111 protein-coding genes and 1 pseudogene (2 of these 112 cut by a window edge) are annotated in these 113,156 nt (G+C 68.3%); 48 read left to right on the plus strand and 64 right to left on the minus strand.

All coding sequences use genetic code 11. From position 1 onward, the window contains the following. Both DYE23_RS15820 and DYE23_RS15825 read left to right on the plus strand, forming a co-directional pair. Positions 1-227, plus strand: a protein-coding gene (locus tag DYE23_RS15820) for an IS3 family transposase (RefSeq protein WP_115326498.1); it begins 1,044 nt to the left of the window's first position. Within the gene, positions 1-227 belong to an annotated coding region that runs on past the window's edge; the region does not span the whole gene. A 17-nt stretch (positions 228-244) separates the two neighbouring features. Then, positions 245-1,003, plus strand: a pseudogene (locus DYE23_RS15825) (IS3 family transposase); the annotation flags it as partial. A gap of 40 nt (positions 1,004-1,043) precedes the next feature. Here DYE23_RS15825 and DYE23_RS15830 read toward each other — a convergent pair. Continuing rightward, positions 1,044-2,272, minus strand: a protein-coding gene (locus DYE23_RS15830; RefSeq protein WP_109536170.1) for an IS3 family transposase whose coding sequence is annotated in 2 segments (ribosomal slippage) — positions 1,044-1,960 and positions 1,960-2,272 — 1,230 coding nt in all. Because the reading frame shifts where the segments join, the coding sequence is not laid out codon by codon here. Between the two features lie 325 nt (positions 2,273-2,597). Beyond that, positions 2,598-4,325 (minus strand): macro domain-containing protein, encoded by a 1,728-nt coding sequence (locus tag DYE23_RS31835; protein WP_115327603.1) that lies wholly within the window; start codon positions 4,323-4,325, stop codon positions 2,598-2,600. Positions 4,326-4,808: 483 nt separating this feature from the next. Between DYE23_RS31835 and DYE23_RS15840 the strand changes: the two genes are divergently transcribed. The 4 genes from DYE23_RS15840 to DYE23_RS15855 all read left to right on the plus strand — a co-directional run bounded on the left by DYE23_RS15840 (position 4,809) and on the right by DYE23_RS15855 (position 8,844). Continuing rightward, a complete protein-coding gene (locus tag DYE23_RS15840; protein WP_172527789.1) occupies positions 4,809-5,333 on the plus strand; it encodes a hypothetical protein in 525 nt (174 codons plus the stop codon). Then, positions 5,330-5,884: a hypothetical protein gene (locus DYE23_RS15845; RefSeq protein WP_115327604.1), complete on the plus strand. Its 555-nt coding sequence runs from the start codon at positions 5,330-5,332 to the stop codon at positions 5,882-5,884. The genes DYE23_RS15840 and DYE23_RS15845 overlap by 4 nt, the downstream gene beginning before the upstream one ends. A 1,016-nt stretch (positions 5,885-6,900) precedes the next feature. Next, a complete protein-coding gene (locus DYE23_RS15850) occupies positions 6,901-7,860 on the plus strand; it encodes an alpha/beta fold hydrolase (RefSeq protein WP_013471560.1) in 960 nt (319 codons plus the stop codon). A gap of 285 nt (positions 7,861-8,145) precedes the next feature. Continuing rightward, entirely contained in the window at positions 8,146-8,844 is a 699-nt protein-coding gene (locus tag DYE23_RS15855; protein ID WP_115328996.1) for a cutinase family protein, read from the plus strand. A 47-nt stretch (positions 8,845-8,891) separates the two neighbouring features. On the opposite strand, the gene DYE23_RS15860 is transcribed toward DYE23_RS15855, so the two are convergent. The 3 genes from DYE23_RS15860 to DYE23_RS15870 form a co-directional block, all read right to left on the minus strand. After that, positions 8,892-9,431 carry a hypothetical protein gene (locus DYE23_RS15860; protein WP_115327605.1) on the minus strand — a complete coding sequence of 180 codons (540 nt, stop codon included), beginning with the start codon at positions 9,429-9,431 and terminating at the stop codon, positions 8,892-8,894. Positions 9,432-9,495: 64 nt separating this feature from the next. Then, on the minus strand, positions 9,496-10,797 hold the full coding sequence (locus tag DYE23_RS15865; RefSeq protein ID WP_115327606.1) for a TrpB-like pyridoxal phosphate-dependent enzyme: 1,302 nt from the start codon (positions 10,795-10,797) through the stop codon (positions 9,496-9,498). Between the two features lie 25 nt (positions 10,798-10,822). Further along, a complete protein-coding gene (locus DYE23_RS15870) occupies positions 10,823-11,584 on the minus strand; it encodes an IclR family transcriptional regulator (RefSeq protein ID WP_115327607.1) in 762 nt (253 codons plus the stop codon). Positions 11,585-11,750: 166 nt separating this feature from the next. Between DYE23_RS15870 and DYE23_RS15875 the strand changes: the two genes are divergently transcribed. Both DYE23_RS15875 and DYE23_RS15880 read left to right on the plus strand, forming a co-directional pair. Continuing rightward, positions 11,751-13,028, plus strand: coding sequence for a DUF6986 family protein (locus DYE23_RS15875; protein ID WP_115327608.1), 1,278 nt, complete (start codon positions 11,751-11,753; stop codon positions 13,026-13,028). After that, the gene (locus DYE23_RS15880) at positions 13,025-13,840 is read left to right on the plus strand and encodes a bifunctional allantoicase/(S)-ureidoglycine aminohydrolase (RefSeq protein ID WP_115327609.1); all 816 of its coding nucleotides are present in this window, start codon (positions 13,025-13,027) and stop codon (positions 13,838-13,840) included. Before DYE23_RS15875 ends, DYE23_RS15880 begins: the two co-directional genes overlap by 4 nt. Before the next feature lie 16 nt (positions 13,841-13,856). Here the strand turns inward: DYE23_RS15880 and DYE23_RS15885 are convergent, their stop codons facing one another. Beyond that, positions 13,857-14,579, minus strand: coding sequence for an aspartate/glutamate racemase family protein (locus DYE23_RS15885; RefSeq protein WP_011894048.1), 723 nt, complete (start codon positions 14,577-14,579; stop codon positions 13,857-13,859). 7 nt (positions 14,580-14,586) lie between these two features. After that, the gene (locus DYE23_RS15890) at positions 14,587-16,092 is read right to left on the minus strand and encodes an NCS1 family nucleobase:cation symporter-1 (RefSeq protein WP_172527790.1); all 1,506 of its coding nucleotides are present in this window, start codon (positions 16,090-16,092) and stop codon (positions 14,587-14,589) included. Between the two features lie 233 nt (positions 16,093-16,325). Between DYE23_RS15890 and allB the strand changes: the two genes are divergently transcribed. From allB to DYE23_RS15910, 4 genes are all read left to right on the plus strand, one after another. Next, on the plus strand, positions 16,326-17,693 hold the full coding sequence (gene allB / locus DYE23_RS15895; RefSeq protein ID WP_115327611.1) for an allantoinase AllB: 1,368 nt from the start codon (positions 16,326-16,328) through the stop codon (positions 17,691-17,693). Positions 17,694-17,815: 122 nt separating this feature from the next. Then, entirely contained in the window at positions 17,816-18,757 is a 942-nt protein-coding gene (locus tag DYE23_RS15900; protein WP_011894045.1) for a metal ABC transporter substrate-binding protein, read from the plus strand. Further along, the gene (locus DYE23_RS15905; protein ID WP_011894044.1) at positions 18,754-19,503 is read left to right on the plus strand and encodes a metal ABC transporter ATP-binding protein; all 750 of its coding nucleotides are present in this window, start codon (positions 18,754-18,756) and stop codon (positions 19,501-19,503) included. The genes DYE23_RS15900 and DYE23_RS15905 overlap by 4 nt, the downstream gene beginning before the upstream one ends. Next, a complete protein-coding gene (locus DYE23_RS15910) occupies positions 19,500-20,444 on the plus strand; it encodes a metal ABC transporter permease (RefSeq protein WP_115327612.1) in 945 nt (314 codons plus the stop codon). Before DYE23_RS15905 ends, DYE23_RS15910 begins: the two co-directional genes overlap by 4 nt. On the opposite strand, the gene DYE23_RS15915 is transcribed toward DYE23_RS15910, so the two are convergent. After that, the gene (locus DYE23_RS15915) at positions 20,344-21,117 is read right to left on the minus strand and encodes an amino acid ABC transporter ATP-binding protein (RefSeq protein ID WP_011894042.1); all 774 of its coding nucleotides are present in this window, start codon (positions 21,115-21,117) and stop codon (positions 20,344-20,346) included. The two genes, DYE23_RS15910 and DYE23_RS15915, sit on opposite strands and share 101 nt — an antisense overlap. Continuing rightward, a complete protein-coding gene (locus tag DYE23_RS15920) occupies positions 21,114-22,595 on the minus strand; it encodes an amino acid ABC transporter substrate-binding protein/permease (protein ID WP_011894041.1) in 1,482 nt (493 codons plus the stop codon). Before DYE23_RS15920 ends, DYE23_RS15915 begins: the two co-directional genes overlap by 4 nt. A 134-nt stretch (positions 22,596-22,729) precedes the next feature. Between DYE23_RS15920 and DYE23_RS15925 the strand changes: the two genes are divergently transcribed. From DYE23_RS15925 to DYE23_RS15960, 8 genes are all read left to right on the plus strand, one after another. Further along, entirely contained in the window at positions 22,730-23,506 is a 777-nt protein-coding gene (locus tag DYE23_RS15925; protein ID WP_041788547.1) for an SDR family oxidoreductase, read from the plus strand. 193 nt (positions 23,507-23,699) lie between these two features. Next, positions 23,700-23,993 carry an ArsR/SmtB family transcription factor gene (locus DYE23_RS15930; RefSeq protein WP_011894039.1) on the plus strand — a complete coding sequence of 98 codons (294 nt, stop codon included), beginning with the start codon at positions 23,700-23,702 and terminating at the stop codon, positions 23,991-23,993. Next, positions 23,990-24,379 (plus strand): VOC family protein, encoded by a 390-nt coding sequence (locus tag DYE23_RS15935; RefSeq protein WP_011894038.1) that lies wholly within the window; start codon positions 23,990-23,992, stop codon positions 24,377-24,379. The genes DYE23_RS15930 and DYE23_RS15935 overlap by 4 nt, the downstream gene beginning before the upstream one ends. Before the next feature lie 116 nt (positions 24,380-24,495). Beyond that, positions 24,496-25,455 carry an ABC transporter substrate-binding protein gene (locus DYE23_RS15940; protein ID WP_115327613.1) on the plus strand — a complete coding sequence of 320 codons (960 nt, stop codon included), beginning with the start codon at positions 24,496-24,498 and terminating at the stop codon, positions 25,453-25,455. Continuing rightward, positions 25,452-26,333, plus strand: a complete 882-nt coding sequence (locus DYE23_RS15945; RefSeq protein WP_172527791.1) for an ABC transporter permease — start codon at positions 25,452-25,454, stop codon at positions 26,331-26,333. Before DYE23_RS15940 ends, DYE23_RS15945 begins: the two co-directional genes overlap by 4 nt. After that, the gene (locus DYE23_RS15950; RefSeq protein ID WP_099961659.1) at positions 26,330-27,067 is read left to right on the plus strand and encodes an ABC transporter ATP-binding protein; all 738 of its coding nucleotides are present in this window, start codon (positions 26,330-26,332) and stop codon (positions 27,065-27,067) included. Before DYE23_RS15945 ends, DYE23_RS15950 begins: the two co-directional genes overlap by 4 nt. Beyond that, positions 27,051-28,649: an FAD-dependent oxidoreductase gene (locus DYE23_RS15955; protein WP_011894034.1), complete on the plus strand. Its 1,599-nt coding sequence runs from the start codon at positions 27,051-27,053 to the stop codon at positions 28,647-28,649. Before DYE23_RS15950 ends, DYE23_RS15955 begins: the two co-directional genes overlap by 17 nt. Further along, a complete protein-coding gene (locus DYE23_RS15960; RefSeq protein ID WP_011894033.1) occupies positions 28,646-29,053 on the plus strand; it encodes a 4Fe-4S dicluster domain-containing protein in 408 nt (135 codons plus the stop codon). The genes DYE23_RS15955 and DYE23_RS15960 overlap by 4 nt, the downstream gene beginning before the upstream one ends. Here DYE23_RS15960 and DYE23_RS15965 read toward each other — a convergent pair. Beyond that, positions 29,038-31,041: a DUF7064 domain-containing protein gene (locus tag DYE23_RS15965; RefSeq protein WP_115327615.1), complete on the minus strand. Its 2,004-nt coding sequence runs from the start codon at positions 31,039-31,041 to the stop codon at positions 29,038-29,040. The two genes, DYE23_RS15960 and DYE23_RS15965, sit on opposite strands and share 16 nt — an antisense overlap. A gap of 141 nt (positions 31,042-31,182) precedes the next feature. On the opposite strand from DYE23_RS15965, the gene DYE23_RS15970 reads away from it, so the two are divergent. Beyond that, the gene (locus DYE23_RS15970) at positions 31,183-32,172 is read left to right on the plus strand and encodes an SDR family NAD(P)-dependent oxidoreductase (protein ID WP_099961657.1); all 990 of its coding nucleotides are present in this window, start codon (positions 31,183-31,185) and stop codon (positions 32,170-32,172) included. On the opposite strand, the gene DYE23_RS15975 is transcribed toward DYE23_RS15970, so the two are convergent. Together DYE23_RS15975 and DYE23_RS15980 are read right to left on the minus strand one after the other, a co-directional pair. Beyond that, positions 32,169-32,798: a TetR/AcrR family transcriptional regulator gene (locus DYE23_RS15975; protein ID WP_115327616.1), complete on the minus strand. Its 630-nt coding sequence runs from the start codon at positions 32,796-32,798 to the stop codon at positions 32,169-32,171. The two genes, DYE23_RS15970 and DYE23_RS15975, sit on opposite strands and share 4 nt — an antisense overlap. 93 nt (positions 32,799-32,891) lie before the next feature. Beyond that, positions 32,892-33,758, minus strand: coding sequence for a peptidoglycan recognition protein family protein (locus DYE23_RS15980; RefSeq protein WP_115327617.1), 867 nt, complete (start codon positions 33,756-33,758; stop codon positions 32,892-32,894). Positions 33,759-33,880: 122 nt separating this feature from the next. On the opposite strand from DYE23_RS15980, the gene DYE23_RS15985 reads away from it, so the two are divergent. Continuing rightward, entirely contained in the window at positions 33,881-34,366 is a 486-nt protein-coding gene (locus DYE23_RS15985; protein WP_115327618.1) for an SRPBCC family protein, read from the plus strand. Between the two features lie 43 nt (positions 34,367-34,409). On the opposite strand, the gene DYE23_RS15990 is transcribed toward DYE23_RS15985, so the two are convergent. The 3 genes from DYE23_RS15990 to DYE23_RS16000 form a co-directional block, all read right to left on the minus strand. Beyond that, positions 34,410-34,646 (minus strand): DUF8129 domain-containing protein, encoded by a 237-nt coding sequence (locus DYE23_RS15990; protein ID WP_115327619.1) that lies wholly within the window; start codon positions 34,644-34,646, stop codon positions 34,410-34,412. A 73-nt stretch (positions 34,647-34,719) separates the two neighbouring features. Further along, entirely contained in the window at positions 34,720-35,301 is a 582-nt protein-coding gene (locus tag DYE23_RS15995) for a hypothetical protein (protein WP_115327620.1), read from the minus strand. A 13-nt stretch (positions 35,302-35,314) separates the two neighbouring features. Further along, complete coding sequence (locus tag DYE23_RS16000) at positions 35,315-36,463, minus strand: zinc-dependent alcohol dehydrogenase (RefSeq protein ID WP_011894025.1); 1,149 nt, start codon at positions 36,461-36,463, stop codon at positions 35,315-35,317. 302 nt (positions 36,464-36,765) lie between these two features. On the opposite strand from DYE23_RS16000, the gene DYE23_RS16005 reads away from it, so the two are divergent. Then, complete coding sequence (locus DYE23_RS16005; protein WP_011894024.1) at positions 36,766-37,164, plus strand: nuclear transport factor 2 family protein; 399 nt, start codon at positions 36,766-36,768, stop codon at positions 37,162-37,164. A gap of 13 nt (positions 37,165-37,177) precedes the next feature. Here DYE23_RS16005 and DYE23_RS16010 read toward each other — a convergent pair whose 3' ends face one another. Then, a complete protein-coding gene (locus tag DYE23_RS16010) occupies positions 37,178-38,002 on the minus strand; it encodes an alpha/beta fold hydrolase (RefSeq protein WP_011894023.1) in 825 nt (274 codons plus the stop codon). Between the two features lie 116 nt (positions 38,003-38,118). Between DYE23_RS16010 and DYE23_RS16015 the strand changes: the two genes are divergently transcribed. Both DYE23_RS16015 and DYE23_RS16020 read left to right on the plus strand, forming a co-directional pair. Then, positions 38,119-38,427 (plus strand): hypothetical protein, encoded by a 309-nt coding sequence (locus tag DYE23_RS16015; RefSeq protein WP_011894022.1) that lies wholly within the window; start codon positions 38,119-38,121, stop codon positions 38,425-38,427. A gap of 14 nt (positions 38,428-38,441) precedes the next feature. Further along, positions 38,442-39,254, plus strand: coding sequence for a siderophore-interacting protein (locus tag DYE23_RS16020; RefSeq protein ID WP_011894021.1), 813 nt, complete (start codon positions 38,442-38,444; stop codon positions 39,252-39,254). A 2-nt stretch (positions 39,255-39,256) separates the two neighbouring features. Here the strand turns inward: DYE23_RS16020 and DYE23_RS16025 are convergent, their stop codons facing one another. Beyond that, positions 39,257-40,090 (minus strand): acyl-CoA thioesterase domain-containing protein, encoded by an 834-nt coding sequence (locus tag DYE23_RS16025; protein WP_013471541.1) that lies wholly within the window; start codon positions 40,088-40,090, stop codon positions 39,257-39,259. 47 nt (positions 40,091-40,137) lie between these two features. Next, entirely contained in the window at positions 40,138-40,620 is a 483-nt protein-coding gene (locus tag DYE23_RS16030) for a TspO/MBR family protein (protein ID WP_013471540.1), read from the minus strand. A gap of 64 nt (positions 40,621-40,684) precedes the next feature. On the opposite strand from DYE23_RS16030, the gene DYE23_RS16035 reads away from it, so the two are divergent. Both DYE23_RS16035 and DYE23_RS16040 read left to right on the plus strand, forming a co-directional pair. After that, entirely contained in the window at positions 40,685-41,371 is a 687-nt protein-coding gene (locus DYE23_RS16035; RefSeq protein ID WP_099961655.1) for a P1 family peptidase, read from the plus strand. A 40-nt stretch (positions 41,372-41,411) separates the two neighbouring features. Further along, entirely contained in the window at positions 41,412-42,851 is a 1,440-nt protein-coding gene (locus DYE23_RS16040; RefSeq protein WP_115327621.1) for an MFS transporter, read from the plus strand. Here the strand turns inward: DYE23_RS16040 and DYE23_RS16045 are convergent. Next, the gene (locus DYE23_RS16045; RefSeq protein ID WP_011894016.1) at positions 42,848-43,276 is read right to left on the minus strand and encodes a type II toxin-antitoxin system Rv0910 family toxin; all 429 of its coding nucleotides are present in this window, start codon (positions 43,274-43,276) and stop codon (positions 42,848-42,850) included. The genes DYE23_RS16040 and DYE23_RS16045 overlap by 4 nt on opposite strands. 310 nt (positions 43,277-43,586) lie before the next feature. On the opposite strand from DYE23_RS16045, the gene DYE23_RS16050 reads away from it, so the two are divergent. The 4 genes from DYE23_RS16050 (at position 43,587) to DYE23_RS16065 (ending at position 47,731) form a co-directional block, all read left to right on the plus strand. Beyond that, a complete protein-coding gene (locus tag DYE23_RS16050) occupies positions 43,587-44,744 on the plus strand; it encodes an ABC transporter ATP-binding protein (protein WP_049777431.1) in 1,158 nt (385 codons plus the stop codon). Between the two features lie 69 nt (positions 44,745-44,813). After that, a complete protein-coding gene (locus DYE23_RS16055) occupies positions 44,814-45,995 on the plus strand; it encodes a polyamine ABC transporter substrate-binding protein (RefSeq protein WP_011894014.1) in 1,182 nt (393 codons plus the stop codon). A 6-nt stretch (positions 45,996-46,001) separates the two neighbouring features. Continuing rightward, entirely contained in the window at positions 46,002-46,877 is an 876-nt protein-coding gene (locus DYE23_RS16060; protein ID WP_115327622.1) for an ABC transporter permease, read from the plus strand. Further along, positions 46,874-47,731, plus strand: a complete 858-nt coding sequence (locus DYE23_RS16065) for an ABC transporter permease (RefSeq protein WP_011894012.1) — start codon at positions 46,874-46,876, stop codon at positions 47,729-47,731. Before DYE23_RS16060 ends, DYE23_RS16065 begins: the two co-directional genes overlap by 4 nt. A gap of 75 nt (positions 47,732-47,806) precedes the next feature. On the opposite strand, the gene DYE23_RS16070 is transcribed toward DYE23_RS16065, so the two are convergent. From DYE23_RS16070 to DYE23_RS16085, 4 genes are read right to left on the minus strand one after another with little or no spacing between them, the layout of a single operon-like run. Continuing rightward, a complete protein-coding gene (locus DYE23_RS16070; protein ID WP_115328997.1) occupies positions 47,807-48,154 on the minus strand; it encodes a nitroreductase/quinone reductase family protein in 348 nt (115 codons plus the stop codon). A gap of 20 nt (positions 48,155-48,174) precedes the next feature. After that, positions 48,175-49,041: an EamA family transporter gene (locus tag DYE23_RS16075; protein WP_011894010.1), complete on the minus strand. Its 867-nt coding sequence runs from the start codon at positions 49,039-49,041 to the stop codon at positions 48,175-48,177. A gap of 57 nt (positions 49,042-49,098) precedes the next feature. Beyond that, positions 49,099-49,938: an enoyl-CoA hydratase-related protein gene (locus DYE23_RS16080; protein WP_115327623.1), complete on the minus strand. Its 840-nt coding sequence runs from the start codon at positions 49,936-49,938 to the stop codon at positions 49,099-49,101. A gap of 31 nt (positions 49,939-49,969) precedes the next feature. Next, the gene (locus tag DYE23_RS16085) at positions 49,970-50,623 is read right to left on the minus strand and encodes an MBL fold metallo-hydrolase (protein ID WP_235660589.1); all 654 of its coding nucleotides are present in this window, start codon (positions 50,621-50,623) and stop codon (positions 49,970-49,972) included. Between the two features lie 111 nt (positions 50,624-50,734). Here DYE23_RS16085 and DYE23_RS16090 point away from each other — a divergent pair, with 111 nt between their 5' ends. Next, positions 50,735-51,682: a DoxX family protein gene (locus tag DYE23_RS16090; protein WP_011894007.1), complete on the plus strand. Its 948-nt coding sequence runs from the start codon at positions 50,735-50,737 to the stop codon at positions 51,680-51,682. An 87-nt stretch (positions 51,683-51,769) separates the two neighbouring features. On the opposite strand, the gene DYE23_RS16095 is transcribed toward DYE23_RS16090, so the two are convergent. Continuing rightward, positions 51,770-52,501: a DUF4333 domain-containing protein gene (locus DYE23_RS16095; RefSeq protein WP_115327625.1), complete on the minus strand. Its 732-nt coding sequence runs from the start codon at positions 52,499-52,501 to the stop codon at positions 51,770-51,772. Between the two features lie 85 nt (positions 52,502-52,586). On the opposite strand from DYE23_RS16095, the gene DYE23_RS16100 reads away from it, so the two are divergent. Beyond that, the gene (locus tag DYE23_RS16100) at positions 52,587-53,474 is read left to right on the plus strand and encodes an SCO6745 family protein (protein ID WP_115327626.1); all 888 of its coding nucleotides are present in this window, start codon (positions 52,587-52,589) and stop codon (positions 53,472-53,474) included. Positions 53,475-53,481: 7 nt separating this feature from the next. Here the strand turns inward: DYE23_RS16100 and DYE23_RS16105 are convergent, their stop codons facing one another. The 3 genes from DYE23_RS16105 to DYE23_RS16115 are packed head-to-tail and all read right to left on the minus strand — an operon-like array spanning position 53,482 to position 57,411. Further along, positions 53,482-53,808: a YnfA family protein gene (locus DYE23_RS16105; RefSeq protein ID WP_011894004.1), complete on the minus strand. Its 327-nt coding sequence runs from the start codon at positions 53,806-53,808 to the stop codon at positions 53,482-53,484. Between the two features lie 16 nt (positions 53,809-53,824). Then, positions 53,825-55,837: a primary-amine oxidase gene (locus DYE23_RS16110; protein ID WP_115327627.1), complete on the minus strand. Its 2,013-nt coding sequence runs from the start codon at positions 55,835-55,837 to the stop codon at positions 53,825-53,827. 53 nt (positions 55,838-55,890) lie between these two features. Further along, on the minus strand, positions 55,891-57,411 hold the full coding sequence (locus tag DYE23_RS16115; RefSeq protein WP_041800721.1) for a carboxylesterase/lipase family protein: 1,521 nt from the start codon (positions 57,409-57,411) through the stop codon (positions 55,891-55,893). 73 nt (positions 57,412-57,484) lie between these two features. On the opposite strand from DYE23_RS16115, the gene DYE23_RS16120 reads away from it, so the two are divergent. Beyond that, positions 57,485-58,171: a hypothetical protein gene (locus tag DYE23_RS16120; RefSeq protein WP_011894001.1), complete on the plus strand. Its 687-nt coding sequence runs from the start codon at positions 57,485-57,487 to the stop codon at positions 58,169-58,171. A 6-nt stretch (positions 58,172-58,177) separates the two neighbouring features. Here the strand turns inward: DYE23_RS16120 and DYE23_RS16125 are convergent, their stop codons facing one another. The 4 genes from DYE23_RS16125 to DYE23_RS16140 form a co-directional block, all read right to left on the minus strand. Next, a complete protein-coding gene (locus tag DYE23_RS16125; RefSeq protein WP_115327628.1) occupies positions 58,178-58,792 on the minus strand; it encodes a DUF3159 domain-containing protein in 615 nt (204 codons plus the stop codon). 11 nt (positions 58,793-58,803) lie between these two features. Then, a complete protein-coding gene (locus tag DYE23_RS16130; RefSeq protein ID WP_011893999.1) occupies positions 58,804-59,514 on the minus strand; it encodes a hypothetical protein in 711 nt (236 codons plus the stop codon). Positions 59,515-59,585: 71 nt separating this feature from the next. Next, positions 59,586-60,815: an alpha/beta hydrolase gene (locus DYE23_RS16135; protein ID WP_011893998.1), complete on the minus strand. Its 1,230-nt coding sequence runs from the start codon at positions 60,813-60,815 to the stop codon at positions 59,586-59,588. Positions 60,816-60,856: 41 nt separating this feature from the next. After that, positions 60,857-61,207, minus strand: a complete 351-nt coding sequence (locus DYE23_RS16140) for a hypothetical protein (RefSeq protein WP_013471525.1) — start codon at positions 61,205-61,207, stop codon at positions 60,857-60,859. 170 nt (positions 61,208-61,377) lie between these two features. Between DYE23_RS16140 and DYE23_RS16145 the strand changes: the two genes are divergently transcribed. After that, positions 61,378-61,713 (plus strand): RNA polymerase-binding protein RbpA, encoded by a 336-nt coding sequence (locus DYE23_RS16145; RefSeq protein ID WP_011893996.1) that lies wholly within the window; start codon positions 61,378-61,380, stop codon positions 61,711-61,713. A 77-nt stretch (positions 61,714-61,790) separates the two neighbouring features. On the opposite strand, the gene DYE23_RS16150 is transcribed toward DYE23_RS16145, so the two are convergent. The 11 genes from DYE23_RS16150 to DYE23_RS16200 form a co-directional block, all read right to left on the minus strand. After that, a complete protein-coding gene (locus DYE23_RS16150) occupies positions 61,791-62,579 on the minus strand; it encodes a polyprenol monophosphomannose synthase (RefSeq protein ID WP_115327629.1) in 789 nt (262 codons plus the stop codon). Then, positions 62,576-64,258, minus strand: coding sequence for an apolipoprotein N-acyltransferase (lnt, locus tag DYE23_RS16155; RefSeq protein WP_115328998.1), 1,683 nt, complete (start codon positions 64,256-64,258; stop codon positions 62,576-62,578). The genes DYE23_RS16150 and lnt overlap by 4 nt, the downstream gene beginning before the upstream one ends. Then, complete coding sequence (locus DYE23_RS16160) at positions 64,251-65,786, minus strand: amidohydrolase (protein ID WP_172527792.1); 1,536 nt, start codon at positions 65,784-65,786, stop codon at positions 64,251-64,253. Before DYE23_RS16160 ends, lnt begins: the two co-directional genes overlap by 8 nt. A 41-nt stretch (positions 65,787-65,827) precedes the next feature. After that, positions 65,828-66,337: an FxsA family protein gene (locus DYE23_RS16165; RefSeq protein ID WP_115327631.1), complete on the minus strand. Its 510-nt coding sequence runs from the start codon at positions 66,335-66,337 to the stop codon at positions 65,828-65,830. 34 nt (positions 66,338-66,371) lie between these two features. Continuing rightward, the gene (locus DYE23_RS16170) at positions 66,372-66,794 is read right to left on the minus strand and encodes a PPOX class F420-dependent oxidoreductase (RefSeq protein ID WP_011893991.1); all 423 of its coding nucleotides are present in this window, start codon (positions 66,792-66,794) and stop codon (positions 66,372-66,374) included. A 6-nt stretch (positions 66,795-66,800) separates the two neighbouring features. Further along, entirely contained in the window at positions 66,801-67,184 is a 384-nt protein-coding gene (locus DYE23_RS16175; protein WP_011893990.1) for a PPOX class F420-dependent oxidoreductase, read from the minus strand. Positions 67,185-67,206: 22 nt separating this feature from the next. Continuing rightward, positions 67,207-70,821: a cobaltochelatase subunit CobN gene (gene cobN / locus DYE23_RS16180; protein ID WP_115328999.1), complete on the minus strand. Its 3,615-nt coding sequence runs from the start codon at positions 70,819-70,821 to the stop codon at positions 67,207-67,209. A gap of 294 nt (positions 70,822-71,115) precedes the next feature. Further along, positions 71,116-72,090 carry a glycine betaine ABC transporter substrate-binding protein gene (locus DYE23_RS16185; RefSeq protein WP_013471517.1) on the minus strand — a complete coding sequence of 325 codons (975 nt, stop codon included), beginning with the start codon at positions 72,088-72,090 and terminating at the stop codon, positions 71,116-71,118. Next, a complete protein-coding gene (locus tag DYE23_RS16190) occupies positions 72,090-72,800 on the minus strand; it encodes an ABC transporter permease (protein WP_172527926.1) in 711 nt (236 codons plus the stop codon). Before DYE23_RS16190 ends, DYE23_RS16185 begins: the two co-directional genes overlap by 1 nt. A gap of 95 nt (positions 72,801-72,895) precedes the next feature. Then, on the minus strand, positions 72,896-74,065 hold the full coding sequence (locus DYE23_RS16195; protein WP_013471516.1) for an ABC transporter ATP-binding protein: 1,170 nt from the start codon (positions 74,063-74,065) through the stop codon (positions 72,896-72,898). Continuing rightward, positions 74,062-74,709 (minus strand): ABC transporter permease, encoded by a 648-nt coding sequence (locus DYE23_RS16200; protein ID WP_115327632.1) that lies wholly within the window; start codon positions 74,707-74,709, stop codon positions 74,062-74,064. The genes DYE23_RS16195 and DYE23_RS16200 overlap by 4 nt, the downstream gene beginning before the upstream one ends. 179 nt (positions 74,710-74,888) lie before the next feature. Here DYE23_RS16200 and DYE23_RS16205 point away from each other — a divergent pair, with 179 nt between their 5' ends. The 6 genes from DYE23_RS16205 to DYE23_RS16230 all read left to right on the plus strand — a co-directional run bounded on the left by DYE23_RS16205 (position 74,889) and on the right by DYE23_RS16230 (position 80,870). After that, positions 74,889-75,818 carry a TauD/TfdA dioxygenase family protein gene (locus tag DYE23_RS16205; RefSeq protein ID WP_115327633.1) on the plus strand — a complete coding sequence of 310 codons (930 nt, stop codon included), beginning with the start codon at positions 74,889-74,891 and terminating at the stop codon, positions 75,816-75,818. Between the two features lie 32 nt (positions 75,819-75,850). Then, positions 75,851-76,969: a precorrin-3B synthase gene (gene cobG / locus DYE23_RS16210; protein ID WP_115327634.1), complete on the plus strand. Its 1,119-nt coding sequence runs from the start codon at positions 75,851-75,853 to the stop codon at positions 76,967-76,969. Positions 76,970-76,978: 9 nt separating this feature from the next. Further along, positions 76,979-77,605, plus strand: coding sequence for a precorrin-8X methylmutase (locus DYE23_RS16215; RefSeq protein ID WP_011893982.1), 627 nt, complete (start codon positions 76,979-76,981; stop codon positions 77,603-77,605). Then, positions 77,602-79,080 carry a precorrin-2 C(20)-methyltransferase gene (locus DYE23_RS16220; protein ID WP_011893981.1) on the plus strand — a complete coding sequence of 493 codons (1,479 nt, stop codon included), beginning with the start codon at positions 77,602-77,604 and terminating at the stop codon, positions 79,078-79,080. Before DYE23_RS16215 ends, DYE23_RS16220 begins: the two co-directional genes overlap by 4 nt. 70 nt (positions 79,081-79,150) lie before the next feature. Beyond that, on the plus strand, positions 79,151-79,774 hold the full coding sequence (locus DYE23_RS16225; protein ID WP_115329000.1) for a TetR/AcrR family transcriptional regulator: 624 nt from the start codon (positions 79,151-79,153) through the stop codon (positions 79,772-79,774). A gap of 10 nt (positions 79,775-79,784) precedes the next feature. Next, positions 79,785-80,870: a phosphotransferase family protein gene (locus tag DYE23_RS16230; RefSeq protein WP_115327635.1), complete on the plus strand. Its 1,086-nt coding sequence runs from the start codon at positions 79,785-79,787 to the stop codon at positions 80,868-80,870. Here DYE23_RS16230 and cbiE read toward each other — a convergent pair. Together cbiE and dprE2 are read right to left on the minus strand one after the other, a co-directional pair. Continuing rightward, a complete protein-coding gene (gene cbiE / locus DYE23_RS16235; RefSeq protein WP_115329001.1) occupies positions 80,833-82,020 on the minus strand; it encodes a precorrin-6y C5,15-methyltransferase (decarboxylating) subunit CbiE in 1,188 nt (395 codons plus the stop codon). The genes DYE23_RS16230 and cbiE overlap by 38 nt on opposite strands. Next, positions 82,017-82,760 carry a decaprenylphospho-beta-D-erythro-pentofuranosid-2-ulose 2-reductase gene (dprE2, locus tag DYE23_RS16240; protein WP_115327636.1) on the minus strand — a complete coding sequence of 248 codons (744 nt, stop codon included), beginning with the start codon at positions 82,758-82,760 and terminating at the stop codon, positions 82,017-82,019. Before dprE2 ends, cbiE begins: the two co-directional genes overlap by 4 nt. Positions 82,761-82,795: 35 nt before the next feature. Between dprE2 and DYE23_RS16245 the strand changes: the two genes are divergently transcribed. Further along, positions 82,796-83,209: a PPOX class F420-dependent oxidoreductase gene (locus tag DYE23_RS16245; protein WP_013471511.1), complete on the plus strand. Its 414-nt coding sequence runs from the start codon at positions 82,796-82,798 to the stop codon at positions 83,207-83,209. Positions 83,210-83,215: 6 nt separating this feature from the next. Here the strand turns inward: DYE23_RS16245 and DYE23_RS16250 are convergent, their stop codons facing one another. Further along, positions 83,216-84,346: a M24 family metallopeptidase gene (locus DYE23_RS16250; protein WP_115327637.1), complete on the minus strand. Its 1,131-nt coding sequence runs from the start codon at positions 84,344-84,346 to the stop codon at positions 83,216-83,218. 115 nt (positions 84,347-84,461) lie between these two features. Here DYE23_RS16250 and DYE23_RS16255 point away from each other — a divergent pair, with 115 nt between their 5' ends. Next, positions 84,462-85,436 (plus strand): 5'-3' exonuclease, encoded by a 975-nt coding sequence (locus DYE23_RS16255; protein WP_115327638.1) that lies wholly within the window; start codon positions 84,462-84,464, stop codon positions 85,434-85,436. Between the two features lie 26 nt (positions 85,437-85,462). Here the strand turns inward: DYE23_RS16255 and DYE23_RS16260 are convergent, their stop codons facing one another. From DYE23_RS16260 to DYE23_RS16285, 6 genes are all read right to left on the minus strand, one after another. Further along, positions 85,463-86,230: a DUF4333 domain-containing protein gene (locus DYE23_RS16260; RefSeq protein WP_115327639.1), complete on the minus strand. Its 768-nt coding sequence runs from the start codon at positions 86,228-86,230 to the stop codon at positions 85,463-85,465. A gap of 55 nt (positions 86,231-86,285) precedes the next feature. After that, positions 86,286-89,051: a DEAD/DEAH box helicase gene (locus tag DYE23_RS16265; RefSeq protein WP_115327640.1), complete on the minus strand. Its 2,766-nt coding sequence runs from the start codon at positions 89,049-89,051 to the stop codon at positions 86,286-86,288. After that, entirely contained in the window at positions 89,035-89,979 is a 945-nt protein-coding gene (tatC, locus tag DYE23_RS16270; RefSeq protein WP_011893971.1) for a twin-arginine translocase subunit TatC, read from the minus strand. The genes DYE23_RS16265 and tatC overlap by 17 nt, the downstream gene beginning before the upstream one ends. 94 nt (positions 89,980-90,073) lie before the next feature. Continuing rightward, a complete protein-coding gene (tatA, locus tag DYE23_RS16275; protein ID WP_011893970.1) occupies positions 90,074-90,328 on the minus strand; it encodes a Sec-independent protein translocase subunit TatA in 255 nt (84 codons plus the stop codon). 30 nt (positions 90,329-90,358) lie between these two features. Next, on the minus strand, positions 90,359-91,345 hold the full coding sequence (locus DYE23_RS16280) for a helix-turn-helix transcriptional regulator (RefSeq protein WP_011893969.1): 987 nt from the start codon (positions 91,343-91,345) through the stop codon (positions 90,359-90,361). After that, the gene (locus DYE23_RS16285; protein WP_081437665.1) at positions 91,342-92,358 is read right to left on the minus strand and encodes a helix-turn-helix transcriptional regulator; all 1,017 of its coding nucleotides are present in this window, start codon (positions 92,356-92,358) and stop codon (positions 91,342-91,344) included. The genes DYE23_RS16280 and DYE23_RS16285 overlap by 4 nt, the downstream gene beginning before the upstream one ends. A 71-nt stretch (positions 92,359-92,429) precedes the next feature. Between DYE23_RS16285 and DYE23_RS16290 the strand changes: the two genes are divergently transcribed. Continuing rightward, positions 92,430-93,026, plus strand: a complete 597-nt coding sequence (locus DYE23_RS16290) for a class I SAM-dependent methyltransferase (RefSeq protein ID WP_115327641.1) — start codon at positions 92,430-92,432, stop codon at positions 93,024-93,026. Here the strand turns inward: DYE23_RS16290 and pafA are convergent. Next, on the minus strand, positions 93,010-94,368 hold the full coding sequence (gene pafA / locus DYE23_RS16295) for a Pup--protein ligase (protein WP_011893966.1): 1,359 nt from the start codon (positions 94,366-94,368) through the stop codon (positions 93,010-93,012). The two genes, DYE23_RS16290 and pafA, sit on opposite strands and share 17 nt — an antisense overlap. A gap of 113 nt (positions 94,369-94,481) precedes the next feature. Between pafA and DYE23_RS16300 the strand changes: the two genes are divergently transcribed. Continuing rightward, positions 94,482-94,760 (plus strand): DUF7162 family protein, encoded by a 279-nt coding sequence (locus DYE23_RS16300; RefSeq protein ID WP_115327642.1) that lies wholly within the window; start codon positions 94,482-94,484, stop codon positions 94,758-94,760. After that, on the plus strand, positions 94,757-96,373 hold the full coding sequence (locus tag DYE23_RS16305) for an alpha/beta hydrolase (protein ID WP_115327643.1): 1,617 nt from the start codon (positions 94,757-94,759) through the stop codon (positions 96,371-96,373). Before DYE23_RS16300 ends, DYE23_RS16305 begins: the two co-directional genes overlap by 4 nt. Here DYE23_RS16305 and DYE23_RS16310 read toward each other — a convergent pair. From DYE23_RS16310 to DYE23_RS16345, 8 genes are read right to left on the minus strand one after another with little or no spacing between them, the layout of a single operon-like run. Beyond that, a complete protein-coding gene (locus DYE23_RS16310) occupies positions 96,339-97,142 on the minus strand; it encodes an IclR family transcriptional regulator (RefSeq protein WP_011893964.1) in 804 nt (267 codons plus the stop codon). The two genes, DYE23_RS16305 and DYE23_RS16310, sit on opposite strands and share 35 nt — an antisense overlap. A 12-nt stretch (positions 97,143-97,154) precedes the next feature. Next, positions 97,155-99,002, minus strand: a complete 1,848-nt coding sequence (locus tag DYE23_RS16315; RefSeq protein ID WP_115327644.1) for a putative nucleotidyltransferase substrate binding domain-containing protein — start codon at positions 99,000-99,002, stop codon at positions 97,155-97,157. Then, complete coding sequence (locus tag DYE23_RS16320) at positions 98,977-100,512, minus strand: GMC family oxidoreductase (protein WP_115327645.1); 1,536 nt, start codon at positions 100,510-100,512, stop codon at positions 98,977-98,979. The genes DYE23_RS16315 and DYE23_RS16320 overlap by 26 nt, the downstream gene beginning before the upstream one ends. Further along, positions 100,505-102,025, minus strand: coding sequence for an APC family permease (locus DYE23_RS16325; RefSeq protein ID WP_115327646.1), 1,521 nt, complete (start codon positions 102,023-102,025; stop codon positions 100,505-100,507). The genes DYE23_RS16320 and DYE23_RS16325 overlap by 8 nt, the downstream gene beginning before the upstream one ends. Positions 102,026-102,051: 26 nt before the next feature. Then, entirely contained in the window at positions 102,052-103,551 is a 1,500-nt protein-coding gene (locus DYE23_RS16330) for an aldehyde dehydrogenase family protein (RefSeq protein ID WP_115327647.1), read from the minus strand. A gap of 26 nt (positions 103,552-103,577) precedes the next feature. Next, positions 103,578-104,699, minus strand: coding sequence for an aromatic ring-hydroxylating oxygenase subunit alpha (locus tag DYE23_RS16335; RefSeq protein WP_115327648.1), 1,122 nt, complete (start codon positions 104,697-104,699; stop codon positions 103,578-103,580). Continuing rightward, entirely contained in the window at positions 104,696-105,832 is a 1,137-nt protein-coding gene (gene solA, locus DYE23_RS16340; RefSeq protein WP_011893958.1) for an N-methyl-L-tryptophan oxidase, read from the minus strand. The genes DYE23_RS16335 and solA overlap by 4 nt, the downstream gene beginning before the upstream one ends. A gap of 4 nt (positions 105,833-105,836) precedes the next feature. Continuing rightward, a complete protein-coding gene (locus tag DYE23_RS16345; RefSeq protein ID WP_115327649.1) occupies positions 105,837-108,287 on the minus strand; it encodes a GcvT family protein in 2,451 nt (816 codons plus the stop codon). A gap of 543 nt (positions 108,288-108,830) precedes the next feature. Here DYE23_RS16345 and DYE23_RS16350 point away from each other — a divergent pair. Further along, positions 108,831-109,082, plus strand: a complete 252-nt coding sequence (locus DYE23_RS16350) for a hypothetical protein (protein ID WP_011893956.1) — start codon at positions 108,831-108,833, stop codon at positions 109,080-109,082. Here DYE23_RS16350 and prcA read toward each other — a convergent pair. The 4 genes from prcA to dop form a co-directional block, all read right to left on the minus strand. Continuing rightward, positions 109,079-109,834: a proteasome subunit alpha gene (prcA, locus tag DYE23_RS16355; protein ID WP_011893955.1), complete on the minus strand. Its 756-nt coding sequence runs from the start codon at positions 109,832-109,834 to the stop codon at positions 109,079-109,081. The two genes, DYE23_RS16350 and prcA, sit on opposite strands and share 4 nt — an antisense overlap. Continuing rightward, a complete protein-coding gene (prcB, locus tag DYE23_RS16360; RefSeq protein ID WP_011893954.1) occupies positions 109,831-110,742 on the minus strand; it encodes a proteasome subunit beta in 912 nt (303 codons plus the stop codon). Before prcB ends, prcA begins: the two co-directional genes overlap by 4 nt. Next, positions 110,739-110,933: a ubiquitin-like protein Pup gene (locus DYE23_RS16365; RefSeq protein WP_011893953.1), complete on the minus strand. Its 195-nt coding sequence runs from the start codon at positions 110,931-110,933 to the stop codon at positions 110,739-110,741. The genes prcB and DYE23_RS16365 overlap by 4 nt, the downstream gene beginning before the upstream one ends. A 107-nt stretch (positions 110,934-111,040) precedes the next feature. Next, positions 111,041-112,549 (minus strand): depupylase/deamidase Dop, encoded by a 1,509-nt coding sequence (gene dop, locus DYE23_RS16370; RefSeq protein ID WP_013471498.1) that lies wholly within the window; start codon positions 112,547-112,549, stop codon positions 111,041-111,043. A gap of 108 nt (positions 112,550-112,657) precedes the next feature. Here dop and DYE23_RS16375 point away from each other — a divergent pair, with 108 nt between their 5' ends. Continuing rightward, positions 112,658-113,156, plus strand: partial view of a hypothetical protein gene (locus DYE23_RS16375; RefSeq protein WP_013471497.1) — the beginning only. Its footprint extends 668 nt past the window's final position; the window shows 499 of its 1,167 coding nt (coding positions 1-499); it begins with the start codon at positions 112,658-112,660; the stop codon falls past the right edge of the window.

The following is a 113,156-nucleotide window of genomic DNA, read 5'->3' on the forward strand; positions in this document are numbered from 1 at the left end:
CCGAAACGACCATAGGGCTGTACAAGACCGAAGCAGTCCGCGACGACTCACCATTCCGGCGGGGTCCCTTGCACCGTCTGACCGATGTCGAACTGCTCACCGCCGAGTGGGTGCACTGGTACAACACCGACCGGCTCATGCACCGCCTGGGCCGCATCCCACCCATCGAGTACGAGACCGTCTACTACGCTACAAACACAGCCCCATCAGAGGCTGCGCACCAGTAACCGGTGTGCATCAAACCCGGGGCGGTTCACTGTACGGGGCTACCAAGATGTGGGCTCACCTGCACCGACAAGGCATTGTGGTGGCCCGCTGCACCGTGGAGCGCCTCATGCGGGCCAACGGCTGGCGCGGGGTTACCCGCCGCAAGAAGGTCCGCACCACGATCGCCGATCCCGCCGCGGCGCGGGCGGCCGATCTGGTCAAACGCCGGTTCCGGGTGCCCGCGCCCAACGTGCTGCTGGTCGCGGACTTCACCTACGTACGGCTGACCAACGGAACGTTCGTCTACACCGCATTCGCCATCGACGCCTACGCGGGCCGGATAGTGGGATGGACCTGCTCGGCCAGCAAGGAGGACCGGTTCGTGCGTCAGGCGATCCGCCACGCCGCCCAACTTCGTATCGACGAGGGTAATCCATTGTTGGGCAACACTATTCACCATAGCGATGCGGGCTCTCAATATACGTCTGTGCGGTTCGGCGAGACCCTGGCGCTGTCTGGACTGGTGGCCTCAATCGGGACAGTCGGCGATGCCTTCGATAACGCTCTGGCGGAGACGACCATAGGGCTCTACAAGACTGAAGCCGTCCGCGATGACTCGCCGTTTCGGCGCGGCCCTCTGAGCCGTCTGACCGACGTGGAGCTGCTCACCGCCGAGTGGGTGCACTGGTACAACGCCGACCGGCTCATGCACCGCCTCGGTCGCATCCCACCCCTGGAGTACGAAGCCGTCCACTACGCTACAAACGCGGCCAACTCAGAGGCTGCACACCAGTAACCGGGGCCTTGCCCCCATGTAGTGGACACGGGATTTGTGGTTATGCGGCTTCGGGCAGCGTAGCCGGTGTCAGGTTCCTTTCGTAGGTCGCGGGGCTGGAATGACGGCAGTAGGAGTGCCGTCGTGTGGTGTTGTAGCGGGCCAGCCACCGAAAGACCTCACGGCGGCAGATCGCCGCGTCCGGCCAGCAGTTACGGTCTTGCAGAATCTCGCGCTTGAGGGCGGCGTTGAACGATTCGGCCAACGCGTTATCGGCACTTGACCCCACCGCACCCATCGACTGGACGACCCCCAGATCGCGGCAGAGATTCGCGAAATCCCGTGAGGTGTACTGACTTCCATGATCTGCATGGAATATTGCACCAGCCAGTGAACCCCGCAGTGCAGCAGCGGCTTTGAGCGCATCGATGACCAGTTCGGTGCGCATGTGATCGGCGATCGCCCACCCGGCGACCCGCCGTGAACAGCAGTCGATCACGGTGGCCAGGTACAGGTTGGCGCCGGTCGCCAATGGCAAGTAGGTGATGTCGCCGACGTAACGGGTGTTGACCTGCGCGGCGGTGAAATCCCGTTTGAGCAGGTCGGGGACCTTCTGGTTCGCCGGGTCCGCCACGGTCGTCTTGACCCGACGTCGGCGTCGATAACCGGCGATCCCGGCGCCGCGCATCACCCGAGCCACCCGCTTGTGGTTGACCCGCTGCCCCTCGGGCGCACCGTCGTTGAGCTCGGCGGTGATCCGCGGCGCCCCGTAGGTGTTGTCCTCGTCGTGGACGGCGCGGATACGCTCGGCCAGCGCCTCGTCAGCAGCCCGACGGGCCGCTCGTCCGTCAGCACCGGCCAACCACGCGTAGAACGACGAACGCGCAACCTCGACGACTGCGCAGAGCCACTTCACCTCGAAGGCGTGCAGGTGGTCGGCGACAAACTGAAAGCGGCTCACCAGTTCGTCTCCCCGGCGAAATATTTGGCCGCCGACCGCAAGATGTCACGCTCGGTGGACAACCGCGCCTCGGTGGCGCGTAACGCCTTGACCTCACTGCGGAGGCGGGCCAGCTCCTGCTCAGGGCTCTCGGCCCCTGGCACAGGCTCGGCCACTACGACACCGCGGCGGTGCCGAATCGGCACCCCGGCCGACTTGCACCACGCCGAGAGCGTGGCCTCGCTGACACCGAGCTCGGCAGCGATCTGGGCGATCGTCGCGCCCTCGGTGTCCCGGTAGAGCGCGACCGCGTCACGCTTGAACTCATCGGGGTAATTTTTCCTTGCCATCGGGTTGGATCATCTCGCTTCCCCCAGCACATTCCTGGGATTGAGCGTGTCCAACACACGGGGTCAAGTCCCCCGGTGTGCATCAAACCCGGGGCGATTCACCAGGCACTGACACCTGGGGATTGCGCGGCAGACCTGGAACCCGTGATACCTCCGCGATGCGCACCTTTCGTCATTCGCCAGGTATTGGACGGTGCGAGGCCCGGGCATCGCACCTTTTGGGCTTGGGTCGTAATTCACACTCGTGGTGAGAATTTCGCGGAACGTAACTCGGCTGCGCTGGGTGGGAAGCGAGTTCTGCAACACCCTTTGTTAGGGGTATGGCTCAACTCATGGAGCCTAGCTGCGCCTGGCCGAGGGCGATCAGTATCTGATTAGTCGCGTTCCGTACTTGCACAGCAAACTCGTTCTGACCTTCGATCGCAAAAGCTTCTTCATACGACCAGGTTCTGAGGATCTGGACGCCCGGGCGTACGTGGAACTGAACGCCGGCGTTCTTGCTGTCCAGCCAATGGTGAAGGCTTTCCTCTTCGGCGGCGCTGGCGTACTGGCGCTCCGCCAGCCACTGGAAGAAGCCCGGGTCGGCAATCTCATCGCGGGTTCTACCGCCAGCGCGCCCGTCATGGAAATCGTCGACCCATTGGTGCAAGTAGTCGCCTGCGGACAGCAGTCTGGTCGGGAACCAGCGTTGAAGCGGTTGGGCAAACCGATGCGCCAGTTGAAAGTTGGGCTCGACAGTGAACCCGTCGTGAGTGTTCAGTTCGAGGAGGGCGTCGACTCTTGCCGAATCCGAGTACATATGAGTGTATTGCGGCTGGAGTTCCGCCGGCCAGACACCCAAATGAACGTACTTATCGTCGAAGAAAAGAGCTGCGCGGTCGGCACCGCGGACATGATCGGCGGCGAATTTGATTGTGACGCCGGGCAACAGCGGGTCTCCCCGCGGGATAAGCGTTCCTTCCACCGCGCTGGCTTTCGGGGAAAGCCCCGTCGCCTTCTGAAGAATCGTCTCGAGTCTATACAGAGCGTTCGCCGTGTCGTCCGGTATTGAGGTCGATGGCAGTGATGGCATTGGAGCGGATCTCCTTAGGGCAATGGTCGCTGGCTCGGGTGGGCGGGCATGCCTGACGCCGCCGCCCCCGCCGATCTCCCACCCCGCGCTGGCGTCGAAGTAATCGGCGTACGCGATGGGCGGCAACTGGAATTGCTCGACAAGACGCATGAGTTCGGCGAACCAGGAAACGTAGGCGGGATCGTCATCGGTCGGAGCGGTCCCAGGAAGTGCGTTCAGGATCACCTCGGCGACCGATTCGGGTCTGGTTGTCACCGTCACCTCACTCCCGGCGAATTCGGTAAGTCCGCCGGTCGAATACTGCAGTGCTGTGACGAGGTCGATGACGTGTGGGAAGCTCACATGGTCCATCAGATTGTCAGCGGCGGTGATAGCGACGCGCCAGTACATCCCCGAGGGACCCACTCCCGGCAAAATGCGCAGTCGGTGGTAGCCCCGCTGATGCAGGACTCGAACCCCTTGCAAGATGCGGATCGGGGTCTTCGAAGCCAACTGCATCAGTACTTGCTCGTGCACCTCGGAGTCGAATGCCACCAGTCGCACATCCTCGACACGAGTGATGACGGTGGCAATGGTCTCAACCGCCGCCGCGATTGCGTCCCGCCGCGGCCAGCCGAAGGCTCCTGTACTGATGAACGGAAAGGCGATAGTTCGAACACCGAGTTCGTCTGCGACTTGCACGGCCCGGTGGTAGCAGGACTCCAGCAGCGAACGGTCTGTTTGCCCAATGCTGTAGTTCGGGCCAACCGAGTGAATAACCCACCGGGCAGGCAGGTCGCCGGCTGTCGTCCAGCCGGCGTCACCTGTAGCCAGTCCGTTCGGGAACCGCTCGACGCAGTGGCGCAGGATGTCGGAGCCTCCCGCGCGATGAATCGCGCCTTCCGCCCCGCCACCGCCGCGCATAGCAGAGTTCGCGGGATTGACCACGGCGTCGACCTCCTGCGCGGTGATGTCGCCACAAACCGCGGTGATTGTCGGCATGCAGAACAGTATGCATCTGGGCACCGACGTCAACGTGGTGGACGGCTACGGCGGCGACTGACTGGCCCCGAACCCATCCGTGACTATCCCGGCACCCCTTCGCGATCTTCGATCACCCCTGGGCGCGCTTAGCTGCAAGTTTCGCGCTGCGCGATTTGCGCTTCATCTCTGCTGTGCACTTCAGCAGATGCCGTCGGCGAGGGGTCAACTGCGAAATGACACGATCCACTACCTCTTGAGAGTGTTCCGCGAATACCTGAGAGTGATCCGGATTCGGCGGATTTTCCATGACCGTCTGAGAGTGCTGCGTCCTCCGGGATGCCGGCGTGGTGCCCTTGGGTTATAGACGACCTCTGTCGGCGGCGTCTTGTCGGAGGCGTGTGCGACTCTGTTGCCGTTCGGCCCAACGACCGGTAGTCGGATCGTCAGAGACACTGGGGCCGATGACATGGCAACATGGTTCGCGGTGAGGGGGTGCGTTCGATGGACAACGCTCGAAGCGGACGGCTGGGACCGCAGAGGTCACATGACTATTTCTACAGCCTTCCCGACCACACCGACACGCTTCCCGACTACACCGCGCGGGCCCGCGAGACCGGAGAGCGCATCGCTGTCACCCGGCCACTGGCGCACAACGGCCGGGTGTTCTGGAAGCTCACCGACGCCGACAGTGAAGAACTCGCCTGGCTCGCATTCACCCGTCCAGATGCGCGTTCGGCGCTGGCCCGGCGCAAGGTGTGGACACTGATCCCGCACCTGCAGGAATTCTTGGCTAACTGGTTCGTGAGCGTCGACCACGAGCGCACCGATCAGCGCCAGTGGATACACACAAACATCGACGTTGATGAGGCACGCGACCTCGCACTCCTGGTGCCGCAACCGCAAGCCGAGGACATCAAGCGGATCACCCGACCCGAAGCGGTCCTGACCATCGACGACATCGATCGGCTCAAAGTGACGACGGTACTTGGCAGGGGAACGGCTCAGGCATTGAAGACTCGGCGATGACTCACATCAAAAAAGAGGAATTCCAAGCCTGGGCGTACGACGACCTGCTCACCAACACCACCCGCGGCGTGCTGGCCGAGTACATCGTGGCGACAGCACTCGGCATTGCTGAGGTGAAGCGCGTCGAATGGCACAGTCACGACCTCGACGTCGACGTCGACGGTGTCAAGGTCGGGGTGGAAGTGAAATCGGCTGCCTACGTGCAATCGTGGGAGCAGACCCGACCCTCGGTGATCGAGTTCGGCATCGGTCCGGCAAAGGGGTGGGACGCCCACACCAACACCTATGCGCCCAGTGCGAGGCGAAGCGCGGAAGTGTACGTCTTCTGCCTGCTGAACGGCTCGATTGGCGAAGCGGTCGATCCGCTCGACGTCAGGCAATGGACGTTCTATGTGATGCCCACGACCGAACTTAACCGAAAAGTTCCGGAGCAGAAGAAGATTCGGCTCACACGGCTGCTAGCCCTCGGTCCGCGGCAGTGTTCCTTCGACGAACTCAAGACCGCCATTCATGCGGCCGCAGAGTTGAACGGGATCTCGGGCGGAGCGTAGCTGGCGAGCAACAGCTTATGGGCGCTAGGCGCCCAGTCCATGAACGCGTGCGCGGGTGCAGCACGTTTCGCCGACGAAGGCGACGAGCATCGAGCGCTTCCTCAGTCCCGAATCGGGCCAACCAGGAGGCGGCCCAGGGTCATGCACGAGTGGCGACGGCTTAGGAAACGGATCTCGCCCGACGCGCCAATCGCCGCGGTGGTCCTCGTACCACATGCCCGTCGAACTCTCGCCGGCTTCAATCCGCACGCCGTGGCACCCGCGGTCATGCAGGACACCAATCGCGTGGAGCACCAAGCGTTCACGCGAGATGTCGTAGCCGTCCATGAAAAGGAAGCATGACACCGGACACCGACGAGTGCGGCGGCCCGCCACAGTTCGCTCCGGTGCTCTCAGGTCTTCGTGGAACTTGTCCGGCACTGTCAAGTATTCGTGGACAAACGGTGCCGGACCCGTCCCGAAACTACTTGAGAGTGCGCTGGTCAGCGCTCCCCCTTGCTCTCAAGAAGTTCCGGATCGGACACTCGTCACGTCTCGCCGTCTGCCGTTCTGCAATGATCTCTGACCTGTTGTCACTCATCCGCGCAAAGCTTTCGCCGACTTCTCGCCCTCCGCTCCAGAACTATCTGCCAGTACCACCCGCCAAGGCCTCCATTCATGTAGGCCGGAGTCCGCGATACCTCTGACAGCGCCTGGCACCGGCGGACACCGGGCGCTCTCCAAGCCCTGCGGCATCTCGCTCAATTTCGTCACTGTGACGTTATCGTCGAAGTGACACCTGTGCGTCGGCAAGCAAGCATCGCACTTCTGGCCGAACACGCCGTCGTTTCATCGCGGCCTATCTCGACGCCTCCGTCATCGAATTCGCGGGCGGGGCAACTTTCGCGCGAGGATGTCCCCGAGGCGCTCCTGGCCGCCATGCCGATGTTCCTGCATACGAACTCACCAACGACCGGTTCTGCGATGTGCGTGCCTCGGACCTTGGCGCCGCCTCGCCAGTGTGATTGAGTCTGGCCATGACCTCGGAGATTTCCGAGCGGATGATCGCCACCAACGGAGTGCGGTTGCGCGTCCTGGAGGCAGGCCGCCACGGCGACCCGCTGGTGATTCTCGCGCACGGTTTTCCTGAACTCGCGTTCTCGTGGCGCCACCAGATACCGGTGCTCGCCGCGGCCGGCTTTCACGTGCTGGCACCTGATCAGCGCGGCTACGGCGGGTCGTCACGGCCCGCAGCGATCAGCTCCTACTCGATCGACCATCTCACCGCTGACCTCGTCGGTCTGGTCGATGAAATCGGGGCCGAGCAAGCAGCTTTCGTCGGACATGATTGGGGCTCGATCGTTACGTGGGCAGTTCCCCTGCTGCATCCGCGTCGCGTCGCCGCGGTGGCCGGACTGAGCGGGCCCCCAGTCCCTCGCCCACGCAGACCACCCACCCAAGCCTGGCGCGAACTCGCGGGTGACAACTTCTTTTACCTCCTACATTTCCAGGAGCCCGGCATCGCCGACGCTGAACTGAACCGTGACCCCGCCACCACACTGCGGCGCATCTTCGGTGCACCTCGGGTGAATGCCGAACAGTTGGCCGACATGCAACGGCCCGGACCTCAGGGCTATCTCGAACGACTCCCCGAGCCTGACGAGCTACCTCCGTGGTTGAACCGGCGGGAGATGAGCTATTACATCAGCGAATTCGCGCGCACCGGATTCACCGGCGCGCTGAACTGGTACCGCAACTTCGACCGGAACTGGGAACTGACCGCCCACACACCGGCGTCAACCATCACGGTTCCTACGCTGTTTCTCGCCGGCCGCGACGATCCCGTGCTGCACTTCACCCGTACCGACCGCCACGGTGAGCTCGTCACCGGTCCCTACCGCGAAATCCTCCTCAGCGGTGCCGGCCACTACATTCAGCAAGAACGGCCCGAGGAGGTCAACACCGCACTACTGGACCTCCTGGGCACCGCATTCTGAGCCCGCAAGCTGTCGGCCGGCCTACGCTCGACTGGCGCTTGCAGGCCGAGCTGACGAAAGAAATGTCACCGTGACGGAAAGGCCCCATGGGGCCGCGACCCTACCAAAGTACCTGCAGCGCAGAACTTTTCAAGATCATGAATCAATCAGGCTTGATAGCGGTCGTTCCATATTCCTTCGGGCCGCGGCGAGTCAGATTGAGGTATACCATCGGCGGCTGCCATAGTTCGAAGGGATTGATCGGGGGGAACAGTGACTGTTGGGCGATCAGCCGGACGAGTGGTCGTGGCTACCGCGTTGGCCGCTGCCGCGCTCCCGGTGATCGTCCCGACTGCCGTTTCGCAGCAATCATGCCCCGACATCGACGTCGTCTTCGCGCGGGGCACCGCCGAGCCACCCGGGGTCGGCGGCGTCGGTCAGCGGTTCGTCGACTCTCTACGTGCGCAGACGTTTCCGCGAACAGTGGGCGTGCACGCCGTCTACTATCCGGCAAGCAGCAACTTCTCCGGCGGCACGGTGTTCAAGATGAACGTCGTCGACGGTGTGCGCGACGAATCCAACCACGTACGGAGCGTGGTGTCGTCGTGCCCGAACACCAAACTGGTGTTGGGCGGTTACTCGCAAGGCGCGGTGGTGACGGCGCTGGCCACGTCCGGCGTGGTGCCGGCCGGCGTCGCCCGCGGCGCTGCGCCCCTTCCGCTCCCTGCCGCCGTCGCCGACAACGTCGCAGCCGTGGTTTTATTCGGGACTCCGGCCGGCTGGTCGGCGGAAAAGTATGGTGCGGCGGGCATTGACGTCGGCGCGGTCTACGCGAGCAAAGCTCTTGAACTCTGCGCGCCCGGCGATGCCGTCTGCTCCGGCACGGTCCCGACCGAGGCAAACGGTCCGCACAATCAGTACGGCGTCAACGGCATGGCCGACCGGGCTGCCGCGTTCGCCGTGAGCAGGTTGGCGGCCCTGACACCGGGATCGCCCGCGAGCTGAACAACCGGGATCGACTGAGACACAACGGTGGACTCCGGGTCCGGCCCCTACTGGCGATCGGGAAAGTGCGGCCCTGCGCAGGGCGGCGGCCAGATGATCGTGGCGCCGCTCTCGCGGACACCCCATGTGCGCCTCGAGCGCTCGCGCATGTCCGGGTGCGAATCCTTCACCGGGGTGATCGCCACCGCGACCCACACCGCTGTGAGTGTGGCCGCGGCCACCGCGGCGACGCCGGTGGAGGTCGTCAGAATCGAGCCCGCTGAGCCGGTATGCGACCACCAGAACGCGCCGACGCCGGCGGCGGTCGACACCCCGGACAGGCACGCCGCCGCGACGCACCACCGGAACCGACGACGCCGAAGTGTGACGAAAGAACAGACCGCGGCGCCGGCGCCCAACACGGATGCGATCACCGGTACACCCCCGCCGACGCCCCATGCCACGAGCACCGTCATGACCAGCACTGTGGTCGCTGCCCACGCCACGCGACGTGCCCACAGGGGCAGCTCGACGTCGTCGAGCACCCGGTGTTCGATCTGCTTGAGGGTTGCCTCGATCGACAGGTCGCGCGACCGCACACCGAACACAGGACTCACCTCTTCAACTTCATGCCTGGTGCCCCGAGGATAGTCGCGCCGACAAATCGCCTGGTCAGAACTTTCCGTCGAGGAAATCCGCGTACGCCGGCAGATCGAGCTGGCCGTGTCCGGACAGCCCGATGACGATCACCTGCTCTCGCGGATCGTCCGCGACGTGCCGGGCCGCCGCCGCGATGGCGTGCGTCGACTCCGGTGCCGGCACGATGCCCTGCGTGCGCGCGAACTGCACACCGGCAGCGAACCCATCGTGCTGCGAGATCGCCACGCCTTCCACCAGACCGAGCTCCACGGTGTGGCTGAGCGCAGGCGCCATGCCGTGATAGCGCAGTCCCCCGGAGTGGATCGGGTCGGGCACGAAATCCATACCGAGGGTGTGCATTTTGAGCAGCGGAGTCAGTCCGGCGACGTCACCGTGATCGTAGCGGTACTCCCCCTGGGTGATCGACGGGCACGCGGTCGGCTCGGCGGCGACGATCCGCGGGTTCGACCGGCCGTGGATCTTCTCTCGCAGAAAGGGGAACGACAGCCCGGCGAGGTTCGAACCGCCACCGGCACAACCGAATACGACGTCGGCACCATCAGGCTCGGTCAGCGCCAGCTGCGCGACGGCCTCCTGCCCGATGACGGTCTGATGCAACACCACATGGTTGAGCACGCTGCCCAGCGCGTAGCGGGCCTCCGGGTCGGCCGCGGCGACCTCGACCGCCTCGCTGACCGCCATGCCGAGGCTGCCGGTGGTGTCCGGATCCTTGGCCAGGATGGCGCGGCCCGACTCGGTGAGCGTCGACGGGCTGGAATGCACCGTGCCGCCGTAGGTCCGAATCAGATGCCCGCGATACGGCTTGGACTCATACGAAGCGCGGACCTGCCACACCTCGATCTCCAGGCCGAACTGCGCTCCGGCGAACGAGAGCGCGCTGCCCCACTGGCCGGCGCCGGTCTCGGTGGTCAGCTTCCGCACACCGTCGATGGAGTTGTAGTAGGCCTGCGCCACCGCCGAGTTTGTCTTGTGGCTGCCTACCGGGCTCACACCCTCGTACTTGACGTAGATACGGGCTCCGGTGTTCAGGGCCTTCTCGAAGCGCCGGGCCCGGATCAGCGGCGACGGACGCCACATCGTGTAGATCTCCCGCACCGGCTCCGGGATCTCGATGTAGGTGTCGGTGGCCACCTCCTGCGCGATCAACCCGCTAGCGAACAGCGGCGCGAGGTCATCCGGGCCGACCGGTTCCTTGGTGGCGGGATGCAGGTGCGGCGGGATCGGCTCATCCAGCTCGGCCGCCAGGTTGTACCAGTGGGTCGGCACCTCCGCGGCGACGAGGTCCGGATGGGTGGCGCCACGCTGTTCCGTCATGCCGGAAACCCTAGCGGTCGACGACTCAGGCCTCCTTCGCACCGATCAGCGCTTCAGAGATCACGCCGGTCGCCTTGTTCAGGGCCGGCACGGCACGGGCGATCAGATCCTTGCCCATACGCGCTGTGGGGCCGGAGATGCCGATCGCCATCGGCGTCGGCGCACCCGGCACCGCCATCGCGACCGAGCGCACACCGATCTCGAACTCCTCGTCGTCGACGGCGTAGCCCTCGGCACGCACCCGCTCGACGTTCGCGAACACCGCCGACAACGTCGATGCGCTGTTCTCGGTCGGCGCCGGAAGCCCGGACTGCGTCACCAGTTTGAGGATGCGGGCATCCTCCAACTCGGCCAGGACGGCCTTGCCCACCCCGGATGTGTGCAGCCCGACGCGCTTACCGACCTCGTTGTTCGTCCGCATCATGTGTGCAGACAGAACCTGCCCGGTGTAGATCACCATGTCGCCGTCGAGCACAGCGAGACTCGCGGTCTCCGACAGGTCGTCGGCCAGCGACTGCAGTACCGGACCGGCAACGGCTCCCAGCTGGCGGTTCGCCACCTCACCGAGCCGAATCAACCTCGGCCCCAACGCATAGCGGCGATTGGGCAATTGCCGCACGTAACCCAGACCGACCAGCGTGCGCAGCAGACGGTGGATGGTCGGCGGCGGCAACGGAGACTCCGCCGACAACTCCGTCAGGGAGCACTCCCCTCCCGCGCGTCCGATCAGTTCCATCAACTCGAAGGCGCGCTCCACCGACTGAACGCCGCCTGATCTCTCCGCCATACGTCCACTTCCGACCACCGATGAGGATTCCATTCAACATAACCACGATTCATTCCACAATATGGAACTTGTCGACGATGGCCAGACCGCCGTGTACTTTTGGCAGCGCGCCCTCTAAACTCCACAATGTGGAATTTCAGTCCGGCATTCGTGAAGGAGACCGCCCGTGACGCGGCGCCTCGACGACGTGGTGCTGGCCGATGTCGACCGTCGCCTCGCGGCCGCCGACGCCCACCTCGCGGCTCGCTACCCCGGCGATGACGGCCGCCGGCAACCGGTGCACACCGTCTACATCCCGGGTAACCGGTATTCGGCGACCATGCCCGCGGAGTGGGGATCCACCGCTCTGACAGCCGCGAACGACGCGGGCGGACTCGACGCCGTGGCCGCCCTGGTCGGCCCGAACAACGAAACCGACTGTGAGCCGGAGACTCTCGCAACCCTTGTCGAGAACAAACTGACCACCGAGCCCATCGAGGACCTCCGCATCGACTTCGAGGACGGGTACGGCACCGTCGACGATGCAACCGAGGACGCCGACGTCACGCAGGCGATCGCCGCTCTGCGTAGCGCACTCGACGCGGGCACCTCGACGCCGTTCGTCGGGACGCGCTTCAAGTGCTTGGAAGCAGCCACCCGTGCCCGCGGGCTGCGCACCCTCGACATGTTCGTCAGCGGGCTCGTCGCCTCGGGCGGTCTCCCCGAGGGCCTCACACTCACCCTCCCGAAGGTGACGTCCGTCGATCAGGTCGAGGCCATGGTCGCCGTCGCGAGCGCCCTCGAAGATGCGAACGGACTGTCTGCGGGCCGGATCCGGTTCGAGGTACAGGTCGAGACGCCGCAGGCGATTCTCGGCGCCGACGGCCGCGCACCCGTCGCCCAGTTCATCCATGCCGGGCAGGGCCGCGTCAGCTCGCTGCACTACGGGACCTACGACTACTCGGCGTCTCTCGGCATCGCGGCGGCGTACCAGTCGATGGAGCATCCGGCGGCCGATCACGCCAAGAACGTCATGCAACTCGCCGTCGCGGGCACCGGCGTGCACATGTCCGACGGCTCGACCAACATCGTCCCGGCCGGTGATCCCGACGACGTCGCGGCGGCGTGGACACTGCACGCCCGACTGGTCCGACGCCACCTGGAGCGCGGCATCTACCAGGGCTGGGACATGCACCCCGCCCAACTCATCACCCGGTACCTGGCGACGTACGCGTTCTACCGTGGCGCCTTCTCCCCCGCCGCCGCACGCCTGCGCACCTACGTCCATCGGCTCGACTCGACCGTCATGGACGAGCCGGCCACCGCCCGCGCCCTCGCCGGCGTGATCCACCGGGGCAGCGTGTGCGGGGCCCTCACCGTCGACGAGATCGAGACGGCCCTCGATCTCCCTCTTTCCACCGTGCGCGACATCGCGCTCGGCCGCCCGACAAGGAGCACCCAGTGACCGCAGCGTCGTACTACACACCCCGCGGCGGTCTGCCCCCGCAGACCGATCTGCTGATCGACCGCGCCATCGTCACCGAGGCCTACACGGTGATCCCCCGCGGCGTCCTGTGCGACATCGTCACCTCGGTCTTCCCGGAATGGACCGATACGCGGGCGTGGATTCTCAACCGCCCTGTCGCCGGCGGGGCGACGACGTACTTCCAGGCCATTGTCGAGGTCAAGCCCGGGGGCGGCGCGCAGCGACCCGAGCCGCAACCCGAGGTGCAGAGCTTCCTGTTCGTCACCTCCGGTGCGCTCACCGTGGACACCGAGGGCCGGTCGCAGACCCTCACCGAGGGCGGCTTCGCCTACCTGCCGGCGGGCACCGCCTGGTCGGCACACAACAACGGCGACGCCGACGCGACGTTCGTGTGGATCCGCAAGCGCTACGAGATCGCCGAGGGCCACACCCCGTCGGTCCAATTCGGCAATGAGCGCGACATCGAACCGTCGGCCATGCCCGGCACCGACGGCAAATGGCGCACGACACGCATGCTCGACCCTCAGAATCTCGCGTACGACATGCACGTCAACATCGTCACGTTCGAGCCCGGCGCGACCATTCCGTTCGCCGAGACCCACGTGATGGAACACGGCCTGCTGATGCTCGAAGGCAAGGCCGTCTATCACCTCAACGGAGACTGGGTGGAGGTTCAGGAAGGCGACTTCCTCGCGCTGCGCGCGTTCTGCCCGCAGGCGTGCTACGCCGGCGGGCCGTCGAACTTCCGCTACCTGCTGTACAAGGACGTCAACCGCCAGATCATGCTCTGAGGCGAGTCCGGTTGGCCTACAACCGGAATGGCCAACCAGTGACCTTCTTCTCGCGTGGGGTCGCGTAGGTGCGCACCTTGGATGTCGACAGGCCCATCCGGACCAGGCCTTCGGCGATGGTGACCGCCGAGCGGACTCCGTCGACGATCGGGACGCCCGTCGCGGCCCTCACCTTCTCCTCGAGTTCGGCCATGCCGCCACAGCCCAGGCAGATCACCTCGGCGTGATCGTTCTCCACCGCTTCACGCGCCTGGCGCACGATCGCCTCGACTGCCCGAGCGGGATCCGATTCCAGTTCGAGCACAGCGAGTCCGGACGCCCGCACCGACGCGCACCGTGCGTCGAGTCCTGCGAGTTTGAGCCGGTCCTCGATCAGCGGCACCGTGCGGTCGAGCGTCGTGACGACCGAGTATTTGTGCCCGAGATACATCGCCGTCGACGCGGCCGCCTCGGTGATGTCGACCACCGGGACGTCGAGCAACTCCTGCAGCCCTTCACGACCGTGCTCCCCGTAACCGGCCTGGATCACGGCATCGAACGGTTCGGGGTACGCGGTGACGGCGTCCATGACCGCGATGGCCGCGAGGTAGCTCTCGAAGTTCCCTTCGCACGAGTCGGCACCGAATCGCGGTGTGATGCCGACGATCTCGGTGCCTTCCGCCGCGACACCGCGCGCCGACTCGGCGATCGCCTCGGTCATCGAGGCGGTCGTGTTGACGTTGGCGACGAGGATCCTCATGGCACTCCTAGTGCGTGCTGTCCACGGCGATGGGCTCACCGGAGACGTCGTTGAACGGGCCGCGGCGGTCTGCGACCACCAGGTACACGATCGCACCGAGGCCCGCCCCGATGAACCAGGAGAACTCCGCAACCACCGCGAACGCCGGAACGAACGCCAGCAGCAGCGCCGCCACCGCGGTGATGACGAGGGCGATCACCGCCCGGACGTTGACGCCCTTCGCGTAGTGGTACTCACCGTCGGCATCGGTCGTGAACAGGGCCAGAACGTTGATCTTGGAACGACGCACCAGCCAGTAGTCGGCCATGATGATCCCGAACAGCGGACCGAGGATGGCGCCGAGTCCACCGAGGAAGTAGTTGATCACCGCAGGGGTGTTGTAGAGGTTCCACGGCAGGATCACCAGACCGATGACGGCCGAGATAAGCGCTGCGCGACGGAAATTCAGGTGCTTGGGGAAGAGATTGTTCAGCGCATAGATCGGTGCGACGAAGTTCGCCATCAGGTTCACCGCGATGGTGAGGATCAGCAGCGCGAGGGCGGCGAGCACCAGCAGGAAAGTGTTCGGCACCTCCTGGACGATGTCGGCCGGTGCCTCGATGATGCGTCCGTCGATGCGGAACTGCGCGCCGGCCAGGGTGATCACGATGCCGCCGAACACCAGCATGTTGAGCGGGATGCCCCAGAAGTTGCCGTGCACGATCGCCCGCTTCGAAGTCGCGTTACGGGTGAAGTCGCAGAAGTTGAGGACGAACGTGCCGTAGATCGCCACCCACAGGCTCGCGCCGCCGATGATCTTCAACCACATGTCGACACCGGTCAGCGAGTCGGGCGTGCTCCACGCGATGCTCCAGTCGGCGTTGTTGAGCATCCAGACCGCCAGAGCGATCATCGTGACCAGAATGACCGGTCCCGCGAATGCCTCGTACCTGCGGATCATCTCCATGCCGTAGCTGACGATGATCACCTGGATCACCCACAGCACGACGAACGAGATCCAGCCGAGCGTCGACAATCCCAGGACGCTGTTCGAGTCCAGGGACTCGGCCGACGGTGCGAGCGCGATGATCATGATGCGCAGCACCACAGACGCGAGGTAGGTCTGGATGCCGAACCAGGCGATCGCCACCGCGCCGCGGATGAGGGCCGGGATCTGCGCGCCGCGGATGCCGAACGCGATGCGGCTCATCACCGGGAACGGGACGCCGGTCTTCTCCCCCATGAACCCAGACAGGTTGAGCAGCAGGAAGAGGAAGACTCCGCCGAGACCGAGGGCGAGCAGGATCTGCCACCCGCCGAGCCCGAGGGCGAACAGCCCGATCGCGAACGAATAGTTGCCGAGGCTGTGCACGTCGTTCGCCCACAGAGTGAAGATGTTGTACGACCCCCACCGTCGCCCTGCGCGCTTGGTCGGCGCGAGATCGGGGTTGTACAGATGCGGACTCACGCCGGCGAGCGCGGTGTGATCGTTACGGCTGGAGTCGCCGATCAGTCCGGTGGACTCTGTGCTCATGGACACGCCTGTCACGGTCGGAGCGCCGACGCGCGCGTCGCCGCTAAATTCCACTTTGCGGAAGTAATATTCCACAAGTTTGCTAAGTAACGCGCATACCGACACCCCATGTCAACCCTTCGGTGCGATTGACTGTGTTCTCGCCCAGATCTAGAGTCAGCCGAAGAGTGGAGTTGAGTTCCCCGCCCTAGTTCCACCATGAGGAATTAATCTCGCAGCTACGGAGACGCCCCATGACCGCCGATACCCGCGAGCAGTCGAATCACGCCGATCTCGACCTGGTCGTCCGCGGTGAACGCATGCTGACGACAGCGGGAATCGTCGCCCGCGAGATCGGCATCCGCGACGGTCGCATCGTCGCGATCGAGCCGCTGGGCAGCGGTCTTCCCGGCGCGGAGATCGTCGAGCTCACCGACGAGCAGGTCATGATCCCCGGCCTCGTCGACACGCACGTGCACGTCAACGAACCGGGCCGCACCGAGTGGGAGGGGTTCGACTCCGCCACCCGCGCCGCCGCGGCGGGCGGCGTGACCACGCTGATCGACATGCCGCTCAACTCGATTCCGCCGACGGTCAACGTCGACGCACTCAACGCCAAACGCGAAGCGGCATCGGGCAAGTTGCACATCGACGTCGGCTTCTGGGGCGGTGCCATCCCGGGCAATACCGGCGACCTGCGCGGCCTGCACGACGACGGTGTGTTCGGCTTCAAGTGCTTCCTGTTGCACTCCGGCGTCGACGAGTTCCCCCACCTCGACGCCGACGAGATGGAAGAGGACATGCGCGTCCTGGTGGGCTTCGATTCCATGATGATCGTGCACGCCGAGGACTCCCGCGCGATCGATCACGCCCCCACCGCCGAGGGCGACCGATACAGTCGCTTCCTCGCATCGCGGCCGCGCGGCGCCGAGAACGTGGCGATCGCCGAGGTCATCGAGCGCGCTCGATGGACCGGCGCCCGCGCGCACATTCTGCATCTGTCGTCCTCGGATGCTCTGCCGATGATCGCCACGGCCAAACGCGACGGCGTCAGGATCACGGTCGAGACGTGCCCGCACTACCTGACACTGCTCGCCGAGGAGATCCCCAACGGCGCCACCGCGTTCAAGTGCTGCCCGCCGATCCGTGAGGCATCCAATCGGGAACTGCTGTGGCAGGGCCTGATCGACGGCACCATCGACTGCATCGTCTCCGACCATTCACCGTCGACGATCGACCTCAAGGACGTCGAGAACGGCGACTTCGGCGTGGCCTGGGGTGGCGTCGCCTCGCTGCAGCTCGGTCTGTCGCTGATCTGGACCGAGGCGAAGCGTCGCGATGTGGCGCTCACCCGGGTGATCGACTGGATGGCCGCCAAGCCGGCCGAACTCGCCGGCTTGAACAACAAGGGCAAGATCGCGCTCGGCTACGACGCCGATTTCGCGATTTTCGAGCCGGAGTCCGCGCAGGTGGTCGACGTGCACAAACTGCACCACAGGAATCCGATCACGCCGTACGACGGGCGCGCGGTGGCCGGCGTCGTGGCGAGCACCTGGCTGCGCGGCACGAAGATCGACTTCACCACCCCACGGGGGCGGATGCTGCGACGCGGCGGCGTGTAGCGCACCCACTCTGTTCGCAGCGGCGGACACTCTTCGATCGACGGGCAGCTCCGCGGCCTGCTTGCTGATTCGTATCGCCAAGAATATAGTTTCGGCGACCCGAAATCACGGAGGAGGCTGCGGTGGGAGCACGGCACGCAAGCCGACGTGCGCGAGGCCGGCCGGCCACGTGGGTGGCGATCGCCTGCTGCGCGTCGATGGTGGCGTGTTCCTCACCGATCGACACCGGCGATGCCGCACGGCCCACGGTGCTGACGACGTTCACCGTGCTGGCCGACATCGCCGCCAACGTGGCCGGTGACCATCTGACCGTGGAGTCGATCACCAAGCCGGGCGCGGAGATTCACGGCTACGAGCCCACTCCCGGTGATATCAGGAAAGCGGCGAGGGCCGATCTGATCCTCGACAACGGGCTGAACCTGGAAGCCTGGTTCGCCCGGTTCGTCGACGGCATCGACGTCCCGCACGTCGTTGTCAGCGACGGTGTCGCCCCGCTCGAGATCGCCGAAGACGCGTACACCGGGATGGCGAATCCGCACGCCTGGATGTCCCCGCTCAACGTCCAGATATACGCCGACAACATGGCCGACGCATTCGCCGACCTCGACCCCGACCACGCCCAGGCCTATCGCGACAACGCCGCCGCCTACCGCACCCAGCTCCAGGAAGTCCATGACGAGCTCGTCGAGCGACTCGACGCGCTGCCGCCCACCCAACGCGCGCTGGTGACCTGCGAGGGAGCCTTCTCCTATCTGGCCCGCGATGCCGGTCTGACCGAGAAGTACATCTGGGCGGTCAACGCCGAGCAGCAGGCGACCCCTCAACAGATCGCCTCGACCATCGAGTTCGTCGACGCCAACGACGTCCCCGCGGTGTTCTGTGAGTCCACCGTCTCCGACGCACCGATGCAGCGCGTCGTGGAAGCCACCGGAACACGTTTCGGCGGAGTGCTTTTCGTCGACTCCCTCTCGGAGGCCGACGGGCCGGTTCCCACCTATCTCGACCTGATCCGCCACGACGCCACCACCATCGCGGCGGCCTTGACCGCCGACCGCGCGTCGTGACGACAGCCGCACCGGCGCTTCAGGTCGAGTCCCTCACCGTGCGGTACGGGCCCGTGCTCGCACTTGACGACGCGTCGTTCACGCTGCACCCGGGGCGGGTGTGCGGGCTGGTCGGAATGAACGGCTCCGGGAAATCCACGCTGTTCAAAGCCATCATGGGGTTGGTGCGCTCGGACACCGGCGATGTCCGCATCCACGACTCCTCCCCCGCACGTGCCCGCAGAGCGGGCGTCGTCGGGTACATGCCCCAGAGCGAGGCCATCGACTGGACCTTTCCGCTGTCGGTCCGCGACGTCGTGATGACGGGCCGCTACGGGCACATGGGCCCTGCCCGGCGGGCGCGCCACGTCGACCGGCGCGCTGTCGACGACGCGTTGGCCCGCGTCGAGCTCTCCGACTTCCGCCACCGCCAGATCGGCCGACTCTCCGGTGGTCAACGCAAGCGGGCCTTCCTGGCACGCTGTCTCGCCCAGGGCGCGGAACTCCTGCTGCTCGACGAACCCTTCGCCGGCGTCGACAAACGCAGCGAAGCCACCATCTGCCGGCTGCTGCGTGACCTCGCCGACAGCGGCGCAACGGTTCTCATCGCCACCCATGATCTGAACGCGCTGCCCGAGCTCGCCGACGAGGCGATCCTGTTGATGCGGACCGTTCTCCTGCACGACCACCCCGACACCGTCCTGGATCCCCGCAATCTCGCGCGGGCCTTCGGTCTCGACCTTCCCCGCAGCCGAGGGGGACAATGACCGTCGTCGAGTTCCTCGTCGAACCGCTGCAGCTGGAGTTCATGGTCCGCGCCACCGTCACGACGCTCATCGCGTCGACTGTGTGCGCCACGCTGTCGTGCTGGCTCGTTCTCATCGGCTGGTCGTTGATGGGAGACGCGGTATCACACGCCGTCCTTCCCGGCGTCGTGCTGGCCCACATCGTCGGTGCACCGTTTGCGTTGGGCGCCATCATTTTCGGCTTCGTCGCGGTCGGACTCATCGGCGTCGTCCGAGACACCAGCCGCACCAAGGAAGACGCCGCCATCGGGGTCGTCTTCACGACCCTGTTCGCGCTCGGACTGGTGCTGATCTCGGTGACGCCCAGTCAGGTCGATCTCAACCACATCATCTTCGGCAACGTGCTCGGTGTCTCCCGGGCCGACCTCATCCAGGTGGCCGTCCTCGGCACCGTCGTGATGGCGGTCCTGGTCTACAAACGTCGCGACTTCACCCTCTACGCCTTCGATCCCCACCACGCCCACGCGATCGGACTCAATCCCCGCCTGCTGGGCGCCACCCTGCTCGGATTGCTCGCGCTGACCGCGGTCGTGGCGCTGCAGGCCGTGGGAGTCGTTCTCGTGGTCGCCCTGCTCATCACTCCCGGTGCGACCGCCTACCTGATCACAGAGCGGTTCAGCCGCATGCTGCTCATCGCACCGACGATCGCCGGGGTCTGCGCACTGACCGGCCTGTACGCGAGCTACTACCTCGACACCGCGTCCGGGCCGATGGTCGTGCTGGCCAACGGCACAGCATTCGCGCTCGCCTACCTCGCTCGTCTCGGCCGGGAACAGCGCACCCGGCACCGCCGCCCGGGCGTCAGAGCACCTTGGACAGAAACTCCTGCAGCCGAGGATGCTTCGGATTGTCGAAGATCTCCGCGGGCGGGCCTTCCTCGACGATGTGGCCGTCGGCCATGAAGATCACGCGCGATGCGACCTCCCGGGCGAAGCCCATCTCGTGGGTCACGACCACCATGGTCATCCCGCCCCGCGCCAGCGTGCGCAGCACCTCCAGCACATCGCCGACCATCTCGGGATCGAGTGCGCTGGTGGCCTCGTCGAACAGCATGATCGACGGGTTCATCGCGAGGGCCCGCGCGATCGCCACCCGCTGCTTCTGCCCACCTGACAGCGTCGCCGGCTTCACCCCCGCCTTCTCCGCCAGCCCCACCTGATCGAGCAGTTGCAGCGCCTTCTTCTCCGCCGCGGCCTTGTCCATCTTCTTGGTCAGAAGCGGCGCCAGCGTGACGTTCTCCAGCACCGTCATGTGGGGAAACAGGTTGAAGTGCTGAAACACCATGCCGATGTGCTGGCGCACCTTGTCGAGGTCGATCTTCGGGTCGGTGAGATCGAACTCGTCGACGACGACCCTGCCGCCGGTGATGTCCTCCAGCTTGTTCAGGCATCGCAGGAACGTCGACTTGCCCGATCCCGAGGGTCCGATGACGCACACGACCTCGCCGTGACTGACGGTGGTGTCTATGCCGTCCAGCACGACCAGATCGCCGAACGACTTCTTCAGCCCCTCGATGCGGATCTTCACCGTGCCGGCCGGCTCGGAGGCCGCGGCTTCGGTTATCAGTTCACTCATTTGACGAGCCGCCTCTCCAGCCGGTCGGACAGTTTGGTCAGCGCCATGATCACGATGAAGTAGATGACGCCGACGATCAGCCACATCTCGAACGCCTTGTAGTTGCCCGCGATGATGATGCGCCCGCTCTGGGTCAGCTCGGCGATGCCGAGCACCGACAGGATGGACGTGTCCTTGAGGGTGATGACGAACTGGTTGATGTAGGACGGAATCATGGTGCGTATCGCCTGCGGCAGTATGACTTTCCGCATGGTGGGCAGGTATCCGATTCCCAGGCTGCGCGCCGCCTCCATCTGACCCTTGTCCACCGAGAGGATGCCGCCTCTGACGATTTCGGTCATGTAGGCACCCGCGTTGAGTGACAGCGTGATGATGCCTGCCGTCACCGCTGACATCTGGAACCCCATGGTGGCCGGGATGCCGAAGTAGATGAAGAACGCCTGCACCAGAAGTGGTGTGCCCCGGAAGATGTCGACGAATGTGGTGCCGATGGCCCGCAGCCAGATGGACCGGGACACTCTGGCCAGTCCGAAGATGACACCCAGGATCAACGCGAAGAAGATCGAGACGACGGTCAGGATGATCGTCATCTTCAGGCCCGCCAGCAGCATCGGGCTGGTGCTCTTGATCAGCCCGAACAGCGAGTCGTCGCTTTCCGCGGCTTCCTCACCGAGGTAGGTCTGCAGTATCTCGTCGTAGCGGCCCTGCGCTTTGAGGTTCTCCAGGCCGTCGTTGAACTTCTGCAGCAATTCGGCGTTCTGTCCCTTGTTGACCGCGAATCCGTATCCGGTCGGATCTTCCTTCGGTGTGACGGTTTTGAACCCGTTGCCCTGCGCGATGCCGTACAGCAGGACCGGATAGTCCTCGAAGACGGCCACCGAGTTGCCGGTCTTCACCTCGTCGAACATCGTCGACGAGTCGGCGAACGAGACCACCTCGAAGCCGTACTGATCCTTGATCGAGTTCGCGAAATCCGATCCCTGCGTACCGTTCTTGACCGAGACCCGCTGGCCCCGCAGGTCTTCGTAGGACGTGATGTCCTCGTTGTCCTCGAGCACCGCCATCTGGATGCCGGACTCGAAGTAGGGCTCGGAGAAGTCGAAGACCTTCTTGCGTTCCTCGGTGATCGACATGCCCGCGATGACGCCGTCGACCTGGTTGGCCTGCACGGCCTGCAGTGCGGCGTCGAAGCCGAGCGGTTTGATGTCGACGGTGAATCCCTGATCCTCGGCGATGGCCCGGATCAGATCCATGTCGATCCCGACGAACTCGCCACTGGCATCTTGGAATTCGAACGGCGCGAAGGTCGTATCGGTGGCGACCGTGTAGGTTTCGCCTTCGGCCCCGGCTGTTCCCGGGAGAGCCAGAACAGCTCCGAACAGGCCGATCAGAAGACCTGCGATCAGGATCTGCAGCCTGCGCCTCCTGTTGCCCGGCGGTCCAGGCCTGCAGCCCGACGACCCTTCAGCAGCTCCCATGGTGGCCTCCCACTTCGTCGCGTGTGCCACGTTAGACGCTAACGCCGCCGATCTCCGTTCGGGTGTCGTCTCGACAAACCCACCGCACGATGGTGCGCCGGGTCCCCCGAAACGGCCTGTTCTACACTTCGGCTGTGGACGTCAACGGAACTAGCGCAATTGTCACCGGCGGTGCTTCTGGCATCGGAGCTGCGACCGCCCGGCTGCTGGCATCTCAGGGTGCTCGCGTCGTCATCGCCGATCTGCAGGCAGAGCGCGGGCAGGAGCTCGCCCACGAGATCGGCGGCGCCTACGTCAGTGTCGATGTCACCGACACCGCCCAGATCGAAGACGCGGTCAACACCGCCATCGATCTCGGACCTTTTCGCGCGCTGGTCAATTCAGCGGGAATCGGCTGGGCGCAGCGCACGATCGGCAAGGACGGCGAGTTCGCCTCGGCCCACAACCTCGACGCCTACAAGAAGGTGCTCGCGATCAACCTCGTCGGCACCTTCGACTGCATCCGCCTCGCAGCGACGGCGATGAGCAGGCTGGACCTCACCGAATCTGGTGAGCGCGGCGCGATCGTGAACATGACCAGCGTCGCCGCGTTCGACGGCCAGATCGGCCAGGCCGCCTACTCCTCGTCCAAGGGCGGTGTCGTCGGCCTGACCCTGCCGGTCGCGCGCGACCTCGCGGCTGTCGGGATCCGGGTGAACACCGTCGCCCCGGGCCTGATCGACACCCCGATCTACGGCGAAGGACCGGACTCGGAGGCGTTCAAGGCCAAGCTCGGCGAGTCCGTGCTCTACCCGCGCCGCCTCGGTAAGCCGGAAGAGCTCGCGTCGATGGTGGTCGAGCTGCTCACCAACTCCTACATGAACGCCGAAGTCGTCCGCGTCGACGGCGGAATCCGGATGCCACCGAAGTAGCGCTGCCGGTGCTGCCCGCCTATCCCGGCGGGCAGTCCACCGACACCGTGGCGATCGACGCGACGGACGTGTCGCCGCGCGCCGACGATCACTGTGCCGCACAGTCGATGTGCTTCATGATCACTGCAGGTTGGCTGTGGTCTTGCCGGCTCGGCCGTTGACAGGCAAGTGAACGCTTGCCTATTGTCGGGTTGTGGGTGACGTCTTCAAAGCCCTGGCCGATCCCACGCGGCGCACCATCCTCGACGAGCTTCTCGACAGGAACGGTCAGACGCTGTTCGAGATCTGCGCACGCCTGACCACCAAGCACGGCATCAGCTCATCGCGTCAGGCGACGTCACAGCATCTCGGCATCCTCGAGGACGCCGGGCTCGTCGAGACGCGCCGCGAAGGTCGATACAAATTCCACTACGTCAACACCGCGCCGCTGCGCGCGATCGTCGATCGGTGGTTGACGCCCCGATCCCAGGAGGAGGAACCGTCATGAGAATCACCTACACCAGCCTGCTCGTCGACGATCAGGAGAAGGCCCTGCGGTTCTACACCGAGGTCCTCGGCTTCGTCGTCAAGCACGATGTACCGATGGGCGACGCACGATGGATCACCGTCGTCTCGCCCGAGGACGCCGAGGGCACCGAACTCGTCCTCGAGCCCGATACCCACCCCGCTGTGACACCGTTCAAGGACGCGCTCGTCGCCGACGGCATACCGTTCACGGCGTTCGGGGTCGACGATGTGCACGCCGAGTACGAACGGCTGGTGGGCCTCGGCGTCGTCTTCACCCTGCAGCCCACGAACATGGGTCCCGTCACCACCGCCGTCTTCGACGACACGTGCGGCAACCTCATCCAGATCCAGAGCACGACCGGCTGAGCACCGTCTGCACCGCCTTCTCGTCAGGCTGATCGCAACGGTGGTCTTCGGGGGTGTGTCGGCATGTACTGGGGTCGATCCGATCTCATCGGCAAGACACTCCCGGAGGCCCACTCATGTTCCGCCACGTCGCACGCACCGTCCTGACGCTTGCCGTCCTCAGCACGGCCGTCGCCTGTGGCAGCGGCGACGACGGGTCCGGCGGCATCACACTGCGTATCGGCGCCACCTCCCCCACCGGTACGCCGGCCGGCTCGCTGGGCTGGGGTGACAAGGAGGGCATCCTCGCCGAGCAGTTGAAGGACGCCGGCGTCGACAAGATCGAATACTCGTTCTTCCAGTCCGGCAGCGATGTCGCGTCGGCTCTGTTCGCCGGTGCCGTCGACGTCGCCGCGGTCGGTGACAACCCGGCGCTGCGCGCCCGCAGTAAAGACCCCAAAGTGGTTCTGCTGGCTCTCGACTCGATCAACAGCGACGTGTGGCTCGTCGGGGCCAAGGGCGGCCCGACCGACATTGAGGGATTGGTCGGCAAGGCCGTGACCGCACCGCACGGCACCGTCCGGGACCGGTCGGCCAGACAGCTGATCGACGCCGCCGGGCTCAACGGCCGGATCGAGGTGCGCGACGTACCCACCCCGGAATCCATCGCGGGCCTGAGCTCAGGAGAGATCGCCGCCACCGCCGTCAGCGGTGCCAGCGCAATCGAGTTGCAGCACAAAGGCTTTCCCCTCATAGACAGCCTGTCCCGGCACGGCCTGGGCTACACCGGCACCAATATCGCGCTGACGACCTTCACCGATCGGCACCCGGGATTCGCCGACGCCTGGCGCAGGGCGGTCACCGCGGTGAACCGCGACATTCAGGACAACTTCGACGCGTATGCGACCTGGGTCGCCCAGACCGACGGCACGGAGGTCGAGTTCGTCACGGAGTCCACCCGGCCCGACGAGTTCAACACCGAACCGTTCCCAGCCCGGGGAGTGGATCAGCTCCAGGCCGCGTACGAGTTCCTGCAGGCCGACGGCTCGCTGCAGAGCCCGTTCGACGTGCGCGAGTGGGCCGGAGCGACGCAGTGACCGCCGTCGCCGCTCCGCTGACCGCATCACAACGTCTCGAGGCTCACGCCCCGCAGCTCGTCGACGTCATCGCGGGCCATCGCGGCCGTCGCAGCATCTGGGGGCGCATTCCCCGCCCGGTGCGCCGGATGGCCGGTCCGGTGGCCATCCTGGCCGTATGGACCATCGGGTCGACCTCCGGTCTTCTCAACACGGATCTGTTCCCGCCCCCGTCGGACGTCGCCGTCACCGCATGGCATCTGCTGACCAACGGCGGGCTGGCCCTCCACGTCGGCACGTCGGCCACCCGGGTGCTGATCGGCACCGCACTGGGCATCACCGTCGGCGTGGTCCTCGCCGTGCTCGCAGGGCTCACCCGCACCGGTGAGGACCTGCTCGACTGGAGCATGCAAATCCTCAAAGCCGTACCGAATTTCGCGCTCACCCCACTGCTCATCATCTGGATGGGCATCGGCGAAGGCCCGAAGATCGTGCTCATCACCATGGGCGTCGCGATCGCGGTCTACATCAACACCTACTCCGGCATCCGCGGGGTCGACCAGCAACTCGTCGAGATGGCCCAGACCCTCGAAGCCAGACGCGGGACGCTCATCACCCAGGTGATCCTGCCCGGCGCGATGCCGAACTTCCTTGTGGGCCTTCGCCTCGGCCTGTCGAGCGCCTGGCTGAGCCTGATCTTCGCCGAGATGATCAACACCACCGAGGGCATCGGCTTCCTGATGTCGCGCGCCCAGACCAACCTGCAGTTCGACGTCTCCCTGCTGGTTATCGTGATCTACGCGGTGCTCGGGCTCGCCTCTTACGCACTGGTCCGGTTGCTCGAACGCCTGCTGCTGTCCTGGCGCAACGGTTTCGCCGGATTCGAGGCCACCGCATGAGTTCTCCGGTGGTCACCGTGCGCGGGCTGCACCGCGCGTTCGGCGCCCAGCAGGTGTTGGATGATCTCGACCTGGACATCGCCGGCGGAGAGTTCGTCGCGATGCTCGGCCGCTCCGGATCGGGCAAGAGCACGCTGCTGCGCATCCTCGCCGGCCTCGATAACCGGGCCGACGGTTCGGTGCTCGTGCCACGCTCGCGGGCGGTCGTGTTCCAGAACCCGCGGCTGCTGCCCTGGCGCCGTGCGCTGGCCAATGTGACGTTCGCCCTGCCCGAGGCAGGCCCGGACGCCCCCAGCAGGACCGCCCGCGGACAGGCCGCTCTCGACGAGGTCGGCCTGTCGGGCAAGGCCCGCGCCTGGCCGTTGTCACTGTCCGGCGGTGAGGCGCAACGTGTCTCGCTGGCCCGGGCGCTGGTGCGGGAACCGGACCTGCTGTTGCTCGACGAACCTTTCGGCGCGCTGGACGCGCTGACCCGCCTCAAGATGTATCGGCTGCTCCACGATCTGTGGGCGCGCAGGCGCATGGCGGTTCTGCACGTCACCCACGACGTCGACGAGGCGATCCTGCTCGCCGACCGGGTGGTCGTCCTGTCCGACGGCGCGGTGTCCCTGGATCGCCGGGTGGACCTGCCGTTCCCGCGCAGCCGCGGCGACGACGGCTTCGACGAGCTGCGCCGTGAGCTGCTCGCTGAACTGGGAGTCAAGGAGGAGGTCGGGCATGACCGCAGCCGGTGACGCCGCCACGCACGTGACCGACGTCCTGGTGATCGGCGGTGGCCCCGCGGCTACCTGGGCGGCGATCGCAGCCGCCGAGAGCGGCAGCCGGGTCACGTTGGTGGACAAGGGTTACTGCGGAACCAGCGGAGCGACCGCCGCCGGGGGCAACAACCTCTGGCTGATCCCGCCCGGTCCCCGTCGCGACGAGTCCATTCGGGAGCGCGAAGCTGCCGCCGGAGGGCTCACCGACGCAGAGTGGATGGCGCGTGTGCTGTCTGCGTCCTGGGATCGGATCGAGCAGCTCGCCGACTGGGGCTACCCGTTCCCCACCGGCGACGACGGCCGGCAGCTGCGTGTCAGCCTGCAGGGACCCGAGTACATGCGCCGGATGCGGCGCAAGGCACACCGCAGCGGGGTCCGCATTCTCGACCATCACCCGGCGACCGCGCTGACGACCGACTCGGATGGAATCGTCAACGGCGCGACCGGAATCGCGCGCCAGGACGCGGGACGGCCCTGGCGGATCGGCGCGGGCGCGGTGGTGCTGGCCACCGGCGGGACCGCCTTCCTGTCCGGATCATTGGGCACCAACGTCGACACCGGCGACGGATATCTGATGGCCGCGGAGGCGGGCGCCGCCCTGTCGGGCATGGAGTTCAGCACCGCCTACGCGTTGGCGCCGGAGTGGGGCACCCACACCAAGGGCCGCATGCTGGCGTGGGCCAGCTTCTATGACGAGGACGGCCACCCCATCGCCACCGAATGCGGCCTGGCCGGACGCAGGGATGCCCAGCGGGCCCTGGCACGCGGGCAGCGGGTGTTCGCCAGGCTCGACCGGGCTCCCGAGCACATCCGCCGGGTCATGCGCGATGCGCAGCCGAACTACTTCCTGCCGCTGGACAAAGCCGGCATCGACCCGTTCGTCACCGCCTACCCGCTGCGGATGGTCTACGAGGGCTCGGTGCGCGGTACCGGCGGATTGCGACTCGTCGGACCCGACTGCGCCACCAGCGTTCCCGGGCTCTACGCCGCCGGCGACGCAGCGACCCGCGAGTTGATCACCGGCGCGATCAGCGGCGGCGGAAGCCATAACGGATCGTGGGCGATCGCGTCCGGTTCGTTCGCCGGCCGCGGCGCCGCGGAGTACAGCCGCCGCCGCACATTCGCGGGCTTCGTCGAGGTCGACGGGGTCGGCCTGCGACCCGGACCGCAGCATGCCCCCACCGTCGACGACGTGGTGCGCGTCGCGCAGGACCACATCCTGCCCCCGATGCGCAGTCACCTGAAGTCGCAGGTACGACTGACCGAGTCCGCCGGGGTGTTGGAGCAGCTGTGGACGGACATCGCCGCCGGACTCGCCCCGGTCCCCGCCAGGGACGCCTACAAGCCGCGTCAGGCGGTGGCCCTGGTCGCCGCGGCCCGGTGGATCACCGCGGCGTCGCTGGCCCGCGCCGAGACCCGTGGCATCCACCGTCGCGAGGACCTGCCCGGAACCGACCATCGGCTGTCCCACCGGATTCTCGTCGGCGGGCTGGACACGGTGTGGACGATCCCCGATCCGGTTCTGCCCGAACTGATCTCGTCGGAGGCGGTCGCGTGATCGAGATCGTCAGCACCTCGGCCTGCATCGCATGCGACGTCTGCATCACGGTGTGCCCCACCGACGTGTTCGACCGCGGTGACGACGGTATCCCGGTGATCGCCCGGCAGTCGGACTGCCAGACCTGCTTCATGTGCGAGGCCTACTGCCCCGTCGACGCGTTGTACGTCTCCCCCGTGTCGGCACCGGCGGGACCGGACAGTCCGCACTCCGACGAGGCAACCGTCATCCGGCACGGACTGCCCGGTGGGTACCGCGAGATGGTGGGCTGGGGCCGCGGACGCACATCCGGCGCACTGCGGGATCGCAACCCGTTGCTCAAAGCGGTTCCGCCGCTGCCCGAATCACGGCTTCCGGCACCGGCGCCGCTGGCCGACTCACCCTGGAATCATCCGTCGGGCTGAGCCAGGTTGCGGTTCCACTCGATCCACCCGGCGCCCGTCCGTCCGTCGTCGGTGGTGACCGTCGCCCACGCTCGCGGGAACTGGCTGAGCCTGCCGTCCGCCGAGGTCAGCAGTACCGGAGCGTGCCCGCGGACCGTGACGTCGACCCGAAGGTCACCGTAATCGAGCACAGCCGACTGCGGTAAGTCGTTGTCCGCGAACGTCGTCTGCGCGCTGACCGAGGACAGTTCGACGAGGGGCTCACCGGCCCGCTGAAGGTATCCGATGGACATCGGCGGGGCGCCCGGGATCAGGATCTCGACACCGTGGATGTGGGTACCGTCCTCGAGATGGAAGGCGCTCCACACCCAGTCCATCGCCCACCAGTCCCGCGCCGCCCACGAATGGTCACGCTGACCGGCGACCGCGTCGAACTCGTAGGTGTGTCCGTCCGCGCTGACGGTGCCGGTCACCGTGCACGGGATCTCGTAGCGCGGTGAGACGCGGTACTGGTAGGGCTGCCCGACGCTCGTCCAGGTCAGGTCCATGGTCACCTCGACATCACGTCCGGGTTCGCCGCGGAGCAGTGCGGCGGGGTCGTCGTGAGCCTGTCCCCTGCCGCGCACCGTGACCTGATAGGTCTGGAGAGGCTCGATCACGGTCTGCTCGAGTTCGATGTCCTGCCCGTGCACACGCGTGTGCTCCTCGGGCAACGGCGCCTCGAAGTCCAGTGCGGCGATCGTCGGCATGCCCGGGCCGCACAGCAGTCCGTTGACCCACGCGTGCCCCTCGTTGGGCATCAGGCCGAGCCTGATCCATCCGCCGATGTCCTGACTCGGTGCCGCGAAGTCGAAGTACCAGCTCTCGCTCCACAACGGCTCTTCGGTCGGCGCGTGCCTGCCTTCGTCATCGGCGTTGGGCTGCAACGGTTCCGGCGTCGACGGGGCGGGCAGGATCGCCAGCGCATCGGTGTCCAGGACGTGTTGGCAGTGGCGCGCGATCAGCGCCATGAACATCTCGTCGCCGCGTTCGGTCCGACCGACCAGCATGGACGACACGATGGCCATCAGCACCCCGAAGAAGCTCTGGTGGCGCACACCTTCGCGGACGTCGTCCAACGAGACTCCCGTCGCTTCGCCCAGCGCGCGGTGATAGGCGGCGAGGAGCTCGTCGTAATGCGCGCGTCGCTCCTCGATCGGCAACGACCCCCCGAGGAAGTAGGAGACGTCGGTGAAGGCCGGGCCCCAGGTCACGGTCTGCCAGTCCACGACGGTCAGCGGCCGGTCGGACCCGTCCTGCCCGAAGAGCATGTTGTCCAGACGGAAGTCGCCGTGAACCAGACCGCGCGGACCGCCCGCGGCGTCCTCGGCGGCCATGTACGCGTCGAACGATCCGACGAGCCGCTCGCAGACGACTCGATGTTCCGGTGCGATCTGATCGCTGTACCGGTCGATGTATCCGGCGTAGAGCGCGGCCACCAGCCCCTGGTTGACCGGCGACTCGCGGTTGAGCCAGTCGGCGCCTTCGAGCGCTTCACTGCCCAGCAACGGACCGTGGACCAGTCCGAGTTGGGTCATCGCCAGAGACGCCTGCTCCGCTGTCGCACCACGGATCTCGTCACCCACCGACGCGGGCGCGGCGTCGGCGAGCACCAGGTCGAACGCGCCGGTATCGGGATCGTAGGCAGTGTGGTGGCACGGTGCGACGGGACCGCCGAGGCTGGGTGCGATGTCGGTGTAGAACCGCACCTCGCGCTCGTAGAGGCCCATCGCCAGACCCGTCTGCCTGCTACTCGGCTCGGCGGCGGCCACTTTCAGCACCACCGAGGCCGGCCCGACGCCGCCTCCGGCATAGCGGATCCCGACGCGGTAGCACTCGCTCATCTGTCCGGTGCCGATCCGGTCGACGGTGAAGCTCTCGACCTGGCCGTGGCCGAGGATGTCGGTCAGCCATTCGGCGGTCAGATCGGCGGGTCGTTCGATCAACTGCGGACGCGTCAATGAGCACACACGGCCAAGGTATAGCAGCGGCCGGTCCGCCACCGGCAGATCGGCCGAAAAACTTGACGGCCGTCAAGTGGGGCGGCGTGATCGTGTGTGTACCCGCCGTCAACTGCGGGTAGCCTCCGACTCGGCATCGACGGAGGGCAGATGAAGGTACTGATCACTGGAGGCACGGGGTTCGTCGGCGCTTGGACGGCCAAAGCCGCCCAGGACGCGGGACATCAGGTGCGGTTCCTCGTCCGCAACCCGGACCGGCTGACCACCAGCGCCGCCGAGATCGGCGCCGACATCAGCGACCACGTGATCGGTGACATCGCCGACGGCGAGGCCACTGCCGCGGCACTGGACGGCTGTGATGCCGTGATCCACTGCGCGGCAATGGTCTCCACCGACCCGAGTCGCGCCGATGAAATGCTGCACACCAACCTTGAGGGCGCGCGCAACATCCTCGGTGGGGCCGCGCACGCAGGCATCGACCCCATCGTGCACGTGTCGAGCTTCACCGCACTGTTCCGCCCCGACCTCGACCGGCTCCACGCGGACCTGCCCGTCGTCGGCGGCAGCGACGGCTACGGCAGGTCCAAGGCCGCCGTCGAGGCGTACGCGCGCGGCCTGCAGGACGGCGGCGCGCCGGTCAACATCACCTACCCGGGAATGGTGCTCGGGCCGCCCGCAGGCGATCAGTTCGGCGAGGCCGCCGATGGCGTCGAGGCGTCGGTGAAGATGCGCGGCGTACCCGGACGGGGTGCCGGCTGGATCGTGATCGACGTGCGCGACCTCGCCGACCTGCATGTCGCGCTGCTCGAACCGGGGCGTGGACCCCGCCGTTACATGGCAGGAGGACAACGGGTTTCGGTGTCGGAGCTGGCCTCGATGATCGGCGACGCCGCCGACCAGTCGATCCTGGTGTACCCGGTACCCGATGTGGCACTGCGCAGCGCGGGCCGCCTTCTCGACGTGGTCGGTCCTTACCTGCCGTTCGAGACTCCGATCAACTCCGCGGCCATGCAGTACTACACCCAGATGCCGGAATCCGACGACACCCCCGGTGCCCGCGATTTCGGTCTGACCCAGCGGGACCCCGCCGTCACGATCGCCGACACCTTCGCCGGGCTGCGCGCGGTCGGACGACTCTAGGAGGTCGCAGGGCGAGGCCCGGCGAGCACGCCGCGCAGCACGAGGTCGGCCAGCTGCGTGGCCGCGGCATCGAGATCGGTGACCTTGCGGACGACGACCGCGTACCAGGCGGCGCCCGCCACCACGTCCATCACCGTGTCCGCGTTCACCGATGGGCGGACGGTGCCGTCCGCGACGGCGTCGCCCAGTTGACCGGCGAGCTGCCGGCGCGCCGCGGCTTCCAACCGTTCATCGATCAGCTTGCGCATCGCCGGTTGCAGGCGCAGATCGTCGAGAAGACCCGGGACCGCTTCCCGGACAACAGGATCCGCATGCATCTCCAACGCGCCGCGACACATCCGGGTGACCTCGGCGACGATGTCGTCGCAGGAGGCCGGTGCGGGATCGGGAAACGCCGCCTCGTGGATGAGGTGCGCCTTGGATCGCCAGCGCCGGTAGATCGCGGGCCTGCCCACCTTCGCTGTCGCGGCGATCAGATCGATCGAGGTCGCGGAATAGCCGCGCGTGACCAGCAGCGTGCGAGTGGCCGCCAGCACCGCATCCTTGATCGCCGGATCGCGGCGGGCACCCCGCGGTTGCCGGGAGGACACCCGCGCGGGCGCCACACCGATTGCCTGGTTGACCATGGACGCTTCCCTTCCGGGTTGGGTCGCCCCAGTCTGACATACCTTAATTGTCGCCGCAGTCAGTAAGGCGGAAACAGGTCGGACCGCACGCCGTCAGCCGGCATCGGACTCGGGGTCGACCAGGCGGAGCCGCAGGGCGGCGGCGGTGGCAGGTCCGACGACCCCGTCGACCTTCAATCCCGCTGTGCGACGCTGGAATTCGCGGACTGCGGCCTCCGTGTCCGGGCCGTAGACGCCGTCGATCCGCAGATCGCCGGCATACGCGGCGTAGGCGTGCTTGAGCCGGCGCTGGAGTTCGGCGACCTGCGGTCCGCGTGACCCCCGGTAGAGCAGCACCTCGGCGTACTTACCCACCGGGACGGTGGGACGGGGCCTCGGTCCACCGCCGACGGATCCGATCCGCGCCGCGACATCGCGCCGCAACCGGTCCATGTCGATCCCGCCAGGGTCCCATTTGCCCTGGGCGCGGCCGGCGTACTCCTTGTGCCCGATCGTCCGCGTTGCGGGCACTCCCAGCCGCCGGCAGATCGCCGCGCAGCAGCCGATCAGCGCGACGTACTGGGCGTCGGGCCAGTTACGCCGATGGGGCGCAGTGGGACTCGTGCCGGAGTTCGCGCATTCGATGCCGATGGTGTGCCAGTTGCCCATGTTCGCCGGCAGCCACGGGTACATCCCCACGCCGGCGTGCCACGCGACCCCGGCGGCGACGACGGTGACCGTGCCGTCGCGCGCGATGTGCAGTTGCGACAGCGGGCCCGCGAGGTCGGGCCGCCCACGGGCGATGGACTCCGCCGACGCGGTGTCCGACCCGGTGTGGTGGACCATCACCCCGCGGATGTCCTTGAAGTCGCCGTGGCCGCGGTTGCGCCAGCCGGGGAATTCGACGACGTCGAGTCCTTCGGCGCGCAGGACCTCGGCCAGCCAGACCGGGTCGCCGCGCCACCCACCGGGCTGTGGCATGCGGTGACACCTCCTGAAGACGCCGTGGCGACCATGAAAGCACGACCACGCTACCGAGCACGCGGGGCCAGTCCCGATCCTGTGAGTGGTTTGTCCGGTCTGCGGAGGGGTAGCCGCACATCGTGTCGACAGAACCAGACGAAATCACCAGTTCACCGATCGTGCGCCGCGAGACGTCGGCGTCGAGGCAACGCGTGTGGTCCGTCCTGGCCGACGGCTGGACGTATTCCCAGTGGGTGGTGGGCAACAGCCGCATGCGGGCCGTCGATCCGGACTGGCCGCAGCCCGGCAGCACGATTCATCACTCGATCGGGGTGTGGCCCGCAGTGATCAACGACAGCACCGTGGTCGAGTCGTGCACGCCCGAGCGCGAACTCGTCTTGGTCGCGAACGGGCGACCCCTCGGCAAAGCCCGGATCACGCTGCGCCTCCATGATCTGGACGGCGGCGGATGTCTGATCGAGATGGCCGAGGTGCCGGTGTCCGTCCCGATGAAGTGGCTTCCCGACTCCCTGGCCCTCGCGGGGGTTTTTCCGCGCAACCGCGAGACCACGTGGAGGCTGGCCGCCATCGCGGAGCGACGTACCGACGACGACGTCGTCAACTAGGCGAAGTCGTCAACTAGGCGAGGTCGTCAACTAGGCGAGGTCGTCAACCAGGCGTTCTGTCGGCGCCCGGCGCGTTGCTCGGATCTCCCGAGGACGGCTCCGCCCCCGACTGGAGCTCACTCAGCCGGGCCTCGAGGATCTGGAGAACCGGCACCCGCGCCGCGTGTCCGGCCTCGTAGGTCAGCACGGCGGTCAACTGCTCCTCGTCCAGCCCCCGCAACCGGTGTTGCAGGTCCCCGAGGGTCAGTTGGTCGTAGTCGGCCAGGGGCAGTTCTGTCATCGGTGTGTCCCGTCTCCTCGTCGACGACCGCATCGATCGCCGTCGTCAGACATCATTGCCTGCTCGCCGGTCACTAAACCCTTCGCCGCGAACGCACGACGCGGGTGACGGCCGCAGCCAGAACCAGCCACGGCGCGCTGACGACGAACGTGTCGATCCAGGTGTGCTTGACGTCGGTGCGACCCCGACCGATCCGCGAACTCAGCCCGTTCCGCGTCACCTCCGCGCGCAGACCCATTTCGCTCACCGGGTTGTCCGGACGTCCGCGCAGCAACGCGATCACCCGGTGTTCGGCGACGTCGACACGATCAGCGAAGAGCAGGATGAGCCAGTGCGCGGCGCGCCCCTCGCTGTAGCGGTAAGCGAATCTCCTGAGTGTCCCGGACGCGCCGCGAAGCGGTTGCGCCGTACCGAATGCCGGCGTGAGGACCCGGTGTTCTATCGATCGCTCGCGGGGCACCGTCTCCGCCTGTCGATCAGGGAACTCCCAGTGCGCGCCGGCGTTCAGATCGCGACGCAACTTCGGCACCGAGGGCCGATCGCTCGGGTCGAGGTCGGCTCCCCACCCCGGGATCGTGGCCCGCAGGTGCTCGACGTCGGGGCGCGGCGGATGCGCCGCGGTGTAGACGGGCAGGTTCTGTTCTGGACTGGCCATGGCGTCTCCCGGGTCAGTTGGTGTTCATGACGACGACGGGCTTGATGCAGTCGTCGAGTTTGGACGAGAACATGTGGTAGCCCTCCGCGATCTCGTCCAACGGAATGTGATGGGTGACAATGTCACTGGGCGTAAGGTAGCCCTGCTGGATATGTGACAGGAGCCGCGGCCACTGCCGTTTGACGGGGCACTGGTTGGCGTTGATCGTCAGGCCCTTGTTCATCGCGTCGCCGAACTTCACAGCGCTGAACATCGGACCGTAGGCGCCGACGACCGACACCGTTCCCCCTTTGCGCACCGAGTCGATGGCCCAGTTCAACGCGACGGGTGAGCCGCCCTGCAGCTTCAGCTTCGCCGAGGTGACATGCATCAGCGCGTTGCCGTCGGCCTCGGCGCCCACGGCGTCGATGACCACATCGGCGCCGAGATACCCTGTGGCCTTCTTCATTTCGACGACGATGTCGTCGTACTCCACGAAGTTGTACGTCTCGGCATGGGCGAACGACTCGGCCTTCTTCAGTCGGTAGTCGAGATGGTCGACGACCAGCACACGGCCCGCGCCCATCAACCACGCGGACTTCGCCGCGTACAGTCCGACCGGACCGGCTCCGAAGACGATCACCGTGTCGCCTTCGACGATGTCGCCCAGCTGCGCCCCGAAGTATCCGGTGGGCAGTGCGTCGGTGAGCATCAGCGCGTCGTCGTCGCCGAGCCAGTCCGGGATCAGAACGGGGCCCACGTCGGCGAACGGAACCCGGACGAACTCGGCCTGCCCGCCGTCGTAGCCGCCGCAGGTGTGGGAGTACCCGTAGATGCCGCCGACCGCTGTGGCATTGGGATTCACGTTGTGGCAGTTGGAGTACAGTCCGCGCGCGCAGAAGTAACAGGACCCGCAGAAGATGTTGAACGGCACCATCACCCGGTCCCCGGGCTGCAGATTCTGCACCGACGACCCCACCTCGTGCACGGTGCCGATGAACTCGTGGCCGAAGGTGTGTCCGACGCGCGTGTCGGGCATGAGCCCGTGATAGAGGTGCAGGTCCGAACCGCAGATCGCCGCCCTCTGCACGCGCACGATCGCGTCGTTGGGATGTTCGAGGGACGGGACGTCCTTCTCCTCGACGCGCACCTTGTACGGGCCGCGGTACGTCATCGCCTTCATATCGGCCTTCCTCTGTCTTTCCTCTTCGGCAAGCTGGGGGCGGGGCGCCCACCACCCACCAGTTGGCGCCCCGCCCATCGGCAGTTGGTCTGTGGGTCTTGTCCGAGTCGACGGCGTCGGCGCGCTCGACCCTCACTGCCGCCGCGGCATGTTCTCAGCGGCGGCTTGCTGCCGGATACCCGACCACCGCCCCTCAAACCCCGACAGGGGCGGTGAATATGGCACGGACGTCATGACGTGGGTGCGATACCGTTTCCCTGCCTGGTGCGACGACGTGATCCAGGTAGAGACGAGGTCGCGTGATGCAGTCATTCCGGCAGGCCGTGGAGGCACGCGACGAGGTCGCGATCGAAGCACTTCTCGCCGACGACGTCGTCTTCACCAGCCCGGTGGCGTTCAAGCCCTACGAGGGCAAGCCGATCACCGCGGCCATACTCCGGGGTGTCATGCGGGTGTTCGACGATTTCCGCTACACCCGCGAGATCATCGACGGCAACGGGCGGGACCATGCGCTGGTGTTCGAGGCCACGGTGGACGGGAAGAAGATCACCGGCTGCGACTTCCTGCACCTCGACGACGAGGGCCTGATCGACGACTTCATGGTGATGGTTCGCCCGCTGTCGGCGGCGACCGCGCTCGCCGAGGCGATGGGAGCGCAGTTCGACCGCATCCAGCGGGAAGCTGTCGAACGCAGCAGCTGACCGCGCCGGACGCTCAGGAGCGGATGAACTCCAGCAGATCTGCGTTGATCACGTCGGCGTGCGTCGTCGGCATCCCGTGCGGAAAACCGTTGTAGGTCTTGAGGATGCCGTTCGGTAGCAATGCCGCCGACAGCGGCCCGGCGTCGTCGTACGGAACGATCTGGTCGTCGTCGCCGTGCATCACCAGCACGGGAATCCGGATCTTTTGGAGGTCTTCGGTGAAGTCCGTCTGCGAAAACGCGACGATCCCGTCATAGTGCGCCTTCGCGCCGCCCTGCATGCCCTGCCGCCACCAGTTCGCGATGATCCCCTCGACCGGTTCGACGCCCTCGCGGTTGAATCCGTAGAACGGCCCCTCGGGCACCGCTCGGTAGAAGCCCGCCCGGTTGGTGGCGACCTGGTGCTGAAAGTCGTCGAACACCGACTTCGGAAGCCCGCCGGGGTTGGTGTCGGTCTGCACCATCAGTGGCGGCACGGCGGAGATGAGCGCCGCCTTCACGGCCCGGTCCTCCCCATGGCGCGCCAGGTACCGGACGACCTCACCCCCTCCGGTCGAGTGGCCCACGTGCACGGCGTCATGGAGGTCGAGGTGCTCGACGACCGCCGCGAGATCGTCGGCATAGTGGTCCATGTCGTGCCCGTCGTCGACTTGGCCGGAGCGCCCGTGCCCTCGGCGGTCGTGGGCGACGACACGGTAGCCGTGCCCGAGAAAGAACATGAGCTGGGCATCCCAGTCATCGGCCGACAACGGCCAGCCGTGACTGAAGACGATCGGTTGTCCCGAGCCCCAGTCTTTGTAGAAGATCTCGACGCCGTCCTGGGTCGTGATGGTGGGCATGGCCGGAGAGTACTCCGGAAGTCGGCCGCAGGCCGGCCGTAGAACCTGACGGAACGCGCCGGCAGACGTCTCCGTATCGCGGCCGCGGACACCGCGACGGCGGTACGATCCCACGCGTGTGGACCGCGCGCGTGTTGGCAACCGTCGGGTTGTCGTTGATGACTCTCGGCCTCTCTCTCTTTCCGCAGACCCCGGAAGCCTCGGCCGATGTCTGCGGTTCGATCGGCGGTCGCCATGTCTCGGTGAACGCCTGCGGCAACGTGGCGGACGCGATCGCCCCGTGGGTCCCGCCTCCCGCCGCATACGCGCCGCTGCCCGAGGACTACAACGCCGCGCCGCCGCCTCCACCACCGCCTCCCCCGCCCCCGAACGTCAGCGTGTGCGCGAACGTCGGAAGGCGGATCTCCGTGAGCGGCTGCATTTAGCTAACCTCGTCCGGGTGTCGTTCTCGCCTGCCTCCGTCGTCGAGACCGCCCTGCTGAACAGTCGCTTGAGGCGCATCGTGCTTGAGGTCGACAATCCAGCAGTCCTCGACGTCAAGCCGGCCGGCGATTCCGCGGTCGGCGTGTACTTCGACGTCGACGACCATCCCGGCGGCGCCGGCCGCAACTATTCGGTGCGCCACCAGGACGGCCGGCTGCTCACCCTCGATGTCGTGCTGCACTCCCGCGGTCCCGGTACCGAATGGGCGTCCGAGGCCGCCGCCGGTGATCGTGTCGTGCTCGATCACGCACGTTCGTGGTACCGGCCGCCGCCCCGCACCGATTGGCAGCTTCTCGTCAGCGACCTCTCCGGACTGCCCGCCACCGCGCGCATCGTCGAGCAGTTGCCGCGGGACGCCGTCGCGCTCGTGGTCGTCGAGGTCGCTGCGTCCGAGGACCTCGAGTACCTGCCGGGGCATCCCAATGTCACTGTGTTACCGAGCATCGGGACCGGAAACGGTGCTGCGGCAAGCACACTCATGAGCACTGTCGGAGACCTCGAGCTGCCCGCCGGCCACGGCTACTGCTGGTTCGCCGGTGAAGCCGCCGAATCCCGCGCGGTACGGAAGTATCTGCGCAGCGAAGGTTGGACGATCGAGCAGTACGACATCACCGGATACTGGCGACTCGACTCCGAGGCGTGGGACGCCCGATTCGCCGAGGTCGTCGATGACGTCCTCCCCGTCTACGAGCAGGCGCTCACAGCCGGCAAAGGCGACAAAGCGGCCTTCGAGGAATTCGACGAGGCCTGCGAGCGGATCGGTCTCTGAACCTACTCGTAGCTGATGTTGCCCAGGCCGAAATCTCTTGTGGAGAAGTCGATCTGGGCAGCGGGGTTCGCGATCGCGGTCGTCATCCCCGCCCCGAACGGGCCTCGGCTGTCGAAGAGCGTCGCAGTTCCGACGGCGAGACCGTCGGCGGCGTGGTGGGAGTCGGCCTGGATACCCACCCAGTCGTCGACGGGCAGGCGCGACAGTGCGACCGTCAGGTCGCCGTTGATGTAGCCGATGCCGGCGGTGCCCAGATTGGTGACCAGGCTGGTCGCCTCGGCGACCATCGCGGCGCGGACGAACGGCGAATTGGTCTCCCCGGCAACCACTCTGATGCCGTCGTTGTAGAAGCGCTTCCGTGACGCGTTCTGGTGCGCGGCGGGCGAGCGCGTCCAGCCCACGTCGTCCGAGCCGACGAACGGTGGCACCGAGCCGTCCGGATCCGGCGGCTGCGCCAGGACGGGTCCGGGCTCCCACAGCTCCCCGGGAGGCGGCGAGGACGGCCGGTACTGCACGAGGCTAGCCTTGGCGACCGGCCGACCGTCCTGAACCACCTCGCATTCGGCGACACGCACCCGGTGGCCGTCGCGCACCACGGCGATGTTCAGCGTCGTCGGCGCGTTGCGCGCGGCGCGGAACAGGTCCACCGTGAGTCGCACCGGACGCAGGTCGGCAGACCCGCAGTCCATCTCCAGCCCGCGCGCGGCGAGCCCCACGACCGCCGGGCCGTTGAGATGATCCGAACCCCAATGACTCTGGGCGTACTTCGTCGGGATGAAGCCGCGCCCGTCCACGGTGAAGTGTGCGGGCTCGGGATCGTCAGTGGATTGCTGCACGCCAGTAGTAGACCGTGCCGCCGCCACCGACGCAGCGCCGGGGTCACTCAGCGGTTGAGCAACCAGATCCGGGTCGACAGCGCCGTCGCGAACGCGCACCACAGCGGGTACGCCGCCAGCGCGATCCCGGCCGGAGGGTTCACCGCACCCGCGCGCCGGGTCAGGTCGGCGCTGCTGACGGCCAGTGCGCCGGCCAGGGCGGCAGCCGGCCCCAACTGACGTCGATTGAAGAACACCCAGCTCCAGCCGGCATTGAGGGCCAGATTCACGGCCAGAGCCCGGGTGTAGGCACGCGCCTGATCGGTGTCGCCGCGGTCGTGCAGCGTGTCGAGTGTGGACGCCGACACCGCGGCGATATCGGAGTACAGGATGTTCCACGCGATGGGAAAGGCCTTCGGAGGCGGCTGAAAGCCGGGCTTGCGCAGACGCTTGTACCAGGTCGACTGGACGGCGGGCCCGGTCGCCAACCCGCCGAGGGCGGCGGCGGCGAACGATCCGCCCGCTGTCTTGGCAAGGGCCGAAAGACGCATCGCTGGTCCTTTCCACTGAAGCCGACTCTGTACTGAACCGGCAGTTCCCGGTACCCCGTTCCCGGTGTCGATAACCCCGGACGTCGCTGTTGGGGTCGACCGGAGGGTGCCCCGCGGGCGTCACGGGGTCGGGCAGCCGTGTGCGGCCGGCTGGTACTCACTCAACGGCAACGGCACCGCGTCCCGGATCGTCCCGTACGGATCCCGTACCTACACGGTCGCGGCATTCGTTCAGGCGAATTTCGGCGCCCGCGCCGAACTGACCATCGCCGGTCGCCACGTCGGTACGGAGATGCTCGACGACAATCCCCTCGACGGGGACTGGTTCGCCCGCGATCTCGACGGGGCGCCCCCCGGCGCGGGGTCCGTCATCGCCGTCATCGCCACCGACGCGCCCCTGCTGCCCGGTCAGTGCAGAGCGCTGGCCCGGCGCGTGCCGCTGGGACTGGCCCGCACCGGGACCACCGGCAGTCACTTCTCGGGTGACATCTTCCTGGCGTTCTCCACCGCCGAGGCCTCCGGTCTGGCCAGTGCATTTCCGCTCGGGCCGCCCGGCGAGGACGAACTCGGCACGATCTCGTTTCTGCCGTGGGGCCGGATGGACACGGTGTACGCCGCCGTCGTGCAATCGGTCGAGGAGGCGGTGCTCAACGCGCTCGTCGTCAACACCGACATGGTCGGCCGCGACGGCCACCGGTCGCCCCGCCTCCCGCTCGACCGGTTAACCGAATTGCTGGGTGGCAGGCCATAATCGACGCGAACACCAAGACAAGCTAACGATCGGAGCTCAGGTGCAGCAGACGGTCCGAAGGCCGCGCCTGCTGGTCATCGGGCTCAGCATCGTCGTGCTCACCGTCGCCGTGTTGCAGACCGCGGTGGTGCCGGTGCTCGGCGTGATCGCCGAGCAGCTCGACGAGTCGACCTCGGCAGTCAGCTGGGCCGTGACGGCGAATCTTCTCGCCGCCGCCGCCGCGACGCCGTTGATCGGTCGCCTCGCCGACCTCTACCGCAAGAAGCGGGTGCTTCTTGTCGTGCTCGCAGTGGTGCTGGTCGGCTCCGTGCTGGCCGCCACCACGTCCTCACTCCCGTGGCTCATCGTCGCGCGGGTGTTGCAGGCCGCGTCGTTCGCGCTCTACCCGATCTGCATCGCAATCCTCAGAGAAGAGATCGATCCGGACCGCATGGTGTCGGCGATGGCCGTGCTGTCGGGAACGCTGGGCTTCGGCGGCGGCACCGGACTGGTGGTGGTGGGGCTGTTGATGCACGGCGACGCCGGCTATCACCGGGTCTTCTATCTGACCACCGCGTTCACGGTGGTGGTCATCATCATCGTGGCGACGCTGGTGCCCAATCGCGCACGCACCACCTCCGGGTCGATCGACTGGTTCGGCGCCGTCGGACTCGCCGTGGGACTGTCGGCCCTTCTGCTGGCGATCACCCAGGGCAACACCTGGGGCTGGGGGTCGCCGCGCACACTCGCCTGCCTGGCCGGAGGCATCTCGGTGCTGATCGCGTGGTGGATGTGGGAGAAACGGGCCACCCGCCCCCTGGTGTCCACCCGGATGCTGGCGCGACGCTCGATGCTGTTCACCAATCTGGCGACCATCTTCGTCGGGATGGGGCTGTACTTCGCGTTCCTCGGCCTGACGGTGTTCGTCCAGGTGGACCGGTCGGTGGCGGGCTACGGGTTCGGTGCGACAGTGCTGGAGGCCAGCGTGGTCTACCTGCTGCCGGGTGCGCTGACGGGCTTCGTGGTCGCGCTGATCAGCGGTCGGTTCATCGACAGGTACGGCGCACGGCCGGTGCTGATGGTCGCCGCGGTCGCGGGCATCGCCGGTTTCGTGCTGATCGCGTTCGCCCATTCGGCGCCGTGGCAGGTGATCACGGCCAACATCCTGGCCAACGCCTACATCAGCCTGGGCTATGGCGCGTTGCCCGCGCTCATCGTCGGCGACAGCGACGCGGGCGAGACCGGGGTGGCCACCGGCATGAACGCGATCGCGCGCACCGTGGGCAGTTCGATGGCGGCCGCGCTGGTCGCGGTCCTGCTCAGCCGCACCACCGCGGTCGGCACACCGATGGAGAGCAGTTTCACGATCATCTTCCTGGGTGGCGCCGCGACGGCCGTGCTCGTGATGCTGCTGATCGCGGCCTCGCGTCCGCGGGCGCAGAGCGTGCCGTCAGAGGAGGCGCGCTACGAATCGCGCGCGATGAACCACGAGTGGGGCTAGCTGAGCGCGGCGAGATTGCGCACCGAGCGGTCGACGTCACCCTTGATCACCCGGGCGACGACATTGCCGACCGGTGTGGACAGCAGGCCACCGCTCAGATCGGCGATGACGCCGAAGGACGACCCGTCGCCCTGGGGTTCGACCTGCATGGTCAGCGCGATACAGACCCCGCCCCGGCCGTTTCCGACGAGCTCGATCTCCTTCGGTTCGTCGTAGCGGGTCACGCGCCAGTGAATAACGTTGCGGAATCCCTTGACCTTGATCAAAGACGACACCTGCGTGTCGACCTCGATCTCGGCGGGCACCTCGCTCTTCCAGCCGGCGAAGATCGTCAGCCACTCACCGAAGCGCTTCAGATCGGAGGCGAGCTCCCACGCCGCCTCGGGGCTCAGATCGGACGTCACGGATACATCGACAGTCGCCATGCTTTCTCACTACCCCACCCGATCAGCGACGTAAACGACACCGAACCGGGACTCACGCCTGGAAAACTGCACGGTGCGGGGTCACCTCAGCCGGCCGGACGCCCCGGCCCGGTGGTTGCAGCGCGCGCTCGGTGGCGCGGATTCTCTCGTTTGAGACCCCGGCGGACATGGATTCCATTGTGGATATGTAAATTCGTTGCGGAATCGCTTGCGAAGGACCGCCGAATCGGCGATTGTTTACCCACAGCCGGGGGGCAGTATTGAGGAGGATGGGGCTCTGACCCGCGCACACACGGCCACTGGCCACGGGATCGGACAGGGCGCCGCGTCCACCAAGGGCGGCCCGGTCATCGAGATCGATCACGTCACGAAACGCTTCGGGGACTATCTCGCCGTCTCCGACGCCGACTTCTCCATCGCCTCGGGCGAGTTCTTCTCGATGCTCGGCCCCTCCGGATGCGGCAAGACCACCACTCTGCGCATGATCGCCGGCTTCGAGACCCCGTCGGAAGGGGCGATCCGGCTCGAAGGCGCCGACGTCTCCAAGACTCCCCCGAACAAGCGCAACGTCAACACGGTGTTCCAGCACTACGCCCTGTTCCCGCACATGACGGTGTGGGACAACGTGGCCTACGGACCGCGCAGCAAGAAACTCGACAAGGGCGAGATCCGCAAACGTGTCGACGAACTCCTGGAGATCGTGCGGCTCTCCGACTTCGCCGAGCGCAAGCCCGCCCAACTCTCCGGCGGGCAGCAGCAGCGGGTGGCGCTGGCACGCGCGTTGGTGAACTACCCGAGCGCCCTGCTGCTCGATGAACCGCTCGGCGCCCTCGACCTCAAACTGCGGCACGTGATGCAGTTCGAACTCAAGCGGATCCAGCGCGAGATCGGCATCACGTTCATCTACGTGACGCACGACCAGGAGGAAGCGCTGACGATGAGTGACCGCATCGCGGTCATGAACGCCGGCAACGTCGAACAGATCGGTACCCCCACCGAGATCTACGACCGGCCCGCGACGGTTTTCGTCGCCAGCTTCATCGGCCAGGCCAATCTGTGGGCCGGCCGCCAGACCGGCCGCACCAACCGGGACTTCGTCGAGATCGACGTCCTGGGGTCGACGCTGAAGGCCAGGCCGGGCGAGACCACGATCGAGCCGGGCGGCCACGCGACGCTGATGGTGCGCCCCGAGCGGGTGCGCGTGTCGATGGACGCCCCCACCGGCGACGTCGCCGGCGTCCGGGCCACGGTGTCGGATCTGACCTTCCAGGGTCCGGTGGTGCGACTCTCACTGGCCGCACCGGACGACTCGACGGTGATCGCCCACGTCGGCCCGGAGCAGGACCTGCCTCTGCTGCGCCCCGGCGACGAGGTCTACGTCAGCTGGGCGCCCGATGCCTCGCTGGTGCTGCCCGGCGCCGACATCCCCACCACCGAGGATCTCGAAGAGATGCTGGACGATTCCTGAGCTCTACCCGGGCGTCTGCGCCCACCGACCCCCTTCCCCCTCCCGGAGCCGACGAAAGGCACGCCACCAATGTCCCGTGACATCGACCCTCAGTTGCTCGCCCAGTTGACGGCACGACGGACCTCGCGCCGTCGCTTCATCGGTGGCAGCGCCGCCGCGGCGGCGGGTCTGACGCTCGGCGCGTCGTTCCTGGCGGCCTGCGGATCGTCGGACACCGGAACCTCGGGCACCACCGACGACGGCGGACCCGCCAGCGGCACCCTGCGGATCTCGAACTGGCCGCTGTACATGGCGGACGGGTTCGTCGCCGCATTCCAGACCGCGTCGGGCATCACGGTCGACTACAAAGAGGACTACAACGACAACGAACAGTGGTTCGCCAAGGTCAAGGAGCCGCTGTCCCGCAAGCAGGACATCGGCGCCGACCTCGTGGTTCCCACGGAGTTCATGGCCATCCGGCTGCACCAGCTCGGCTGGCTCAACGACATCAGCGACGAGGGCGTCCCGAACAAGAAGAACCTGCGCCCCGACCTCATGGAGGCCAGCGCCGACCCGGGCCGCAAGTTCAGCGCCCCGTACATGTCCGGCCTCGTCGGGCTTGCCTACAACAGGGCCGCGACCGGACGCGACATCAGCTCGATCGACGACCTGTGGGATCCCGCGTTCAAGGGCCGGGTGAGCCTGCTGTCCGACACCCAGGACGGGCTCGGGATGATCATGCTGTCCCAGGGCAATTCGCCCGAGAACCCGTCGACCGAATCGGTACAGCGCGCCGTCGACCTCGTGCGTGAGCAGAACGACCGGGGCCAGATCCGCCGCTTCACCGGCAACGACTACGCCGACGACCTCGCCGCGGGGAACATCGCTGTGGCACAGGCCTATTCGGGTGACGTGGTGCAGCTGCAGGCCGACAACCCGGACCTGCAGTTCATCGTCCCGCAGTCCGGTGGCACCACGTTCCTCGACACCATGGTGATCCCGTACACCACGCAGAACCAGAAGGCCGCCGAGGCGTGGATCGACTACGTCTACGACCGCGCCAACTACGCCAAGCTGGTGGCCTTCACCCAGTTCGTTCCGGTGCTGTCCGAGATGACCGAGGAACTGGAGAAGGTCGATCCCGCCGCGGCCAGCAACCCGTTGATCAACCCGCCGGCCGACGTCCTGGAGCGGTGCAAGAGCTGGGCCGCGCTGACCGACGAGCAGACGCAGGAGTTCAACACCGCGTACGCCGCAGTCACCGGTGGCTGACGCACGATGGCAGGCGTAGCCACCAGCAGCCGTCAGCGGAGCAAGATCGCCCCGTATCTGATGGTCCTGCCGGCGCTCGCATACCTGGCGATCTTCTTTGTGGTGCCGTTCTATTCGCTGGCGCGCACCTCACTGTCGGAGACCGCCGGCTCGGTGTTCATGCCGACGCTGACCTTCGCCTGGGACTTCGGCAACTACGTCGACGCGTTCACCCTCTACCGGGAGCAGATCTTCCGGTCGTTCGGCTACGCGTTTGTCGCCACGCTGCTGTGCCTGCTGCTCGCGTTCCCGCTGGCGTACGTAATCGCGTTCAAGGCCGGTCGTTTCAAGAACCTGATCCTCGGCCTGGTCATCCTGCCGTTCTTCGTCACGTTCCTGATCCGCACGATCGCGTGGAAGACGATCCTCGCCGATGAGGGCTGGCTGGTCAGCGCGCTGGGCGGTATCGGGTTGCTGCCCGAGGAGGGCCGGTTGCTGTCCACCAGCTGGGCGGTGATCGGAGGCCTGACCTACAACTGGATCATCTTCATGATCCTGCCGCTCTATGTGAGCCTGGAGAAGATCGACCCGCGTCTGATCGAGGCGTCGAAGGATCTGTATTCGTCGACGCCCCGGGCGTTCGGCAAGGTGATCCTCCCGCTGGCGATGCCCGGCGTGCTGGCGGGCAGCATGCTGGTGTTCATCCCGGCGGTCGGCGATTTCATCAACGCCGACTATCTGGGCAGTACGCAGACCACGATGATCGGCAACGTGATCCAGAAACAGTTCCTGGTGGTCAAGGACTACCCGGCAGCGGCGGCGCTGAGCCTGGGATTGATGTTCCTGATCCTCGTCGGCGTGCTGCTCTACACCCGCGCCCTCGGTACGGAGGACCTGGTATGACGACGCAGGCCGGTGCCGCCCTGGCGACCGCGGCGCAGCAGGATCCGGCCCCGAAAAAGGTTCGCACCGGACCCAATTGGGGCGATCTGCTGCTGCGGGTCGCCGCGGGACTGGTACTGCTGTACCTGTTTCTGCCGATCTTCGTGATCATCCTGTTCTCGTTCAACAAGCCGGCAGGAAAGTTCAACTACAGCTGGCAGGGTTTCACGCTGGACAACTGGCTCGACCCATTCAAGTACCCGGCGCTGACCGAGGCGCTCAAACTCAGCCTGAACGTGGCCGCGGTGTCGACGGCAGTCGCGCTGGTGCTCGGCACTCTGGTCGCGATCGCGCTCGTGCGGCAACGCTGGCGTGGGCAGCGCGCGGTCGACACCTTCCTGATCCTGCCGTTGACGGCGCCCGAGGTGGTGATGGGTGCGGCGCTGCTGACACTGTTCCTGGACTTCAACACCGCCGCCGGATACACGACGATCGTGTTGTCGCACATCGCGTTCGAGGTCAGCTTCATCGCGATGACCGTCCGGGCGCGGGTGCGCGGTTTCGACTGGACGTTGGAGGACGCGTCGCTGGATCTCGGCGCGAGCCCGACCCGCACGTTCTTCAAGGTGACGCTGCCGCTGATCGTGCCCGGCATCGTGGCGGCGGCGATGCTGTCGTTCGCGCTGTCTCTCGACGACTTCATCATCACGTACTTCGTCAGCGGCTCCGAGGTCACCTATCCGCTGTACGTCAACGCGGCGGTCAAGGCTGCGGTGCCGCCGCAGATCAACGTGCTCGCCACGGCGATCCTCGTCGTGAGCCTTCTCCTCCTGGCGATCGGAACGCTCTACCGCCGTAAGAAGATCGACATCTGAGGCATCTCCCCCACCGTGGGTCCTGTGCACGCTTTCCGGCTGTTCGGCGTGCACGAGGCCCACGGTCGGCGGTCCCTATAGCGTGACGGTGACGGTGACGCGCCCTTTCTCGTCACGGCGGGCGACCGCGTGGCCGGTGCGGTCGGCGCCGCCGAAATCGCGCAGCGTCAGCGAGCCCCCGTCGCCGGTGAAATTGCGCCACCACGTCTTGCTGTCCGGAGCCATCACCCGGATGACGACCCTGTCCCCGGAGCGCTGATAGTTGACCGGGGTTTCGAAGGTGCGCCCCGAGCGCCGGCCCGTGTACCGGATGACGACCATGCTGCGCCGTATCAGCGGCCCGACGATCGGAGCGTCCATCAGCCGGGCCGCTCCGGTGTTGAGGATGCCGACGACCGGTGACGCGAAGATTCCTCTGGACATGCGTTTCACGGTAACCGGGCTCAGCCGACTTCGAGAGGCACCGGTGCAGCCCGTGCCCCGGTGCGGGCGGCGCCGACTCCCGCGGCGACCACCAGGCAGATGCCCACCAGCCCGAATGGGCCGGGGACCTGGTCGAGCACCACGAATCCGAGCAGCATCGCGAACGCCGGCTCCAACGCCATCAGCGTGCCGAACGCCGCGGTGGTGAGGCGTCGAAGTGCCAGAAGCTCCAACGCGAACGGAACCACCGGCAGCAGGACGGCCAACCCCAGACCGATGAGCAGAATGTGCGGCGTCACCCGCTCGATCACCGTCGGACCCACCGTCAGCGTCGCCACGAGCCCGGCCACCGGCATGGACACCGCGAGCCCGTTGATGCCGGCGACCGCGTCTCCCACCTTCTGGGTGAGCAGGATGTACCCCGCCCAGCACGCCGCGGCCGCAAGAGCGAACGCGACACCGACCGGGTCGACCGCGCCGGTCCACGGTTCGGTGAGCAGCAACACGCCCGCGGCGGCCAGTCCCGGCCAGGCCCATCGACCCCGGCCCCGGCCGCGTGCGACCGCGACACCGAGGGGACCGAGGAACTCCAGAGCGCTCGCGGTACCGAGCGGGATGCGGTCGAGGGCGGCCATGAACAACAGCGTGATCGCCGCGGTGACAACGCCCAGCACCACACACATCAGAAAGCTGTTGCGGGTGAACGCCGTCCGCCGCGGACGGACGATGATCAGGAACAGGATCCCGGCCCACGCCAGGCGGAGCCAGGCGACACCTTCCACGCCGATGTCGTCGATCAGGGTGACCGCGACGGCGAGACCGAGCTGCACGCACAGCATCGCGGCCACGGCCATGAGTGCGCCGGTGCGCGCCTGATCTGTCGGCATCACTGCATCTAACGGGATGCCGACCCTCGCAGTCCACGCGGTTTCTCGGTGCGCCGTTCAGGAATCCGAGCGCCCGGATCCCTCTCGGTCGATGTGCGGGACGGGCTCCCATTCCTGCGCGACCGAGGCGCTCCATCGCGGCGTGCGTCGTTCCAGGAACGCGGCGACGCCCTCGCGCGCGTCCGCACCACCCATCACCCGGTGGTGCAGTTCGGTCTCCAGCCGCGCGACCTGGCGGGCGGTGTAACCCCTGGACATGGTGTCCCACAGCAGCCGTTTACTCAGCGCGGCGGACATCGGCGCGACGTTGGTCGCGATGTCGACGGCGGTGGCCAGCGCGGAGTCGAGCACCTCGGCGGCGGGCAGTGCCCGGGTCGCGATGCCCATCGCACCGGCCTCGGCGCCGTCGAATGTGCGTCCCGTCAGCAGCAGATCGGCCGCGACGGCGCCGCCGACCAGGTGCGGCAGCGTCCAGTGCGACATGCAGTCGCCCAGCACACCCCGACGCGCCTGTGCCACAGCATATTTCGCGTCGATCGCCATGATGCGCAGATCGGCCTGCAAGGCGATGGTCAGTCCGATGCCGATCGCGTGACCGTTGACCGCGGCGATCACCGGCGTCCGTAGTTCGAATGCGGCCGGATCCGTCGGGGACGCGGTGAACTCCTCGTCGGCACCGCTGAACGGCCCCGCCGGGACGGCGAGATCCGCACCGGCACAGAACGAGTCCCCCGCGCCGGTCAGCACGATCGCGCGGACACCGTCATCGTCATCGCACTCGCGGTAGGCCGCGTTGAGCAGCCGGCCCATCTCCGCGGTGTACGCGTTGCGCCGGCGCGGGCGGTTCAGCGTAAGGACTGCGACACCGTCGGCGAGGTCGACGGTCAGGTCGGTCATGCGCCGAACCTACCGACTCTTCGCCCGGCCGTCACCGCCCCGCCAGCCATTGCGCCTGGCGGCGCACGAACGCCGCGTCGACGACCGCGCCGTGGCCCGGAACGTAGATCCCCGATTCGCCACCGGCGTCGACCACCCGCTGCAGGGTGGCGGGCCAGGCCGCCGGGTCGGACTGGTCGTCGACACACGGCTCACCGGACTCCTCGACAAGGTCTCCGCAGAACACCACGGTGTCCTGCCCGTCGGTGACCGCCGCGATCAGATCGTGTCCGGTGTGCCCCCGGCCGGGGTGGCTGATCCGCACGACGACGCCGGCGAGTTCGACGGTGCCGTACGGCACGGCGACGGCGGGCGGGACCGCTGCGGTCAGGGCGTCGTCGACCTCCTGCGGGTCCGCGCCGTACCTCAGCGCGTCCGACCGCAGCCACTCCCGCTCATGCAGCGCCGCGGTGACCTCGGGTGAGCAGAACGTCTGTGCACCGTCGAACACCGGGTGGCCGAGGACGTGGTCGAAGTGATGGTGGGTCAGCACCAGATGGGTGACCGCACAGCCCGTGAGCTCGGAGACGTCGGCTGCCACCGCTCGCGCCTCGGTCAGCGTCGTTCCGCAGTCGATGACGACCGCCGCACCGTCGGAGTGCACGACACCGACCGTCACATCGCAGAACGGCAACCGGCACCTCATCACATGCCTCGTCAGCCGCTCCCAGACCAGCTCCGACACCCTGGCAAGTTACTGCAGAAAGCGGGTGTGAGCGGGGGTTTGCCACTCCGTGCGCCTGGGAACACAGGCCCCATGTTGATCCGACGTGTTGCGCGCCCCATGCTGTCCGCAGTGTTCATCTCGCGGGGCGTGGATGCCCTGCGCAGTCCGAAACCCGCGACCGACGCCACCCGCCAGACGCTCGAAGAGCTCAGCAAGCTCCCCGACCCGGTCGGCACGAAGGTGCCGGTGCCGTCGAACGCCGAGACCGTGGCGAAGGTGACCGCCGCCGTTCAGATCGGTGGCGGCCTTCTCCTGGCGACCGGCAAGCTGCCGAGGTTCGCCTCCGCGGCGCTGGCGCTCAGCGTCGTCCCCGGCTCGCTCGGCGGCCACTCGTTCTGGAACGAGGTCGATCCGCAGCGTAAGGCTGAGGAACGCCGCGCGTTCATCACCGACGTCAGCCTCATCGGTGGCCTGATCATCGCCGCGGTCGACACCGAGGGCAAACCGTCGCTGGGTTGGCGCGGGCGTCGCGCCGCGCGCAAGGTCTCCGAGACCGTCGCGGCCGCGCTGCCGGCCGGGGCCGCGGCCGGCAGTTCCCTCACCGACAGCGCGTTCGCCGAGAAGGTCGGACACGGTCTGCACGTCGGTGCCGAGCGGGGCCGCGAGCTGGCGCATGTCGCCGGCGAGCGGGGATCCGAACTCGCCGAGGTCGCCCGTGAGCGTGGCGGAAAGTGGGCCGAGGTGGCCCGCGAACACGGCGGTGAGCTGGCCGAGATCGCCCGGGAGCGCGGCGCCGAGCTTGCCGAGGTTGCGCGCGACCGCAGCGCCGTCCTCGCCGAGCGGGCCCGCGACCGCGCACCCGAACTGGCCGACGTGGCACGCGACCGCGGCACCGAGTGGGCGGAACTGGCGCGCGACCGCGCCGAGCTGGCGCGCGAGCGCGCGGCGGTGCTTGCCGACACTGCCGGTAAAGAGGCCAAGAAGGTCAGCAAGGAAGCCAAGAAGCAGGCGAAGAAGCAGCAGCGACGCGTGCGCTGACCCTTCGGGTGACGACCACACAGATCCGCGGATTCACTCTCGAATCCGCGGATCTGTTGTCTTGCCGCATGTCACCGCGCACGCGCGTCAGCCGCGCGGGGCGTAGCTGTAGTCGATCTTGGTGCCGTCGACCGAGGTGACCGTCAGGATGAACGCCGCCCGGTCCGCCCCGTCGACGACGGCACAGTCCACGGTGTTTCCCGGTCGGCCCTCCAGGTCGCCGGTGCATGTCGCCGAATCCGGACGGCTACCGATGTGGCGCGCGAGCTCATCGAGGAGGGACTCCTCGACCTCGGCCTTGGTCAGGATCGGGATCAGGTCGAACGTCATCATCAGCCCGTCGACGCCCGTGACCTCAGCGGTCCGTCGCACGGTGACCCCGGCGAGGGTGACGTCGCACTGCGCAGACTCCCCCATCTGTCCCAGCAGACCCGACTGGCACACCACCCGCGCGCTCGGTGAGACGCCGGCCTCGGCCAGCCGCGCCACACCACGCTCGAGTTGCTCCTTCGACAGGGCGGGAAGCAGTTCGTAGCCGATGCGGTCGCCCTCGACATCGGTGACGGTGACGATCGGCTCGAAGCTGTTGGTCGGCCCCAGCACGACCTCGCAGCGCGCTGTCCGGCCGATCTCACCGACCAGCGGATCCCTGCAGGTCACCGACTGCGGCGTGGCCCCGGCCTCCACGAAACGGGCCGTGATGTCGGCCTGCAGATCCGCGGTGGCGACCGCGGGCACCTCGTCGGCGACCTGCGCGCCGCATCCGGCGGTCACAGCGATGAGCACCAGTACGGCACAGCGCCCGAGGACCTTCCTCACATGGTGTCCCGTCGCAGGTAGGGAGGTTTGCAGGCGACGCTAGCAGAGAGCCCGTCAGCGCCGACGGCGATGGTGTTTTACTGCGATGGTGCCCAGAAACGCCATGACAGCCCGTCGTCTGCACGACCGCATCGAGCCCGTCCACGCCGTCACCTACTTCGCACCGGAAGCCCGGTCCGCGCTCGACGCGCTCGGCTACCGCGGCTTCTGGGCGGGATACTTCGCCGCGCGCTCCGCACCGCTGGGACCGGTGCCCGCCGAGGTCGTCACCGCCGCCTTCTACAACTTCGCACCCGAGCGCGTCGCCAAAGCCGTGCCGGGGGTGTGGGATGTCGCCCCGCCCTCGGAGGCACTGGCCGCCCGCCGGGAGTCCGCGGTGGCGGCGTTGCAGCGCTCGGGGGTCGAGGACGGTGAGGCCGCGGTGGTGGCCGATCTGGTCGCCAAGGCGGTCGACGAAGTGACCCCCGACGGTCGGGTGCTCTACGGCGCCAACCGGTCGCTGCCCTGGCCGACCGAACCGCTGGCACGCCTGTGGCACGCGAGCACCCTGTTGCGCGAGCACCGAGGGGACGGGCACGTCGCCGTCCTCACCGCCGATGGGGTGTCCGGACGCGAATGCAACCTGCTCCATGCCGCGGCAGGGCGAGTGCCGAAGGAGATGATCATGCGGGCGCGCGACTACGACGACGAGCAGTGGGACCGCCACATGGGGGCGCTGCAGCAACGGGGTGTTCTGGACGCCGACGGCGAACTGACCGACGAGGGCCGAAACCTCAAGCAGCACATCGAGGATCGGACCGACACGATCGCGCTGGGTGCGCTCGACGCTCTCGACGACGGTGAGGTCGAATCGCTCTTCCAGGCGCTGACCCCCATCGCCCGCAAGGTCGTCGCCGCCGGCGACGTCCCGGCCGGGACCCCGATGGGGTTGAGCCGCGACGATCTCGACGACGGCAGCGCCCACCTGAGCTGAGCGCCGCTCAGCGCGGCGCGTACATGATCAGCACGACGCCGAGAAGACACACCGCGGCGCCGGTGATGTCCCATCGGTCGGGCCGGAACCCGTCGGCCACCATGCCCCAGATCAGGGAGCCGGCGACGAACACGCCGCCGTAGGCGGCCAGTACCCGGCCGAAGTTCGCGTCGGGCTGGAACGCGGCGACGAAGCCGTACGCGCCGAGCGCGAGCACACCGGCGCCCACCCAGAGCCAACCGCGGTGTTCGCGGAACCCCTGCCAGACCAGCCAGGCTCCGCCGATCTCGAGAACGGCGGCGAGCACGAACAGCAGCGCAGATTTGACGACCACGTCCCACAGCGTGCCATCAGTGGTGGGCGCTGGTCGTCGCGGTGTGACAGGAGTCCGGCGGCGTGCCGACGACGTCGAGTGCGGGGTTGCGGTCGAAGAACCCGAACGGCTTGAGCCAGAACGACACCACGTCGACGGGCATCACCGGCCAGTCCTCGGCGCGGGTGATGTGGTGGATACCGAACACGTACCACAGCACCACGTCGGTGTTCTCGATCGGGCGATCGGCGGCCGTCCAGCGTGCCAGACCGGTGTCACGGGCCGACTGGTTGACGAATTCACCTGCGGGCCAACGCTCGTCGGCCCGGTTGGGTGTCACCCACAGGGTGTGGGCGATGACGCCGGCACGGTCGAGGACCGGTGAGCCCGGCTCGAACATCGACGGAATCGCGCCGGTGGGCACGAGCTTGTAGGCCGGGTGCGCGCCGAGGCCGGTGGTCACGTTGGGGTTGACGACCTTCCATGCGCGCTGGGTCGCGAAGTTCACGTCCTGGCGCGCCTCCCACTCGGTGCGCAGTGGGGTGTTGCTGACCACCAGCGACAGGCCGTGCGGGTTGTCCGGGCCGATGGGCTCGGCGAACGATTCCGACATCACGACCGTGTTGTCGGTGCCGTCGATGTCCATGTCGAGGCGCGCGACCAGGAAATGCTGGTGAAACGGTGCGTACGTGCGCTCGTCGACCAGCGTGCCGTTGGGGTTGGCCGCGCCGACGGCCAGCGGCGTGGTCACCATGATGCCGGTGGCGCGGACCTCGCACTCGATGTTGCCGTCCTGATACAGGCGCCAGTAGACCAGGTACTCGTAGTTGGCGACGGTGACGTGGAACGAGATCGTGAGGCGGCGCATGCGGCGCACCTCGGCGCCGATGTCGTGGTCGACGTGCTTCCAGAGCACGGCGTTGTCTTCCTCGTGGATACAGATCGCGTTGGTGATGGTGTAGGGCTCGCCCTTGCTGTCGTGCAGGACGGCGTCGAGGTAGCGGATCTCGCCGAGGCAGTCGCAGCCGAGCTCCAGGGAGGTCGTCATGAAGCCCAGTCCCCACTCGCCGATGTCAAAAGCGGTGCGCCGGTAGTGATCCGGTGACGGATCCCGGTAGGGCACGATCATCTCGGCAAAGGACATGCGGTGGGCGACGGAGCGCTCGCGGTCCCCGTCGCGGTACCGCACGGTGTGCAGGGTCATGCCCTCGCGGTGGTTGAATCCGACACGCAGTGACCAGTTCTGCCACCGCAACAGGTTGCCGTCGAGGCTGAAGGACGGCCCGTCGGGTTGGGTGATGTGCAGCGGCTTGACCGGATCCCGCCGGCCGGCGGCGAGGATATGTCCGGGGATGTGGGCGGGGACGTACTCCCCCATCACCTCCGGCGGCGTCTCCCCCGTGCCGTCGGGACCGAACGGGCCCTCGTCCTCGATCCGTAACAGCTCCATCGAGTTCAGGTCGATCACGCAATGGAACCCGCTGACCAAGCGCGCGTACGGGTTCGCCCCGGGCGCCGCCTTGACCCAGCTGTCCGACCAGCCGATCCGGCGGTCCCGGTATTCGGGCGGCGCGACCGCGTCGCCGTAGGTCCAGGTATCGAAGAACACCAGCCCGATGTCGGTGATGCCGCGGCCGAGCAGCGCGGCGATGACCTCGGGATGTCCGCGCAGAAGCCGATCGCATTCGACGAATTCGTCGACGGTGAAGTTCGGCTGCACCCCGGGCACGTGCTCGAAGCTCTCGACGCGGTCGTCGGTCAGTGACACCACGCACTTGTAGGTGGCGTTGGCGGCGCGGTCGAAGCACACCGCCTCGGCCCGGCGCGCGGGACGCGGGCCGCCGCGTTCGAAGTCCGCCAACGCCGCTTTGGCCGGCTCGATCATCTCGATCGACGCGAACCGCCAGCCCGGTGCCGATCCGGTTTGGGCAGGCGCTGTTTCGACGTCGCGGTCACGCCGCAGGATCGCCGCGACGGCCGCGAACTCGGCGGCGCCGAGCGGGTCGAGGGGAAACGGTCCCGCGGGCGGCGAATCGTGGTGCTCGGACACGGATCAACGCAACCACATCGGCCGGACCGCGGCGGGGCGATTGCGCCATTTCGTCAGCGCGTGGCCAGGAAGAACCCTTCCCACGCCTGCCGCCGCTCCGAGTGCGGATCGAACTCGACGCGCCGGCGCCGGTCGAGCACCAGGACCGCGCGCTCGTCGCGGGTGTACTGCGGCCAGTCCCCGCCGGGAACGGCCCGCTCGGCGAAGCCCAGCCATCGCTTCTGCACATCGTCGGTGACCTTCTTGGCGCTGCGCGAGTCCAGACCCGCGGCCAGCAGCTTGCCGAAGCGTGACCGGTACACGTCGAACACCGCCAACAGTTCGGTGGCGTGGGTGGCTCCCATGCCGGACAGTCGCAGCGCCGCGGTGGCGTAGTCGTAGCGGTACACGTAGGTAGGCGCGAACGCCGAGTGGGCGTGCGCGATCTGCCACACCGCGGATCCGAAGATGAAGTCCCCGCCGAACGCCACGCAGGCGTCGACGGCCGGATACTTCGGATAGGCGGCCAGAACCCGTTGCCGCGCTTCGGGTTCCACCGCGGACAGCAACTGCTCGATGGCCTGCTCGTTGGTCGGCAGCAGCTTGAGGAAACGGGTGAACAGACGTCCCTCGTCGGCGTTCGTCCCGACGATCAACGGCACCGGATGCGCGCGTCCGCTGCGCATCGCCTCGACAGGGTCCTCGGGCAGGTACTCGGTGCCGTACGTCGGCCCGATCGCGAAGGCGCCCACAAGGTCCCGCTGTCCCTCGACGATCAACCGTTCCAGCGCGTCGACGAGATCGGCAGGACGTGCAGCCAGCAACGCGCGGGCCCCGTCCTTGCCGTCGGCACCGAGCTGCCGGGCGAAACGCTGCGCGTAGTCCGCGGCGATGTCGGCGTCGCTGATCATGCCGCTGGCCGGGCTCTGGGCGATCGCCTGGGCGAAGAGGCCTTCCGCCTCGGGGGTGGCCACCAGCGTGGAGACCGCGTGAGCGCCTGCGCTCTCCCCGAAGATCGTGACGTTGCCGGGATCGCCGCCGAACGCCGCGACGTTGTCGCGCACCCAGCGCAGCGCCATCACCAGGTCGCGCAGGAAGAGGTTGTCGTCGATGGGCGCCTCGGGTGTCGACAACGACGAGAGTTCCAGACAGCCCAGCGCACCGAGGCGGTAGTTCACCGAGATGTAGACGCAGCCTTTGCGGGCCAGCGACGCACCGTCGTAGACGGGGGTCGCCGAGCTGCCCAGCAGATAGCCGCCGCCGTGGATGAAGACCATCACCGGCAGCGGTCCGTCGGCGGCGCGCGCCTCGGCATCGGCCGGGGCCACCACGTTGAGCGTCAGGCAGTCCTCGCTCATCGGCTGGTACCTGCCCGGCGCGAGCAGCGTGTACATCCTCTGCTGCGGGGCGCAGGCACCGAATCCGTGGCAGTAGCGCACACCCGGCCACGGCTGGACGGGCCGGGGCGCCCGGTAACGCAGCGGACCCACCGGTGGGCGCGCGTACGGGATCGATCTCCACCGGTGGACACCGTCCCTGGTGAATCCTTCGACGGTGCCCGAGGCGATCTTCACCCGGACGGTGTGCTCATGCATTCTGCCGACGGTATCGAACTCCCGCCCGGCCTGCCTGACCATCGGATCCGTGTCGGCTCGCTAACCTGGCCGGGTGCGCATAGCTGGCCTGATCGCGGTAAGCGCCCTGGTGGCGGCCTGCTCGCAGTCCGTGGGGGGCCAGGCCGGGTCCCCGGATCCTGCGGGACCGACCGCGACAACCTCCCCCCCGACGTCCTCACCTGCACCGACGACCCCGTCGGGGGCGCCCGCGGCGTCGTCGTCGATCGATGACGTGGTCGACTGGATCGAGGGCGGCGCGCCCGCCGACGCCGCGTCGTTCCACGTCGCGTTCCGCGACGGGGTGACCACCCGACTCGGGGACGACATCGCCTTCGTCGCCGCGTCCGGCGCGCCGCACGGCACGACACAGTGCGTGACGGCCGCTGCCGCCGACGGCGCCCTCACCTGCCTGCTCGACCTGACGTCGCCGCCGCCGGCGCCCGCGCAGGCCGAGGGCATGTGGAAGCCAGGGTGGATCGAATTCTCCGGAACCGCACTGTCGGTCGGAGCGCTGCGCGGCGATCCGGGACCTTTCGGCAACGGCACCGGAGCAGAGCTGGGAACGGGGCGCTCCCTGACCTTCGGCGACAACCGCTGCCGCAGCGACGACACCGGGCTGTACTGCGTGAACTATGCACACCGCGCGGCCGTGCGCATCGCCGCCGACGGCGTGGTGCCGTTCGGCTGTCTCGCCGAGGCCGCGCCGCCACCGGAGACGGCGGTGCTGTTCCGCTGCTGACCCGCGCTATCGCGCCGCGTCGCGGGCCTTCTCCCGGGCCTTGCTCGGGTACGTCAGCGTCATTCCCGCCGCCCCGACGATCACGACCACCGGGATCACCGCTTTGGTCAGGTGCACCGTCGACGGGGACGTCGCCGCGATGTAGCCGAGGACCGCGATCATCGCGAACACCAGCGCCCACATCAGCGTCAGCACCTGGTTGGTGCGTCGGAACGCGGCTTCCTCCCAGTCCTGTCGCGTGGCACCGACAGGCGCGTACTGCGCCGTGAACGGCTCGAACGCCAGCGACGCGAGCGCCATCACCGCCAGCACGGCGCTCGACAGCGTCGTCGCGTAGGTGTCCATCCAGTCGAGGTCCTGCGCGCCGATGAACAGCCCCGCCACCGTCACCGCGGTGAAGAACACCACCGTGACGATGTCGAGGAGCCGCAGCCCGGCGAAGCCGACGGACACTCCCATGAGCAGGGTCGCGATGACCGCGCAGATCGCGCCGAACATCCAGGTGCTCGGTCCGTCGGCGACGACCCAGTAGATGATCCACGGGATGAACCCGACGAACGGACTGCGCTCGAACCACTCATCCACGCCGACAGCAATACCAGAGTCCTGCGCCCGCGACACCTCCGGGCCGTTCAGCCGAGCCGGAACGTTCCTGTGACCAGTGTCGGGGACACGGGGACGCCGTTGATGCTCGCGCGCGGCTGTCCCCCGGGCGGGAACTCGATCGGGCCGGCAGGCCCCAGTTTCCGTGTGTTGCGGACCTCGTTGCGCACGTCGAAATCACTGAGCTCGTCGAGGTTGAAGGGGTCGAAGTTGCGATCGCCCTGGGCGAACCCGCTGAACTGCACACCGGTGGCGGATCCGTCGGGCCGCACCACCCAGGACGCGCGCACCCCGTCAGATTCCGCGGTGTACATTCCGGCCACACCGGAGACCGACGCCGCGGTGAACGTGTACTGCACACCATCCATGCTGACCTCGCCGGTCAGGTCGGTGCCGTTGAAGTCGGCGGCCAGGGTGTCACGGAACCGGGACTTGAGGTCGATCACGCCGTCACTCTGGGTGCCGAAGAACCATGCCTCGTCGTCGGTGCCGTTGCAGGCATACGCGGCGACCTCGGCGCCGTCGACACTCACTCCGATCGTCATCGTCGCGCCGTCTGGGGCGGTCATGTCGGCCATGTAGCGCGCGGAGGCCGGAAACGGTGCAGCGGTGGAGGTTTCCGGCGCAGGCTCCGCCGGCGAGGACCCCTCCGGCGCGGAGTTACCCGTGCAGCCGGACAGCGCCACCAGGGCGACGAGCGCGCTGACGCCCGCGAGCAGGGTACGGGTGGGTTTTCTCATGAGCTCAGCATGATCCGCCGCAGGCCGGCATGCATGGAGATTGTATGGAGAACGCGTGGAGATCTGCGCGCTCACACCAGAAAAGCCGCCACCTCGGCGCAGAACACCTGCCACGCCGGTTCGGTCGCCGTCAGCAGATGGTTGTTGCTCGACAGCGCGACGAGCCGCGCGTCCGGTATCAGCGACGCCAACTCCTCGCCGTACCGCATCGGGACGCGGTGGTCGTCGCGGGAATGCAGCACCAGCGTCGGGCACTGAACCCGGGCGCAGAGGTCCCGGACGTCGATGCGGGCGAACTCCTCGAGGAAGTGCACCGCGTTCTCCGGGGACGTCGTGCGCCGCTGCAGCTGATCGAACGCCGCCCAGTCCGCACGCGTCCCGTCCGGCAGGAACTGCGCCGCGAAAACCTGCCGAAACGCCGGATCGTCGCGGCCCCATCCCACCCGGGCGAGCTCGAGATCCAGTGCGGCGGCGCGCTTCTCGTCGTCGCTGAGAGCCCGGACCGCGCGCCCGCGCGCGTAGGCCCCGCACAGCACCAGACGGCTCACCTTGTCCGGATGCCGTGCGGCGTAGGCCACCGCGACCGCACCGCCCTGCGACACCCCCATGAGGTGGAACCGATCCAGTCCGACCGCGTCGACGACCGTCTCGAGGTCGGCGACCCAGTCGTCGAAGGTGAAGTCGCCGACGTCCCAGTCCGACAGGCCGCAGCCGCGCTCGTCGTAGCGAATGAACCTGTAGCGCAACGACATCTCCCGCACCCCGTGCCGCCAGACGGGACTCTCGCTGTCATAACCCAGGTGCGTCATCCAGTTGGCCGCCTTCACCAGCGGCGGCCCGTCGCCCGACTCGGCGTAGGCGAGCCGCACCCCGTCGGCCGCGCGGGCGAAAGCGATGTGCTGGCGTGGCGTTTCACGCACCACGTGCTCGACGGACGCCTCGTCGGGCGTCGCGGAGTCCTCGCCGTGCAGCGTGCCGACGAACCGATAGCCGCGGCCGCGCACGGTGCGGATGTAGCGCTGCGCCTCCCCGTCGTCGCCCAGAGCCCGACGGACGGCCTTGATCCTGCTGGTGAGCGCCGCCTCCCCGACGAACCGGCCACCCCAGACGGTGTCGAACAACTCCTCCTTGCTGACACACCGATCGTGATGGCTCACCAGCTGGGTCAGCACGTCGAACACCTGGGGTTCGACCCGGATCACCGAGTCGCCCGCGCGCAGTTCGTAGCGCCCCAGATCGAGGACGTAGTCGTCCCAGCGCCATACCCGAGGCGAGGAGGAAAGCGCGTCAGCGCTGGTCACGCGCTAAGAGTACCGACAATCGGGCCTGAACGGCCTGTTGATCAGCGCCAGCCGTCGGCCGCGCGCGCCGCCTGCATCACCGCGTCGCACAGCTCACGAAGCTCCGCCCGGTCGGCGCCTTCGTCGAGCGCCGTGGCCATGTCCTCGGCGGCACAGCGGACCTGATAGACGCGGTCGGCCAGCACCGAGGCCTCCTCGGCCGACAGCACCACGGCATCCTCGGGCACCGATGTGCCCTTGACGAGCGCCCGCTGCTCGTAGGCCCGCTGCCGGCAGGACTGCCGGCAGTACTGACGGCGCCGTCCCATCCCCGCGTCGGCCACTTCCCGACCGCACCAACGGCAGGTCTGCGGGCGCCTTCGGGTGCCGGTGGACGGGCTCAGCGAGGTCACGAGCCCGACTGTAGACCGGGGTGCGGCGATATCCCGGTATCATCGTCGGTCGAGTCGGGAACTCTACTGAGCGTGATCACGTTGAACAGAGGTTGCTCCGCTTTCTGCGGAGCGGTCCCCCGATTCGCCTCCGGCGAAGCCGCGGACCGAGCATTACAGAGGAGTTGACGATGGCAGATCGTGTTTTGAGGGGCAGCCGCCTCGGAGCTGTGAGCTACGAGACCGACCGCAACCACGACCTGGCTCCGCGTCAGGTCGCGCGCTACCGCACCGAGAACGGCGAGGAGTTCGACGTCCCGTTCGCCGACGACGCCGAGATCCCCGGCACCTGGCTGTGCCGCAACGGCATGGAGGGCACCCTGATCGAGGGTGACGTGCCCGAGCCCAAGAAGGTGAAGCCGCCGCGCACCCACTGGGACATGCTGCTGGAGCGCCGGTCGATCGAAGAGCTCGAAGAGCTGCTCAAGGAGCGGCTGGAGATCGTCAAGACTCGGCGCCGCGGCTGAGCCGCGAAACAACAGGAGCGGCTGAGCCGCGAAACAGCAGAAGCGGCTGAGCCGCGAAGAAGGCTGAGCCGCGAGCCTCAGGGCGTGTTGCCGCGGGCGCGGTCGATGCGGGCGCGCATCCCCCACTGGGCGACCTTGATGATCGCCTCGCGGATGGTCGAGCCGTCCATCTTCGACACCCCGTGCTCGCGCTCGGTGAAGGTGATCGGCACCTCCACGACGGTGAAGCCCGCGTTGATCGAGCGCCAGGTCAGGTCTACCTGGAAGCCGTAACCCTTCGAGTCGACGGCCGCGAGATCGATCTTCTCCAGCACTTCGCGACGGTAGGCGCGGTACCCGGCGGTGATGTCGTGGATGTCGACGCCGAGCAGGATGCGTGAGTACGCGTTCGCGGTCCGCGACAGCACCATCCGCCGGCGAGGCCAGTTCCGCACGTCACCGCCCTCGACGTACCGCGACCCGATGACCACGTCGGCGCCGGCGTCGATCTCTGCGAGGAGGCGGTGCAGGTCCTCCGGGGCGTGGCTGCCGTCGGCGTCCATCTCCACGAGCACCGTGCACTCCCGGTTGAGGCCCCACGCGAACCCGGCCAGGTAGGCCGCGCCGAGTCCGTCCTTGGACGTGCGATGCATGACGTGGATCCGGTCCGGGTCACCGAGCGCCAGTTCGTCGGCCAGCTCACCGGTGCCGTCGGGGCTGCCGTCGTCGACGATCAGCACGTGCACGTCCGGGGCCGCGTCGTTCACCCTCGACACGATCGACAGCAGATTGTCGCGCTCGTTGTACGTCGGGATGATGACCAGGGTGCGGGCGCTGGGACGCCCGGCGGGCTCCTCCCGTCCGGTCACGCCACCGGGCACGCTCATGTGGCTCCTTCGCCGTCGTCACTGGTCGGTCTGCGCCTGCGCAATCTGCCGGGCAGGAAAGATCCATTGTGCAGTATGGCCCCGACCACACCCGAAACACCGAGCGCGATGAGCACCCCCTCGACGTACGGACCGAATCGCGTCGCGGGGGTCAGCGAGGTCTTCAGTCGCACCTGTTGATCGAGGTAGGCGGGTTCGAACCACCCGGTGCGGACGATCTCGTGCCCGTCGGGCGCGATCACGGCACTGATCCCGGTGGTGCCCGCGACCACGACGTAGCGGTCGTGTTCGACGGCCCTCAGCCGGCCGAACGCCAGTTGCTGTTCGCTCATCGCCTGATCGAACGTCGCGTTGTTGCTGGGCACGGCGAGCAACTGGGCGCCGTTGCGCACGGATTCGCGGGCGGCGCGGTCGAAGATGACCTCCCAGCACGTGGTGATGCCGACCGGGATGCCCGCGGCCTCGACCACGCCGTCGCCGTCTCCGGGTACGAAATATCCGGCGCGGTCGGCATACGACGACAGCTTGCTGAAGAAGCTGCGCCACGGCAGGTACTCACCGAACGGCTGCACGATCCGTTTGTCGTGGCGGTCGGAGGGACCGGTCTCGGGGTTCCACACGATGACGGTGTTGTTCGACACCGGGTTGTCGCGGCTGTAGCCGGGCGCGGCGACCACTCCGCCGACCAGGACGGGCGCGTCGATCGCCGCCGCAGCTCGGGAAATTTCTTGTGCGGCATCCGGGTTCGCGATCGGGTCGATGTCCGAGGAGTTCTCCGGCCACACCACCAGCATCGGTTGCGGGACCCGCCCGGCCCGCACGTCGTCGGCCAGCCGCAGCGTTTCGCGGACGTGGTTGTCGAGCACCGCACGCCGCTGGGCGTTGAATTCCAGGCCGAGCCGGGGCACGTTGCCCTGCACTGCGGCGACGGTGACCGGAGGTTCGTCCCCGGCACCGAGTCCGGCCTTGCGGACGTGCGGCCATGCCAACGTGGACGCCAGCAACACCACCGCGATGCACAGACCGGGCAGCACCACGGCCGGCGGGGTGGCCGCGCGGGTCGCCGCGTCGCGCCGCCACCAGTCGGCGATGCCGAGGACGAGGGCGCCCAGGCTGAACGCGAGAAGCACCAGCGCGAACGAGACCAGCGGGGCGCCGCCGACGTAGGCCAGTGGCAGCAGCGGGCTCTCGCTCTGCGAGAAGCCGACGACACCCCACGGGAAGCCGCCGAACGGGACCGTCGACTTGAGCCATTCCTGCGCCGACCACAGCCCGGCGAACCACAACGGCCAGCCGGGCAGCCGCCGGACCACGACAGCGAGCATGCCGAACAGCGCGCAGAACAACGCCTCGACGACACTGAGGGCCAGCCAGGGCACCGCTCCGACCAGTCCGCTGATCCAGGGCAGCAGCGGCACGTAGAACGCGAGGCCGAACAGCAGGCCGTAGCCGGCGCCGCCGGCGACGGTGGTCCGCTCGCGGGTGAGGACCCAGCCGAGCACCGCGAACGCCAGGATCGCGGTGTACCACCAGCCGAACGGCGGGAAGCTGACGCACAGCGCCAACCCCGCGACGATCGCCGCGGTCAGCCGAGGTAGGCGATCCACCACCGCCTGACCGAAACGTCGTGCGCGCGCCGGTCTTTCGGGGGCATCCGCGTCGGCGGCGGTCTCACCCATGGAGGACGGCACCTCGGTGCACGGTCTGCCTGCACCGCGGAAGCCCGTCGGTCAGGGCGGGCAGCACCGGGACCCGTGAGCGCGGGTCGGTCGACCATCGCTGCACCGCGTCGGTCGGGGCGCTGACCTCGAAGTCGTCGGCCTCCCACACCGCGTAGCTGGCGGGTGCGCCCGGAACGAGGGTGCCGGTCACGCCGTCGCGCACTCCCCCGGCGCGCCACGCGCCCCGGGTCGCCGCGGCGAACGCCGCCCGGGCCGAGATCGCGCTGCCCGGTGTGCGGTGCGCCGTGGCGGCACGCACCGCGTGCCACGGATTCATGTCGGTCACCGGGCTGTCCGAGCCGAAGGCGAGGGGCACGCCTTGGGATGCTAACAGCGCGAACGGGTTCAGCCCGGCGGCCCGTGTGACTCCCAGACGCCGCGCGTACATACCGTCCGGGCCACCCCACAGCGCGTCGAAAGCCGGCTGCATGCTGGCGACCACACCCCAGCTCCCGAGAAGGGCGGCCTGGTCGTCGGTGACCATCTCCAGATGCTCGAGCCGGTGGCCGCACCGCGCCACCGCTGCGACGCCGAACCGGTCGACGGCGATCTGCAGCGCGGCCACCACGGCGGCGGTGGCGGCGTCCCCGATCACGTGGAACCCGGCCGTCACGCCCGCCTCCGTGCACGCGTTCAGGTGTGCGGTGATCGCGTCGACGTCGAGATATACGTTGCCGGTCGGCGCGGGACAGTCCGCGCCGATGTCGGCATACGGGTCGCGCAGCCACGCGGTGCGCGAGCCGAGAGCGCCGTCGACGAACAGGTCACCGGCCAAGCCCCGCGCCCCGGTGGCCTCGATCAGCTCCCGGGCAGCCGCGGCGGTGCCGACGTGCTCACCCCAGTAGCCGACGATCTCGACTCCGTGATCGTGGGTGCGTAGCTCCAGCCAGTCGTCGAGCCCGCCGATCTCGGGGCCCGCGCATTCGTGCACGGCGACGATTCCGACTGCCGCGGCGGCGTCGAGGGCCGCCTGCCTGGCCTGCGCGCGCTGCGTGGCGGTCAGCTGCTCGCGGGCTGTCCTGCGGACCCGATGGTGTGCGTCGGCGATCAGCGGTTCGGTGTCGGTGACGCCTGCGGCTCGGCGCAGCGACGTCGACGCCGCGGCGGAGTGGACGTCGACACGGGCCAGGTACGCCGGCCGGGACCCGACGGCGGCGTCGATGTCGGCGGTGTCGGGCGGGGTCTGATCGGGCCAGCCGGCCTCGTCCCAGCCGTGGCCCCAGAGCACCCCGTCGGGGTGATCGGCGGCGAACTCGGCCAGCATCGCCAGGCAATGTCGCCGCGATGTCGCGGCCCGCAGGTCCAGGCCGGTCAGTGTCAGACCTGTGGCGGTCGTGTGCACGTGGCTGTCGACGAATGCGGGGGCGACGAACGCGCCGTCGAGATCGGCGACGTCGGCGTCCGGGAACTGCGCGCGGCCGACGTCGTCGCTGCCCACCCACGCCACGACACCGCCGCGCACCGCCATCGCGGTCGCGTCGGGCATGGCCGGACTGTGGATGCGGCCGCCCCGCAGAAGGGTGGTGTTCACTCCGGCGTGCGGGGAAGTTCCGGCCTCGGCGAGGGGACGCCACCATCGTGAACCGGGACGTCGTCGATCACCTCGACGACTTCACCGTCGATGTACTCCGCCCGTCCCGCGCGGCGGGTGGCGGCCGAACCGACGGTGCTGACGCCGACGATCAGCGGGGCGCGGCGGGCGGCGAGCGCGGTGACAAGGGGCCGCGCGGCGGCGCGGGTCGGCGGCAACAGCAACAGCGCACCGAAGACGGAACTGGCCAGGCCGGGGATCACGACGAGCACCGTACCGAGTGCGACGAGCACGCTGTCCGTCACCGCCCCCTGCGCGTCGGCGAGGGTCAGACCGGACCGCAGGCGGCGGAGGTGACGACGCAGCTGCGAGCCCGCCAGCGCCAGGCCGAGCACGAACGCGCCCGCCATCAGCAGAAGCGTCCAGCCGAAACCGATCGTCGAGACCAGGGCCACCAGGACGGCCAGCTCGATGACCGCGTAGAGCAGGAACAGTCGCATCGCCATAGTGTGCCAACGCACAGGCGACGGCGGCGGTTCCTCAGGTGCCCGGCTGCGGACCCGGCGCGGCCTCGACCTCGATCGCGGCGTGCACCTTGTCGACACCGCCACGCACGATGGCCTGCGGAATCCACCACCACGCGTGCCACCAGTAGCGCCGGGTGACCATGTCGAACACCCGCCGTGTCTCCGATTTGGGGAGATTGCGGGCGACGGCCTCGACCGGCTCGCCCTTGGGTTTGCCGAGTACGCCGCACTTCTGGATGGTGACGCGCGGTGTGTTGCGGATGCGTTTGGTCTTCCAGGAACCGTCGTCGGTGCTGATCAGCAACTTGTCGCCGTGCGGGACACCCCATACCGGGGTCGGCTTGGGGCGGCCGTCCTTGGTGAAGGTGGTCAGCAGCAGGTACTTCTCGGTGTACACATCGGTGAACGTGGGCCCCTGGTTCCCGGATTGCGTCATGGACCTCTATTTCACCGGTCTGATCTCGATCGAAACGTTCTTCTCCATCCCGCCGCGCAGCTTCGAGAAGAAGTTGAACGTCTTGCCCAGCAGCCCGTACCGCTTACCCAGCGCGTCGTAGGTCTTCGCGTTCATCGTCTTCGGCAGGATTGCCGCGGTGGCCTCGACGGCCTCACCCTTCGGCTTGCCGGCACGGTCGCACTCGGCGATGGTGACGCGCGGGGTGTTGCGGAGGCGCTTGACCTTCCAGGACTTCTCCTGGGTGATCGCGATCAGCGCCTCACCCGCCGGCGCGGCCCAGATCGCCGTCGGCTTCGGGCGGCCGTCCTTGGTGAACGTGGTCAGCAGGATGTACTCCGACTTGGCGACGTCGGCGAAGGTCACAGTCATGGGCCCAGGTTAGCGGGGCGGCTCACCCTTCGAGGTCGCCCTCGGTCTCCAGCAGCACCTGACGCAGGCCGTCGAGGGTGGCTTGTTCGGGCGCGGCCCACATACCGCGGCCGGCCGCCTCCAGGAGGCGTTCGGCCATGCCGTGTAGCGCCCACGGGTTGGACTCGTTCATGAACTTGCGGTTCTCGTCGTCGAGCACGTAGCTCTGCGAGAGCTGCTCGTACATCCAGTCGGCCATCACCCCCGCGGTGGCGTCGTAGCCGAAGAGGTAGTCGACCGTCGCGGCCATCTCGAACGCGCCCTTGTAGCCGTGCCTGCGCATCGCGTTGATCCAGCGCGGGTTGACGACGCGGGCGCGGAACACCCGGGTGGTCTCCTCGGACAGGGTGCGCGTGCGCACGGCGTCGGGCCTGGTGTTGTCGCCGATGTAGGCGGCCGGGTCCTTGCCGGTCAGCGCGCGCACCGTCGCCACCATGCCGCCGTGGTACTGGAAGTAGTCGTCGGAGTCGGCGATGTCGTGTTCGCGGGTGTCGGTGTTCTTGGCGGCCACCGCGATTCGCCGGTAGGCCCGGTTCATGTCGTCGGTGGCCGGTGCGCCGTCGAGACCGCGTCCGTAGGCGAAGCCACCCCACGCGGTGTACACCTGGGCCAGGTCGGCGTCGTCGCGCCAGTTGCGGCTGTCGATGAGCTGCAGCAGGCCTGCGCCGTACGTTCCGGGTTTGGAGCCGAAAATCCTTGTGGTGGCCCGTCGCCGGTCACCGTGCTCGGCCATGTCCACCTGTGCGTGCGCACGGACGTAGTTGTCCGTGTCCGGTTCGTCGAGGGCGGCGACCAGCTGCACCGCGTCGTCGAGCATCGCGACGACGTGCGGGAAGGCGTCGCGGAAGAACCCCGAGATGCGCACGGTGACGTCGATGCGCGGACGGCCCAGCTCCTCGAGGGAGATCGCCGCGAGGTCGACGACGCGCCGCGACGCATCGTCCCAGATCGGCCGGACGCCGAGCAGGGCGAGGACTTCGGCGATGTCGTCACCCGAGGTCCGCATTGCCGAGGTGCCCCACACCGACAACCCCACCGACTCGGGCCAGCGGCCGTAGTCGGCGCGGTAGCGGTCCAGCAGCGAATCCGCCATCGCCACACCGGTTTCCCAGGCCAGCCGGGACGGGACGGCCTTGGGGTCGACGGAGTAGAAGTTGCGGCCGGTCGGAAGCACGTTGACCAGACCGCGCAGCGGCGAACCGGACGGACCCGATTCGATGAACCGGCCGTCCAGCGCCCGCAGGATCTGGTCGATCTCGCGGGCCGTCCCGGCCAGCCGGGGGACGACCTCGGTGGCGGCGAACCGCAGGATCGCCGCGACGTCGGGATCGTCGGTGAGCGAATCGACGGTGCCGGCGTCCCAACCGGAAGCCTGCAGTGCCGCAACCAATTCGCGGGCACGGGCCTCGGCGTCGTCGACCGCGGCGCGTTCGACTCGCCCTTCCACGCCGTTCTCTATCAGGCCGAGCGCCTCCCGCAGACCCGGCACGGTCTGCTCCCCGCCGAACAGCTGACGGGCCCGCAGGATCGCCAGGACGAGGTCGAGTTGCGTTTCATCGCTGGGGGTTTCGCCGAGGATGTGCAGGCCGTCGCGGATCTGCACATCCTTGATCTCACACAGCCAGCCGTCCACGTGCAGCAGCATGTCGTCGAACGAGTCCTCGTCGGGCCGGTCCTCCAACCCGAGGTCGTGGTCCATCTTCGCCGCGCGCATCAGTGTCCAGATCTGCTGGCGGATCGCGGGCAGCTTGCCCGGATCGAGCGCGGAGATGTTGGCGTGCTCGTCGAGAAGTTGTTCCAGACGCGCGATGTCGCCGTAGGTCTCGGCGCGCGCCATGGGCGGGATCAGGTGGTCGACGAGGGTGGCGTGTGCGCGGCGTTTGGCCTGCGTCCCTTCCCCGGGATCATTGACCAGGAACGGATAGATCAGCGGTTGGTCGCCGAGTGCGGCGTCGGTGCCGCAGGCCGCGGACATGCCCAACGTCTTGCCGGGCAGCCATTCCAGGTTGCCGTGCTTGCCGAGGTGCACGATCGCATCGGCTTCAAATCCGTTGGAGAAGCCGCGATCGAGCCAGTGGTAGGCGGCCAGGTAGTGGTGGCTCGGCGGCAGGTCCGGGTCGTGATAGATCGCCACCGGGTTCTCGCCGAAACCACGCGGCGGCTGCACCATCAGCACCACGTTGCCCGAGTGCATCGCGGCGATCACGATCTCACCCTCTGGGTCGCGGCTGCGGTCGACGAACAGCTCGCCCGGCGGCGGACCCCAGTGTTCGGTCACCGCGTCGGTCAGCTCGGCGGGAAGTGTCGCGAACCAGGCGCGATAGTCCTTGGCGGACACCCGGATCGGATTGCCGGCCAGCTGGCCCTCGGTCAGCCATGCGGGGTCCTGACCGCCGCGTTCGATCATGGCGTGGATCAGCGCATCGCCATCGCCGGAGGCGATGATCGTGCCGAGGTCGCCCGCTTCCAGCCCGGGCACCTCGCCGACGTCGTAGCCGGCGTCGCTCATCGCCGTCAGCAACCTGATCGCGCTGGCGGGGGTGTCGAGGCCGACAGCGTTGCCGATGCGTGCGTGCTTGGTCGGGTAGGCCGAGAACACCAGCGCGACACGCTTGTCGGCCGGCGCGATGGACCGCAGCCGGGCATGGCGGACCGCGAGACCCGCGACCCGGGCGCACCGTTCCGGATCCGGGACATAGGAGATCAGTCCCTCGTCGTCGATCTCCTTGAACGAGAACGGAACCGTGATGAGCCGACCGTCGAACTCGGGCACCGCCACCTGGGTCGCGACATCGAGCGGGGAGAGCCCGTCGTCGTTGGACTCCCACTGGGCTTTCGAGCTGGTCAGGCACAGACCCTGCAGAATCGGCACGTCGAGCGCGGCGAGGTGGGCGACATTCCAGGCGTCGTCGGCACCGCCGGCGCCGACGGCGGCCGGGGTGGCACCGCCGGCTGCGAGCACCGTGGTGATCAAGGCATCAGCGGTGCCGAGCAGTTCGATCAGCGCGTCGTCAGCGGTGCGCAGCGATGCGCAGAACACCGGAAGCGGTTGTGCGCCGGCGCTTTCGATCGCCTCGCACAGCGCCTCGATGTAGCGGGTGTTGCCGGCCAGGTGCTGCGCCCGGTAGTACAGCACCGCCACGGTCGGTCCGCCGGCGACGACGCCGGGCCGCTCGAGGACTCCCCACGTGGGCGTGGTGACCGGTTCGGCGAACCCGAAGCCGGTCATCAGCAGCGTGTCGGACAGGAACGCGTGCAGGTTGGCGAGGTTCGCGGTGCCGCCCTGCGCGAGGTAGATGTGGGTCTGCAGCGCCACGCCGGCCGGTGTCGTCGAGTGGGCCATCAGGTCGGCGTCCGGGGACTGCTCGCCGCTGACCACCACGGCCGGCACCCCGCGCGCCACGACGGCGTCGATACCGTCCTCCCACGCGCGGTAGCCGCCGAGGATCCGTACGACCACGATGTCGGCGTCGCGCAGCAGCTCGTCGAGCTCGCCGTCGACCAGCCGGGCCGGGTTCGCCCACCGGTAGGCCGCCCCGCTCTCCCGTGCGGTGATCAGGTCCGTGTCGGACGTGGACAGCAGCAGGACGGTCGGCATCCGGGTCGCGGCGACGGGTTCAGGCACCCCCCATTCGTACCGGACCCGGCGTCAGCCGTTCCAGCGGGCGTACCAGGTCTGCCCGTACGGCATTCCGATGGCCGCGATGAGAAGCAGGACCACTGCGGCGATGACGATGAGTGTGAGCATTGGAGTACCTCCGAGTCGGCGGACCGACGGGCTGTTCAGCGCGGTCCGATGCCTTCAAACGGTACCGCCGGTACCGCCTTTATCGGACGTTCTGTGCGGGACGGGACTGTCCGCACGGCGAAGTGACGACCGTCACAGCGGCGCTCACTCGGCGGTGACGAAGCCCTGCGACACCATCCAGTCGCGCGCGACGACACTCGGGTCGCGGCCGTCGACGTCGACCTGCTTGTTCATCTCGGTGATTGCCTCATTGGTCAGCGCGGCGGTCACGGGTGCGGTCACCTCGGCGACCTCGGGATGGGCCTCGAAGAACTCCCGCTTCATAGTCACCGACGGGTTGTAGTGGGCGAAGAACTGCTTGTCGTCGGTCAGCACGGTCAGGTCCAGCGCCGAGATCCGGCCGTCGGTGGTGAAGACCTCGCCGAAATCGCATTCGGTGCCGTCGGCCGTGGCCTGGTAGATGATCCCCACCTGCAGGATCGGGGTCTGCGCGCGCGCCGGGTCGAAGCCGTACGCGGCCGCCATGCCGGGGAAGCCGTCCTGCCGGGCGCGGAACTCGGTGTCGACGCAGGTGCGCGCGGCCGCGGGATCCCGCATCACCAGTGCGGCGTAGTCGGACAGCGTCCGCACCCCCGTGCGTTCGATGGTCTGCGCGCTGGCGGCCAACGCATAGGTGTCGTCCATCGGGCCCGGTTCCAGCCACACCATGTCGTTGCGCTCAAGGTCCTCGTCGCGGACGGCCTCGTACTGCTCCCGCGTGTCCGGGATCGGCTTCTCGTGGCCGAGGTAGTTGATCCACGCGTTGCCGGTGAACTCGTAGGCGATGTCGACCTGCCCGGAAAGCTGTGCCTCCCTTGTGCTTCGGGAGCCGACGATGCCGGTGAGGTCACGGACGTCGGCACCGGCGGCAGCCAGGGTGAACTGCAGGATGTAGCCCATGATGACCTGCTCGGTGTACTCCTTGGAGCCGACGGTGATCTTCAGCCCCTCCAGCCCCGGTGTCGGCTGGATCGTGCCCGGGCCCACCCGCAGCGGAACCGCACTGCCCGAACCGAGCCCGCACGCCGACAACGTCAGCGTCACCACCGCCAGCAGGGCGAGCACCGCGCGCCGCGTCATCAGCGCAACCCCTTCGGGCTGAGGAAGAACTCGGCCAGCCCGCCGAGCCAGTCGACCAGCAGCGCCAGGCACACCGCGAGCACGCTGCCCAGGATCAGGGTGACGTTGTCCTGGAGCTTGTAGCCGGTGTCGATGAGGATCCCGAGCCCACCGGCGTTGACGAGGAACGACAGCGTCGCGGTGCCGACCGCCAGCACCAGCGACGTGCGAAGTCCCGCCAGGATGTACGGCACCGCCAGTGGCAACTCGACGCGCAGCAGCAGAGACCGGCGGGACATCCCCTGCCCGAGACCGGCGTCGAGCAGCGACCGGTCGACCTGGTCGATACCGAGGATGGTGCTCGACAGCACCGGCAGCAGTGAGTACAGCGCGATCGGCAGCACCCCGATCCAGAACCCGGTCTGGGCGGTCAGCAGGAACAGCAGCACGAGCAGGCCGATGGCGGGTGCGGCCTGCCCGACGTTGGCGATCCCGACGAACAGGGGCCGCAACACCTTCGCGCCGGGCCGGGTCACGAGCACGCCGAGGGGAATGCCGATTGCCAGCACGATCGCGGTGACGGCGGCGGTGATGAGCAGGTGCTGCCAGATCAGCGTCGCGACGTCGCCCGGGTTGATGTTCTCCAGCTGGGTCGCGGTCAACTGCCGGTTGAACGCCCAGAAAATGACCGCGCCGGCGACGACCAGCACCAGCACGGGCTGGATGAGCAGCCTGAGCCGTTCTGCGGTCGTCGTACCGGACGGGTCACCCGTCCCGGGAGACTCGCGGTCGGTGGACGGCTCGGCGGAAACCTCTGCGGTGGCGGTCAACTCGGGTCTCCCGCACCGGTGGACGCCTCGGCTTCGGCGCGAAGCCTGGTGATGGTGTCGATGAGGGTGTCGAGGGTGACCACACCTTCGTAGCGGTTGTTCGGCCCCGCGACGACCGCCGATGCGTGCTGCTCGGCCAGGATCGCCTCCAGCGCGTCTTCCAACGTCGAGTACGTGCTTACGACGTCGAGTTTCTCCACCGCGTCGGCCAGCGCGCCGGCGTGCCGCAGGCGACTCTCGCGGACCCAGTTGACGGGCCGGTCGCGGTCGTCGAGCACCACGGCCCAGTCGTGGTCGCTGGCGCCGATCACCGCGCGCGCCTGCTCGACGCTGTCGCCGCGGTGCACCGAGGGCCGGGGTTCGAGGGCGACGTCCTTCACGCGCAGCAGACCGAGCTGCTGCAGTGAGGCTCCGGAACCGACGAAGCCGGCCACGGTGTCGTCGGCCGGGCTGGCGAGGATGTTCTGCGGGGTGTCGTACTGCAGCACCTTGGACTGCTGGCCGAGGACGGCGATGCGGTCCCCCAGCTTCACGGCCTCCCCGAAGTCGTGGGTGACGAACACGATGGTCTTGCGCAGTTCGTTCTGCAGCCGGAGCAACTCATCCTGCAGTGTGCTGCGGGTGATCGGGTCCACGGCGCCGAACGGCTCGTCCATCAGCAGCACCGGTGGATCGGCGGCCAGCGCCCGCGCCACCCCGACGCGCTGCTGCTGGCCGCCGGAGAGCTGCCGCGGATAGCGCTCGGCGTACTGGGCGGGTTCCAGACCGACGAGATCGAGCAGCTCGTCGACCCGGTCGCCGATCCGCTTGCGGTCCCAGCCCAGCAGACCCGGGACCAGGCCGACGTTCTGCCGGATCGTCATGTGTGGAAAGAGGCCGGCCTGCTGGATCGCATACCCGATGGAGCGGCGCAGCTCGGTGGGCTTGATCGACAACGCGTCCTTGTCGCCGATCAGGATCCGGCCCGAGGTCGGCTCGCTGAGTCGGTTGATCATCCGCATCGTGGTGGTCTTGCCGCACCCGGACGGGCCGACGAAGATCACGATCTCACCGGCCGGGATCTCCAGCGAGACGTCGTCGACCGCGGGTTGTTTCGCGCCGGGATAGACCTTCGACACGTGGTCGAGTTCGATGCGCACTCCGGTAGGTGCGGCTTGCTCTGTCACCGAATGCCTTTCGACGTCGTGAGCCGCCCGAGGAGCACCAGGGCGGCATCGAGGAGGAGTGCCAGGATCACGATGAGCAACGTGCCGCTCAGCGCCATCGGAAGCGCGGTCGGGCTGCCGACCCGAGCCAGACCGGCGAAGATCAGGTTGCCCAGGCCGGGGCCCTTGACGTAGGCCGCGATCGCCAGCACGCCCATCGACATCTGCGTCGACAGCCGCATCGCCGACAGGATGGCCGGCCACACGAGCCGCAGTTCGACCCGGCCCAGCGTCTGCAACCGGCTCAGCCCGATGCCCCGCGCCGCGTCGGTCAGCGCCGGGTCGACGGCGTTGAGGCCCACGATCGTGTTGCGGATGATCGGGAGCAGCGAATAGAGCACCAGCGCGGCCACGCTGGGGATCACCCCGAGACCTAACAGCGGGATCAGCAGACCGAGCAGCGCGAAGGACGGCACCGTCAGGATCACGCTCGACGTCGCGGTCGCCAGATTGGCCGCCAGGGAGTTGCGGTAGGTCAGCACCCCGATGGCCACACCGATGACGGTCGCGAGGAGCACGCTCTGAACCACCGCGCTGACGTGCTGATAGGAGTCGAAAGCCAGTTGCTGATAGTGGGTGGAGACGTAATCCCACAACGAGTTCACGGCTTGGCTTCCCCTCAGTCGTCAGCGCAGATTGGCAGGCAACGCCGCGTTGACGGCTGGTGGTACCCGATCGTGAACTCGCCGAAACGGCACCCCTTCCATTCCCGCTGAGTCAAAGGGTGTGCCCCGGGCCCGGTGAGCGGCACGCTGGGCGCGCTGAAGTTCGTCAAGGAGGACAGATGTCATCACCGGATGTGGTCAAACTCGGCGCCGCCATCGGGGCCCGCATCGACGGCGTCGACCTGGCGCGCGGTATCGACGCCGGCACCGCCGCGCAGATCAACGCCGCACTCCTCGAGCACAAGGTGATCTTCTTCCGCGGTCAGCACGATCTCGACGACGACGGCCAGCTGGAGTTCGCCCGCGCCCTGGGCACCCCGACCACCGCGCACCCCACCGTCACGTCGCGGGGCGCCAAGGTGCTGCCCATCGATTCGCGCTACGACAAGGCCGACAGCTGGCACACCGACGTCACGTTCGCCGACCGCATCCCGAAGGCCTCGCTGCTGCGGGCGGTCACGCTGCCTGCCTACGGGGGCACCACGGCGTGGGCGTCCACCGAGGCGGCCTATGACCGGCTCCCCGCCCCGCTGCGCGCCCTGACCGAGAACCTGTGGGCGGTGCACACCAACACCTACGACTACGCCGCGGACGCCGACGCCCGGCTTGTGCCGCTCGCCGATACCGAGCGTCAGTACCGCGAGGAATTCGTCTCCGACTACTACGAGACCGAACACCCGGTGGTGCGCGTGCATCCCGAGACCGGACGCAAGGTCCTGCTGCTCGGGCATTTCGTGAAGCACTTCGTCGGCCTGGGTCAGGCGGAGTCGACCGCGTTGCTGCAGCTGCTGCAGAACCGGGTCACCAAGCTGGAGAACACGATCCGGTGGAGCTGGGAACTGGGTGACATCGCCGTGTGGGACAACCGCGCCACCCAGCACTACGCCGTGTCCGACTACGACGACCAGTTCCGGCGCCTGAGCCGGGTGACCCTGGCCGGCGACATCCCCGTCGACGTGTACGGCCGGCGCAGCCGGGTCATCGCCGGGGACGCCTCGACCTACTCCCAGGTGGTCGTGCCCCTCAAGCTGGCCGGCCTCGCGAGCTGACGCCCTTCGCGGGCGGCGAGTACCGTGGTCGGGTGGTCAGAGCACGGGAGAAGGACGCCTGTCCCGGCGCGCTGCAGACCCACCGCGCGGCCGACGGCGATCTTTCCAGGATCCGCCTTCCCGGCGGTGCGATCACGCCCCCGCAACTGGAGGTCGTCGCGCAGGCGGCGATCGATCTGGCCGCATCGACGCTGGAGCTGACCTCGCGGGGGAACCTGCAGATCCGTGGCGTCCGCGACACCGCCGCCGTAGCAGACCTGCTGGCCGGCGCGGGTCTGTTGCCCTCGGCCACGCACGAGCGGGTGCGCAACATCGTCGCGTCGCCGCTGTCGGGACGCCACGGCGGGCTGTGTGACGTCCGCGCCCTCGTCGCCGACCTCGACGCCGCCGTGCAGCGCGATCCGGTGCTGGCGGAACTGCCGGGACGGTTCCTGTTCGGGTTCGACGACGGCCGCGGAGACATCTCGGGGCTGGGTGCCGACGCGGGTGTGCACGCACTCGACGATTCCACCGCGGCGCTGCTGCTCGCGGGGCGTGACACCGGTGTGCGCGTCGCCCTGTCCTCGGCCGTCGATAAACTGCTGGCCGTCGCACGCCGATTCGTCGACGTCCGCGGAAAGCACTGGCGCGTCGGCGAACTCGACGACCCGGCCATCCTGCTGGACGACAGGGCGCCGACGGAGCGCCCGGGCGAGACATGGCAGGCCCGGACCCGTCCGCCCGTCGGCTGGATCGAGCAGACCGACGGCCGCATCGCCCTCGGCGCCGCGGTCCCCCTGGGGGTGCTCGACGCCCAGGTGGCGCGCTACCTCGCCGCCGTCGAGGCGCCGCTGGCCGTCACCCCGTGGCGCTCGGTGCTGATGTTCGACCTCGACGAGGGTGTCGCCGACGTCGCGCTGCGGGTGCTCGCGCCGCTCGGGCTGATCTTCGACGAGGATTCCGCCTGGCTGTCGGTCTCGGCCTGCACCGGAAGCCCGGGCTGTGCGCACTCGGCCGCCGATGTGCGGGCCGACGCCGGAGCCGCGGTCGACCCCTCGATCGCGGTGCACCGGCACTTCGTCGGATGCGACCGGGCCTGCGGAAGCCCTGCTGACGCGCAGGTCCTGGTGGCCACCGGAGACGGCTACCGGAGCCGAGAAGCCCACCCGTAGGGTGATCGGGTGCTCGACTACATCCGCGACGCCGCCGAGATCTATCGCCAGTCGTTCGCGACCATTCGCGCCGAGGCGAACCTCGCCCGCTTCCCCGAGGATGTGGCCCGCGTGGTGGTGCGCCTGATCCACACCTGCGGTCAGGTCGACGTCGCCGACCACGTCGCGTTCACCTCCGACGTCACCGCGCGCGCCCACGCCGCGCTGGCCGCCGGCGCCCCGATCCTGTGCGATTCGTCGATGGTGGCCGCGGGAATCACCAGGTCCAGGCTGCCCGCCGACAACGAGGTGGTGTCCCTGGTCGCCGACCCGCGCGCACCCGAGATGGCCGCGAAGCTGGGCAGCACCCGCTCGGCGGCGGCGGTCGACCTGTGGGCCGACCGGATCCCCGGTGCGGTGTTCGCGATCGGGAATGCGCCCACCGCGCTGTTCCGGCTGCTCGAGCTCGTCGACGACGGTGTCGCCCCGCCCGCGGCGGTCCTCGGCGGCCCGGTCGGCTTCGTCGGCTCCGCCCAGTCCAAGCAGGAGCTGATCGACAATCCGCGCGGCATCCCGTATCTGCTGGTCACCGGCAGGCGTGGCGGCAGCGCGATGGCCGCCGCCGCCGTCAATTCGATTGCGGCAGAACAAGAATGAGCGCACGGCAGGGAACGCTCTGGGGTGTCGGGCTGGGACCCGGAGACCCGGAACTGGTGACGGTCAAGGCCGCCCGGGTGATCGGCGCCGCCGACGTGATCGCCTACCACAGCGCACGCCACGGTCGCAGCATCGCCCGCAGCATCGCCGAGCAGTATCTGCGCGACGGCCAGATCGAGGAGCACCTGGTCTACCCGGTCACCACCGAAACCTCCGAGCATCCCGGCGGATACGCCGGGGCCATGGAGGACTTCTACCGTGAATCCGCCGACCGCATCGCCGCACACCTCGACGCGGGACGCGACGTCGCGCTGCTCGCCGAGGGTGATCCGCTGTTCTACAGCTCCTACATGCACATGCACACGCGCCTGACGGAACGCTTCGACGCGATCATCGTGCCCGGGGTGACGTCGGTCAGCGCGGCGTCGGCGGCGGTGTCGACCCCGCTGGTCCAGGGCGATCAGGTGCTGACCATCCTGCCCGGAACGCTGCCCCAGGCGGAGTTGCGGCGTCGCCTCGCCGACACCGACGCCGCGGTCATCCTCAAACTGGGCCGCTCCTACCCCGCTGTGCGACAGGCCCTTTCAGAGGCCGGCCGGCTCGACGACGCGTTCTACGTCGAGCGGGCGAGCACCGAGCGGCAGCGGGTACTGCCCGCCGCCGACGTCGATGCCGACTCGGTGCCGTACTTCGCGCTGGCCATGCTGACCGGTGACGGACGACGCCGGGTGGGCACCGGCTCGGTCGCCGTCGTCGGGCTCGGACCCGGCGACACGGCGTGGATGACCCCGCAGAGCCGTTCCGAGCTCGCCGCGGCCACCGATCTGATCGGATACGGCCCGTACCTGAACCGAGTGGGCGTCCGGGAGGGCCAGCGCCGCCATCCCAGCGACAACACCGACGAGCCGGCGCGGGCACGACTCGCGTGCGAGCTGGCCGAGCAGGGCCGCGCCGTCGCCGTCGTCTCCTCCGGAGACCCGGGCGTCTTCGCGATGGCGACCGCGGTGCTCGAAGAGGCCGAGCAGTGGCCCGGGGTGGACGTCCGGGTGATCCCGGCGATGACGGCCGCGCAGGCCGTCGCCAGTCGCGTCGGCGCGCCGCTCGGCCACGACTACGCGGTCATCTCGCTGTCGGACCGGCTCAAGCCGTGGGACGTCATCGCCCGGCGGCTGGCGGCGGCCGCCGAGGCCGACATGGTGCTCGCCATCTACAACCCCGCGTCCAAGACCCGGACGTGGCAGGTCGGCGCGATGCGCGACCTGCTGCTCGAACACCGCGATCCGGCCACCCCGGTGGTGATCGGGCGCGACGTCGCGGGCCCGCGCGAGTCCGTCACGGTGGTCGCCCTCGGCGACCTGGACCCGGCGACGGTCGACATGCGCTGCCTGCTGATCATCGGGTCGACCCAGACCCGGTGGCAGCGCACCACCGACGGCGCCGACCGGGTGTTCACACTGCGGCGATACCCGACCTGACACGCGTCGCGCATCGTTGACAGTTGTCAGAAGCGCAGGCTAGTCTCCGCGCGTGCAGCGAGGGCTTCCGGTGCGGTCCCCGACCGACCGGCGCCAACCGCAGAAGAGCGACCTGCGTCGCGTCGCGATCCTCGAATCCCTGAACCACCATCTGCGGGAATCGGGCTTCGATGCGCTCAACATCGCGGCCGTGGCCAAGCGTGCCGGGGTGACCCGTTCGGCGTTCTACTTCTACTTCGAGAACAAGGCCGCCGCCGTCGCCGCCCTGCTCGAACCGATGTACGACGACGGCTTCCTCGCCGGTGACATCCTCACCGATACGACCCAACCCCCGGCCCGGCGCGTCCGCGCGATGCTCGAAGCCCTGCTCGACACCGTCGACGAGCACCGCTACCTGCTGCAGGCGATGCTCGAAGCGCGGGCCACCAGCGCGGCGATCCGGCACGTGTGGGATGAGGCCCGGGAGACCTTCGTCCCGACGGTCGCGCAGATGATCGCCTCCGAACGTGCCGCGGGGCGCGCCCCCGACGGGCCGGGGCCCGAGATGATCGCCGGCATCCTGCTGGAGTTCAACGACCGCCTCATGGAACGCCACACGCTCGGCGGCAGGCTGAGCCGGGACGAGCTGCTGACCGCGGCCCAGTCGGTGTGGCTTCGCACCATCTACGCCAACGACGGCGACGAACTGCAATGAAAGGCGACTCGTGACGATCCCCCGCACCCCGGCAGACCTCACCCCCACCTGGCTGGAGTCGGTGCTCGACGCCGGGGTCGACGACGTCACGGTCACCGCCATCGGCACCGGACAGACGGGCGCCACCTACCGGGTGTCGGCGACCTACGACAACCCGACCGCAGCCGATCTCCCCGCCACGTTCGCCGTGAAGCTGCCCGCCCAGGACGACGCGGTACGGGAACGCGTCGCACTGGGCTACCTGTCCGAGGTCGATTTCTACTCCACGATCACCGCGGACGTGGCCGTGCCGGTGCCCGGGTGCTACCACAGCGAGATCTCGTCCGACGGAACAGATTTCGTTCTGGTGTTGGCCGACATGGCCCCCGCCGAGCAGGGCGACCAGATCGCCGGCTGCACCGCGGCCGAGGCTGCGCTGGCCGTGGAGGCGATCGCGGGGCTGCACGGGCCGAGCTGGGGCGATCGCCGCTACTTCGACCTGCCGTCGATCGTGATGCCCAAGCCCGGCGACGAGGCGGCCGCGTCAGGCATGGGCGAGGTCGCCGTGATGGCGGCGAACATGACGCTGGAGAAGCTCGGCGGATCGGTCGACGACGAGGACCGCGACACGCTTCTGACGTCGATGAGCCTGGTGACGCCGTGGCTGATGGCCGTCCCGGACCGCTTCTCGCTGATGCACGGTGACTACCGGCTCGACAACCTTCTGTACGACCCCGAGCGCACCCGCGTCACCGTCGTCGACTGGCAGACCGTCGGCATCGGTCTGCCGACGCGCGATCTCGCCTACTTCACCGCGACCAGCCTGCTGCCCGACGACCGGGCCGCCGTCGAGCGTGACCTCGTGCAGCGCTACCACGCCGCACTGCTGGCACACGGGGTCAGCGGCTACGACGTCGAGACCTGTTGGCAGGACTACCGACTCGGCGTCTTCCAGGCCCCGCTGATCACCGCGCTGGGCTTCGCGTTCGCGGCGTCGACCGAACGCGGCGACGAGATGATCCTGACGATGCTGCACCGAGGATGCCGGGCCATCCGCGAACTCGGCGCGATCGATCTCGTCAGGTCGTATCAGGCTTCGTCACCGACCACTGCGTGACCGGCATCGCCGGGCGCCAACCGGTGAACGTGCCGACCGCTTCGCCGCGGTAGTGCTGGAATCTGCGGAGTTCGCCTCCGTGCTGTGAATACCATTGTGCGAGCACGGCTTCGGACTCGACGGTGACGGCGTTGACCACCATGCGGCCACCGTCGCGCAGCGCGTCCCAGCAGGCCTGCAGCAACCCCGGCCGGCTCACCCCGCCGCCGACGAAGACCGCATCCGGTGGCGGAGCCATCCCGAACGAGTCGGGGGCATCGGAACCGACCTCGATGCGCACACCGAATATGTTCGCATTCATCGTGATTCGGGCGCGCCGGACCTCGTCGCGCTCGAAGGCGACGGCACGGCAGCCGGTACCGGCCAGACACCACTCGACGGACACACTGCCCGACCCCGCCCCCACGTCCCACAGCAGCTGACCCGGACGGGGCGCCAGCGCAGCCAGCGTCGCGGCACGGATCGCCTGCTTGGTGATCTGCCCGTCGTGGGCGAACGCATCGTCGGGCAGCGCACCGTGGCGACGAGCGTCGGGCAGATACCGCACCGCGATCACGTTGAGGGCGTCCACGTCGCCAGGCGGGCGGGCCGCCCATTCCCGCGCGGTCGCCGAGCGCCGCAGCTCCCCTGGGCCACCCAATTGTTCGAGGATCGTGAGCTCGGAGTCACCGCGCCCGGTGTCGGTGAGCAGACGCGCGAGCGCCGCCGGGGTCGAACCGTCCCGGGACAGCACCACCGCCTGCCCGCCGCGGCGCACCGCGGTGTGCGGGTCGGCGTTGACCAGGCTGATGATCTCGGTGTCCTGCACCGGCCAGCCGACCCGTGCGCACGCCAGCGTCACCGACGACACGTGCGGCAGCACCGCGACCCGCTGCGCGCCGAGCAACGTGATCAGCGTGCCGCCGATGCCGTGCAGCAGCGGATCACCGCTGGCGATCACATGGATGTCGCCACCGCTGTCGTCCATCAGCGACGGAAGCGCCGGCAGCAGCGGGCTGGGCCAGGTCCGCCGGGCGGCCGTCACGGTGCCATCGAGCAGATCCAGCTGCCGTCGCGATCCGTAAATCACTGTGGCCCGCGACAATTCGGATCTCGACACCTCGGCCAGCCCGCTCATGCCGTCGGCGCCGATCCCCACGACGACGATCACCGCTTCACCCTGCGCCACGCCCACCGCGGCATCAGCCTGAAGGCCGTCGCCAGCAACGCCAGCGACCCCGGGATCCACACCGTCTCGCGACCGCGGTTCAACGCGGTGACCGTCGCGTCGGCGACCTGCGCCGGTGTGCTCGACAGCGGCGCCGGCGACATGCCCTCGGTCATCCGACCGATCACGAACCCGGGCCGCACCAGCAGCAGGTGCACCCCCGAACCGTGCAGTGCGTCGGCCAGGCCGCTGCAGAAGCCGTCCAGACCCGCCTTGGCCGACCCGTACACGTAGTTGGCGCGGCGGACGCGGTACCCCGCGATGGACGAGAACACGACCAGCCTCCCGGAACCGGCTTCGCGCATGCGGACGGCGAGCACCGTCAACAGGCTTACCTGTGCCACGTAGTCGGTGTGCGCGATCGCGGCCGCGTGTGCCGCGTCGGTCTCGGCGCGGGCCTGATCGCCCAGGATCCCGAACGCCAGCACCGCGGTGCCGATCGGGCCGTGCTCGGCGATGATCGCGTCGACCACGGGCTGGTGGGAGGCCAGGTCGTCGGCGTCGAAGCCGACCGGGTGCACCGCGGCCGCACCCGCCCGCCGCAGCTCCTCGATCTGGGGCGCCAGATCGTCCGGCCGGCGCGCGGCCAACACCACTGTGGCGCCGCGGGCCAGCCGCTGCGCCAGTTCCGACCCGATCTCGCTGCGGCCGCCGAAGATGACGACGACGTTCGTGTCCCTCACGGTGCCTAGTATGTCCTGCGCTAGCGTGGACCCCGATGGCCAAGGCAACAGCACGAATGACCGAGGATGCGCTGGCGTTCCTCACCGAACGGCATCTGGCGATGCTGACCACACTGCGTTCCGACGGATCCCCCCACGTCGTCGCGGTCGGGTTCACCTTCGACCCCACCACCCACATCGCCCGCGTCATCACCAGCGGCGGCTCGCAGAAGGCGGTGAACGCCGAACATCGCGGTGTCGCGGTGCTCAGCCAGGTCGACGGCGCGAGATGGCTGTCACTGGAGGGCAAGTCGGCCGTCCTCACCGACATCGAGGACGTGCGCGACGCCGAACGCCGCTACGCACAGCGCTATCGGACACCGCGTCCGAACCCGAAGCGCGTCGTGATCGAGGTGCGTATCCAGCGGGTGCTCGGCTCGTCGAGACTGCTGGACCGCGGCGAGGACTGACCGCCGCTAGGGCACCGGCACCACGACGAGATCGTGCGGGCGGTTGTTGACCGCCAGCGCGCCGTCGGCGGTGACCACCACGATGTCCTCGATGCGCGCGCCCCACTGCCCGGGGAAGTAGATGCCCGGCTCGACCGAGAACGCCATCCCCTCCTGCAGCGGCAACGCGTTACCCGCGACGATGTAGGGCTCCTCGTGGACCGAGAGCCCGATGCCGTGGCCGGTGCGGTGCACGAACGCGTCTGCCAACCCCTCGTCGGCCAGCACGTCGCGCGCGGCGGCGTCGACCTGCTCCGCGGTCACTCCGGGCCGCACGGCGTCGACCGCGGCGCGCTGGGCCCGCTGCAGCACGGCGTACCGGCGCGCGACCTCCGGGTCGGGCTCACCGATGCTGTAGGTGCGCGTGGAATCGGAGTTGTAGCCGGGGTCATAGGGCCCCCCGATGTCGACGACGACGATGTCACCGGCCTGCAGTTCGCGGTCCGAGCACTCGTGGTGAGGGTCGGCGCCGTGCGGGCCCGACCCGACGATGATGAACGCGACCTCCGAATGGCCCTCTGCCACAATGGCTTGAGCGATATCGGCGGCGACGTCGGCCTCGGTGCGGCCCGGCACCAGGAACTCCGGGACCCGGGCGTGCACCCGGTCGATCGCCGCCCCGGCCTTGCGCAGGGCGTCGATCTCCGCCGGATCCTTGATCATCCGCAGGGTGCGCAGCACCTCGGTGGCCAGCACCGGCACGGTGCCCAGCACGTCGGCCAGCGGCAGCAGATGCAGCGCCGTCATGGAATCGGTGACCGCGACCGACTGCGGCCCGTCGCCCGGCAGCGCGTCCGCGACCAGTTGGTAGGGATTCTCGCCGTCGACCCAATCACGCACGGCGACACCGAGTTCGGGGATCGCCGACTCCTTCAGCGCGGCGAGTTCCAGGCGGGGCACGACGATGGTGGGCTCGCCTGCGGCCGGGAGCACCAGCGCGGTGAGCCTCTCGAAGGTCTGGGCCCGTGAGCCCGTCAGGTAACGCAGGTCGTAGCCGGGGGTGATGACCAGCCCGGACAGCCCCGCCGTCGCGGCGGCCTCGGCGGCTGCCCGGAGTCGATGCGCGTACACGTCGGTGCCGAAGCGGGCGTCAGTCATGCGTTTCAGGTTAGTGCCGAATCGAATCCCGCCGCGAGCAGGCACAAACTCGCACGACACGCTGTCGAAACGCCCGAGAATGCGTCTGCTCGCCGGGGAAAGGTGACCTGGAAAGATGGCGCGCATGGTCAGCACGCCCCCGAACTCCCCGCTCGTGCTTCTCGACGGCGCCAGCATGTGGTTCCGCTCGTACTTCGGTGTTCCGTCGTCGATCACCGCGCCCGACGGTCGCCCCGTCAACGCGCTGCGCGGATTCCTCGACGCCGTGTCGACGGTGATCGCCCGGGAGCGTCCGCACCGGCTGGTGGTGTGCCGCGACGACGACTGGCGGCCACAGTGGCGGGTCGACCTGATCCCGTCGTACAAGGCGCACCGGGTGGTGGAGGAGAACCCCGCAGACGGACCGGATGTCGAGGAGGTGCCCGACGAGTTGACCCCGCAGGTCGACATGATCATGGAGATCCTCGACGCGTTCGGCATCGCGACCGCGGGCGCGGCCCACTACGAGGCCGACGACGTCCTGGGCACGCTGGCCGCCGCCGAGGAGCGCGACCCGGTGGTCGTGGTCAGCGGCGACCGCGACCTGCTGCAACTCGTCCGCGACGAGCCGGTGCCGGTGCGGGTGCTCTACCTGGGCAAGGGCCTGGCCAAGGCCGTCAAGTGGGGACCGGCCGAGGTCGCCGACACCTACGGTGTTCCGCTGGAGCGCGCCGGGTCCGCCTACGTGGAACTGGCGCTGCTGCGCGGCGACCCGTCCGACGGCCTACCCGGTGTGCCCGGCATCGGCGAGAAGACCGCGGCCACGCTTCTGGCACAGCACAACTCGCTGGAGAACATCGTCTCCGCCGCCCACGACCCGGCGTCGAAACTGTCCAAGGCGCACCGCAAGAAGCTGCTCGCCGCGAGCGACTACATCGAAAAGGCCGAGCCCGTGGTGCGGGTGGCCACCGACGCCGAACTGGACTGGTCCACCGACGGCGACGCCCTCCCGCTGTCCGCGCGCGACCCCCGCAAAGTGGTCGAATTGGCCGAACGCTACGGCGTGTCGTCCTCTATCGGACGCCTGCAGGCAGCGCTGGACAAACTCTGACGCCGCCTGGCTGAACGCCGGGCGCCCTACCGCGGGCGGCCGACCTCGTAGGTGCCGTCGTCGTCCTGGAAGGTGACGGTGACCTGACGCTTGGTGCCGTCGATGCTGACCTCGCAGGTGAAGGTGTCACCCTTCTTCACCGTCGGGCTGACGCCGCCGTTGCACGTCACGTCGTTGACGTTTGTGGCGCCGTAGCCGTTGGTCTCGTCGGTGAGGATCTGCCGGACGCCGGTCTGCGCGGCATCGACGTCGAGCTTGGTCGTCACGAAGAAGCCCGGCTTCCAGAAGCCGGTCACCAGCACGACGGCGAGGATGACCGCGACCAGCGCACCGATGACACCGCCGATCACCGCCATCGAGCGCTTCGAGCCTTCGTCGCCGCCCTGTCCCGGGTAGCCGGGCGCGCCCGGGTACTGGCCGTACTGCCCGGGCTGCTGGCCGTACTGCCCCGGCTGCCCGTACTGGGGCTGCTGGCCGTACTGGCCGTAACCGGGTTGCTGACCGTACTGACCGGGCGGCGGATAGGCCGCCGGGTTGTACTCGCCCGTCTGCGGCTGGCCGTACTGGTCGCCGGGCGGGTACTGCTGCGGCGAGTAGGTCGGCGGCTGGGTCGGCTGCTGATACTGCGGGTACTGCTGCGGCTGGTAGGCGGGCGGCTGCCACGCCGGCTGCTCGGTGCTCGGCGGCTGCCACCCCTGATTGGCCGCCGCATCGCCCGCCGGCTGGTCCGTGCCCTGCTCAGGCTGCTGACCTGACCACGGCTGCGTCGGGTCAGATCCCTGCGGTCCGCTCATTTCTCTCCTTGGTCATCCGCGTCGGGTGTGACGGGGGGCCTGCTGCGACAACACACTACCCGGCATCAACAGCTACGACGCCGCGCCGAACGTCGGCGATGGCGCGTTTCGCGGTCGCCCGCAGGCCTGGTGACGGCGCGGCGTTACGCACCTGATCGGCCAGATCGAGCACCTGCCTGCACCAGCGGACGAAGTCACCCGCCGACATCGAGGAGGCGGTCCCGCCGGCGGCCGACGCGGCGCCCGCGGCGAGCGCGGAGGCGAGATCCCCGGTACTCGCCCAGCGGTGGATGACCGCGACGAACCCGGTGTCGGGCTCCCGGCTGTACGTGATGCGGTGCCGCTGTTCATCGGTGCGCAGATCGGCCCACAGCGCCCGGGTCCGGTTCAGCGCCCGACGGAGGCGCCCGGTCGGAATGTCGGACCCGTCGCCCGGGCCCTGCCCGTCGCGGCGCGACTCGTAGATCACCGACGACAGCGCCGCGACGAGTTCGGCGGCGTCGAGTTCCTCCCAGACACCGGCGCGCAGACACTCGGCCACCAGCAGGTCGCTCTCGCTGTAGATGCGCGACAGCAGGCGCCCGTCCTCGGTGACCGTCGGCGTGTCGCCCGGGGCGATGAAACCGCGTTCGGTCAGCAGGACCACGATCCGGTCGAAGGTGACCGCGAGCGAGTTCGTCGCCGAGGCGATCTTCTTGCGCAGCTGTTCGTTGTCCCGCTCGATGCGCAGGTAGCGCTCCGCGACGCGGGCACGCTCCTCGCGGTCGTCGAGGCTGTGCGCCGAATGCGCCCGCAGCCGGTTGCGCAGGGAGATCAACTCGGGATCGACGTCGCCGTCGACCGGGCCGCGGCCTCGGCGCCGCTGCGCCGACGGGACGTCCAGCGTGGCCGCCGCCGACCGCAACGCCGAGGCGAGGTCGCGACGGGCCCGCGGATTGCGGTGCTCGACGTGTTTGGGCAGCGTCATCTTCCCGATCGGGCCTGCCGCCGCGCCGTAGTCAGCGGAGGAGATCCGGCCCGCCCAGCGGTGTTCGGACAGCACCAGCGGGCGCGGGTCGTCGGCGTCGCGGGCCGGCTCCAACACCACCGCGAGCCCACCGTGTTTGCCCTGGGAGATCGTGACGATGTCGCCGCGGCGCAGGGCCGCGAGCGCGTCGTTGATGGCCTGTCTGCGCTGCAGCCGCGACGCCCGCGACTGCGCGCGTTCGCGTTCGGAGATCTGGGCGCGCAGCCGGACGTAGTCGAGGATCGGCGCGTCGGGTCCGCCCATTTCGGCGGCGAGTTCGGCGAGCATGCGTTCCCCGCGTTCGGCGCCTCGGACCAGCCCGACGACCGAGCGGTCGGCCTGATACTGCGCGAACGACCGTTCCAGCAGTCGGTGCGCCTGTGCGGGACCCATCTGGTGGACCAGGTTGATGGTCATGTTGTAAGTCGGCGCGAACGAGCTGCGCAGCGGGAAGGTGCGCGTCGAGGCCAGACCGGCGACCTCCGCGGGATCGACATCAGGGTTCCACAGGACGACGGCGTGGCCCTCCACGTCGATGCCGCGGCGGCCCGCTCGGCCGGTGAGCTGGGTGTACTCCCCCGGCGTGAGCGGCATGTGCTGCTCGCCGTTGTACTTGACCAGACGTTCCAGCACGACCGTGCGGGCGGGCATGTTGATGCCCAGAGCCAGTGTCTCCGTGGCGAACACGGCCTTCACCAGTCCGGCGGTGAAGAGCTCCTCGACGGTGTGGCGGAAGGTCGGCAGCATCCCGGCGTGGTGGGCCGCGATACCTCTGAGCAGCCCCTCGCGCCACTGGTGGAAATCGAGCACGACCAGGTCCGTGTCGTTGAGGTCGGCGGTGCGGCGATCGACGATCTCGGCGATGCGGGCCCGTTCCTCGTTCGTCGTCAGCCGCAACGACGACCGCAGGCACTGCTTGACCGCGGCGTCGCACCCGGCCCGGGAGAAGATGAACGTGATCGCCGGCAGCAGCCGGCTCTGCTCCAGCACCCCGATCACCTCGGCCCGCCCGGGTGTGCGGTACAGGCTGGGCTGCCGCCCCTGCCGGTCACGCCCCCGACCGCGCGGTTGCCAGTCGACCAGGCGTTCGGCCTCGCGGCGGTGCGCGATGTGGCGCAGCAACTCCGGATCGACGAGCAGATCGCGGCCGGACGGCCCGGATCCGCGATAGTCGAACAGGTCCAGCAGTCGCCTGCCGACCATCACGTGCTGCCACAGCGGCACCGGGCGATGCTCGTCGACGACGACGGTGGTGTCCCCGCGCACCGTCTTGATCCAGCCGCCGAACTCCTCGGCGTTGCTCACCGTCGCCGACAGGCTCACCAGCCGGACCTCTTCGGGCAGGTGCAGGATCACCTCCTCCCACACCGCACCGCGCATGCGGTCGGCCAGGAAGTGCACCTCGTCCATCACCACATGGGAAAGCCCATGCAGCGCAGGGGAATCCGCATAGAGCATGTTGCGGAGCACCTCGGTGGTCATCACGACGATGTCGGCGTCACCGTTGATGGCCTGGTCGCCGGTCAGCAGACCGATGCGTTCCGGGCCGTAGCGACGCACCAGGTCGTTGTGCTTCTGATTGCTCAGTGCCTTGATCGGGGTGGTGTAGAAGCACTTGCGCCCGGCCTCCAGCGCCAGATGCACCGCGAACTCGCCGACGACGGTCTTACCGGCGCCGGTGGGCGCGCAGACCAGCACCCCGTGTCCCTGGGCGAGCGCCTCGCACGCTCGACGCTGGAACCCGTCCAGCGAGAACGGCAGCAGCGCGGTGAAGGCGGTCAGGCTCTCCGGTGCCGGATCAGGTGGATTCGTCATCGACCACAACGCGCGAGGGAGCAGGAACCGCCGTCGGGGCGTCGATGGACTCGGCCGGACCGATCGGTGAGGCCTCGTCGTCGGGCACGTCGTCGAGGGCGGCGCGGCGGGCCTTGCGCTTGTCGCTGATCCGCGCGACCTGGATCGCGACCTCCATCAGCGCCGTCATCGCCAGCGCGAGCGCCAGCATCGAGAACGGATCCGAACCGGGGGTGACGAACGCGCAGAACACGAACAGACCCATGATCAGGCCGCGACGCCACGCCTTGAGCCTCTCGTAGGTCAGGATGCCGACGAGGTTGAGCATGATGATCAGCAGCGGGAACTCGAAGCTGATCCCGAACACCAGCAGCAGATTGATCAGGAATCCGAAGTACTGATCGCCCGAGAGCGCCGTCACCTGGACGTCGCTGCCCACCGTCAGCAGGAAGCCCAGGGCGGTGGAGAGCACGACGTAGGCCAGGATCGCGCCCGCGACGAACAGGATCGCCCCCACCATCACGAAGGCGACCGCGAACCGGCGCTCCTTGGCGTACAGGCCAGGGGTGATGAACGCCCACACCTGGTAGAGCCACACCGGACAGGCCATCACGACGCCCGCGGTCATGGCCACCTTGAGTCGCAGCATGAACTGGTCGAACGGCGCGGTCGCCAGCAGGCGGCATTCGCCGTCGGGCGTGATCGAGGCGCGCGCGGAGTCGGGCAGCGCACAGTACGGGCCGCGCAGCCAGTCGCCGAGGCTGGGCAGCCCCAGGAAGCCGTTGCTGTACCAGAGAAAGCCGAGGACCGAGGTGGCCAGCACCGCGAGGACGGCGATCAGCAGTCGGCTGCGCAGCTCGGTCAGGTGGTCGACCAGCGACATGGTGCCGTCGGGGTTGACCCGGGACCGCCGCCGGCGGGGATCGAGCTTCTTGAAGAGTCCGGGCATCTGCTCAGGGGCCTAGTTGCTGCTCACAGGGTTGCTGCTCACAGGCACGACATCACGGACGCGGCCGTAGCCGCGTCCTGGGGAGATCGTCCGGTCAGGCCGGGCGTTTGTCGGAGTTGGACGACGTCGACTGCGTCGAAGGATCGACGACGACCCGCTCGGACGTGATCTGCTCGGGCTGATCCGACTTGGCCGCGTTCGAATCGGACTGCATCTCCTTGATCTCGGACTTGAAGATGCGCATCGACTTGCCCAGCGAGCGCGCCGCGTCCGGCAGCTTCTTGGCACCGAACAGCAGGACGAACACGGCAATGACGATCAGCCAGTGCCAGGGTTGTAGACCACCCAATTTGGTTACCTCCAGACGTCTGCGGTCAGCTTACTCGCCGGGCGCGTCGATGCCGACCCGATAGGCCTGCAGCGCGGCGGCGGCCGTCTGCCGGACACGGTCGGCGAGATCAGGCGGTTCGAGCACGCGCACCGCCGCCCCGAAGCCGAGCACGAACCGCGTCATCCACTGGTCCGACGCGTACGTCATCGTCGCCTCGCAGGAACCGTCGGGAAACTCGGTGCGCACCCGCAGCGGGTAGTAGTCGAACATCCACGCCGCGGAACGGTCGATCAGCAGCGTCGCCGTCGGCAGCGACGGATCCGCGGTGTCCGGATCGAACAGCGACGTGTCGGGTCCCGACTGCACGGCGGGCGGCGGCGGCACCGCGGGCTCGTCGAGCACGCGCGCGTCGACGATCCGGTCGAACCTGAACAGCCGTACCGCCTCTGCGGTCCGGCACCACGCCTCCAGGTAGCTGTGGTCGGCGACGAGCACCACGCGGATCGGGTCGACCACCCGGCTCGACAGCATGTCGTGGGACGCCGAGTAGTACTCGATGGCCAGCGCCCTGTCGTCGCGCACCGCGGTCCGCACGGCCGCCGCGGCCTCGCTCTCCAGCGGTGCCGGCTCCTCGACGGCCGCGCCCTCGACTCCGTGGCCGACGGTGCCGGCCGCAGACTCGATCTTCGCGATCGCGCTGCGCGCGGCCTCGGGATCGACCATTCCCGGCACGTCGACCAACGACCGCAGCGCCACCAGTACCCCGGTGGCTTCCGGCGAGGTCAGCCGCAACGGGTGGTCGATGCCCGCGGAGAACGTGACCTCGATGGTGTCGCCGGAGAACTCGAAGTCGATCAGGTCGCCGGGCCCGTAGCCGGGCAATCCGCACATCCACAGCTGGTTGAGGTCCTCCCGCAGCTGCTTGACGCTGACGCCGAGATCCTCGGCGGCTTCGGTGTAGGTGATCCTCGGGTTGGCCTGGAAGTACGGGACCATGTTCAGCAGGCGTACCAGGCGGGCACTGATCGCGGTCACAGCCGATCGGCCCCCTTGCCGGCCTCGACCGGCGCCAGGTGGGCCTCCAGCCGGGCGATGACGTCCTCGCGCAGAGATTCCGGTTCCAGCACCAGCGCGTCGGCTCCGTAGCCGGCGACCTCCCTGGCGAGCCTGTCGAACATGCCGATGTCGACGCTGATCTCCTCCCCGGAACGCCCTCCGACCGTCCTCGGGCCGAGCACCGTGCCCTGGCGGCGCAACGCCGTGGCACGTCCGTCGGCGACCCAGACGGTCGCCTTGCCGGCGGCGGGCCACTCACCGACCACCCTCGCGACGATGGCGCGCAGATCCACCCCGTCGGGTTTACGGACCACCCCGGTGGGGCCGGTCGGCATCACGTCCGCACCGATGCGGGACAACCGGAAGGTCCGCACGTCGTCACGGTCGCGGTCGTGTCCGACGACGTACCAGCGGCCACGATCGGTGACCACGCCCCACGGTTCCAGCGTGCGGGTGACATACGGCTCGCTGCGCGCGGGGCGGTAACTGAACGTCACCGCCCGCCCGGAGTCGATGGCGCTCAACAGGATTCCGAGCACCTCCTCGGAGCCCCGGAGGCCGGGCAGCGCAGCGGTCGAGGTGATCGCCACATCGCCGTCGGGGGCCTCGACCTCGATGCCGGCCGCCCGCAGTTTCAGCAGGGCGCCCTGGGTGGCCGTGATCAGCTCCGGGGACTGCCACAGCTGGGTCGCGACGGCGACCGCGGCCGCCTCGTCGGGGGTGAGTTCCACCGCGGGAAGCGCGTAGGCCTCTCGGTTGATGCGGTAGCCCTCCGCCGGATCCGACGAGGACGCCCGCCCGGTCTCCAGCGGGATGCCGAGGTCGCGCAGTTCGTTCTTGTCGCGTTCGAACATCCGCGAGAACGCCTCGTCGCTGGCCGCACCGGAGTAGCCGTAGACGGTCTCGCGGATCCGGTCTGCGGTGATGAAGGACCGCGTCGAGAGCAACGCGATGACAAGGTTCATCAACCGTTCGACTTTCGAGATCGCCACGGCTACGAGCTTAAGGCGCGCGAGGAATCCTTTTCGACAGGCGATGTGCGCGTCCGGGCACAATCGGTGCGATGAGCACCAGATGGCAGCAGTCCGACAGACCCCGCGGCGAGGACTACGACGCGCGGTGGAAGCGCCTCGCGGCGTCCGGCGCGTCGGTACACGGCGAAGCCGACCTCATCGAGGCGCTGCTGCGCGAGGGCGGCGGGACGCGCGTACTCGACGCCGGCTGCGGAACCGGCAGGGTCGCAATCGAACTCGCGGCCCGCGGATTCGACGTCGTCGGGCTGGACGCGGATCCGACCATGCTGGAGACGGCGCGCGCCAAGGCCCCGCGATTGCGGTGGATCGAGGCCGACCTCGTCGACACCGACGACCACCTGGACGAGACGTTCGACGTGGTCGCGCTGCCGGGCAACGTGATGATCTTCCTGGACCGCGGCACCGAAGCCGCCGTCGTCGCCGCGCTGGCGCGCCGGCTGGCGCCCGGCGGGCTGCTGGTCGCCGGTTTCCAGCTGGGCACGGGACGCCTGACTCTGGACCGCTACGACGAGATCACGGCCACGGCGGGCCTGGAACTGGTCGATCGTTGGGCCACCTGGGACCGACAGCCCTACGACGGCGGCGACTATGCGGTCAGCCTGCACCGGCTCACATGCTCGCGATGAGCCTCTTGACCCTCTCGTCGACCGAGCGGAACGGATCCTTGCACAGCACCGTGCGCTGCGCCTGATCGTTGAGCTTGAGGTGCACCCAGTCGACGGTGAAATCCCGTCCGGCTTCCTGGGCGGCGCTGATGAACTCACCGCGCAGCTTGGCCCGGGTGGTCTGCGGCGGGGTGTTGACCGCCGCCTCGATCTCCTCGTCGGTGGTGATCCGCGCCGCCAGGCCCTTGCGCTGCAGCAGGTCGAACACGCCGCGACCGCGCTTGATGTCGTGGTAGGCGAGGTCGAGCTGGCTGATCTTCGGGTCGGACAGCTCCATGTTGTAGCGGTCCTGATAGCGCTGGAACAGCTTGCGCTTGATCACCCAGTCGATCTCGGTGTCGACCTTCGCGAAATCCTGACTCTCGACGGCGTCGAGTTGGCGGCCCCACAGATCCACCACCTGCTCGATCTGGGTGTTGGGTTCGCGCGACTGCAGGTACTCCACCGCGCGGGCGTAGTACTCGCGCTGGATGTCCAGCGCGCTGGCCTGCCGCCCTCCGGCCAGCCGCACCGGCCGCCGGCCGGTCAGGTCGTGGCTCACCTCGCGGATCGCGCGGATCGGGTTGTCCAGCGAGAAATCGCGGAACGCCACACCCGCCTCGATCATCTCCAGCACCAGCGAGGCCGAACCGACCTTGAGCATCGTGGTGGACTCGCTCATGTTCGAGTCGCCGACGATGACGTGCAGACGGCGGTACTTCTCGGCGTCGGCGTGCGGTTCGTCGCGGGTGTTGATGATGGGGCGGGACCGGGTCGTCGCCGAGGAGACGCCCTCCCAGATGTGCTCGGCGCGCTGCGACAGGCAGAAGGTGGCCGCCTTCGGTGTCTGCAGGACCTTGCCCGCACCGCAGATGAGCTGGCGGGTGACCAGGAACGGCAGCAGCACGTCCGAGATCCGGGAGAACTCGCCGGCGCGCACGATCAGGTAGTTCTCGTGGCAGCCGTACGAATTGCCCGCCGAGTCGGTGTTGTTCTTGAACAGGTAGATGTCGCCGCCGATGCCCTCATCGGCCAGGCGCTGCTCGGCGTCGATGAGCAGGTCCTCCAGCACCCGCTCGCCGGCGCGGTCGTGGGTGACCAGCTGGATCAGGCTGTCGCATTCCGCGGTCGCGTATTCGGGGTGGCTGCCCACGTCGAGGTAGAGCCGGGCACCGTTTCGGAGGAACACGTTGCTGCTACGCCCCCACGACACGACCCGCCGAAAGAGATAGCGGGCGACCTCGTCGGGACTGAGGCGACGGTGGCCGTGGAACGTGCAGGTGACACCGAATTCGGTCTCGATGCCCATGATTCGTCGCTGCACCTCATCGAGACTACAAGTTGTCCGGCTCACAAGGCGGCCGGACACCCGGGATCGGCCGCGCAGGCCTGTGGATAACCCGGTCGGGGGCCCCTTCCGGTCTGCCAGCATGAGCCATGGGGGAAATCGCATCTGTCGATCTGGACCGGTTGCAGGCCCTGGCCGAGCGCTTCCGCGACGTGGCGACGGACGTCGACGGCCTGCGCGTGCCCGGGCTCGACCCGGCGGAACTGCCGGGCGCGGCGGTGGGCCGGGTCGCCGTGGGTGAGCTGGTGTCGCCGGCCGTCAGCGCGGTGGTGCGGCGCCTGACCGAGTGGGCGTCGGCCGCCTGCGCGGCCGCCGAGTCGTTCCGCGACGCCGACGCCGGTCACGGAGAACGGTTCCTCCCCCGGTGAGCCCGACGGTCTCCGCGGCGCGGCGGTGGCGGCCGGACGCGCTGCTCGAGCTCGCCGAGCAGTGTGACGATGCTGCCCGTCGCCTCTGCGACCACATCGACGACTCCGTCACCGCCGCCGACGCGAGCCGCGACTACTGGACCGGCGCCGCCGCCGACGCCGCCCGCGGCGCCGCACGGGGCATCGCCGCCGACGCCGCGAGGGCCGCACACCGTCTGGTCAACGCCTCCGCGGCCGCCCGCGACGGCGCCACCCAGATCGGCGCGGCCCGCGACGATGCCGTCGGGCAGGTCGACGACGCGATGGAGCACGGCTTCCTCGTCGCCGACGACGGGACGGTGACCGTCGGGGCAGATCCTGATCCTCTGCTGGTCGCCCTCGCCGGTGGCCGCGACACCCTCGCGGCCGACCTGCTGCAACTGCGCGCCGACGAGTTGAGCGTGCGCATCCCGGCCGCGCTGGACCGGCTCGGTGCGGCCGACAGCGACGCCGCCGCCGATCTGGTCCGCGCGCTGACCGACACCGACCGGCCGGTCACGCCTGCGCCGACGGTGCCCGCCGGCGCCTGGCCGGTACCGTCCGGTGACGTCGTCGACGGGTGGCCGGCGATGAGCCAGGACAGGATCGCCGCTCAGGTCGCGGCGATGACCGACGATCAGCGCGCCCGGTTGATCGCCGAGTTCCCCCACCAGGTCGGCAACACCGACGGGGTTCCGTGGGACATGCGGGTCGCCGCCAACCGCACCAACATCGCCACGGCGATCCTCGCCGAGTCGGCCGCCGACGCCCCCTCGCGGCGGCGGATCGCGTTCTACCGCAGCCTTCTCGGTGAGGTCGATGATCCGTCCGGCGACACCAGGATCGCGCGGCAGATCCTGGCCTTCGATCCCGGCCGGGCCTCGCTGGTGGAACTGCACGGCGACCTCGGCACCGCCCGCAGTGTCGCGGTGCTCGTCCCCGGGGTGAACACGACCGTCGAGGGTTCGGCGGCCAACGCCGCGACCGCGCGCAGGTTCGTGTCCGGATCGGACGGGCGCCTGGCGATGATCACCTATCTGGGCGGCCCCTTCCCCCAGGTGCACGACCCCGTCACCGCGGTGGCCGCCGCCGACCGGCGCTACGCGCTCGAGATGGCGCCTCGCCTGGTCGCGTTCAGCGAGGACGTGGCCCGGCGCGTACCCGACAGCGTGCTGGTCACGGTGGTCGGCCACTCCTACGGCGGGTCGATCGTCGGGACCGCCGAAACTCTGGGCCTGACCTCGGACCGCACGGTGTTCCTGGCCGCAGCGGGAGCCGGGGTCGGCGTGGACGACCCCGGCGACTGGCACAACCGCAACCCGCACGTGCAGAGGTACTCGATGACGGCGCCGGGCGATTTCATCGAGTTGGTGCAGGGCATCCCCGGTGGTCCGCACGGCGCCGATCCGGACGAGATGGACGGAGTGATCGGCCTGCCCACAGGGTTCTACGACGACGGCGGGCTGGTGGCGGGTTGGGAGGCGCACTCCGGGATGCTGAACCGCCCGTCGGGTGCGTGGCGCACGATCCTCGACGTCCTCACCGGCGATCCGGGGACGCTCAGTTCCGCGTCGTCCATCCCAGCCGGCGGCTGATCTGCTCGGCGGCGGCGACGGTCTGCTTGGCGACCTCGTCGAACCGGTCCACCGCCAGCCGGTACGACGGACCCGAAACGCTCAGCGCGGCAATGACTTGCGCATGAACGTCGTACACCGGTGCGGCGACCGCGTTCAGCCCGACCTCGAGTTCCTCACGCACGCAGGCCCACCCGCGCTCACGAACCGCCGCAAGCTCGTCCTGCAGCTCTGCCAGTCCGCACAGCGTGGAGTCGGTGAACTCGGTCAGCGGCGGACGGATACGGGCCGGCAGTTCGGCGGGATCGAGCCCGGCCAGCAGCACCTTGCCGCTGGAGGTGGCGTAGGCCGGACAGCTCTGACCGACCCACGTGCGCAACGTGATCTCCGAGGGCCCGATGGCCTCGACGATGTTGACGATGCGGTCGGCGTCCAGCACAGCCAGATTCGCCGTCTCCCCCACGCCGGCACTGAGCATGTCGCAGGCCGCCTGCCCGAGTTTCACCAGATCGTTCTGCCCGCCCGCGACGTGGGCCAGTCGCGGGATCGCGAAACCCAGCCGGTACTTACCCCTCTCGGACACCTGCTCGACGTAGCCGCGCGCCTCGAGAACGGCGACCAGACGCGACACCGTCGACTTGTGCACGCCCAGCTCGGCCGCGATCTCGGTGACCCCGGCCTGCCCGTGCGCCGCGACGATCTCCAGCACCTGCAGCGCACGATCGACGGACTGCACGGCCGCCGGTGCATCAGTCGGCGAGGTCGTGGAGGTCTTGTCGTGCTGGGCCATTGCTCAGTGAGCCTATATGCCGGTCAGTCCTGCGCTGCCGACTCGTCGCCGCACGGCGGCGATTTCGCGCAGACCGTCGCCGAGCAGGCTGCGGTTCAACGGCGACAGCTCCGACATCGTGATGATGTCACCCGGCGGGTGCCCGGCCGAGATCTGCTCGACCTGATGGGCCAGCCGCAGGCGCTGCACCATCGCGAACACGTCGCACAGCGTGCGGCTGTCCGCGTCGCGCAGCACCCCGGCCTGCGCCGCGGCCGCCAGCCGGGCCGGGGTGCTCGCCGAGGTGACACCCGCCGAAAGGCCGCCCCAGCGAGCCAGATTCACGATCGGGGCGAGAGCATGGTTCTTGAGGTCGAACGTGCCGCCGCGACGCGACAGCACATCGCGTAACGACCGGGTCCGCATTTTCCCCGCCAGCGCGTCGAGAAGCTGCAGTCTCAGCGCCTCGGGGTTCTTCTCCCGGATGCGCTGATACGCCGCAGGCGCGGTGTGCAGACCCACCTCACCCCACACCACGCGCGCGTCGAGAAGCAGCGACGACATGATCAGGCCGAGATTGCGCAGCGGTTCGTCCACCCATCCCTGGGCGGCGCGCCGCCAGTCCGACTGCGACCGCGCGAACGCCGTCGTGGTCGCGATCGCGCCGTTGCTGTCGGCGGGCAACCCGCAGCCGTCCAGGATGTGGTGCACGTCGGCGGCGATCCCGCGCAATCGTGGCGCTTCGCCGTCGAGGTCGTCGCGCCACGACAGCGCGCTGTCCACATCGGAGGACGGCATCGCCTCGCGGCGCGCGACGCTCCCCAGTGTCAGCCAGGCGAAGCCGCCCACGCCGGAGTTCTCCGGTTGTGCGAGAACGAGTTCGAGGGAGCGACGGACCAGGCTGTCGATGACCACCGACAGGATCGCGCTGGTGGCGGCCGCGTTGGTGCCGTTGCGGAACAGGTCGACGGCTGTGGCGGTGACCCGCCGACCGACCTGCTGCAGCTGCGCCGCGTCGCTCGCCTGCCCGATGGAGCGGCGCAGCAGGAAGCTCTGCCGGGCGGTGGCAGCCAACAGGTCCGCGTCCTCCAGGACACCGATCACCTCACCACGTGGTGTGAGCACCGGCATGTGCCGCAGCCCGCATTCCAGCATCTCCATCAGCACGCTGTCGGCGGTCATGTCGGCCGTCACGGTGCGCGCAGGGGCGCTCATCACCCTGTCGACGGCGACGTCGACGGGCAGTCCGGCGGCCACCACCCGGATCCGCAGGTCCCGGTCGCTGAAGATGCCGAGCCGTCCGTCGGGTAACCGGATCAGCGCGTAGGACACGTGGTGGTCGGTCATCTGTACGACGACGTCGCGCACCGGATCGTCCGGTGCGACCAGCAGCACGTCGCCGTTGACCAGTTCGGCGACGGGGCGGCTGTCGGTCGCGGGGGCGATGGTGGGGCGGTCGGCGGGACGGTTCCATCCCGCCGAGGCCAGAAACGCCAGTCCCGAGGGTTTGGCGAACTGCGCGCGCACCGCCGCACCCGGCAGTCTGACCAGGGTGCTCGGCGAGGTGGTGCGGGCTTCGAAATCGGCGCCGGCACCGGTGAGCAGGGGCAGGTATCCGAAAATGCCGCCCGCCGTGACGACATCGATCAGCGCGCCGTCACCGCTGGAGCGCAGTGCGACCGCGCCGTCGCGGACCATCCAGACCTCGTCGGGCACCCTGGCCGAATAGTCGGCGACCACCGCCGCGGCGGGGAACGCCTCCAGCTGTGCGCCCGCGGCCAGCTCGGCGAGTTCCTCGGCCGTCAAACCCTGGAACGGGGTGTGCGCGGCCAGGAACGTCGGCAGGTCCGCCGGCTCAGCCGGTCCTGATGAGCTCGGCACACTTCTCCGCCATCGTCATCACGGTGATGTTCGGGTTCACCGCAGGAAGTTTCGGCATCGCCGAGGCGTCCACGACACGCAGTCCCCGAACGCCTTTCACCCTCAGCTGGGGATCGAGGACCGCCATCGGGTCCGACGACGACCCCATCCTGGCCGTGGCGGCCGGGTGGTAGACGGTGTTGTGGCAGCGGTGGATGTAGTCGAGCAGTTCGTCGTCGGTCGTCGCGTCGGGCCCCGGTGCGAGCTCCCGGGCCACCCAGGGCGCCAGCGGCGCCTGAGCGGCGATCGCGCGTGCGAGTTTGACCCCGGCGAGCATGATCCGCTCGTCGTAGGAGTCCGGATCGGTGAAGTACCGGGGATCCACCCGGGCGCGGTCGCGGAAGTCCCGGGACCGCAACCGGACGGTGCCCCGCGACCGCCCCTGCGTGACGTTGGGCGTCAGGCAGAATCCGTTGTCGGTGGTCGGGTAGCCGTGCCGCAGGGTGTTCATGTCGAACGGCACGCTGCCGTAGTGCATCATCAGGTCGGGCTGCGCCCGCACACCCTCGGGGATCTCGTCGACGGTGGTGAACAGCCCGATCTCCCACCACTGCGTCGACGCGGTCACCATCGGCCGGGAGGCCTCCCAGAAGACCAGGCCCTCCACATGGTCGTCGAGGTTGGCGCCCACCCCGGGTGAGTCGACGCGGACGTCGATCCCCATCTCGCGCAGATGCGCTGTCGGCCCGATCCCGGAGAGCATCAACAACTTCGGGGTGTCGATGGCGCCGGCGGTGAGGATCACCTCGCGACGTGCCGCGACGGTGTCGTAACCGGTCAGGTCGGCCCGTTGGTAGCGCACGCCGGTGGCACGCGACGCGTCGTCGAACAGGATCTCCGACACCCACGAGTCCGTGCGGACCTCCAGGTTGCTTCGCGTGCCCAGAATCGGGTGCAGGAAGGCGTGACTGGTGGACAACCTGGTGCCGTCGGGGGTCGCGTTGATCTGGAACCAGCCGGCCCCGTTGCGGACGGTCTGGCCGCGGTTGAAGGACACCGTCGGGATGCCGACCTCGGCGGCGGCTTCGAGAACCGCTGTGCCACAGGGATCGTCGGGCGGGACATCGCGCAGCCGCACCGTCTCGGTGAGGCGTTGCACCAGCGGAAGCACCTCGGCGGCGCTCCAGCCGGTCGCACCCATGGCCGCCCACTCGTCGAGTGCCTCGGCAGGCGGGTGGAACGCGATGCACGAGTTGTGCGACGAACACCCGCCGAGCACCTTGGCCCGGGCATGGCGCATGAACGAGTTCCCGCGCTCCTGCGGCTCGACCGGATAGTCCCAGTCGTAGCCGGAGTCCAGCAGTCGCATCCAATCCGAGAGCACCAGGATCGCGTCGTCACCGACGTCGGAGGGACCGGCCTCGAGCAGGCACACCGTCACGTCCGGATCCTCGGACAACCGCGCCGCCAGCACACAGCCCGCGGTGCCGCCACCGGCGATGACGTAGTCGAACACCCCCGCGTCAGCCATCGAGGCTCTCGGCAGCGTGCGACTTCAGTGTGCCGATGTGGTTGCGGCCCTTGACGAAATACCACACCAGACCGGCGCCGAGGATCGCCCCGATGTAGATGAACGCGCCCCACTCGTAATACCAGCCCTCGCCGTAGACCGCCGCGCGGGGCCAGGCGAGGTTCAACGCCATCCCGATGCCCCAGATCACGGCGACGATGTTGACGGGCATCCCCCACTTACCCATGGTGAAGTAGCCGCCCTCCTTGAGATCCGGTGGCGGCCAATGCCCTTGGATCCGCTTCTTCAGCAGCGGCCCCGTGACCATCAGGTAGGCGAGATAGATCATGATGATCGCGATCGACGTCAGCACCGTGAAGATCTGGACGTTGGCGACATTGATGACCAGGATCAGTATCGAGATGATCCCGATCGTCACCGCCGGGACGATCGGGGTCTGGGTCTTCGGGTTCACGGTGGCGAGCTTCTCCCCGAACGGCAACGCATTGTCGCGGGCCATCGCGAACGTCAGCCGGATCGCCGCGGTGTGCACCGCCAGACAGCACACCGTGACCGCGATGACGATGCAGGCCAGGAAGATCGTGCCCAGCGGGCCCCACATGACCTGCTGGACGATGTACTGCAGACCGCCGCTGCTCTCCCCCAACTGCGGATCCTGCAGGTTCGGTGCGGCCATCACCGCGAAGACGAGGATTCCGCCGCCGATCACGAAGGACGCCAGGATCGCCCGCGCGATCGCCTTGGGCGCGGTGCGGCGCGGCTCGACGGTCTCCTCACCGAGCGAGCTCGCGGTGTCGAAGCCGTACATCACATAGCCCGACGCCAGCGAGGCGATCAGGAAGGCGCCGAGGAAGCCCATGCTCTCGCCGGCGCCGTATCCGTTGGTGGAGAAGAAGATCTCGGGGCTGTGCTGCACGTTGATCGCCAACAGGAACACGATCAGCACGGCGGCGATCAACTCGATGAAGACGCCGCTGGAATTGATCCTCGACATCAGGCGCACGCCGAGTGCGTTCACCAGGGTGGTGAACGCGATCAGCAGGGAGCCGAGCAGCACCGCGTTGGCGGCATAGTCGTAGGTGCCGCTGCCGTCGCCGATGATCTGGAATCCGCTCCACAGCCGCGGCAGGTTCAGCTGGTAGGCCAGCGCGACCGCCGAGATCGTCACGATCGACGCCGTCAGCATCAGCCAACCCGACGTCCAGCCCACCAGGCGGCTGGCGAGTTTCTTGCTCCAGTTGTAGACCGACCCGGCCACCGGGTACTTGGCGGCGAGCTCCATGAAGCACAGCGCGACGGCCATCTGACCGACGAACACGAGGGGCCAGGACCACAGGTATGCCGGACCGGCGGTGCCGAAACCGAAGTAGAAAAGCTGGAAGGTGCCGGTCAGGATCGAGATGTAGCTGACGCCCGCGGCGAAGCTCGCGAACTTGCCGATACTGCGGTCCAGCGACTCCTTGTACCCGAAATCCTGCATGCCGCTGTCGGCATGCGGTTGATTGATCACCATGAAAGAGCCTGCCCTTCCCGGACGGACTAGCCTGTGAACCAACCCGCGGCAGCGGGGGCGGTGTTGTGCCAGATATGTTTGATCTCTTGGTATTCCGCAAGGCCCGTCGGACCCAGTTCGCGGCCGTTACCGGACCTGCCGAATCCGCCCCACTCCGCCGCTGCGGTGTAGTAGCCGAAATCGTTGAGCCACACCGTGCCGTGCCGCAGTGCCCGCACCACACGTTCGCCCCGCGCCGTGTCCGTGGTCCGGACACCGGCGGCGAGACCGTATTCCGTGTCGTTGCCGAGGGTGACCGCCTCGGCCTCGTCTGTGAATCGTTCCACCGTCAGTATCGGGCCGAACGTCTCCTCCTGCACGATCCGCATCGAGCGGTCACATCGGTCGAAGATGGTGGGTCGGTAGAAGTAGCCGCCGGCGAGCACCGGGTCCTCGGGTCGGCACCCCCCGGCGATGAGCTGCGCCCCCTCGGAGATACCCAGCCGCACATAGCTTTCCACCTTGTCGCGGTGCTGCGCGGAGACCAGCGGACCGGTCTCGCTGGCGGGGTCCAGACCGTCACCCATCCTGATCGTCGCGGCGCGGGCCGCGAGGTCGGCGACGAACTCGTCGGCGATCGACTCCTCGATGATCAGCCGGGTGCCGGCCGAGCACACCTGTCCGGAATGCAGGAACACTCCCGTCAGGACATGGTCGACGGCTGCGTCCCACCCGGATTCCCTGCCCGCGTCCCTGATGTCGGCGAAGACGAGGTGCGGATTCTTGCCGCCGAGCTCGAGGGCGACCTTGGTGACGTGTTCGGCGGCCGTCCGTGCGATGGTGCGTCCGGTCGCGAGACCTCCTGTGAACGAGATGAAGTCGACCTGCGGGTTGTCGGTCAGCGCCGGGCCCAGCGTCGCACCGCTGCCCTGGATCAGGTTGACCACCCCGGGTGGCACCCCCGCCTCGTCGAGCAGTTTCGCGAAGGCGATCGTCGACAGCGGCGTCACCTCACTGGGCTTCGCGACCATCGTGCACCCCGCCGCCAACGCCGGGGCCACCTTCCACGACATCTGCAGCAGCGGGTAGTTCCAGGGCGCGATCAGCACGCACACCCCGATCGGCTCCCGGATCACGCGGCTGATCACGGCGGGGTCGCCGACGTCGACCACCCGCTCGGCCTCGGAGGCGACCAGGTTGGCGTAGTAGCGGAACACCGACGTCACATCGTCGATGTCGATCCGGCTCTCGGCCAGGGTCTTGCCGGTGTCGACGGTTTCCAGCCGCGCCAGGTCCTCCTTGTCGCGCTGCAGCAGATCGGCGATCCGCTGCAGCAGAGCCGACCGTTCGGCGACCGCCGTTGCCCGCCAGCCTCCCTGGTCGAACGCAGCCCTGGCCGCGGCGACGGCGTCGAGAGCATCCTGGGGAGTCGCCTCGTCCACGACCGCCGCCACCGCGCCGTTCGCCGGATTGATGATGTCGCGGGTGCCACCGTCGCAGGCATGGCGCCACGCGCCGCCGATGCACAGGTCGGGATCGCCGTCCATCGCCTACCGAACTCCCTCGCGTCGGGTTACACCGGAGTGGCCAGTCGGGACACTACCCATCGATGGAACTCCGCGAGGTGGTGTTCGGCCGGAACGAGTACACCGCCGCTGCGGTAGGCGCGCGAGGACATCGCCGGCTGGGTGCGTTCGCACGCGTCGAAATCCTGCATGTTGACCCGGTGGAACAGCTCCACCGACCGTGACACATCCCGACCGGAACCGAGCACCTCACGGGTGTAGAGCCAGTCGCATTCCACGACCGTGCGGTCTGCGGCGACCGGATACATGCGATGGAAGATCACGTGGTCGGGCACCAGGTTGATGAAGACCGTCGGTTTCACCGTGATCGCGTAGTACCGGCGATCCTGGTCGTCGGCGATTCCCGGTAACCGCTCGAAGCCCGCGCCTCCGTCGACGGTGAATCCCGCCACCTCCGAGCCGAATTCGGCGCCGAGACCGATGTTCGCCTGCGCGGCCTGGCCCTTCGCGAACTCGGGCAGCACGTCGACGAGCTCGGGGTGGATGGAACTGCAGTGGTAGCACTCCATGAAGTTCTCGACGATGAGCTTCCAGTTCGCCGCGACCTCGTAGACGACGCGGTGACCGACGTCCAGTCCGCCGATGCCGTAGCGGTTGATCGCATCCGCGTCACCCAGCGTCCTGGTCGCCTCGGCGACCACGTCCTCGAACGGCGGCGGGGTGTCCGACAGGCACACCCAGGCGTAGCCGAGCCATTCGGTCAGGGCGACCGGTATCAGCCCGTAGCGGTACCGGTCGATCGGCGAACCGGCGTCGTCGGTCAACGTGCCGATGTTGGGGGCGGCGACGAGCTTGCCGTCCAGGGCGTAGGTCCAGGAGTGGTACGGGCACCGCAGCGTGCGCCTGACCTCGCCCTCGGATTCGCTGCACAGCTGCGCGCCGCGGTGCCGGCACACGTTGAGGAAGGCCCGCAGCAGGCCGTCGCGACCGCGTACCAACAGGACGCTCTCGCGGCCCACCTGAACCTTCGTGAACCTTCCGGGCTTTTCGAGGTCGCTCGTGCGCACGGCGCAGAACCACATGTTCTCGAAGATGCCCTGCTGCTCGGCGGCGAACACTTCGGCGCTGGTGTAGTAGTGCCCTTCGAGGGTGGCCATGAGTGCGGTCATCGGGTCGTCACCAATCTGCGGGGGTCGAACAGCGAGATCGGATGCGCCGTTGCACCGGAGATGGCCAGATCGGCGAGGATCTCCCCCACCACCGGCACGAATTTGAAGCCGTGGCCCGAGAATCCACACGCCACCGTCACCCGTTCGCTGTCGGGATGGCGCGCGATGACGAAGTGCTGATCGGGCGTGTTGGCGTACATGCAGGTCGCCGAATGCACGCACGGACCGTCGAGCGCCGGCAGCAGCTCGGCGACGCGGTCGCGCATTTCCCGCACCTCGTGGTCGTGCACGGTGCGGTCGATGGTCTCGGGCGTGCATTCGACGCCCTTGCGGAAGAAGGCGACCTTCACCCCGCCTCGCGGGCCGTCGATCGCCGGGAACCCGTAGATCTGTGCGCCCGAGGCGTTCTCGTCGATGAAGATCGGATGATCGACGAACGACGCGGTGCCGCCGACGGGGTCGAGCCAGTACAGCACCTGTCGTTCGACGGTGATCGGGATGCCGAATTCGGCCAGCAGCTGCGGAGCCCACGCGCCCGGGCAGATCACGAGCTGACCGGCGGTGAAGGTCTCACCGGGGGTGCGGACGGTGACGCCTCCGGAGCTTTCCGACCAGTCGAGCACGTCGGCACCGAATCGCAGTGTGGCGCCCGCCTTCTCGGCCAGGTCCAGGTGTGCCCGAACCGTCAGCTCTGGCCGGGCGAAGCCGGCGTTGGCTTCGTAGAGTCCGACGTCGCCGGGGTGCGGCGTGAAGTTCGGGAACCTCGCGCGCACCTCCTTTCCGTCGAGAAGATCGTGCGGCAGGCCCCATTCCCGGCTCGCACGCAGACTGCCGGCAACGGTCAGGCAGTCCGGTGGACCGAGGAACAGACCGCCGGTCATGCGGTACACGTCGCGGCCACTGTCCGCGGCGAGGCCGGCCCACAGCTCGTATGCCCGCAGGAGCAGCGGCACGTAGGCCGGGTCCTCGAAATAGGACTGCCGGATGATGCGTGAGCCTCCGTGGCTCGATCCCCTGTCGTGCGCAGGGGTGAACTTCTCCAGCCCGAGCACCCGCTGCCCTCGCGCGGCCAGGTGGTATGCGGCGGCGCTGCCCATTCCGCCGAGACCGATGACGATGACGTCGTACGTCATGTGCCTACCTCTTGATTCGCGACATATCGGGGTCGACGACGGGCTCGGCGTGCACCGTCGCGGAATATGTGACGCCGCGGTAGGCCACGCTGACGGTCTCCCCGATTACGAGACCCGCCGGGAGCCACGCGTAGGCGATGGTCCGCCCGATCGTCGCCGAGTAGCCCGCACTGGTGACGTAACCGACACAGGTATCGCCGACCGACACCGGTTCCTTGCCGAGCACGGCGGCATCGGGATCGTCGAACACGATGCTGCGCAACGTCGCATCCGGCGACCCGGCCGTCAACAGCGCCTGCCTGCCTACGAAGTCCCCTTTGTCGACGCGGACGGCGAAGTCCAGACCGGCTGCAGCGGGCCGATGTTCGGCCGTCATGTCGGTGCCCCAGCTTCGGTAGCCCTTTTCGATCCGCAGGCTGTTGAACGCGATACGGCCGGCGGGAATGATGCCGTGCGCGGCACCGGCCTCGTCGATCAGATCCCACAGCGCAGAGCCGTACTCGGCGCCGGCGTAGATCTCCCAGCCCAGCTCACCGACATAGGACACCCGCATCATGACCACCGGGATCGCGCCGAGGTGGGTGTGCATCGCCCGGAAGTACGTGAAGGCCTTGTGGGACAAGTCGTCCGGACACAGCGGGGCGATCACCTCACGGGCCCGCGGCCCCCACACCCCGAGGCAGCAGGTGCCGCCCGTGATGTCGCGGACCACGACGCCGGGGGGCTTGTGCCGTGAGAGCCAGTCGAAATCCATCGGAGAGTTCGCGCCGACCTGGAAATGCTCGGGGCCCAGCCGGGCCACGGTGAGATCGCTTCGGATACCGCCGCTTTCGTCCAGCAGCAGAGTGTAGGTGACCGAACCGACGCTCTTGTCGACGTTGTTGGTGGTCATCTGTTGCAGGAATGCCGCAGCGCCGGAGCCGGAAACCTCGTAGCGGGTCAGCGGGGTCATGTCGTACATCGCGACGCACTCGCGCGTCCAGTGCGCCTCGGCGATCGAGATAGGCGACCAGTTCCTCGCTGCCCATTCGTCGCGGTGCGGGACGGCGAGCCCGTCGTCGAAAATTCGTTGCGCCAGTATGTCGTTGGCGCCGTACCAGGCTGGGCGTTCCCAACTTCCGCCTTCGTAGAAGGACGCGCCGAGCTCACACTGGCGGGCGTAGAACGGGCTGGTGCGCAGGCCGCGCAGCGCGGTGCGGTACTGGTGGGGGTGGATCACGTCGTAGACCTCGACGAAGGCCTGCGCGCTGGTCTGCGCGATGAGGCGGGGGCTGCGCGCGACATCCTCGAACCGGTACAGGTCGCATTCGTGAGTGTCGATCGTCGGTGTGCCCTCGATGATCCACTCGGCCGTCGCCCTGGCCACTCCCGCCGAGTGGGTCACCCATACTGCTTCGGCGACCCAGAACCCCGCGAGGTCGCGGTGCTCGCCCATGATCGAGAAGCCGTCGGTCGTGAACGAGAAGATCCCGTTGAACGCCTCTTCGACCTTCGAATCCCGCAGTGCGGGAATCAGATCGGTGGCCGCATGCCACGCAGGTGCGAAGTCCTCCTCGGTGAACGGGAGCATCGACGGCATCGCCTCGCCCGCGGTGTCGGTCAGCAGCGTGGTCATGTCGACCGGCATCGGCCGGTGCATGTACGAGCCGATGCCGAGACGGTCGCCGTGTTCACGGAAATAGAGATCCTGATCCTGATGGCGCAGGATCGGCAGGCCGGCTTCGGCGATCTCGGTGTTGCGTCCCACCAGCTCGGCGATCTGGCCGGAGCGCGCATACTGGTGGGCCATCGGCACCAGCGGGAGTACCAGTCCGACCTGGCGGGCGAGCTGAGCACCCCAGAAACCCGCGGCGCACACCACGATGTCGGCGTCGAGCGTTCCGTCGGCGGTGCGTATCCCGGTCACGCGCCGACCGTCGTCGAGGATGCCGAGCACCTCGGTGTGCGGCCGCAGGGTCGCGCCCCTGGCTTCGGCGCGGCCGGCCTGGGCTTCGGCGGCGCGCAGCGCTTTCGCCAGACCGTCGGCCGGCGTGTGAAAACCCCCGAGGATTCGATCCCGGTCGACGAGCGGGTGAAGCTGACCGCACTCCGACGGGGTGAGCAGCCTGCCGTCGATTCCCCAGGACTGCGCCCAGCCTGCCTTCCGGTGCAGGTCGGCCATCCGCTCGGGCGTGGTGGCGACCTCCAGACCACCGACCGGGTTGAAGGCCCAGCCGCCCGGATGCTGCAGCGCGGCGAACTTCTCGACGGTGTAGCGGGCGAAGGCGGTCATCGTCTTCGACGGGTTGGTCTGGAACACCAGCCCGGGCGCGTGCGACGTGGATCCGCCGGTGGCGAACAGAGGTCCGCGGTCGACCACGGTGACGTCGGTCCACCCGCGCGCGGTGAGTTCGTCGGCGAGCGAGGTACCGACGATGCCGGCACCGATGACGACCACTCTGGGGGTTCTTGGCATGTCCGGACCGCTTCCCGTCGGACGGTGATGAGATGAAGGATGTGAGTTGTTGCGTAGAACGCAACATTGCGCGTTATACGCAACAAATCATCCACCCTCACCCAGCCGCGCGCAAGACTTGTCGCCGCCGTGTCACATACTCGCGGCGAGATCCAGCGACCAGCCCGATCGCGGACCAGAGCACAGCAGCACGGAGGGACCACCCGTCGTCATGACGTCAACAAACGCTGACGCGTCACCCGATGATGACGCCCCACAATCGAAGGCCAGCCAACCCAAGCCCTTCTGGCAGGACAACCCCGAGATTCAGGCGATCATCGCCCGCACGATGGCCGACATCGAGAGCACGCCCCCGCGGCCGATCACCCTCAGTCCCGCCGAAATCCGGGATATGAACGAGTTCTTCGGCGAGGACTACCTCGAGTGCGAGTCGTCAACAAAAGCTGACGCGTCACCCGAGATGACGCCCCACAATCGAAGGCCAACCAACCCAAGCCCTTCTGGCAGGACAACCCCGAGATTCAGGCGATCATCGCCCGCACGATGGCCGACATCGAGAGCACGCCCCCGCGGCCGCCCATCGACTATCCCGACCCGATCCTGCACGACGCATGGACCGGCAGCAGCGTGCGCGAACTGCGGGATGCCCGAGACGATCTCACTCGTGCGAAGGCCCGCTATGACGAAGCCGTCTGCGCCGCACGACGCAAGTGCCTGTCCTGGGGACAGATCGGCACGATCCTCGGCGTCTCCCGCCAGCACCTGCACCGGCGGTATCGGGGACTCGTCGACTAGGCGTCGGGTTCGGCAGCGCCTTCGGAATCCTGCGAGTCGTCCTTCGTATCCGCCTGTGGCAGAAGCGCTTCCAGCGCGGCACCGGTGATCCGGCGAAACGCGCGCCGCGGCCGGTTCGCATCGAGGATCGCCACCTCCAGCGTGGAGGGTCCGAGCGTCCGCGGTTCTGCGCCATTGCCTCCGGCGCCCAACGCTGCCACCGCGATCCGCACGGCGTCCTCCAGGCTGGCGTTCTCGGCGTAGGACTCGTTGAGCGCGGTCGCGATCGGCTCGGTGGTACCGCCCATGACCACGAAGTGCGGCTCGTCGGCGATCGATCCGTCGTAGGTGATGCGGTACAGCTCGGGCGCCTTGGTCTCGCCGTAGTGGGCGACCTCGGCGACGCACAGCTCCACCTCGTAGGGCTTGGCCTGCTCGGTGAAGATCGTGCCCAAGGTCTGCGCGTACACATTGGCCAGCTGACGCCCGGTCACGTCACGCCGGGAGTACGCATACCCCTGGGTGTCGGCGAACCGGATCCCACCACTGCGAAGATTGTTGAACTCGTTGAACCGGCCGACCGCAGCGAAGCCGACGCGGTCGTAGAGTTCGCTGACCTTCTGCAACGACCGGGACGGGTTCTCCGCGACGAACAGCACACCGTCGGCGTACGCGAGCGCGATGACGCTGCGGCCGCGGGCGATGCCCTTGCGCGCGAGCTCGGAACGCTCACGCATCGCCTGCTCGGGCGAGATGAAATACGGGAAACTCACAGCTCGTCACCTCGGACAGGTGCGTGGTCGGGACCGAACGTGTCTGCCCGGGAACGGTTTTGGATGATCTCACGGCACATGTCGGCGATCTGCTGCTCGGCGATCTCAACGGCGCCGTCGGCGGTGATCACCACTGCGGTCGGGAAGATCCCCCGCACGAGATCCGGTCCGCCCGTGGCGGAGTCGTCATCGGCCGCATCGTAGAGCGCCTCGATCGCGACCCGCAGCGCGGAGTCGGCGTCGGTGACCTGCGAGTAGAGCTTCTTCATCGACGACTTGGCGAAGATCGAGCCCGAGCCGACCGACTGATAGCCCTCTTCTTCGAGATTGTGTCCGCCCGCGGCGTCGAAGGAGACGATGCGTCCTGCGCCTTCGGGATTCGGATCGTCGAGGTCATACCCGGCGAGCAGAGGCAGTGCGACGAAGCCTTGCAGCGCCGCACCGAGATTTCCGCGGACCATGGTCGCGAGGCGGTTCACCTTGCCGGGGAACGTCAGCGCGACGCCTTCGAGCTTCTCGTAGTGCTCCAGTTCGACGGCGTACAGACGCGCGAACTCGACGGCGATGGCGGCTGTGCCGGCGATACCGGTGACGGTGTAATCGTCGGTGATGTAGACCTTCTGCACGTCGCGGCTCGCGATCATGTGGCCCTGGGTGGCGCGCCGGTCACCGGCCATCACCACACCACCGGGGAATTTCAGCGCGACGATCGTGGTGCCGTGCGGCACGGCGTCGGACGGCGTGACACCGGGCGAGCCGGAGACGGGCAGCAGATGCGGCGCCTGGGTGCGCAGGAAATCGGAGAACGACGACAGGTTCACCACGCCACGCGACATGGCCGAGGACGCGTCGAAAGCGCCGGGTAGAGCGGACGGGAAGGCGGACGTGTCTCTATCCGGCCAGGTCACTGTCCACCCTTCTGTACATACGCACGGACGAAGTCCTCGGCGTTCTCCTCCAGGACGTCGTCGATCTCGTCCAACAGGTCATCGGTCTCTTCGGTCAGCTTCTCGCGGCGCTCCTGCCCGGCGGCCGTGCTGCCGGTGGGGTCGTCGTCTTCCCCGCCCCCGCCGCCACGCTTGGTCTGCTCCTGAGCCATTGCTGCCTCCTGCGTAAGTATTCCCACCGTGCGACGGGAAACCGACCGCTATCCCGCCGGTTTCTCCACCCTACCGGTCGGCCGACGGATTACCGGGGATAGCTCGCTCAGTTTGTCAGCTGCTCAACGAGTTCGACAGCGCTGTCCACCGAATCGAGCAGAGCGCCCACGTGAGCCTTGCTCCCCCGCAACGGTTCGAGGGTCGGGATCCGCACCAGCGAATCACCGCCCAGATCGAAGATGACCGAATCCCAGCTGGCGGCAGCGATGTCGGCCCCGAACCGGCGCAGACACTCGCCGCGGAAATACGCCCGGGTGTCGGTGGGCGGGTTGTCCACGGCGTCGAGCACCTGCTGCTCGGTGACGAGCCGCTTCATCGAGCCGCGGGCGACCAGTCGGTTGTAGAGGCCCTTGTCGAGGCGCACATCGGAATACTGCAGATCCACCAGATGCAGCCGCGGCGCGTTCCAGCCGAGGTTCTCGCGGTTGCGGAACCCTTCGAGCAGCCGCAGCTTGGCCGGCCAGTCGAGCAGGTCGGCGCACTCCATCGGATCCCGTTCGAGCAGATCCAGGACGTGGGCCCAGGTCTCCAGCACGTGCGAGGCCCGCGGGTCGGGGTCTCGGCTGTCGACGAGCTTGGCGACGCGGTCGAGATAGATGCGCTGCAGCGCGAGCGCGGTCATCTCCCGCCCGTCGGCCAGCGCGACGGTCGCGCGCAGTGAGGGATCGCGCGACACGACGTGCACCGCGTGCACGGGGCGAGCAAGCGTCAGATCGGAGAGCTCGAGTCCGATCTGGGGGCCTTCTTCGATCAGATCGAGGACCAGAGAGGTGGCTCCGACCTTCAGGTAGGTCGACGTCTCGGCCAGGTTCGCGTCACCGATGATCACGTGCAACCGGCGGTACTTGTCGGCGTCCGCGTGGGGTTCGTCGCGGGTGTTGATGATCCCGCGCTTGAGCGTGGTCTCCAGCCCGACCTCGACCTCGATGTAGTCGGAGCGCTGCGAGAGCTGGAAGCCCGGCTCGTCGCCGGAGGGCCCGATGCCCACGCGACCCGACCCGGTCACCACCTGGCGGGACACCAGGAACGGCGTCAGACCCGAGATCACCGCTGAGAACGGCGTCTGGCGGCTCATCAGGTAGTTCTCGTGGGTGCCGTAGGACGCACCCTTGCCGTCGACGTTGTTCTTGTACAGCTGCAGTTTCGCCGCACCCGGCACGCTCGCGACGTGTCGTGCCGCGGCTTCCATGACCCGTTCGCCGGCCTTGTCCCAGATCACCGCGTCCATCGGGTCGGTGACCTCGGGTGCGGAGTACTCGGGGTGGGCGTGGTCGACGTAGAGCCGGGCGCCGTTGGTCAGGATCATGTTGGCGGCGCCCACCTCGTCGGCGTCGACCACCGGCGGCGGCCCCGACGAACGGCTCAGATCGAATCCGCGGGCATCGCGCAGCGGCGACTCCACCTCGTAGTCCCACCTGGTGCGCTTGGCCCGCTGGATGCCCGCGGCCGCGGCGTAGGCGAGCACCGCCTGGGTCGAGGTCAGGATCGGATTCGCGGTCGGATCGGTCGGCGACGATATGCCGTACTCGACCTCTGTTCCGATGATCCGTTGCATGCGTGCCAGCGTAGAGGTTTGTCCCGACGGCGAGGTCACGAGCCCGACCGGCGACACGAGGGCGAGGTCACGAGGCCGCCGCTGCGGTCGTGGTGAGATCGATCCGCCATGACCCCCACGAGCGTCCAACGCCTCGCCGCCGAACGCTGGTTCCTCGACCGCGGCCTTCCCGCCGTGCTCCGCCCCGGCGTGCTCGTGCAGCGGGTGTGGACCCGCTCGGCGCCCGCGCTGGCGGCGCTGGCGGTCGCGATGGCGTTCTCGATCCTCGTCGTCGGCGTCACCGGCAAACACACCATCGACATCGACGGCACGCCGACGCGGACCGAGTGGTTCGTGCTCGGGGTGGTGGTGGTGGTGCTGCCCACGGCGGCTTTCGTCGGCTGGCTCGTCTCACGCAGCGACGACGTCCGGCTGCGTGCCGTCGTGTCGACGGCGTCGGTCGGTGTCGGGATCCTCGGCGCCCTCTACGGCGGGCCGAGCCCACGGGTGTGGGCGGACCTGGTCGCCGAGGCCGTCATCGTGGCGCTGATCCTCCTCGGCACCGCCAGCGGGGGCGGCGCCATCCTGGGCTGGGCGGTGCGCATGATGCTGGGCAACCTGGCCTCGG

The sequence above is a fragment of the Mycolicibacterium gilvum genome (assembly GCF_900454025.1).
GTDB lineage: Bacteria > Actinomycetota > Actinomycetes > Mycobacteriales > Mycobacteriaceae > Mycobacterium > Mycobacterium gilvum.

What these genes read in the sequence shown, in the direction of transcription:
- DYE23_RS31835 (WP_115327603.1), bottom strand. Translation starts at nt 4,325, where the DNA reads ATGCCGACAATCACCGCGGTTTGTGGCGACATCACCGCGCAGGAGGTC.
- DYE23_RS15840 (WP_172527789.1), top strand. Translation starts at nt 4,809, where the DNA reads ATGGACAACGCTCGAAGCGGACGGCTGGGACCGCAGAGGTCACATGAC.
- DYE23_RS15845 (WP_115327604.1), top strand. Translation starts at nt 5,330, where the DNA reads ATGACTCACATCAAAAAAGAGGAATTCCAAGCCTGGGCGTACGACGAC.
- DYE23_RS15850 (WP_013471560.1), top strand. Translation starts at nt 6,901, where the DNA reads ATGACCTCGGAGATTTCCGAGCGGATGATCGCCACCAACGGAGTGCGG.
- DYE23_RS15865 (WP_115327606.1), bottom strand. Translation starts at nt 10,797, where the DNA reads ATGACGGAACAGCGTGGCGCCACCCATCCGGACCTCGTCGCCGCGGAG.
- DYE23_RS15870 (WP_115327607.1), bottom strand. Translation starts at nt 11,584, where the DNA reads ATGGCGGAGAGATCAGGCGGCGTTCAGTCGGTGGAGCGCGCCTTCGAG.
- DYE23_RS15885 (WP_011894048.1), bottom strand. Translation starts at nt 14,579, where the DNA reads ATGAGGATCCTCGTCGCCAACGTCAACACGACCGCCTCGATGACCGAG.
- DYE23_RS15890 (WP_172527790.1), bottom strand. Translation starts at nt 16,092, where the DNA reads ATGAGCACAGAGTCCACCGGACTGATCGGCGACTCCAGCCGTAACGAT.
- allB (WP_115327611.1), top strand. Translation starts at nt 16,326, where the DNA reads ATGACCGCCGATACCCGCGAGCAGTCGAATCACGCCGATCTCGACCTG.
- DYE23_RS15910 (WP_115327612.1), top strand. Translation starts at nt 19,500, where the DNA reads ATGACCGTCGTCGAGTTCCTCGTCGAACCGCTGCAGCTGGAGTTCATG.
- DYE23_RS15915 (WP_011894042.1), bottom strand. Translation starts at nt 21,117, where the DNA reads ATGAGTGAACTGATAACCGAAGCCGCGGCCTCCGAGCCGGCCGGCACG.
- DYE23_RS15920 (WP_011894041.1), bottom strand. Translation starts at nt 22,595, where the DNA reads ATGGGAGCTGCTGAAGGGTCGTCGGGCTGCAGGCCTGGACCGCCGGGC.
- DYE23_RS15935 (WP_011894038.1), top strand. Translation starts at nt 23,990, where the DNA reads ATGAGAATCACCTACACCAGCCTGCTCGTCGACGATCAGGAGAAGGCC.
- DYE23_RS15940 (WP_115327613.1), top strand. Translation starts at nt 24,496, where the DNA reads ATGTTCCGCCACGTCGCACGCACCGTCCTGACGCTTGCCGTCCTCAGC.
- DYE23_RS15950 (WP_099961659.1), top strand. Translation starts at nt 26,330, where the DNA reads ATGAGTTCTCCGGTGGTCACCGTGCGCGGGCTGCACCGCGCGTTCGGC.
- DYE23_RS15955 (WP_011894034.1), top strand. Translation starts at nt 27,051, where the DNA reads ATGACCGCAGCCGGTGACGCCGCCACGCACGTGACCGACGTCCTGGTG.
- DYE23_RS15970 (WP_099961657.1), top strand. Translation starts at nt 31,183, where the DNA reads ATGAAGGTACTGATCACTGGAGGCACGGGGTTCGTCGGCGCTTGGACG.
- DYE23_RS15975 (WP_115327616.1), bottom strand. Translation starts at nt 32,798, where the DNA reads ATGGTCAACCAGGCAATCGGTGTGGCGCCCGCGCGGGTGTCCTCCCGG.
- DYE23_RS15980 (WP_115327617.1), bottom strand. Translation starts at nt 33,758, where the DNA reads ATGCCACAGCCCGGTGGGTGGCGCGGCGACCCGGTCTGGCTGGCCGAG.
- DYE23_RS15990 (WP_115327619.1), bottom strand. Translation starts at nt 34,646, where the DNA reads ATGACAGAACTGCCCCTGGCCGACTACGACCAACTGACCCTCGGGGAC.
- DYE23_RS15995 (WP_115327620.1), bottom strand. Translation starts at nt 35,301, where the DNA reads ATGGCCAGTCCAGAACAGAACCTGCCCGTCTACACCGCGGCGCATCCG.
- DYE23_RS16000 (WP_011894025.1), bottom strand. Translation starts at nt 36,463, where the DNA reads ATGAAGGCGATGACGTACCGCGGCCCGTACAAGGTGCGCGTCGAGGAG.
- DYE23_RS16005 (WP_011894024.1), top strand. Translation starts at nt 36,766, where the DNA reads ATGCAGTCATTCCGGCAGGCCGTGGAGGCACGCGACGAGGTCGCGATC.
- DYE23_RS16010 (WP_011894023.1), bottom strand. Translation starts at nt 38,002, where the DNA reads ATGCCCACCATCACGACCCAGGACGGCGTCGAGATCTTCTACAAAGAC.
- DYE23_RS16030 (WP_013471540.1), bottom strand. Translation starts at nt 40,620, where the DNA reads ATGCGTCTTTCGGCCCTTGCCAAGACAGCGGGCGGATCGTTCGCCGCC.
- DYE23_RS16045 (WP_011894016.1), bottom strand. Translation starts at nt 43,276, where the DNA reads ATGGCGACTGTCGATGTATCCGTGACGTCCGATCTGAGCCCCGAGGCG.
- DYE23_RS16055 (WP_011894014.1), top strand. Translation starts at nt 44,814, where the DNA reads ATGTCCCGTGACATCGACCCTCAGTTGCTCGCCCAGTTGACGGCACGA.
- DYE23_RS16060 (WP_115327622.1), top strand. Translation starts at nt 46,002, where the DNA reads ATGGCAGGCGTAGCCACCAGCAGCCGTCAGCGGAGCAAGATCGCCCCG.
- DYE23_RS16065 (WP_011894012.1), top strand. Translation starts at nt 46,874, where the DNA reads ATGACGACGCAGGCCGGTGCCGCCCTGGCGACCGCGGCGCAGCAGGAT.
- DYE23_RS16070 (WP_115328997.1), bottom strand. Translation starts at nt 48,154, where the DNA reads ATGTCCAGAGGAATCTTCGCGTCACCGGTCGTCGGCATCCTCAACACC.
- DYE23_RS16075 (WP_011894010.1), bottom strand. Translation starts at nt 49,041, where the DNA reads ATGCCGACAGATCAGGCGCGCACCGGCGCACTCATGGCCGTGGCCGCG.
- DYE23_RS16080 (WP_115327623.1), bottom strand. Translation starts at nt 49,938, where the DNA reads ATGACCGACCTGACCGTCGACCTCGCCGACGGTGTCGCAGTCCTTACG.
- DYE23_RS16085 (WP_235660589.1), bottom strand. Translation starts at nt 50,623, where the DNA reads ATGAGGTGCCGGTTGCCGTTCTGCGATGTGACGGTCGGTGTCGTGCAC.
- DYE23_RS16090 (WP_011894007.1), top strand. Translation starts at nt 50,735, where the DNA reads ATGTTGATCCGACGTGTTGCGCGCCCCATGCTGTCCGCAGTGTTCATC.
- DYE23_RS16100 (WP_115327626.1), top strand. Translation starts at nt 52,587, where the DNA reads ATGGTGCCCAGAAACGCCATGACAGCCCGTCGTCTGCACGACCGCATC.
- DYE23_RS16115 (WP_041800721.1), bottom strand. Translation starts at nt 57,411, where the DNA reads ATGCATGAGCACACCGTCCGGGTGAAGATCGCCTCGGGCACCGTCGAA.
- DYE23_RS16130 (WP_011893999.1), bottom strand. Translation starts at nt 59,514, where the DNA reads ATGAGAAAACCCACCCGTACCCTGCTCGCGGGCGTCAGCGCGCTCGTC.
- DYE23_RS16145 (WP_011893996.1), top strand. Translation starts at nt 61,378, where the DNA reads ATGGCAGATCGTGTTTTGAGGGGCAGCCGCCTCGGAGCTGTGAGCTAC.
- DYE23_RS16150 (WP_115327629.1), bottom strand. Translation starts at nt 62,579, where the DNA reads ATGAGCGTGCCCGGTGGCGTGACCGGACGGGAGGAGCCCGCCGGGCGT.
- lnt (WP_115328998.1), bottom strand. Translation starts at nt 64,258, where the DNA reads ATGGGTGAGACCGCCGCCGACGCGGATGCCCCCGAAAGACCGGCGCGC.
- DYE23_RS16160 (WP_172527792.1), bottom strand. Translation starts at nt 65,786, where the DNA reads ATGCCCGACGCGACCGCGATGGCGGTGCGCGGCGGTGTCGTGGCGTGG.
- DYE23_RS16165 (WP_115327631.1), bottom strand. Translation starts at nt 66,337, where the DNA reads ATGGCGATGCGACTGTTCCTGCTCTACGCGGTCATCGAGCTGGCCGTC.
- DYE23_RS16170 (WP_011893991.1), bottom strand. Translation starts at nt 66,794, where the DNA reads ATGACGCAATCCGGGAACCAGGGGCCCACGTTCACCGATGTGTACACC.
- DYE23_RS16175 (WP_011893990.1), bottom strand. Translation starts at nt 67,184, where the DNA reads ATGACTGTGACCTTCGCCGACGTCGCCAAGTCGGAGTACATCCTGCTG.
- cobN (WP_115328999.1), bottom strand. Translation starts at nt 70,821, where the DNA reads ATGCCGACCGTCCTGCTGCTGTCCACGTCCGACACGGACCTGATCACC.
- DYE23_RS16185 (WP_013471517.1), bottom strand. Translation starts at nt 72,090, where the DNA reads ATGACGCGGCGCGCGGTGCTCGCCCTGCTGGCGGTGGTGACGCTGACG.
- DYE23_RS16205 (WP_115327633.1), top strand. Translation starts at nt 74,889, where the DNA reads ATGTCATCACCGGATGTGGTCAAACTCGGCGCCGCCATCGGGGCCCGC.
- DYE23_RS16220 (WP_011893981.1), top strand. Translation starts at nt 77,602, where the DNA reads ATGAGCGCACGGCAGGGAACGCTCTGGGGTGTCGGGCTGGGACCCGGA.
- DYE23_RS16245 (WP_013471511.1), top strand. Translation starts at nt 82,796, where the DNA reads ATGGCCAAGGCAACAGCACGAATGACCGAGGATGCGCTGGCGTTCCTC.
- DYE23_RS16250 (WP_115327637.1), bottom strand. Translation starts at nt 84,346, where the DNA reads ATGACTGACGCCCGCTTCGGCACCGACGTGTACGCGCATCGACTCCGG.
- DYE23_RS16255 (WP_115327638.1), top strand. Translation starts at nt 84,462, where the DNA reads ATGGCGCGCATGGTCAGCACGCCCCCGAACTCCCCGCTCGTGCTTCTC.
- DYE23_RS16260 (WP_115327639.1), bottom strand. Translation starts at nt 86,230, where the DNA reads ATGAGCGGACCGCAGGGATCTGACCCGACGCAGCCGTGGTCAGGTCAG.
- DYE23_RS16265 (WP_115327640.1), bottom strand. Translation starts at nt 89,051, where the DNA reads ATGACGAATCCACCTGATCCGGCACCGGAGAGCCTGACCGCCTTCACC.
- tatC (WP_011893971.1), bottom strand. Translation starts at nt 89,979, where the DNA reads ATGCCCGGACTCTTCAAGAAGCTCGATCCCCGCCGGCGGCGGTCCCGG.
- DYE23_RS16290 (WP_115327641.1), top strand. Translation starts at nt 92,430, where the DNA reads ATGAGCACCAGATGGCAGCAGTCCGACAGACCCCGCGGCGAGGACTAC.
- DYE23_RS16300 (WP_115327642.1), top strand. Translation starts at nt 94,482, where the DNA reads ATGGGGGAAATCGCATCTGTCGATCTGGACCGGTTGCAGGCCCTGGCC.
- DYE23_RS16310 (WP_011893964.1), bottom strand. Translation starts at nt 97,142, where the DNA reads ATGGCCCAGCACGACAAGACCTCCACGACCTCGCCGACTGATGCACCG.
- DYE23_RS16320 (WP_115327645.1), bottom strand. Translation starts at nt 100,512, where the DNA reads ATGGCTGACGCGGGGGTGTTCGACTACGTCATCGCCGGTGGCGGCACC.
- DYE23_RS16325 (WP_115327646.1), bottom strand. Translation starts at nt 102,025, where the DNA reads ATGGTGATCAATCAACCGCATGCCGACAGCGGCATGCAGGATTTCGGG.
- DYE23_RS16330 (WP_115327647.1), bottom strand. Translation starts at nt 103,551, where the DNA reads ATGGACGGCGATCCCGACCTGTGCATCGGCGGCGCGTGGCGCCATGCC.
- DYE23_RS16335 (WP_115327648.1), bottom strand. Translation starts at nt 104,699, where the DNA reads ATGACCGCACTCATGGCCACCCTCGAAGGGCACTACTACACCAGCGCC.
- solA (WP_011893958.1), bottom strand. Translation starts at nt 105,832, where the DNA reads ATGACGTACGACGTCATCGTCATCGGTCTCGGCGGAATGGGCAGCGCC.
- DYE23_RS16345 (WP_115327649.1), bottom strand. Translation starts at nt 108,287, where the DNA reads ATGCCAAGAACCCCCAGAGTGGTCGTCATCGGTGCCGGCATCGTCGGT.
- DYE23_RS16350 (WP_011893956.1), top strand. Translation starts at nt 108,831, where the DNA reads ATGGCCGACATCGAGAGCACGCCCCCGCGGCCGCCCATCGACTATCCC.
- DYE23_RS16365 (WP_011893953.1), bottom strand. Translation starts at nt 110,933, where the DNA reads ATGGCTCAGGAGCAGACCAAGCGTGGCGGCGGGGGCGGGGAAGACGAC.
- dop (WP_013471498.1), bottom strand. Translation starts at nt 112,549, where the DNA reads ATGCAACGGATCATCGGAACAGAGGTCGAGTACGGCATATCGTCGCCG.